The following is a 106,643-nucleotide window of genomic DNA, read 5'->3' on the forward strand; positions in this document are numbered from 1 at the left end:
GCTGTTGAAGCGGATCTCACTCAATTTGGTATGCTGCTGGCGCTGCATCGCCGCTTTCGTCCCGCGATTGAAACCTCAGAGATTGCCAAGGAAGTTGGCGCGCGCCTGCGCGAGGAGCTTGATTACCGCAGAGAAGCCCGTCATGCGGCGTTGTATGCGAACGTGTTTTCCGAGGACGCAGAAATTCGTGTTCCCGTGATTTGTGAAGAGCTTTCAACCCGTCGTTTGCTTTCGATGAGCTGGTTGGAGGGGCGGCCTTTATTGGCGTACCGACAGGAGAAGCTGGAAGTTCGTAATAAAATTGCCAAAATCATGTTTAAAGCGTGGTGGCATCCATTTGCGCATTACGGGGTTATTCATGGTGATCCGCATTTGGGAAACTACACCATTTTTGAAGATGGAACTGAGCCGGCTGGCGTGAATCTGCTTGATTATGGGTGTGTGCGGGTGTTCCCACCTGATTTTGTGCAGGGGGTGGTCGATCTTTATCACGGCCTCTTGGAAGGTGATCAAGCCCGCGTCGTCGCTGCCTATGAGATTTGGGGATTTGAGGGGTTGAATAAGGACCTCATAGAGACGCTTAATATCTGGGCGAGCTTCATCTTTGGTCCTTTGTTGAGTGACCGAACGCGAACAATTGCAGATGGCGTTTCTCCCGCGAGTTATGGACGGCGAGAAGCGTTTAAGGTTCACCAATCGCTGAAGGAATTGGGGCCGGTCAAAATCCCACGGTATTTTGTATTTATGGACCGCGCTGCTATCGGGCTTGGATCGGTGTTTTTGCATTTGCGTGCGGAGCTGAACTTTCATCAGTTGTTCAATGCGCAGATAGATGGATTTGAGAAACAAACACTCATTGATCGTCAGAGCAACCAGTTGAAGCTGTGTGGTCTGAGCTCACAGGAGTAATGTGGGTTGCCTAGAAGCTGAGTTTATCCCCGTTGTGGCGTGATAATCACGAGGTGCATCCTTAGTGAAGTTGCGCTGGTTGACCTTGTGGTGTTAAAGACGGATATTAGGAAAACTACTTGTTTCGAGGGGGACTCATGGCTGACGGGAGTACGTCTGTTATGGATTATGAGGAACACGAAAAGACCTACAAGAACTTCATCAACTTCTCAAAGGTTGGAATTCTTGCAGTTCTTACATTCGTTCTGGTAATCGCAATGATCGGTTTTGGTGGGACGGCTGGCACTGTTTGGGCCAGCATCACAACGGTTGCGACAATTATTGGTGTTGGTGTCGGCATGGCTTCTGGAAACAGATCCCATGTTGTGCCCGGCATCATATTCTTGGCTGCATGCATTGTGACCGCCGTACTGACAGTCTAAAATCCAATTGTGATTTTTGCGTAATATTGAAAAACCGCGGGAGCTAAATGCTTTTGCGGTTTTTTGTTTGGAGCAGGGCTGTGAAGCCTGAGTATTAAATTAAATCTGCCCTGATCTGAGCATCTTTGCCCTGTACGCCTGTTTTAGTATTTTTTGATTTCGGGTATCTCATGTCTACTGGGCAAACTGTTAATGTGCTTCTGCGCTGCTCTCTTTTAAATGCAATTTTTGCTGTTCTTGCGGCTGTTGCAACACCCTCTCAATCTGCACCTTCAGATCTCGGATTTTCGCAGATCTTGCAGGAGGAAGGGATTGTACCCAAAGGGCGAAATTATGAGGTGGTCCCGCCGGTTCTGAGAAATGGAACCCTGCTTGTTTACAAGTTGAAGACCAACAAGGGTACATATACAATTCCGGGCACTGGCGTTTTGCGCAAGCGGATCAATGAGCTTGCTGCGCTGAAGGCCCTTAGCGAGATGGATAGTATTTCGCAAGCTGGTGAGGGTATCGTGACTGCGGTTGCTACGCCTCTAACATTCCTTGGCAACCTTGTAACGTCTCCCAAGGAGACACTGAGCTCTACGGCTGATGGTGTTGGGCTGCTGATCAACGGGACTGTGAACAGCCTTACCGGCAAGTCCGGTGCGACTGCGCGAGGCAAGCAGACCGGTTCTGCTCCGTCCACTGTTGAGACTGTGGCGGCAGCTGTTGTGGGACGGGACAAGGCTCGCCGTCATATTGCTGTTTCCGTAAACGTGGATCCCTACACGACCTTTCCTCCTCTTTCTGAAGCGCTGGATCGAGCTGCGTGGGCCTATGCCACCAGCAATCGCCTGACTAATCTGGCCGGTGTCTTTATTCCAGGTGGTGTTGGCACTGCGGTGAGCGGGGTTTTGGCCACGACCAATTTCAGTGTGATGTTGAAGGAAAACCCGACGGTTGCCGATGAGCGTATGCGCGAAGCTTTGGGTGGTATGGGGATCAGCCAGCGGAAGACACAGGATTTCCTGAGGGCAACCTCTCTTACACGCGGTGAGAAAATTATCTTCGTCGCCAGCCTTTCTAAAATGCAGAGTGTTCGTGGCTTGAATGCTCTTGTTGCGCAGGTCAGTCGTGCCGGGCTTTCTCAGGATGCTGGTTATTATTACCTGTTGGGTCTGATGATGATCAATGACTATCATCTTAACACAGAGCGCCTTGCGTCTATTGAATTGGTGGAGGGTGTTCCTGTTGCTACGACCCGCACCAGCCGGAAAGTTGCCTTCATCGCTGGCGATCGTATTGGGTGGAGTGTTGATCAATCAACAACCACGTTGAATATCGCGAGTCGGGTGAGTGGCAATATCGCAGGCAATGGAGCGAGTGAACTTCGCGTGCTCGGGCTTGTTCATCCAACATTGAAAGCTGAGTTGGGTGCTTTCAATTGGGTTATCCGCGAAAAAGCGCCATTGGCGACTTTAAAGGAAATCGACGTAACTGGTTGATTGAAATTGCATTTAGGGTGCGCTCTGAAACTGTCACCCCAAAACCCAAGGAGCAACATCTATTCTATCGGTGCTTATGGTGAGGGCGCTTTGAGCTGAACGGCTTACAGGCGCTTGATACTCATTCGTGATCGAGGTGGTTCATGAAAATTGCCGATATCCTTGAACAAGCTTCCATGCCTATTGCGTCGCCTGCCTATCCAAAGGGGCCTTACAGGTTCATTGATCGCGAGTTTTTTGTTGTCACTTATGAGAGTGACCCTGCTGCGATCCGCGAAGCCTTACCAGAGCCGCTGGAGCCAGATGGTTCAAACACTGTGATGTTTGAAGTTATCCGAATGCCGGATTCCGCTGGATTTGGAGATTACACGGAATCTGGCATTGTGATTCCAGCCAAATTTGGTGATCATCCGGTCAACTTCACCCAGCAGATGTTTCTCGATGATACACCGCCTATCTTCGGTGGACGCGAGATCTGGGGCTTCCCAAAAAAACTTGGACACCCAGAACTGAGCATAACTGGGGCTACGTTGACAGGGCATCTGGAGTTTGATGGGGTTACCATCGCAATTGCCACTATGGGCTACAAGTACCAGCATCTTCTTTATGATGTGGAACACGGCACTCAATGTCACCCTGATGCGATCTTGAAGAAACTGCAGAAAACACAGGTGAACCTGAAGCTTATTCCTGATGTGGATGGAAGCCCTGCAATTTTGCAGCTTGTGGCCTATGAGGTGGCTGATGTTACCATAAAAGGGGCATGGTCCGGTCCTGCCAGCTTGCAATTGTTCCATCACGCCAATGCTCCGGTGGCTGAGCTGCCCATGCTTAAATCCCATGGTGGTGTGCATTTCGTCACGGATCTGACGTTGCCGTATGGGCGGGTCCTACACGACTATCTTAAATCATGATTGTCATGGTTATATGGAGGAGCTGGATTGCCTTGAGCATTGCTTTTGCGCAGATGATTGCTGTTGGACTTATTTTTCTGGCATCAGGGGCACATGCGCAAAGTTATGAGCTTAAACCCTTCAAGGATGAGCTGTTTACCTATCCACCTGTGCTGGAAAAAGCAATGGGTGGTGCATTTCTGCGGTTAGATTATCAAATCCAGCGTGACTTAAGAGACCGTGATGACGTCCCTGAGAAGAAGGTTCAGGCGCGATATGTTTCCAGTCGACCCTCTTGGTATGTGCGGGACCAATCCGCAGAGCTTGCTGGGCAACGGCGCAAGCATGTTCGTGTTGGTTCGCCCAGTGACAAAACCAAGTTGGTTGTTCTTTATATTCACGGGAAAGGCGGCAACCGAAAGCAAGGTACTGCCAACTGGACGTTTGGGGGCAATTTCAATCGACTGAAGAATTTGATGGTGCGCAATAATGGAGTGTATCTGTCGCCTGATGTTTGGTTGGATGCCAGCACTGGGACGCAGGAGATCAGAGAGTTGATTGCTCTTTATCGAAAGCGAGCCACAAATGCCAAGTTCATCATAGCTTGTGGGTCTATGGGAACGCTGGTGTGTTATGGGCTTGCGGACAGCAGCGGTTCAGCTGGGCAGATTGACGGTTTGTTTTTTCTTGGCGGAGCTACGGATGAGAGGCTTTTGCGTAGTCAAGCAGTTGGTGCTGGCGTTCCGATTGTATTTGGGCATGGAAGCGCTGACCCTGTGTATGCGTGGCAGCAGCAAGCGTCCTTGTTCAAGGCTCTTCGACGGCAGCAGGCCAACTATCCAGTACGGTTTCGGTTGTTTGAAAGTGGCTCACACGGAACGCCTCTTCGTATGATTGATTGGCGTGAGGAGATCAACTGGATGCTGCAGGTTCGTGAAAAGACGATTGCCCAATAAAAAAGGCCGGAAAGACCGGCCTTTGAGACGCTTAGACCCTAATGGGTTAGGCTTGCGGCACACCGGTGGATACTGCCAGTCGCTTTACACCTTCTTTTGCGATTTGGTTTCCTGTCGAAATCTGAAGCGCTTTTAAGTAGGATTGACGTGCTTCTGTCTTCTGGCCCAGAGCTTCTTCTGCGCGGCCGCGGTTGGCCCATGCAGGCGCCGATTTTCCATTAAGCGCGATTGCTGCATTGAAATCTTTCAGTGCAGACTTTGGATCGCTCAATGCGAGATAAGTGACACCACGTGCGATAAGCGGGGAGTAGGCGCGTGAATTCAAGCCAACAGCGGAGGAGAAGTCATTGAGAGCTGCTTCTTGCAAACCTTGTGCTTGATAGATGAGGCCGCGGTTATGGTAGGCCTGTGCATCGCCAGAGTTGAGACGGATAACTTCGTTGTAATCTCGCAATGCAGCGCTGTTCTGACCCAATGAGCGGTAGGTGTTGCCCCGGCCATTGAGTGCCTTAACGTAGTCGGTTTTGATGGACAGCGCAGAATTGTAGTCCTGAATAGCCTGCGTAGAGTTGCCTTTGCGACGCTCTGCAAGGGCGCGGTTTGCATAAGCTTGATAGGATTTTGGTCTCAGTTGCAGAGATTTATTGAAATCTGCGATAGCCTGATCAAGACGTCCTGCTTTTGCGTAGGCGATGCCACGCTTGTTGTAGGCATCTGCATCTGTCGGGTTAGCTTCTACAACAGCACTCAGGCTGCCAATGTTGGATGAAGATCCAACGGCTGCATCAATGGGCACATTCTGATAAACGAGGCCATTAGGGTTGGATTGGCAAGCAGCTACGCTGAGTACGAGCAGACATGCGCTGAAGCCTTTAGCCAGCTTAGTGTTCACGAGAATGTGCCCCATTCCTTAAGAGTCCTTGCAATGACTTTTCAGCCTACACTTTAGTGTGGCAAAAAAAGGTCATATGCACCAGCAGAAACAACAAACGGACCAATCGGCAAACCGATTAGTCCGTTCTGAAATTCAATACCGAGAGAATCGCGTGCTAAGTCCAAACATTGTTCAACCTTAGCTTTGTCGATGTTCTCGGAACCGTTATATTAACGGCGTGGTTTGCCGGTCAGCAAGCCTTCACGCTGTGCTTTCTTACGAGCCAGCTTGCGAGTACGGCGGATAGCTTCAGCCTTTTCGCGTGCCTTCTTTTCAGATGGCTTTTCGTAGTGGCCACGAAGTTTCATTTCGCGGAAGATGCCTTCACGCTGCATCTTTTTCTTCAGCGCTTTGAGCGCCTGGTCAACGTTATTATCGCGAACGAGAACTTGCACGCGGTTATCCTTAATTTCGAGCACTTCAGGCCAAGGCCCAGAGTGACATAGATGAAATGAGTGATGACGATGCCTAGCGTATATGCTTGGGTCAATAAGACACCTTTGCCGCTATTGCGTCGCCTCTTGACGGGGTAACTAGCAGACTGCGTATGTGCTGTCTACCGCCTTACTATAGATTCTATGTTAATTTATAGATGGCCTAAGCGGGAATACCTCTATTATGAGAGCTGACAAGCAGCAGCCTTACGCCTTTTTCTTATTTTTGGTCCCGGTATCAGGCTCTTGATGCAGTAAAACTTAAGTAAACATGGCTTAGAAAATCTATTTGTACTAGGCTGTAGAATTTGAAATTGAATAATACAACCTATGATTGTTTGCGGGTGTATCTCTCCTTGCGTGTTAAAAAAAATCATAGGAGGGCTTTCAAACAGTGGAAATCCAAGCGGACTATTGAATGACATTTTTATCAATTTGCAGCGGGAAGGTTTTGAAAAAGGAATGAGTCGGACGGTGTGCATTTGATTGTGTCCGCCAGCCTTAGTTCAAGGGAGGGGGTTTATACAGACGCTGGGTTCATGCATACTAAAATGCCCGTCTGCTGGGTCATCGATCAGAAGAAAGAATTGTGTAATGTGCCGCTGGCTTGCGTACCGTGGAGCTCCCATTTTTATGGAAGAGCTGATTTCAATGCCGAACCATTCCTTGATCGCGCAGAGCATGAGCTGTGCCGAAGCTAAGGTGAATACAAATGGCGATGGCTTTGGAATTGGTTGGTACGGTGAAAAAGAAGAGCCGGGTCTTTATCGTGATACCCAACCAGCCTGGGGTGATGAAAACTTGCTGAGCATCGCCCGGCAAGTGAAATCTCCGCTCTTTTTCGCGCACGTGCGGGCGTCAACAGGTACTGCAACGTCGCGGTCAAACAGTCATCCGTTTGCTGTTGGCAAGTTTATGTTCATGCATAATGGGCAGGTTGGGGAATATGGTCGTATTCGTCGCGAGATCGAAAGCTTGATCAACGACGATTTTTATCGGTATCGACAAGGCACCACCGACAGTGAAGCGCTGTTTTTGGCAATGTTAAGTCATGGACTAGATATTGATCCTGTGGGCGCTGTGCAAAGGGTACTAACGAAAACTCTTGAGATTATGATGCGCAATGAGGTCAATGCTCCATTGCGTGTAGCGATGGCCTTGACGGATGGCGAGCGGTTATATGCTATTCGCTGCTCCAGCGACAGGATTGTGCCAAGCCTCTATTATCGCTTACATGACAGGAACTTAAGTGTCGTTTCCGAACCGCTTGAGAAGGGCGGTCAGGGGTGGCATGAAGTGCCATGTGGACATATCATGGTTTATGGTGGTGACAATGCGCCTTGCTTTATTCCTCTGGACATTCCTGATGAGTTTTGCAAAGTAGCATAATCAGCGTTTTTGCCTGCAGCATCGCATTCGCTTTGCTGTTGCATATTTCGGTGGTCTATTTCTAACACAGGAAGTTTCCTCCCAGCGAGGTTTGTGGGCTAATTTCAGGTCACAGCTTTGTTCATGTTCTTGAATAGCTCAAGTTCTGGAGGGTCTCCATGCCCTTTTCTTCAGGAGCTTACTATGACGCGGGTTGAAAACACCGGCGTTGCCAAAACCACAGCTATGTCTGCTTGGTGGGAGGAATCCAGAGCAACGCTCATTTTGGGAGTGCCATTGATTGGTGCGCAGTTGGCGCAGATGGCAATTAATGCGACCGACGCATTGATGATCGGCTGGCTTGGTGCAACAGAACTGGCTGCATCAGTTCTTGCCCTTCAGCTTTTCTTTTTGACCTGGCTTGCAGGCCTTGGCCTATTGCAAGCGGTTATGCCTCTTGCGTCCAGAGCTGAAGGCAAAGGTGATGTGCGCAGCGTGCGCCGTGCATCTCGTATGGGGTTGTGGATCTCGTTTATCTATACAACGCTTGCAATGGTTGTGCTTTGGAATGGTGAGAGTATTTTACTGGCGCTTGGGCAGGAGCAGAAGGTTTCGGCGATTGCGGCCAGTTATCTGCGTATCGTGCAGTGGTCTATGTATCCCTCTTTGTTTGTCATGGCACTTCGCAGTTTCCTGACCAGCATTGAGCGGTCGCAGATTGTGCTTTGGGCGACGGTTGTCAGCGCATTGTTAAATGGCGCGCTCGATTATGTGTTGGTTTTCGGGTATTACGGCTTCCCTAAACTGGGTATTCTTGGGGCGGGCATTGCTTCTGTCGGGACTGCGTTTGCCTCCTGCGTGATCCTGATTGCCTATGTATTGTGGGAAGAGAAATCTCAGAAATATGAAGTGTTTGTGCGTTTCTGGCGAGCAGACTGGCCAGCCTTCTTTGAGATCCTGCGCCTCGGTTGGCCTATTTCCCTCATGCTTGTTGCCGAGGTTGGTTTGTTTGCTGCAGCGGCTTTGATGATGGGTTGGATTGGTACGCTTGAGCTTGCCGCTCACGGTATCGCCGGACAACTCTCAGGCATTGCATTCATGATCCCGCTTGGTTTTGCCAATGCTGCTGTGGTGAGGGTTGGCATGGCCTTAGGCCGTAATGAGGTTGATGGGATTACACGCGCTGCATGGGTGGCAATAATTTGGGCTATCATTATTGGCATACTCGGGGCGATCTTGTTCTTAGCTATTCCGGAGGTGTTGCTAGGATTCTATCTGGATTCGAGCAATCCGGATGCTTTGGAGGTCATCAGAATTGGTGTGCCTCTGGTCTTGATCGCCGCCATTTATATGGTTGTTGATGGCATTCAGGTCGTTGCGGGTGGTGTGCTGCGTGGTCTTTCAGATACCCGAGTGCCGATGGTGATTGCGATTGTGGGTTACTGGGTAATCGGTGTACCGCTCTCTTATGTCATGGCTTTTGTTTTTGACTGGGGTCCGGCTGGTATCTGGGTTGGGTTAGCCTCTGGTTTGTTTGTGACCGGGATCCTGCTTCTTATTCGCTTCCATTACCGGGATAGGCTTGGTTTGGTTCGGTTGGGTTAAGATTTTAGCCAATAAAAAGCCCCGAGGATCGATGGATCTTCGGGGCTTTTTATTGGTCTGGTTTTATCAGGACCGCGGAGACAAGCGGTTTACATGGCCCATCTTGCGGCCTTCGCGTGTCTCGCCCTTGCCATAGAGAGTGAGGCGGGCATTCGGTTCCAGAAGTGTTGATTCCCAGGTGTTCACATCATCACCAATCAGGTTTTCCATGATCACGTTGTATCCGCGTGTTGGAGAACCGAGCGACCAGCCTGAGATTGCACGTACGTGTTGTTCGAACTGGGACACCGGGCACGCGTCTTCTGTCCAGTGACCGGAGTTGTGAACGCGTGGCGCGATTTCGTTAACGATCAGTTCTGTGCGCTGGCCATTCTTGACGACAAACAGCTCCACACCCATGACGCCGATATAATCCAAAGCGACAGCGATGCGAGTTGCCATATCTATCGCTTGCTGTGCTGTATCTGCAGGAATTTCAGCTGGCACATTCGATGTCTTGAGAATGTGGTTTTTGTGATAGTTATCTGCTGGATCATAGCACTTTACCGTGCCGTCGAGCCCACGCGCCACAATGATCGAGATTTCTTTCTCAAACGGAATGATGCCTTCCAGAATTGCTGGTTGGTTACCCAGCTTTTCCATTGCGCCTTCAGCGTCTTCTATCGCGCGGATCATGATCTGGCCTTTGCCGTCATACCCAAACCGCCGCGTTTTCAAAACACCCTGACCGCCGAATTCCAGAAGAGCTGCTTCCAGCTCTTGTTGTGTATCCACTTTAGCAAAGGGGGCAACCGTTGTTGCTGCTTGTTCTGAAAGGAATATTTTCTCGTCCAGACGATCCTGCGAAACCTTGAGCGCGCGCGGGCCGGGACGAACTGGAACCAGCTCCTCCAGAATCCGGGCAGTTTCACCTGGAACATTCTCAAATTCGTAGGTCACGACAGAGACGCTTTGCGCGAACGTTTTTAGGGCTTGCTCATCCTCATAGGAGGCGATTGTTTTCTCGGCGGAGACTTCAAAGGCCGGGCTGTTCTCATCGGGGCAGTAGATATGGCACTTCAGGCCCATTCTACTCGCGGCTTGAGCGATCATACGGCCAAGCTGACCTCCACCCAGAATTCCAATCGTGTCGCCGGGGCGTAGTGTGGAAACCATTGCTAAACTTCCCAAATGTTAGGGCCATGATGTGGGGAGAGGCGTCTCATTTTCTTTGACGCCTCAATAATTCTTATTCTTCCGGGTTTACCGGCTTTTCGGCAATTGCCTGACTTTGCTTTTCGCGCCAGTCATCAAGGTTCGCGGCGATGTCGGTGTTGTTGAGCGCCAGAACGGCTGCGGCCAGCAATGCTGCGTTGACTGCGCCTGCACGGCCAATTGCCAGCGTGCCGACAGGAATACCAGCAGGCATTTGCACGATGGAAAGCAGACTGTCCTGACCTTTAAGTGCGCGTGATTCTATTGGTACACCAAAAACCGGCAGTGGGGTCATGGATGCGACCATACCCGGTAGATGGGCTGCCCCGCCTGCGCCGGCGATGACAATCTTGAAGCCACGCCCTTTTGCAGTCTTGGAGAACTCTACCAGACGGCCGGGTGTACGGTGCGCTGAAACGATGCGAGCCTCATAGGAAATACCCAGTGCTTCTAGCGTGTCGGCAGCGTTTTTCATCGTGGGCCAATCGGACTGGCTTCCCATGATGATAGCGACTTCTGGCTGGTCAGTGCGGTTCATTAATTCGACGCCTTTTGAAACTCCGGGAAGAAAGCGCGGATTATAGAAATACCGCGGCTTGTTTCAACCCAATAGCTGCAAGAAATGCCAGTAATATACGAAGGTTAGAGACCTGCCTGCAATTTAGGCAATAATGTCGGGTAAGAGACGAGTTTCGAGACTCTGAATTTGATCTCTTAACAACAGTTTCTTTTTCTTCAGGCGTTGACGCTGGAGAACATCAGAGCGCCCCGTCTCGATCAGGGCGTCAATTGAATGATCAAGGTCGCGGTGCTCTTGCCGAAGTTCAAGAAGTTGAGCACGAATGCCATCCTGATCGATGTTGTTTTCCATCATCATTTTGTCCTCAAATAAGACTTACCAGCCTGTGAGAAACTGTATAGCACTGCGTTGGAGCCTGTGGGGCGCGTTGTCGCAAGATCTCAACCGAATCCGCTGTATTGGAGGTGCCTGCACGGGGAGTATGAGTTTCTTAATTTTGACAGGAGTGCCCCGAGTTTGGAAAAGTTACCTAGCGTATATACGAGGTTGTTTACTTAGTTGGTCTCGCGCATGAGTAATCGGGAAAACTGGTGAAATATGTTTGGCAATTTATAAGTTCTCTAAGTATCACACGAATTTGCGATCTTGCGTTGTAGAAGTGCAAAAAAAACAGCTGCTCATCGTTCGACAACGACGAAAAATGGTGCCATCATCCGTCTTGTAACAGGCATAACGCAGGAGGATTAAAGCCTATGTCCATCCGTGAGCATTTGACTGAGTTGGAACGCCGTCACGCTAGTTTAGAGAAGGAAATTTCAGGTTCTGTGCACCATCCTTCTATGGATGAACTAGAAGTCGCTAACCTAAAGAGGCAAAAGTTAAAGCTTAAGGACGAGATCTCGCGATTACGAGTATCTGGGTAGGTTCTTATCATTCTTGGACTATTGAAAATGCGCCACCATTTGTGGCGCATTTTTTTGTCGATTGCTAGGCAAGCTTCTTGGCTTCCTCACGAAGTAAAAACTTCTGAATCTTGCCGGTCGAAGTTTTGGGCAGATCTACGAATACAACGGTTTTTGGGGCTTTGAAGCCAGCGAGATGTTGCTTGCAGAAACTGGCAATTTCTGCTTCCGTCACGCTGCTATCTTTGCGCAGCTCAACAAATGCGCAGGGTGTTTCCCCCCATTTTTCATCGGGACGTGCAACGACCGCTGCTGAGGACACATCTGGGTGTTTGTAGAGGACTTCCTCCACCTCGATGGATGAGATGTTTTCACCGCCGGAGATTATGATGTCTTTTGAACGGTCTTTAAGCTGGATGTACCCATCTTCATGCTGGACCCCAAGGTCCCCTGAATGGAACCAGCCACCTGAAAAGGCTTCCTTCGTTGCGATCGGGTTTTTCAAATACCCCTTCATGACAACATTGCCTCTGAACATGACCTCTCCAATAGTTTCTCCATCGGATGGGACAGGTTCCATGGTTTCGGGATCAAGGACAGCAAGGTCTTCCAAAGCAACGTAGTTGACGCCTTGGCGGGCTTTCCGTGTTGCTTGTTCCTGAGATGACAGTTCGTTCCATTGTTCGTGCCACTCGTTGACAACAGCGGGGCCATAGACCTCCGTCAGTCCATAGAGGTGGGTAACATTGAAGCCTTCTTCTGCCATTGCTGCCAGCACGGTTTCTGGTGGAGGAGCGGCGGCTGTAAAAAATTCCACAGGCTGGGTTAGCTTGCGTTTTTCGTCTTCTGCAGTATTGAGCAATGTCGACATGACAATTGGTGCACCGCAGAGGTGCGTGACTTTCTCATCCGCTAGTGCATTCCAGATTGGAGCTTGTCTTACCTGACGCAAGCAGACGTGTGTTCCTGCGACAAGAGACAAAGACCACGGGAAACACCAGCCGTTGCAATGGAACATCGGTAATGTCCAGAGATAGACGGGGTGTCTGCCCATTGCGGCGGTGATGATGTTTGCTTGTGCAAGAAGATAGGCACCACGATGATGGTATACGACGCCCTTTGGGTTGCCGGTTGTACCAGAGGTGTAATTGAGACTGATGGCATCCCACTCATCTGCGGGTAGTTGCCATTGGAAGTTCGGATCCCCAGCGGCGAGGAGCTCTTCATACTCCATCTCACCAATGACTGGTGCAGATTGAGGGAACTCCAGATCATCATAGAGAACTACGATAGGCTTTACGATTGCCAGATCTAGCGCTTCGCTCATCACTTTGGAGAATTCGCGATCAACAATAACTAGTTTGGTTTCGGCGTGATCCAGTTGGAAAGCGATAATTGCCGCATCCAGTCGCGTATTGAGTGCATGAAGCACTGCTCCAGCCATTGGGACGCCATAGTGAGCTTCCAGCATTGGCGGAGTGTTGGATAACATGACTGATACACAATCATTTTTTCCAACGTTGCGCTGGCGCAAAGAGCTGGCGAGTCGCTTTGAACGATCATAAAATTGCTGGTAGCTGCGATTAATAGTGCCGTGAATGATTGCGGTGTGGTCTGGAAATACTTTCGCAGCCCTCGCTAGAAAACTAAGGGGACTCAAAGGCGCGTAATTGGCCTTGGATTTTGGGAGATCTGTGTCGAAAAAAGAGGTGTTTAATGGAATGTTTTTCATGAAATTCCCCCTGCATCTATAAACTACCTAAAGGGTTCCTATGATCCTTTGAGATAATCAGCAGCTTAAGTCCGCAAGTTAATTACTGATCTGAATAACTTAGTATTATGAGTGTTATTGACTTTGATATATCTGAGTATTGGGAGGGGGGATAGCCTAGATAACCTAGATATTTGTCTGAATGTATTCTCGGACTTAGACTTTCATCTATCAGTATTTTCTAGGTGTTATGTGGATTAGTGTAGATATGTTCTGTAAAATTTTATGCTTCAGTTGCAAAAAAATGAACTAACTCAACGGAATGAGTGAAATTATGTTGACTTTCTTGTCTAGAAGAAAGCTCGCGACAATTTGCAACACCTTCCAGACCTTCCCCGTTAGCCTTTCGATTTGTAATGTAGACCTAATAGACAAAAGAATAATTTGTGTCTGCAGAAATGTAGGTGTGATGAAAAAACAGGGCCAGCATGAACGTGACTGCACAAAATCGACAAGGAAAGATCGCCGTATTTTTTGGCGTAATTTTCTGCGCGATAACGGTCCTTCTGACTGGCTATATTTTTTCAATGGGCGCACAAAGTACGCAGGATCGGCAATGGTTCTTGGTGTTGGTTGCGCTTCCAGTTGCTATCCAGCTTTTTCTGAAAAGAGCTGTCATCCTGAACCATCTTCGTTTGCATTGGTATATCTGGGCGATATCTATGGCAGTTTGCCTTGTTGCAGCTGTGCAGCTTAGCAATGCGCAGCTTCACTCATCATCCAGTATGGCGGATATGTTGCGCACCTACTTCTTTTCTTGGGTTGGAGGGGAACCGCCAAGTTCTAGGTTTGCTGAGTACCCAAGAACTTTCGACGGCGGAAACCAGGTGAAACTGGGAACCGTTACTCCACTTTCGCCATACGGTGAAACCAAACTTAATCTGATTGATCCGTCTACCTACTTTAATCAGCGAGTGACGTGGAAGGCTGTTCCTGATTCAGCCTATCAGATGGGCAATGCCATAAATATTGTACAAGGTGTATTGTACCACGGCTTAATTGAGAGCCAGTAGCCGGCCATTTATCAGCTTTAGCGTTACGACGAATTCACTGTTGGTGAGGTGCGGCAAAACTAAGGCCCCTCATTGAGGAATTCTATCAGCGCAGTTGTTTGAATGAGTGATTTAAATCGCGCTGACACCATCCCACATGAGCTTTATTGCGATTATGAACAGACCCGCATAGGTGATCTTGTAGAAGAGATCCTTGTCTATGTGCCTGACGATTTTAATGCCTGCCAGAGTTGCCAGAGGCGCAAGTGGAAGCAACATCAAAGAAGTCGAAATGTTTGTGGAATCGAATTGCCCAAGCATGAAGTAGGGCAGGATCTTTGAAAAGTTGACCGTTGCGAAGAAAATTACGGCAGTGCCAGCCAGTACAGGCGGGGCAAGGCGCAATGGCAATGCGTACATCTGGAAGGGTACTCCACCAGCGTGGGCAATAAAACTGGTTACGCCGGAGATTGTACCCCAAATTCCGCCAAGCACCATATTATGAGGTTTGGGCGGTTTGCTCGCGCGTTTGCCAAACCAATAATCCAGTACAAACACCAGAGCTATCACGCCAGTTACCAGACGAATGTAAGAGTCTGAAACGTAAGCGGCGGTGAAGTAACCTATGACGGTTCCCAGCAAGCCAGCAGGAATCATGATGAGCAGGGTACGCCTACAATAGGTTGCCCGATAAGAGATTAGCCCGACAACATCCATAACCAGCAGTATTGGCAGGAGAATACCGGCGGCCTGCACTGGTGATATTGCCAAGGACATGAGTGGGACGCCGATGAGAGCAAGGCCGCCACCGAAGCCACCTTTTGCCATGCCAACAACGAAAACAGCAGGTATTGCACAGAGATAGAACAAAGGATCAGAAATAGGCAGCATGATTTGCTTGCCGCTTAGATGCGGGCAAGTCCTTTTTAATTAAACGGAAACTATGAAATAGGGCGGGTGGAAGTACATGTGTGCCTTTGGTTATAAGCCGATTTTCTAATATAGGAAAACTTGCCTTTGCGTCATTCAAGGCTCAATCTTCACCGGACCTGTGGACAGGTGCGATGCAGGGGTGCGCAGGAGGAGAGCCGTTATGACAAGTCGGTACCAGGATATTTATGATGGATGGAAAGAGAACAGCGAAGCTTTTTGGGATGAGGCTGCTAAAGGCATTGATTGGTTTACTCCATACACCAAAACGTTTGATGGTACACAAGGTCCTTATGGGCGTTGGTATACGGGCGGTGAGTGTAACACTTGTTATAACTGTGTTGACCGGCATGTCGAGCATGGTCGCCCAGGACAGCCAGCACTCATTTATGATAGCGCTGTAATAGGTGAAAAACGCACCTACACCTATCTTGAAGTGCAAGAACAAGTTGGGGCGATGGCGGCGTTGCTTCGAGAAAAAGGCGTAGAGAAGGGCACAATGGTGCTGATCTATATGCCTATGATTCCTCAAGCGGCGTTTGCAATGTTGGCATGTGCCCGTCTTGGCGCGATCCACTCAGTTGTGTTTGGTGGATTTGCTGCGCAGGAACTGGCCGTTCGAATTGATGATTGCCAGCCCAAGGCCATTATCAGCGCCTCCTGTGGTGTTGAGCCTAACCGCGTGGTTGAATACAAACCTTTGCTGGATAAAGCGATTGAACTGTCCTCCCACAAACCAGAATTCTGCTTTGTTCAACAACGTGAGCAGCATCTTGCTGAGTTGATTGAGGGGCGTGATTTTGACCTGGGCGCTTTGATGGATATTGCGGTTACAGAAAAAATGACAACCGAATGTGTACCGGTTGCTGCGACAGATCCTCTCTATGTGCTGTATACCTCTGGAACTACCGGTCAGCCGAAAGGCGTGGTGCGCGATAATGGTGGCCACATGGTTGCTCTTAAGTGGTCCATGGAAAATCTATACGGTATTGATCCGGGTGAGGTGTTCTGGGCGGCTTCTGATGTGGGTTGGGTCGTTGGTCATTCGTACATTGTTTACGCGCCGCTGCTTCATGGGGCTGTGACCCTTTTATATGAAGGCAAGCCAGTTGGGACACCGGATGCAGGTGCGTTCTGGCGTGTGATTTCAGAACACGCTGTTGTGTCGCTCTTCACAGCGCCGACGGCTTTCCGTGCGATTAAGAAGGAAGATCCTGAGGGCTCTGAGTTGAGTAAGTACAGCCTGAGTGGTTTTCGATCTTTGTTCCTTGCTGGTGAACGGGCTGATCCTGATACCATTTTATGGGCAGAGAACCTGCTGGGCGTGCCGGTGATCGATCACTGGTGGCAGACAGAAACTGGCTGGTGCATTGCGGGTAATCCGCTTGGCCTTGGGAAACTTCCTGTCAAACTGGGTAGTTCGACTGTTCCAATGCCGGGTTACGAAATGCACGTATTGGATGATGAAGGCAATGAGGTGGTTACCGGGCAACTGGGTAATGTCGTTGTGAAACTGCCATTGCCTCCCGGTTCGCTGCCGACCCTTTGGAATGCGGATGATCGTTTCAGGGAAGCTTATCTGGAAGAGTTTCCAGGATACTATAAGACGGCGGATGCGGGGCTGATGGACGAAGACGGATATCTCTTCATCATGTCGAGGACCGATGACATTATCAACGTTGCAGGACATCGGTTGTCTACCGGCGGAATGGAAGAGGTGCTTGCTGAGCATCCTGATGTTGCTGAGTGTGCTGTGATCGGGATTGCAGATAATCTTAAAGGGCAATTGCCTTGTGGCTTCGTTGTGCTGAAAAGCGGCGTGGACAGACCAACTGAGGTGATTGAAAAAGAGCTTATTGCGATGGTGCGCGACAAAGTTGGTCCAGTTGCGGCATTTAAACTGGCGATCACTGTCGATCGTTTGCCGAAAACTCGCTCAGGGAAAATTCTCCGCGCCACGATGCGTAAGATTGCAGATGGTGAAGAGTTCCGTATGCCTGCCACCATTGACGACCCAGCGATCCTCGAAGAAATTGCGGAAGCCATCTCGGTCAGAGGTCTGGCATCTGTCAGCTGATTAAAGAGTTTCTACGCAGCTTTGCTGGAGAAGTACATCGACATGTCGAGACTGAGAGATTAAGGTCGCCGAAATTTCGGCATCTGCCAGAGGTATTTTAAAAGTGAAACTAGACAAGAAAGTTGCGATTGTAACCGGTGGCGCACAAGGCATCGGTTACGCTATTGCGCAACGGTTTTTGCAAGATGGCGCTAAAGTCATGCTCTCCGATGCTGATGAGAAGGCAGGAGAAGCCGCGCAGGTTGCACTCTCAGAGTTTGGAGATGTTGCGTTTTGCCATTGCGATGTCAGTGTTCGTCTTGATGTCCGCAATATGGTTGCGAACACTCTCGATGAATTCGGTGATATTGATGTTCTGGTCAATAATGCGGGTGTGACAGCGAGCGGAGATTTTCTAACGCTTCCTGAAGATGAGTTTGATCGTGTCCTTCAGGTGAACTTGAAGGGGGCTTTCCTTTGCTCACAAGCGGTTGCCCGGCACATGGTAGAGAAGATTGAAGAGGGCGGTGACCCAGGTTCAATCATCAATATCAGCTCCGTCAATGCGGTTTTGGCGATTCCAGACCAGATTCCCTACACAGTTTCAAAAGGTGGGCTCAACCAACTGACCCACGTTTCTGCTGTTGCTTTGGCTAAGTATGGAATTCGGGTCAACGGCATTGGCCCGGGTTCGATTGAAACAGAAATGTTTAAGAGTGTGGTTCGGGATCCGAGTAAACTGGCAACAGTTCTCTCTCGCACACCGCTGGGCCGTTTGGGTAAGCCAGCGGAAGTTGCAAGCATTGCCTCCTTCCTCGCTTCGGAGGATGCCAGCTACATTTCAGGCCAAACGATCTACGCTGATGGCGCGCGTCTGCCGTTGAACTATACTGTGGATGTGATTGAGCCTGAGTAGAGCTTGCCCGTTTAGAATTGAAAAAGCCGCGCCTGTTTGGGACGCGGCTTTTTTTTATTCAGATTTTTGTTTATTGAGAACTGAGTGCTTCCGCGCCGATTTCAAATTGCATTCTTGCCAATTTGGCATAAAGACCGTTTTGAGCGACCAGTGTATCGTGGGTTCCTTCCTCCACGATATTACCTCGGTCCATCACAACAATCCGATCAGCTTTCAATACGGTTGCCAATCGGTGTGCAATGATCAACGTCGTGCGGCCTTCCATTAGCTTGTCGAGGGCTTTCTGGACTATGGTTTCGCTCTCTGCATCCAGAGCGCTGGTAGCTTCATCCAGCAGCAGAACGGGTACGTCCTTCAGGATTGCACGGGCAATGGCAATTCGCTGTCGTTGGCCCCCGGAAAGGGTTACACCGCGCTCCCCGATAAGAGTGTCGTAACCGTTCTTCATGGCGTTGATGAACTCATCTGCCAGCGCAAACTTCGCGGCAGAAATGATTTGCTCACGCGTTGCCTCTTCTTTGCCAAAGGAGATGTTTTCTGCAATCGAGGTTCCGAAAATGGCTGTGTCCTGAGGAACCAAGGCTATGTGTTCGCGCAGGTCTCGCGGATCTGTTGAATCCAGCTTGACACCATCCAGTGTGATATTGCCTGCAACCGGATCATAATAACGCATGAGCAACTGGAAGAGTGTTGATTTGCCTGCACCGCTTGGTCCTACGATTGCAACTGTCTCGCCTTTTTTGATGGAGAGATTGAGGTTCTCAAGCACACCAGATTCAGTCGCTGTTGGATAATGGAAAGTGACGGCGTTGAATTCAATCTCCCCAATCGTTGGTGACGGCAGAGCAATCGGATTAGCTGGTGCGTTGATCTCAGAGGGGACATGCAACAGCCCGGTGATCCGATCTGCGGCACCTGCAGCTTTCGCCAGTTCACCCCAGACCTGAGAGAGCTCACTCATGGCCCCGGCGGCAATGATTGAGTAGATGAGGAACTGGGTGAGCTGCCCGCCAGACATCCGACCTTCAACAACATCCAATGCACCAACCCAAAGGACAGAAACGATGCTTGACGAGATAATCAGAATGATTGTTGCAATGAGGAATGCGCGTGCCTTTGTTGCGACAAGGGCCGCTTCATAAGTCGAGTCAATATCTTTTTCAAATTGATCTGAGACGCTTTTCTCATTCGTGAAGGCTTGCAGCGTTCGGATTGAGCCAAGAACCTCTGTCGCATAAGCAATGGCATTTGCCAATGTGGTTTGCGCGTGACTGGTTCGGTTGCGAACAGAGCGGCCAAACCCGAGCAGAGGCAGGACTATAAGTGGGATCGCCAGAAGTACGAATAAGGAAAGCCGTGGGCTGGTGAACACCATCAGCGTTGTTGAGCCAGCAAACATAAGTACGTGCCGCAGAGCGATAGAAGCGCTTGCGCCAAAGGCGGATTGAATGAGGGTTGTATCTGCCGTGAGGCGGGAGATGATTTCGCCGGACTTGGTTTTGTCGTAAAACGATGGCGAGAGGTATGTGAGGTGGCGGAATACATCTGAGCGCAGGTCGGCAACGATTCGCTCACCGATCATCATCACCATGTAGTAACGAAGTGAGCTGGCTACCGCGAGTAGGGCAATCACAAAAATGATGCCGATAAAATAATCATCAATCAGATTTGGTTTGTCGGCACTGAAGCCATAATCAACCATATACCTGACGGCAATTGGCAGAACCAACGTTAACCCGGCGGCAGCCAGAAGGGCAATGGTCGCAAGGACAAGACGGGCCTTATGCCTTAAAAGATAAGGAAATAACGTTGCGAGTGGACGCAGTGTCTTTTCCCGAGTTTTTGTGTCCCGCTGGCTCATGCCATCTCCCGGATATTGATGAAAATGCAATAAATAATATTATGCTGAAGTAGATGTGTGCCACCATGTGAAATTACAAGCGCTTTCTCCGGTTTTCTGCGGGGGATACCCTCTTGTTTCCTCTGTTTGGATGGGGTATAGACCCGAGCACGATTACGCCGTACTTGTGGAAGTGCGGCTTCTTTCTACCGATGCTTCAGGCTAGCCCTAAGCCGTTCTTTTAAGAACTGGTGGTTTTTGGCCGTTGCTGATAGGACATTAGGTCATGAAACAGGACATTCATCCAGACTACCACACCATCACAGTTAAACTCGTTGATGGTTCCGAATTCACCACCCGTTCTACATACGGTTCTGAAGGTGACACTTTGCAGCTCGACATCGATCCGAGCTCCCACCCAGCATGGACCGGCGGTGACCGTCAGCTCATGGACCGCGGTGGTCGCGTGTCCCGCTTTACCAGCAAGTTTGGTAGCTTCTTGGGCAAATAATTGCTCTGAAGTTAGTGGAATTAGAAAAACCCGGAGCGTTTGCTTCGGGTTTTTTTGTGTGCGTTTGCGGAGTGGGCAGGGTTGCCAACCGGAGTTTAAGTTGGTGATGGTTGCTTTGATTGGTGTCGTGCGCTTACAGAGGTTTAAGATAACTGGCTATTAATCTGAACCGCTCTTGGGGAAAGCATTTTAAAGCTTAAAAGCAGCATTGAGCTGTGAGAGTTGCTCTCCAACTGGGTTGGACGTGTTTGCTGCTCGTTCGCGCAATAGCTCTTCTTTCAGCATGGAATCGACATGCTTTATCCGTCTTTGTAGCTGGAACGAGGTATTAATCAGATTACGGAGTGCCTCTGGTAAATCTTCCCAAACCGGGTTTTGGGTTGTCTTTGACGCATTCTCAACGCGGATCTTGTTTTTCTCGTTTTGTGCTTCAGATTGCTGAAGCTCACCGTCTTTGACTGCACGTTGCAGCAAAAGCCAAGAGGCCATTTGCATAAGACGAGTGGTTAAGCGCATGGATTCAGTTGCGTAGGCTAAGGACGGTGCAGGCCCAAGAGCTTTGCTGTGCTTTCTACCAGGGCCATCAAGATAAGAGGCGGTGTCTTCTACGAGAGCCATGCCCTCGCGAAATAGCTTGGTGAAGTTTTCGGAGGTCATAAGCCTCTGCGCAAAGCTGAAGGTATTCTCTGGCTCTGATTTCACTACAAACTCACCCATAATAAACCCTCGTCCGTTTCGTTTCGTTTCGGTTCTCTTGCTGTCGTCCTTTTGCAATCCCAGTCTGAAACACTTGCGGCTCGAAATATGTGATGAGCCATTTGCGAAGAATATAACTGTCTCGAAATGGAGCAAGAGGTTTTGCCTCAAGCTCAGAAAAGCAAGGGTTATGCCAACTTCGAGCTGTGAATAGTGTGGCTATCTCTCAATACTGATTTCAGTAGATGCGAAAAAAAAGAGCCGCATCGGTGCGGCTCTGAGGTGTTTTAACAGGGAGGCGTCAAGCAGAGTGAAAGCTCACTCTGGATCCAGATGAACTGGAATAACTAAGTTCTAATTTAAAATGGTTAACGATACGTAAACGACAAGTATCAATTTAGTTATTGATGAAGTTGTTGGTCAATTTTGTTTGGGTATTTTCTTATATTTTGTTTAAAATAGCGTTTAATTACTTGAGCTAGATCATCATGCAAGGGTTGATATCGGATTTTGCTTTATGCTGCTGGATCTTCTCAAGGTTTTTCCAGAAAGCTTGGAGGTTTCTGAAGCCTAACAATGAATTCGCCTATGGTCGGGTAGACGGGCTCTTGTTGCCAACTATTCTTTACCTAAATGGAAGAGTGAGCAAGCATCCGTTTGGGGTGGTTGCTAAATTTGAGGTCGCGAATGACAGAGATTAATACTCCGAAGGAAATGCAAGCCGTCCTAATGAATGGCGTTGGCGGCTCAGACGTTCTTGAAATCGGTAAGGTTGACGTTCCCCAACCGGGTGTTGGTGAGGTTCTTATCAAGGTGCATGCCGCAGGTGTGAACCGCCCGGATGTTATTCAACGCAAAGGAGCTTACCCGCCGCCGCCCGGAGCTTCGCCATTGCTTGGGCTTGAGGTCTCAGGTGAGGTTGTTGGCTTAGGAGAAGGTGTGGGGAATCATGCGCTTGGCGATCTTGTGTGTGCTTTGACGCCAGGTGGTGGCTATGCCGAGTATTGTCTTGCACCCGCGTCGCACGTGCTCCCAATTCCCGCTGGTTTGACAATGGTTGAGGCAGCGGCACTTCCTGAGACCTTCTTTACTGTGTGGTCCAACCTATTTGACCGACTTGGTTTGAAATCCGGCGAGAAGTTCTTGGTTCACGGGGGATCGTCAGGGATTGGAACGACTGCAATTCAATTAGCAAAAGCTTTTGGTGCAGAAGTATTTACCACTGTTGGGTCTGCTGAAAAAGCTCAGGCAGTTCGGGAGCTTGGCGCCGATTATGCCATCAATTATCGTGAAGCGGATTTCGTGAAGGAAATCCTCAATATTACCGATAAACAAGGTGTGGATGTGATCCTTGATATGGTTGGCGGTGACTATGTTGAGAAGAACTGGATCGTGGCTGCTATTGAAGGTCGTATTTGCCAGATCGCAACGCTCAACGGACCTTCGGAAAATGTCAACTTTAGCCGTTTGATGATGAAGCGATTGACGCATACTGGCTCGACGCTTCGTCCGAGAACAGTAGAGTTTAAGGCTCATATTGCTGAGGATCTTCACAAAAAAGTTTGGCCTTTGCTGGAAAATGCAAGAGTTAAAGTGGTGTTGGATCAGGTCTTTGATATGGTAAACGTGAAGAATGCACATGATCGAATGGAAGCCTCTAATCACATTGGCAAGATTGTGTTGAAAGTGACCTGAAGAAAATGCTTCGGTTGGTTTCGAATTCGCACAAGGTTTCCAGAGGACGTGGATGTAGGTGCTGATCTGGTTTGCTTTTGGGGTAATGTGAGCGTATAGTGCGCTCTAGTTTCCCCAAAAACTCGTATTGAATTCGGCTTTACTACCTTTGATTAGGCTGTGGAGCACACAGGAGGGATTTACATAATGTCCAACGCGCCGCTTATGCCAAAGGCAACTGCCGTATGGTTGGTAGACAACACTGCTCTGGGCTTCGATCAGATTGCTGCCTTCTGCAAGCTGCACCCGCTGGAAGTGAAGGCAATCGCCGATGGTGAAGCTGCTCAGGGCATCAAGGGTATGGACCCTGTTATGTCTGGTCAGCTGGTCCGCGAAGAGATTGAAAAAGCTTCGAATAATCCAAGCTATCGTATGCAGATTTTCGAATCTAAGGTTCGCCTTCCCGAGCCAAAGCGTAAGGGCCCTCGCTATACGCCTGTGTCTCGTCGTCAGGATCGTCCAAACGCAATTTTGTGGCTTGTTCGTTTTCATCCTGAGATTGTTGACGCGCAGATCATGCGTCTTGTTGGAACGACTAAGCCGACAATTGAAGCAATTCGTACGAGAACGCATTGGAATTCAGCGCATCTTGATCCGATGGATCCTGTAACGCTTGGTCTGTGTTCGCAGATCGAGTTGGACATCGAAGTTCAGAAAGCTGCGAAGAACGCTCCTAAACCTGTTGAAGGTGAAGAGCCGCAAAGCCTTCTGCCTGTTGATGAAACAACGAGTGAAGACGCTATGGCAGCTGCATTTGCAACGCCTGCGCCTAAGACCCGTGAAGTTGAAGAGCGCGTTGATGCAAGTGCTGTGTTCGCGAACTTTAAGTCCATTGGTGAAAGCGATGAGGACGAAGACTAGAGTCCCATCGTATTCATCTGACTGTTTAAGTTAGATGACGCTCTAAGTTCTTCTGAACGCATACCTATTAAAAAGCCGCCTTCGTATTTGAAGGCGGCTTTTTTGTTTGCGTTGTTTTGCAAGGAAATGCGTTGTCTGCGTTGTTGTGTGTTTTTGCGCTTATCCGTTTTCAGAGCTGTTGAGGCCGTTTTGGATACACATCTTGATTTTCAAGGCTTGTGTCGTTGTTCAAAAAACGCGTTCTACTTTAGCAAATTATCTTTGGAGCACTGAGGTCGTTCAGGGCAATTCCCCTCTCAATGACTTGGGTGCAAAACCACTGACCAAATTTGGCCAATGTGTCTTGTTGGGGACTGGGCACTTGATGAATTCACGGTGTCTACTATAGTTTTAATTTAACTCTTGATGGTGTTGCTTGTATAGGAATTGGGTTTTGATGCGCGTTTTTATTGGAACTGTATTCGTATTGCTACTCGGGGTTGGGGTGTCGTTCGCCGCCTCCGAGCTTAAGAACGAAAATCTTCTGGTGACCATGCCTGATGGTTATAAGGTCGCCTATTCTGACCGGAAAAAGGGGCTGGTGGTCTCTGAAATGATCCCTAAAGCGCAGTCTCTTGAAGACTGGCAGGATATGGTGACTGTTCAGGTACACTTTTCTGTCCATCCCACAATGAGTGCGCTGGTGAAGCAATTTACCAAGGTCGGCAATCCTATCTGTGAGGACTACTCTGGTTTTCTTGTCAGAAAGGGAAGGGAAAACGGCTATGAGTTTGGTCTATTTCTGACTTCTTGCAGCATCACACCCGCTTCTAAAAGCGAAAAGGTGCTCACCAAGGCCATTCTTGGTAAGGACAGCACTTATTTTGTTATAAAATCCTGGCGTTCAGGGCTGGACGAGGCGGATATCGTCAAGTGGTCTGGTTATATGGCTGGTGTGAAGGTCTGTGACAGCCGGATTGCAGACAGCGCTTGCCCCTGAATGCCAAAGCAGTTTGCATTACACCTGGGTCATACAAACTGCTTTGGGTTTTGTTTTTGCGTATCTTTGTCTGGAAGCAGCGCCCCTTTTCGGGGAGGCGCTCTGTCAGCGCTGTGTCAGTTTCAGCTCGATGCGGCGGTTCTTTGCATTGGCTTCGTCTGATGTGCCTTCTTCCAGCGGTTGGAATTCACCGAAACCGGCTGCGACGAGGCGGTCAGGTTCGACCCCTTTTGAGATGAGGTATTTGACTACCGAGATTGCGCGTGCTGCTGAGAGTTCCCAGTTGTCGCGCAGGCGGCCGTTGCCAGACAGTGGGCGTGCATCGGTGTGACCATCTACGCGCAGGACCCATTCGATTTCGGAAGGGATTTGACCTTCCAATTCCAAAATGGCGCTTGCGAGGAAACCGAGCTGCTGTTTGCCTTGCGGATTGACCTCTTCATCGCCGGAGGAGAACAGTACCTCTGACTGGAACACGAACCGGTCACCGACTACTTCGATATCAGACCGCTGTGCCAGAATTTCACGTAGTCTGCCAAAGAAGTCGGAGCGGTATCTGGAAAGCTCCTGTACGCGTTGTGCGAGGGCGACGTTGAGGCGCTTGCCGAGATCGGCAATGCTTGTCTGGCTTTCCCTATCGCGGGTTTCAGAGGCGTCCAGTGCATCTTCCAGAACAGCAATTTGTCGGCGGAGGGCGCTGATTTGCTGGTTCAGCAATTCCACCTGTGCCAAAGCCTTGTCGCTGATCTGTAGTTCACCTTCCAGCTTGGCGCGAAGTGATGCCAAAGCACCTCCAGCTTCATCAATTTCACCTGAGCGTTCGTTGAGCAAACCTTGAAGACGATCCCGTTCTTCAGCGGTTTGGTCCAAACCCAGTTGCAAGGATGAAATTGTGGTTTCCAAATCGCCAACACTGGATTTTTCCAGCGCCAATAGTTCAGTCAGTTCCGCAATTTGTTGATTGAGGCGGTTGAGAACCTTATCGCGACCCGACAGCTGTTGGTTGAGGAAGAACTGCGCAATCATGAAAATTGATAACAGAAAGATGAAAACCAGCAGGAGGGCGGACATCGCATCCACAAAACCTGGCCAGTAATCCTCTGTATTGCTTTGAGATCTGCGTCCGCGTGTACGTGCCATTACTTATTCCTTCTCCCGCTCTACCTGAGCGGTGAGTGTCTTCAGGAACCGTTCGATCCGGCGCTGCTGCATGGATTGTGCTTCTGCCCATTCGCGCATCATCTTTTGCTCTGAGCGAACGTGTTGGACGAGGCCCTGAATGCCTTCTGCCAGCTTGCTCATGGCAGCGCTGGAGTTGCCATCCTGCGGGTTTTCATCGGAGGACTCGATGGATTTGCGCAGATTTTCCAATGTGACTCGTAGATCTGCTGCAATGCCTGCGGATTGGCCGCTGCCGATTTCATCCGGGTCAATATCTGTCAGGGTGGAGAGCCAGTCTTCCAGCTCCTGATAGAAGCGGTTTTGCGCTTGCCCTGCCTGCAAATCCAGGAAGCCAAGCACAAGTGAGCCTGTCAAACCGAGAAGGGAGGAGGAGAACGCGATGCCGAGGCCGGTCATCTGGGCCGTGATGCCTGATACCAGATCCTCAAACAGCACGTTTGCATCGCCGCCTGCCGCGTTGAGCGTGCTGACGGTAGAGGCAACCGCGCTAACCGTTTGCATCAAGCCCCAGAACGTACCAACGAGGCCGAGGAAGATGAGCAGGCGCGTGAGGTAGCGTGAAATCTCGCGGGATTCATCAAGGCGCATCCCGATGGAATCGAGCATGGACCCCATTGTGGTTGGCGAGATGGTCATGTCGCCTGCTTTGTTGCCAAGCAGGGTTGCCATGGGTGCAAGAAGAATTGGAGGGCGGCGAACCTCTAGGCGTGGATCGCCAAGACGGAAGCCGTTTACCCATGAAACTTCTGGGAAAATCCGGAGGACCTGCCTAAAGGCGAGCAAAATGCCCAGTATTGCAACGCCCACAATTAGGCCGTTCAATGCAGGGTTTGCCATAAAGGCCCCGGAGATTTGCCCAATCAAGACAAAGGCTATGAACCCTGCCAGGATGAGAAAAATGATCATGCGCCACAGATAAACCTGCGGGCTTGACAGACTGTAGGGATCGTAGTCGCGTGCCATTATCGTAATACATCTTTAGCAAAACGAATTCTTGTCGTTTGATTGAAGTCAATCAAACGGAACGCGCTATAAAGTTAATGATGTCTTTAGATAACGCGATTTCCAGCTAATAGGAAACCGCTAATCGTTCATCCACCAATAGAAATGGGTAAGTTTTTAGATAAGTCGTATTTTAGCGCGACTGATGCCGTGATTTGGACGGGTTGTAGTCGAGATTGGGGGAAGTCGCTTACTTATGGCTTCTACATTTAGCCGATGAAAAGCTTTGCGTGAAATCAGATATCCTCAAAATACAACTCTAGCCGTCAACCTTGGGGCGCTGCAAAGGCTTTCCATAATGCGACTAACTGCTCGATAAGACGCCATCATTTCAATCTAATTGCGACTTGGAAGGAAGTTGAAAAGCTTCCAGTCATTAAGTGTAGCTCTGGGTCCCGGGTCGTTGCCCGGGATGACAGCGTGGGTGTTTGTGGCTCTGGGTCCCGGGTCTGCGCTTTGCTTCGCCCGGGATGACACCATTGGGGTGGGGGCGTCTTGGGGGCTATCTGCTAGCGGTATCCTGTTCGGGTGATGTTCGAGTTGATGGCACTTGCGAGCGCGCGGCATACGCTGGTGTCATCCCGGTCTTTGAGCCGGGACCTATGATGAGATCCCTCATATATTCGTGGTTAGTTTGTGTGATTGCGGGTGTGCAAGGTTCAGTCCAAACTGAGCTTATGTCTTACTTTATGTACATTTTGGCGAGTAAGCCGAGGGGGACGCTTTATACTGGCGTCACGAATAATCTTGCACGCCGGGTGTCTGAGCATAAGAGCAAGTTGGGATGTAGCTTTACAGCGAGGTACAATGTTTCAAACCTTGTCTACTATGAACAATTCAGGGATGTGAATAGCGCGATTCATCGAGAGAAACAGGTGAAGCGCTGGCGCAGGGTTTGGAAGATTGAAGCGGTGGAGGGCATGAACCCGAAGTGGGATGATTTATACCTTCGCTTTAATTGGTAGTCTCTGTGCTGTTCGGCTGCGGGTCCCGGGTCTTCGCCCGGGATGACACTATCGGTGTGTGCCCCTAGTCTCTGTTGCTATTTGGAATGAGGTCGAAAAGCTCCCAGCTGTCGGGGGTGGCTTCAATGTATTTCATGGTTTCTCCCTCTAAGACGGCGCAGGTGAGGCGGTCTGAGGCGTAGGCTTCTGTGTCGACAGCCAGTCTGTTTGTGCGGTGGTCAATCCGTTCAACTGGTGTATGGCCATGAACGACAAAAGCGCCGAAATCTCCTTGATAGTTCAGAAATTCAGACCGAATCCATAAGTTGTCGTCGTGGCTTTGCTCCTCGATTGGCACCTCTGGGCGCAGGCCCGCGTGTACGAACAGATAATCTCCGCATTTGTGTAGGACTGAAAGCGATTTTAAGAAGTTCAGATGCGTTATCGGTAAGTTCTCTTTGAAGGTTGTTTGAACACATTCGGCCTCAGCTGACCCCATGAGATCGTGGTGGGAAAGGCCGTAGGAGAGGAGCGTTTCAATGCCGCCGAGGCCCTCCCAGTAGTACAGCTTACTTGGGTCTTCTAGGAATTCCAAAAGCGCGGCTTCGTGATTGCCCTTAAGGCAAAGTTGCTTTGGAGTTCGCTTGTGGTGATTGATGAGGAATTCAATGACCTTCTGGCTGTCTGGTCCACGATCAATATAATCACCCAGATAAACCACCATGGGTTTATGGACAGGTCGCTTCTTTAAGTCCCGTTCGATTGCGTTGCCCATAGAGGTCAGCAGGTCGAACCTTCCGTGAATGTCACCCACTGCGTAAATGCGGGTCCCTTTGGGGAGGCTTGGATTGGGAGGCTGCATCTTATTCGAGTTCCCAGCGTTGAATATCGTCATGTTCATCTTTGGACGTCCAAGTTACTGCAAGAAAACAAAGGAGGAGGAAACTCCATTGAGCAATTTGTTTGTTTCACGAGGCGGTGTGTAGTTGCTGCCTGGCTCTGTCCGTGAAGGGCGGTGGGAGGTTGATTATCCACAAAGGCACATAAAGTACGATATCGTACTTGTTGGAGTGAAGATATTTCTCTATATAGTTCGATATCGAATTACATGGAGTTGAGTTATGAAGCTTTCAAGACGCAAGATGATTAGCCTTATCGGTGGTGGAACTGTGGTGGCTGCGACTGCTTTTGCCGGTGGATTTCTGGCAACTCGCAGTCCAACAGAAGCGCTTGCGCCTTGGGTTGGCGCAGGGAATTATAGCGAGCCACGGATGAAGGCGTTGTCCTTTGCGTTGTTGGCTCCGAACCCGCACAACAGGCAACCTTGGATTGCAGAATTACGCGGCGATGACATGCTGGTCATTCATCGCAATAAATCACTGAACCTGCCGGAGACAGATCCGTTTGACCGCCAGTTGACCGTCGGAATGGGGTGTTTTCTGGAGCTGTTGCGCATGGCCGCTGCGCAGGATGGGTATGCCGTACAAACGGAATTGTTTCCGCTTGGAGAAGATGGGCCGGTTGCAACGGCTTACTTTGGCAAAGGAGGCACGCCTGATCCGCTGTTTGCCCATGTTCTGGACCGTCATACCAACCGTAAGGCCTATGAGAACCGGCTGATCTCTAAGGATGCTCAAGCGGTTTTGGCTGATTATGCCAGTATCAAGAGCGATCCTGAGGACGTTGCAGAGCTGCGGACATTGACGTGGGAAGCGATGGACGTTGAGCTGACCACGCAACACGTGATGATGGAAAGTGTTGATCTGATGCGGTTCGGTAAAGCTGAGATCGAGGCAAACCCGGATGGTATTTCGCTGGGTGGTCCATTCTTGGAAAGCCTGATGCTGGCGGGGATGTTGAGCCGGGAAGATCAGGCGGATCAGAACAGCTCAAGCTTCAAGCAGGGGCGGGATATGATCCGGGATGCGATGAACGAGACGCAAGCTTATGCGGTGGTTACCAGCAAGGGCAATTCGCGTGTCGCTCAAATCGAGGCGGGTTATGACTGGATCCGGCTGCAACTGGCAGCGACCGGGCAGGGTCTTTCTATGCAGCCTGTGAGCCAAGCCTTGCAGGAATTCCCAGAAATGGCAGAGCATTATTCCAAGGTGCATGAAATTCTGGCAGGTCCGGGTGAGACTGTTCAAATGCTTGCACGATTGGGGTATGGTCCCAAAATTGACCCTAGCCCGCGCTGGCTCTTGGATACACGAGTTACGAATGCCTGATGACATCATGCCCTCATATTTTTCGATGTTTGTTGAAGTGGGGATTATAAACCAGATTGGCACAGCGTTCCTTGAGGCGCGCTTGCCAAAAGGCCTGCTGGCGTCCCACTTTGGTGTCGTCAGTCACCTGACCCGGGGATATGACGGTGCAACGCCGCTGGAATTGGCACGCGCCTTTCAGGTGGCCAAGACGACAATGACGCATACGCTGACCGGTCTGGAAAAGCATGGCTTTGTTGAGCTGCGGCGCCATCCCAAGGATGGTCGATCCAAGCAGGTTTGGTTGACGTCAGCGGGGCGGCAGTTCTGTAAGGAGGCGGTAGAGAAAATGGCACCGTTGTTCCAGAAAATGGCAGATCGGTTTCCGCCTGATCAGGTTGCGGCTGTCCTGCCCAGTCTGATGGAATTCCGAGCCGTTATTGATCAGTTGCGAGATGAAGAGAGTTAGGGAACTGTCTCAAGGTTGTCCCTGATTTTGGCAACTCAAAAAGCAGCTTGCGGGTTATCTTCAGATAAGGTGTCTCACTGGAACGGATTCCCACGCGACAATCCCGGAAAATCCGCGTTTGTCGCGTGTTTTTATCGGTTTGCTTGCTGCCTTTGTAAGGAGGCGCAGGTCAGGTGGAGGCATGGCAAGTCGCGTTTGCAAGTTGCAATCAGGTGTCGGGTCACCCGCCAAGCTTTACTGACATTTCAGTGCTTCCACCTATGGCGATAAGGATACTCTTTGCATCCGTTGTCACCAATACATTGAGACCTTTAGCTGCGTCCTGTTTCGCTTTAAATAGAATTTGCTGTGCGCTGTTAAGTGCTTTGGTTACGACTTCCGCGCGTTTCATCTTGGATTTTGCTGTCTCATTTAGAACAGTCGTTGCCGCAAGTTTTTTTTGTAGTTTTAGGAATTCCGGGTCCGCCTTCACGGCCTTTGAATCCCCTTTATGTGCTTTCAAAATTGGTTCCATCGTTTTTTTAATTACTTTTATTTGTGTTTCGGACGTTTTGAAGTCCTTTTGAGCTGGAAGCAGTTCTCTGGCTTCCTTGCTAAGCTTAGTGCACTGGTCGTCAGCACTCTGTACTTTGCTATTTTCAAAAATTTTACCGTCATATAGCTTTCTCAGTGATACTTTGTCTCCAACGACCTTTAAATACCGATCCGAGTCGTTTTTGGCCAGTTTCCATTTTTTCGCCAACTCTGATCCCTTGGAAATGAATTCCTCGACACTGTTGTATTTCTTAGCGATCTTTCCCATTTTCCTGCCCTTTTTTGTTTTTCTTTTCGGAACTATTTTAAACTAGCAGGCCCTTGAAACTATCGTTGGACGCATTGAGGGGCCTTTTCGGGATTATTGCGATTGATTTTGTAATCGCGCCTCCTGATGCTCATTCATTGAATTGCGCCGGAGCTGAACTTAATTCACAAACCGCTGTTTGAGAACGAGTGCATTATGCATTGGTTAAAGCCTGCTGAGTTGGTCTGGTGGGTTTTTAGGGATTGAATGGTGATCGTATAACTTGCAACCGGTCTAGGTTCTGCCGCAGGTCCTTGTTATGCATCATAAATCGGGATCTATGCAGTGGCGTCTACGCGATAATGTGGGAGCAGGTGTCACCCCAGGGAGGGGATTTGAAACGATGGCCATATTTCTGGCTGGGATCGTGCAGCTGTCATGTGAGCTGTACTTCACTGGATTATAGCTGCGGGAACTGCTTGTTCAGCACATAAAAAAGCAGCTTGCCGGGAAGCCCGAAACAAGCTGCTTTTTCTAATTTCTGTTTGCTGTGCTTAGAGGCTCAGCAAAATATTTCTTATGCTTTGGCTTTGCCTAGCAGCTCACGCAGCTGAAGGTGCGTGTATTCGTTACCACAGACGACTGAATTGGTTTCGAACATGCTGTCCTTGCCATTTGCATCACTCACATAACCACCGGCTTCACGGACAAGCAGAATACCTGCTGCCATGTCCCATGGGTGCAGGCCGGTTTCCCAGAATGCATCAAGACGGCCAGATGCGACCCATGCCAGATCAAGTGCGGCTGCACCTGCGCGGCGGATACCTGCAACTTCACCCATCACATGACGGATTTCTTTCAGCGCACGACCGTGGTCGCCAACGCCGATGAATGGAATGCCGGTGCCGATCAGGCAGTCGGTCATGTCTTTACGAGCTGCAACGCGGAGGCGGCGGTCATTACAGAATGCGCCTGCGCCTTTTTCTGCGGTGTAAAGCTCGTCCATGATCGGGTTGTAGATCACGGCTGCAACGATCTGGCCTGCGCGTTCCAATGCAATGGAAACACAGAAGATCGGAATACCGTGAAGGAAGTTTGTTGTGCCGTCGAGAGGGTCAACGATCCAGCGGTGCTGACCGTCTGTGCCTTCGATCTCGCCGGATTCTTCCATCAGCAGGCCGTAGGTTGGGCGTGCTTTTTGAAGTTCCTGGCGAACGATTTTTTCTGCTTGATGATCTGCCTGCGAAACAAAGTCACCAGGGCCCTTGCGGGATACTTGCAGGGTTTCTACTTCGCCGAAGTCCCGTGCCAGTGAGCGGCCAGCTTTTGTCGCAGCCTGAACCATAACGTTTAAAAGGGCCGTACGTGCCATTTTTCTTCACCGTTCCTGAATAGTAATGAGGCAACCGTATGCTGCCTCATACTTATTGCTTTTAGATTATTTGTCTGCGCGACGGATGTATTCAACAGTGTCCGTGTCTACGATGATCTTTTCACCAGAGGTGATGAACGGAGGCACCATACAACGAACGCCGTTTTCCAGCATTGCTGGTTTGAAAGAGGAAGACTGAGTCTGACCTTTTACAACTGCGTCTGCTTCGACAATTTGGAGAGTTACATGTGTTGGCAGGGAGATGCCGATTGGCTTTTCTTCGTGAAGCTCAACCGTCACGGTCATGCCATCCTGAAGGAATGCTGCACGCTCGCCAACGAATTCTTTTTGCAGCTCAAGCTGCTCGTATGTTTCGTTGTCCATGAATACCAGCATATCGCCTTCTTCATAGAGGAACTGGAAGTCTTTCTGCTCAAGGCGAACGCGCTCAACGGATTCAGTTGCGCGGAAGCGTTCGTTCAGTTTGCGGCCATCGATCAGGTTTTTCATTTCTACCTGAGCGAATGCACCACCTTTACCTGGCTTCACGTGCTGAACTTTAACCGCGGCCCAAAGCATGTCCTGGTGCATAAGCACGTGACCCGGCTTAATTTCGTTGCCATTGAGTTTCATAGAACTACCATTCAGTTTGATTATATTTAGTAGAGGCTGGCACGGATTGGCGCAGAGCCGAGAATAGCAGCCTGTCTTGCGGTCTGTGCAACATAATTCCACGCGCATTTCAAGGAAAAAGAGCGCTCAGTGTGTCTCTATCTTCTTTCGCCCATGTTTCCACAAGCGCAATACCTATTTCGCAAGATATTTGGTGCTTTATTCTTGCGCCCTCAGAACTGGCACAGCTCCAATTTTTGATCCGATTTCCGCAGCGCGTTTGCTGGCCATCTCCTGGTGTTCTAGCGAAAGTGACTTGGAGAGGCCATCAAGCTCACTGTCCAGAATGCCCATACGACTTGCGTGGAACTGCCATGCTGAGGCTTCGATCAGATTGATTGGGCGACCTCTGCCATTGGCATAGATGCGCGCGAGGCGGTTCATGGCGATTGGGTTGCCTTTGGCTGCGGCACGCTCAAACCAGTCGGCGGCTTCTCGCTCGTTTGGTACGACACCTTCGCCCTTAAAGAGCAAGGTTGCGTAGTAGATTTGAGCTGGCACGACGCCGCGGCGGGCGGAGCGACCCATCCAGAAGGCTGCGCGGAGAATATCGCGGACTTCTTCCGGGCCTTCCTTCAGGTAGATACCAAGCTCAAGCATCGCGTCGGCATCGTCCGTTTCAGCAGCGCGTTCCAACAATGACTTGATGATCTTTGGGTCATTGGGACGGACCTTGCCTTCCTGATGCAGGAGAGCGAGGTTATAGAGCGCTTCTGGGATGTTAGCGGTTGCAGCGCGTTCCAGCTGGTCGGCAGCTTTCTGCTTTTCAGCATCGGACCCATTGCCTGCCAGATAGAGAAGACCGAGGCGAAGAGCGGCTTGCAGGTCACCATCTTTTGCGGCGAGTTCGTACCAGCTTGTGGCCAGTGCCAGATCCTGCGGGACGCCCTTTCCGGTTTCATACAGGACACCAAGCAGGGTTTTGGAACTGGTGATGCCTGCCTCTGCCTGCCGTGTTGCCAGAGCGAGGGCGGTTAAGTACCAACCCCGCTGAAAGGCGCCGTATGCCGGATCTCCAACAATGGTCTGCGGTGTGGGGCCGTTGGGCGTAATCACCGGAGCTTGTGTCAGAGGAGAGGGCAGGAGAGGGGTGCCGCTTGGATTGTAGGGGTCCAGCGGGCTTGCTCTACGAGATGTGTCGGTTCTATCAATCGCATTCGTTTGCGCAACAACAGCGCCTTGGAATCCAAGGAGAACGATGCTGGAGACAAAAGCTGTTAGCTTGATAGAACGCAACAATTTCAAGAGATTAACCCTCTGATTCTGACAGTGTGTGTGTTGAAAGGATCGCATTTGCCTGTTCAACTGCAGCTTTCGGGCCTTCTGGATGGTTCCAGACAGCTTCCCGAACTGCAACAAACTCAGCACCGGTTTTTGCGGCTGTGTCAACTGAGGAAAGAGCGGTCCCGGCTAAGACAACGCATGGAGTTTCGAACACTTCTGACCACCAGATACCGAAATCCAGTGATTTGCGGTGTGGCTCTTCTTCCTGTTCCAGCGCAAGGAAACCAAAGAACATGTAGTCCACGCCCATGGTTGCGACTGTCATGGCTTCATGGCGGGTTTTTATGCCTGCATGACCGACGATCTTGTCGTCCTGAAAGCTTTCCGTGATGTTTTCCAGATCAGTATCTGAGCCAGTGACGTGGAGGCCATCAGCGCCGGAGCGGCCAACAATCTGCGTATTGTTTTCCACCATGACAGCAACATCGTGTGCCTGTGCGACGGGGACGAGACGCTTTGCAGCGGCCTGAAGTTCCACCTCATTTGCATCGGGCATGGTAATAAGCAAGCTTGCGACGTCGCCGCCTTCCAATGCTTGCTTGAGTTGCTCTTCGAACTGGTCGAGGTCAAAGGCTGGTGGGGTAACGAGGTACAGACGCGGATGCACTGAGTTTGCTCCTGGTAAAATTCCGATAATCGAAGATAGCTTTCGCGCAGTATAACCTACGTTAAGTCTCCGGCCCATTTATATGGATCCTACCATGCTCTTTCAAATTCTATTTGTGTTGCATGGTCTGATTTTCTTTGTGGTGCGCATGGTAAGCAGGTGATTGGCCCAATCAAACAAAACGCACTCTATTTCTAAACAGCGTCTTGATCTCTTTTTCAAGAGGCTGTGTCAATATCTAGGCGAAAGCGCGAATAAAACGAAAAGAGGGACCGATTAGGCCCCTCAATCCATATATTTCATCAAATTACTGATGATTTTAGAGCTTGATGCGTTCATGTACATTCACGCACCATGCTCTAAAAATTTCCTGCGCGTATCTTGATCCGAAAACCGGTAGCCACTTTTCGGAGATCCGCTTTAAGCTTTGAGTGCAACAACACCTGGAAGTTCTTTGCCTTCGAGCCACTCCAAGAATGCACCGCCAGCGGTGGAAACGTAGGAGAAGTCATCGGCTGCGCCAGCGTGGTTGAGGGCTGCTACGGTGTCACCACCGCCTGCAACTGTCTTCAGATCGCCGGATTTAGTGCGTGCTGCTGCATGCTGAGCTGCTGCAACTGTTGCCGTGTCGAATGGTGCAATTTCAAATGCGCCAAGAGGACCGTTCCATACGAGCGTTTTCGCGGCTTCGATCTTCTGTTTTACAACTTCGATGGTCGCTGCACCAACGTCGAGCATCATTGCATCTGCTGGGATAGCATCGAGAGCAACGGTCTCATTCTTGGTGTTTGCTGCAAATTCCCATGCAACAACAGCATCTGTTGGCAGAACGATTTCACAGTTTGCTTTTTCTGCAGCAACCATGATGCGGTTTGCTGTGTCAGCGAGGTCATGTTCGCACAGGGATTTGCCAACATTGACGCCTTGCGCAGCAAGGAAGGTGTTTGCCATGCCGCCGCCGATGACCAGAATGTCCACTTTGGACACGAGGTTTTCGAGCAGGTCGATCTTGGAGGAAACCTTTGCGCCACCAACAACGGCCAGAACCGGACGTTCTGGCGTAGTCAGAGCTGCGCTGAGTGCTTCCAGTTCAACCTGCATCGTGCGGCCAGCGTAGGATGGAAGTAGCTTGGTGATGCCTTCGGTGGACCCGTGTGCGCGGTGCGCTGCGGAGAACGCATCGTTTACGAACAGATCACCGTTTGCAGCGAGCGTTTTTGCGAATTCAGGATCGTTCTTTTCTTCGCCAGCGTAAAAGCGGGTGTTTTCCAGCAGAAGAACATCGCCGTTTGCCATTGAATCGATAGCGACCTTAGCGATGTCGCCGGTGCAGTCAGATGCGAACGCTACTGGTTTGCCGAGCAGGTCTGCAACCGGGCCAGCAACGGGTGCCAGGCTCATGTCTGCAACAACTTTGCCTTTTGGACGGCCAAAGTGAGCGAGAAGGATGACTTTGCCGCCAGCCTCGGAGATTTCGCGGATGGTTGGCAGGACACGCTCGATGCGAGTGCTATCGGTGATTTTACCGTCTGCCATGGGTACGTTGAGGTCTACGCGGACCAGAACACGTTTGCCGGAAAGGTCGGCGTCGTCGAGGGTTTTAAAAGGCATGAAAATCTCCGGAGTTTCCGTGTGCGACCTTAAATTGGTCTGCATTCTTACAGAAAATCTTAGCGGAGCTCTGGACTAAATCGGGAGGTAAAACTGAGCTACCAACAGGAGCTGCATTTTTAGATTTAACCACTCCGCACAGGTATATGTGAGAAAAAAGGGCCGCTTTTCAGCGGCCCCTTTAAATTAGATGAGCTCTGCCATCGCGACAGCGGTATCTGCCATGCGGTTGGAGAAGCCCCATTCGTTGTCGTACCAAGTAAGGATACGAACCATTGTGCCTTCCATGACCTTAGTCTGGTCCATGTGGAAGATAGAAGAGTGTGGGTCGTGGTTGAAGTCTGAAGAAACGTTAGGCACTTCGGTGTAGCCCAGAACGCCCTTCAGGTTGCCATCAGCCGCTGCTTTGATTGCTGCGTTGATTTCTTCAACTGTAGTTGCTTTCTTCGCAATGAAGGTAAGATCGACAACAGACACGTTTGGAGTAGGAACGCGGATTGCGACGCCGTCCAGTTTGCCAGCCAGCTCAGGCAGTACCAGGCCAACAGCCTTAGCAGCACCAGTGGAGGTTGGGATCATGGACAGAGCAGCAGCGCGACCGCGGTACATGTCTTTGTGCATTGTATCGAGAGTAGGCTGATCACCAGTGTAAGAATGCACGGTGGTCATGAAGCCTTTTTCGATGCCAACAGTTTTGTCCAGGATTGAAACAACCGGAGCAAGACAGTTGGTGGTGCAAGATGCGTTGGAAACAACAAGATCTTCAGCAGTCAGTGACTCGTGGTTTACACCGAATACGATTGTCTTGTCAGCGCCAGCTGCAGGAGCAGATACGAGAACGCGTTTCGCGCCAGCTTCCAGGTGCAGAGCAGCTTTTTCTTTTGTTGCGAAAATGCCGGTGCATTCCATTGCAATGTCGATGCCGAGCTCGCCCCAAGGAAGATCCTTAGGATCGCGGATCGCAGTAACCTTGATTGGACCACGACCAACGTCGATTGTGTCACCGTCAACAGTTACTGTTGCAGGGAAACGACCGTGCACTGAGTCAAAACGCAACAGGTGTGCGTTTGTTTCTACCGGGCCGAGATCGTTGATGGCTACAACTTCGATGTCGGTGCGACCAGATTCGATGATTGCACGAAGAACATTACGACCAATACGGCCAAAGCCGTTGATGGCTACCTTGACTGCCATTTTAAAAACCTCTTTCGGTACAGCGTTTTTAACGCCCGATTTTGTTTGTGCCAGCTCTTGCCGGCCGCCCTTTTGCAAGGCGCCTGACTTTATTGAGACAGACGCCTGCGCACATCAGCTTTAGGCTTTATCACCAAGGCGCTTTTCAGCCTCTTGGACTACTGCGGTGGCAGTAATCCCGAAATGCTCATAGAGCTCTTTGTAAGGGGCGGAGGCCCCGAAACCAGTCATACCTACAAATCCACCATCAGAACCGACAAAACGGTCCCAACCCATGCGGACGCCCGCTTCCACCGCGATTTTGACTGCACTACCACCAATGATGGCATTCTTGTATGCGTCAGATTGTTGCTCAAAGAGCTCAAAGCTAGGAACTGAGACCACGCGAGTGGCGATTCCTTTGCCGTCGAGTTCCTTTTTCGCGTCCACTGCGATCTCAACTTCAGAGCCGGATGCAAACAGTGTAACGGCGGCTTCTTCTTCACAGTCCGCGATGATGTATGCGCCGCGTGCACATAGGTTTTCGCTTTCGTAGTGAGGACGAAGGGACCGCAGGTTCTGACGAGTCAGAGCCAAAACGCTTGGGTTATCAGAGGCTTTCATCGCCAGCTGCCAGCATTCCAATGTCTCTGTAATGTCCGCAGGGCGGAAGAATAGGAGATCTGGAATACAACGTAGAGCGGCATAATGCTCAACTGGCTGGTGCGTAGGACCATCTTCGCCCAAACCGATGGAGTCATGGGTCATCACATGGATAACGCGTTGCTTCATCAGAGCTGCCAGACGCAAAGCCGGACGGCAGTAATCGGAGAAGATCAGGAAGCCACCTGAGTAGGGGATAACTCCACCATGCAGTGCCATGCCGTTCATTGCAGAAGCCATTCCGTGTTCACGGATGCCCCAGTGAATGAAGCGACCGGAGAAATCTTCCGGCGTGATGGACGCTGTATGTTCGGTGTTGGTGTTGTTTGAACCGGTCAGATCAGCAGAACCTGCGATGGTTTCTGGTACTGCACCGTTGATGACTTTCAGAACAGCCTGGGACGCCTTACGGGTCGCCGTGGTTGGCTGAGTGTCAGCAAGTTCTTTTTTGTAGGTGTCGATTGCAGCATCAAAACCGGCTGGGAGGTCGCCACGGTTTCTGCGTTCGAATTCGCCGCGTGTTTCTGCATCTGCATTGTTGAAGCGTTGCTCCCACTCTTTACGAGCGTTTGCGGAGCGAAGGCCAGCAATGCGCCATGCATCAAGAACGTCGCTAGGAACTTCGAACGGCTCGTTTGGCCAGTTCAGCTGTTCGCGCGTTGCTGCAATTTCTTCAGCGCCGAGCGGTGCACCATGTACTTTGTTGGTGCCAGCTTTGTTTGGTGAGCCAAAACCGATTGTGGTTTTTGCTGCGATCATGGTTGGGCGATCGCTCTTGCGCGCTTCGGTCAGCGCAGCTTCAATCGCCTCAGCATCATGACCATCGATCTGGATGGTGTTCCAGCCAGATGCTTCAAAGCGAGCGACCTGGTTTGTGGAATCAGAAAGGCTAACGGACCCATCAATGGTGATGCCGTTGTCGTCCCAGATCAGAATGAGTTTTTTGAGCTTCAGGTGGCCTGCCAGGGAAAGTGATTCCTGGGAGATGCCTTCCATCAGACAGCCGTCGCCAGCAAGAACGTAGGTGTAGTGGTTTACCAAGTCTTTGCCGAAGCGCTCTTCTTGAAGGCGCTCTGCGATTGCCATGCCTACAGCGTTGCCGAGGCCCTGACCAAGAGGTCCGGTTGTGGTTTCAATACCAGCACCATGACCAAATTCAGGGTGACCACAGGTACGTGAGCCAAGCTGACGGAACTTCTGAAGTTGCTCGTTCGTGAAATCTTCGTAGCCAAGCAAATAGAGCGTGGAGTACAGCAGCATGGAACCATGCCCTGCTGAAAGCACGAAGCGATCTCGATCAGCCCATTTCGGCGATTTCGGGTCGAACTTCAAAAACTTGGAAAACAGGACAGTTGCGATGTCGGCGGCACCCATCGGAAGTCCAGGGTGTCCAGAGTTTGCTTTTTCAACGGCATCCATTGAAAGAAAGCGTATCGCATTTGCCATGCGAGTGTGCTTTTCGAGATCGGTCATCTTATTCCCGCTGTCGCCCCGGCTGGGCAGCCGGATATTAACATTGCTCGTGTGGTTCCGATGACGGTTGCCAGAAGTCTTTGCCCCAGACTTTTGCGATGTGGCAGGTGTCTACGAACGTATAACGAAAGGAGACATAGCAGGTCATTCTGTTGAGTCAATGAAATGGAACTCGTCTGAAGCTGTTTATTGCGTAAGTTGAGCGCATTTGTTTTTTGAATAGCATTTGTCAACATTAGTTATGCTGCTAGCCAGACATAAATGAGGGAATATGCTTAGCGTGAAAAGCTGATTCATTAGTATTTTATAGATGCCACTCTTGGTTCTTGCGCTCAAATATTGCGCCGAGCAAATTCATGATATGCTCCTGTTTGCAATGTCGGTAATCACTGATAAATGAGATGGTTCTGGCGCATTCCTCAGATATGATGTGAATAAACGTCGACGATTCCATTGAGTTGATGGATAATTGCCGTCTGCTTCCCTAGACGAAGCAGGAGAGAGTTACAGTCTGTTTGACGACGACAGATGTTTTGCGAGTACGGATACAGGTAGATGTCAGAGGTGAAGATGGCTAGTGGGCAAGATCTAGATAAGGCGCTGGATCGTATTACTGCCTCCATCACGAAGCTTGAGGGAGCGCTTCACCGTGGAATGTCCCGTGACCGGTCTATTAATGCGTTGGAGAACGATCTTCAAAGAATTGGAGAGGATCGGACGCAACTTGCTTCAAAGCTGGATCAAGCTGAAGCACGAGGCTCGCGCCTTGAAGATGTTAACAAAGATGTTTCCCGCCGCCTTGTTGCTGCCATGGAATCTATTCGTACTGTTCTCGACGGACAGGGGAGCTAAGATCAATGGCGCAAATAACGGTAGAAATTAATGATCGCAGCTTCCGTATGGCCTGTGACGACGGTGAGGAAGACAGGTTACTCGGCCTTGCTCAGCGTTTTGATGACAATATCAACAGTCTTAGGGACAATTTCGGAGAAATTGGTGACCAACGCCTGACGGTTATGGCCGGCATAATGGTGACGGACCAATTGGCTGAGAAAGAACGAAAGCTGAAAGCAGCTGAAGCTCGTATTGAAGAACTCAGTAAAGCAGAAGCCTCTGTCGAAGAACGTCTGGCAGCGCAGGAAACGCGCTTTAAGAACCGCATGGATGCTTTGGAAGAAGAATATGAGGCCAAAGAAGCGAAGATTGTTGCTCGTCTTTTGGCCAGTGCGGAAAAAATTGAACAGCTCAGCCATGATTTGGATAATGAGTTGGTTGAAGAAGACTAGAGTAAATCTCTCCAAATTCTAATTGTGTCGCGCAGTTTTCCTCTTTCCCCCTCGCTCCTGCTCCTGACCATATGAGGAGTGTTTTCGTTTTTGGAACATACTTTCGGAAGTCGCAGGGGCGCTTTTTGCGGAGCTTGAAGCTTCTTACAATATAATGTGAGGGCTTTAGCTTGCAGGGCTGGTAATTTGGTCCAGCCTCGCCTATATCAGCCAGTGCGTCGCTGCGCGGTTCGTGAGGAGTGTCACATCCCCGGGCCTTACGTTTTCCTAAGGGAGCTGTACCTGTTCTAGCTCGTGGGCTAGAGCACACGGCGCCCACCTACATAGTAGGTTTCCGGGATTACAAACACTCTGACGGCCGAGGCGGCACGCACTTCTTGTTTTGCGATTTACTCGCCAATGAAACATAATAGCCACTGATTTCGTTGGAATGAGGTGTGCGTTGACTTCCCAAAATACCGAAAATGCAGCATTTAAGCTGGCAAAGGCCGAAGTCCGACAGGCTGGCCTTACAGCTCGTGGTAGCCTTTCCCCTGTTGAACGCATTGAGCACTCTCTTAGCATCGCTGAATTTATGCGTGATTTAGAGGTGGAACCGGGATCAATGGTTGCCGGATTCTGGCCTATTCGAGATGAAGTTGACCCGCGCCCGTTGATGGACGCGCTTTTGCAGCAGGGGTGCTCTCTTTGTCTGCCTGTGGTGAAGGGCGATGATCTTGTTTTCCGCCGTTTGGAAAAAGGCGCGGAGATGGAGCCTGCTGGATTTGGAAGCATGGCTCCGGGAGCAGGTGCTGACGTGGTGAACCCGAATGTGGTTCTGGTTCCGCTTTCCGCTTTTGATGGGCATTGCAACCGGATCGGCTATGGAAAAGGGTTCTACGACCGCGCGTTGAACGGGCTCGAAAAACTCACTAATCTCACCGCGATTGGGGTTGCATTTGCTGCCCAAGAGGTAGAAGAGGTTCCCATGGAACCACATGATCGTAAATTGGACGGAATCCTGACGGAACGTGGACTTCTGATAGCTAAAAATTAGAGCAACCTGCATTTTATCCGGTTTGGACAGGTTGCTTTAAAATTTGTTTTATACGCGTATTCTTTCTCCGAAAACCGGAGGCACTTTTGGGGAATACGTTCTAAAAGGGTATATAAATGCAGCTGCTGTTTCTTGGAGATCTTGTAGGGCGTGCAGGCCGAAATGCGGTCATCGATAAGTTGCCTAAACTTGTTGAAGATAACCAACTTGATTTCGTTGTGGTGAACGGCGAAAACTCAGCAGCAGGCTTTGGTATAACCGAAGAGATTTTGCAGGATGTGATTGATGCAGGCGCAGATGTTGTTACCACGGGTAACCACATTTGGGATCAGCGCGACACGCTTGTTTATATCGAACGTCAGGACCAACTTTTACGCCCTGCCAACTATCCAGCTGGAACACCGGGTAAAGGGGCTAACCTTTACCGCGCCAGAAACGGCGCTGAGGTGCTGGTGGTGAATGTGATGGGTCGTGTCTACATGGACGCGCTGGACTGTCCATTTGCAGCGATCGACAAGATTTTGGGTGACTGTCCGTTGGGGGCTATGGCTGATGCGATCATTATTGATATGCACGCCGAGGCCACCAGTGAAAAGCAGGCGATGGGGCATTTTTGTGATGGCCGTGCATCGCTAGTTGTTGGCACACACACACACGTTCCAACCGCTGACCATCAGGTGCTTGTGAATGGTACGGCTTATCTTTCTGATGCTGGCATGTGCGGGGATTACGATTCTGTGCTTGGCATGGAGAAGGAAGAGCCTGTGAACCGCTTCCTGCGCAAAATGAACGGTGCTCGTTTTACACCTGCCATGGGCCCTGCGACGATTTGTGGTGTGGCTGTGGAAACAGATGACAGAACCGGCCTTGCCAAGAATGTTTCTCCGGTGCGTCTTGGTGGGCGTTTGTCGCAGATTATCCCTCCATTCTGGCCAACTGCGTATAGCGGCCAATCCTGATAAAAGCAGCTTTGAGCTACGAGATTGCATGCGAAGAATAAGTCCGTGTTAAAACAGGATGTTTCTTGCTCTGGATTTTGTAGCTCAGGCGGCTTATAAGCGTTCATCAATTCGCTCGACGTTTCACGACTGTCAGGGGTGAGCGCTGTCCAAGCTTTTCGCGGCTTAGTGAACGCTCCTTTGAGCTGAAATTATTGTTGTAAACACAAGCCGGGAAGATCTATGGCCGGACATTCAAAATTTAAAAACATCATGCACCGCAAGGGCCGTCAGGATGCTGTGCGGTCCAAGATGTTCTCCAAGCTCTCTAAAGAGATCACCGTTGCCGCCAAAATGGGTGACCCTGATCCGGATAAGAACCCGCGTTTGCGTCTGGCTGTCCAGAACGCAAAGGGTCAGTCCATGCCTAAGGACAACATCCAGCGCGCGATTAATAAATCGCAGCAGGGTGATGCTGCGGATTACGTCGAAATTCGCTATGAAGGCTACGGCCCGGGCGGCACAGCAATTATTGTTGAAGTGCTGACTGACAACCGTAACCGGTCTGCTGGCGCGGTTCGTTCTTACTTCACCAAATACGGTGGTGCTATGGGTGAAACCGGTTCGGTTTCCTTCATGTTCGATCGTGTTGGCGAGATCACCTATAAGCTGGACGTTGGCGATGCTGACAAGCTGATGGAAGCTGGTATCGAAGCCGGTGCTGAAGATGTTGTGACTGACGAAGAAACCCACACCATCATCTGCGCGTTTGAAGATCTTTCTGAGGTCTCCAAAGCTTTGGAAGCTGATCTGGGTGAAGCTGAGTCTGTTAACATGATCTGGAAGCCACAGAATCTGGTTCCGGTGAATGAAGACAAAGCTGGCACACTGATGAAGTTTATGGACATTATTGAAGAAGATGACGACGTGCAGAACGTCTACTCAAACTTTGATATTTCCGAGGAAGTTATGGCGAAGCTGGGTTAATTTCCGCTGTTGCTAATGAATTAAGGGCAGTGCGTTTGACGTGCTGCCCTTTTTGTTTGTGCATCTGATTTGTTTTTGCCTGAGTTTAATAGAGTCGGCGTCGAAGTTGCTGCTCATCGCTCAAAACAGCAACGTCCTTCGGACCCGAATTTCGGAGCCAATGAATATGGCTCAGTTCAGTGTTGGTATCGGCAAAAACAAGGATGTGCCGTGATCAATCGCTGTCTACGATTGATTCCAGGTGTTGAAGCGGGAGCGCGCCATTTGCTTTGAACGTGCGAATGGCAAAGTTGGACCGGACATCTTCAACACCGTCAAGCGTCATCAGGAAGTCAGAGAGGAACACATCGTAGGCTTCCAGTGACGGGACAACGACTTCTGCCAGAATGTCGGACTGACCGGAAACAAGGTGGCAGGAAACGACCTCTGACTGTGAGGTGACCCGATCAATGATTGCCATGATCTGGGCTTTGCTCTGTTTGCCGACGCGCATTTCTACAAAAACTGTCATGCCGAGGCCGACGGTTTTGCGGTTTACAGAGGCCTGATAGCCATTGATGACGCCGCTGTCTTCTAGGTTTTTAACGCGGCGCAGGCATGGGGACGGAGACAGGGCTACTTTCCCGGCCAGTTCCACATTGGTGAGGCGTCCGTCTTCCTGGAGATTCTTCAGGATCTCTAGGTCAATCTTGTCGAGCGATGATTTTGGCATAAAACTGTGTTTTTCTTTGGTATCTAGAGATATTGTTGCGGGAATCTAAGGGTTTTTGTTGGGATACGCAAGTTAGGTGGAGATACCTGTTTATTGGTTTCCTGTCTTTATTTGCTGAGTTTTTGTCATCTGCGGGTGGCTCATCTTAAAATCCCATCTAATATTGGCAAGCTTGTGATGGCGGCAACCAGAATGAGTGAATATGCAAGAGGGCGGTAGGATTTGCCGTTGGTGAGTGCAAAGCCTTTAGCGCCCACAAAGTTACAGATGAAGTATGCCGGACCGATGACAAGGGTCAGCTTGAAGAGCTCTTGCGTGATCAGACCATTTCCCCAGAACGCAAAAAATGAACCGATACTGGTAAAGAAAAAATAGGTGATGAGATTGGCGCGGATGATACTTATGGGAGCAGGGCCGGACATCCAATAGGTGATGACTGGAGGTCCTGCGAGCTGCGTCATGCCTCCAAGCAAGCCTGAAACAGCGCCGACCCCAAATGATATTCTTTTCTTTGGCGGTTTCGTATAGCGCCAGCCTGATATGAGAATACAGAGCAGCAAGAGGACAACGGCGGAGAGCACCCATCTCAGGTTCTGCGGATCTGAATGGGTAAGGACCCACGCACCAATGGAGACAGTAACGAATGCTCCAGCTGCTGCGGGCAGTACCGTTCTCCAATCACATATCTTGGAGGCGGATGCTGCCATAGGAATAGATATAAGCCCGTCGATGAGCATTAGGGATGCTGCGGCCAATTTGGGGGCGATAATTGAGGAGGCAATGGGCATGTAAACCATTGCTGCTCCAAAACCGCAAAAGCCACGGGTCAACCCGGCAAGCGCTACGGTTGCGCACACCATCAAAAGAGCCGTGGATTCGAGACCTGCGACGTCTGGGAGCATATATGCCTCTGCTGAGAATGAGTGGTTTAGGCTTCCGTGTTGAGCGGACTATAAGTTACGAAGGTGCCTTCCTCCAAACGAGATAGCTCTCTGAATTGCCGAGAATTTCTCAATTACCTTGATCTGTTGCCGAGTGACTTAGGGGTACGCTCTAGAGATTATGGAAAATCGGCAGGGAAATGATCACGGCGAGGAAAATAATGACTTTTGCAGCCCACTTGAAATAATGAGGCGGTGCTTTGCCGGAAACTTTGGCTCCGAATAATAGACACCCCAGGTAGATTGGAGCTGTGATGATTAGAATCGGGATGAGTGCTTTGGTGAACAGGCCATTGTAAGCATAGGAAGCGTAGGCGGAGACATCTGCGAGGGCAATAAACACGATCATGTTTGCACGTATGATGAGGTGAGGCTGTGGGCCTGTTGCCCAGAGCGTATAGATGGGGATGGCTGGCATCTGGCTAAAACCGCCAAGTAGTCCTGATATGGTGCCAACTCCAATGTTGAGGGAAGGGCCTGGTTCGTTGGGGTACGTCCAATTCGAGAGCAGGATCGCCAACAGGGTGAGCACAACACCGGTTATTGCCCAGTGCAATGCCAGTGCTGGCGCGTTGGCCAATATCCATGCACCGGCTGGGACCGCCAGAACAGCGCCTGTAGCTGCGGGGACAACACTTTTCCAGCGGCATATCTTTGCAGCCGGGAAGACCAGCGGCAGAGCCACAATGGTATCCAGAATCAAAAGCGTAGCAGCGGCCAGTTTGGGGCCGATTACAAAAGCGGCGAGTGGAATCCACACCATGCCAGAGCCGAATCCTGCAAATCCTCGCATCAACCCAGCCAGAAAAATCGCTACAGCAACCAGTGCCAACTGTTGAGGAGAGTGGATGGAGAATAGTTCAATCATGGAGGGTCCTGACCTGCGGACTACGCAGGAACGAGTGGATTACTCCCGAATTCTGGCGGATTAAGCGATTGGTTTTCGTTACCGGCTAGCGCCCTTGAAGATTTTTCGTTACCGGTTTGTTCTATGGATCATTCAATTCGAATCATGGGCGTTGACCCCGGTCTCAGGAACACTGGCTGGGGCATTATTGATGCCAAAGGCAATCGCATCAGCTTTATTGCAAGTGGGACGATACAGTCCAACAGTAAGTACTCTCTCGCAGAGCGACTCAAGCAGCTGTATGTTGGCTTGCAAGATGTGATTGAGCGTTATGATCCGACAGAGGCTGCTGTTGAGAATACGTTTGTGAACAAGGATGCAGGCGCTACGCTTAAGCTGGGACAGGCGAGGGGTATCGCTCTTCTTGTGCCATCCCTGCATAATCTGGTTGTTTCTGAGTACGCACCGAACCTTGTGAAGAAAACTGTTGTTGGCACCGGACATGCTGATAAAGATCAGATTCGCATGATGGTAAAGGTGTTGATGCCCAAGGCGACGTTTAATTCTGATGATGCTGCGGATGCATTGGCTATTGGAATTTGTCACAGCCACCATAGGGGCAGTATAACAGGCCGTCTGGCCGCAGCGGAGGCTCGTTTGAAATGATCGGGAAACTCAAAGGTGTTGTCGATAGTTACGGAGATGACTTCGTGCTGTTGGATGTGCAGGGTGTTTGTTATCAGGTTCATTGCCCATCACGGGTGTTGCAGCAGTTGCCTCGCGTTGGGGAAGCGGCCGTGCTTGCCATTGAGACGATGGTGCGTGAGGACATGATCAGGCTCTTCGGTTTTTCCGAGGATTCTGAGCGTGAATGGTTCCGCCTGTTGATGACTGTACAGGGTGTTGGTGCGAAGGTTGCTCTGGGCATTCTTGGTATTATGAAAGCCTCTGAAGTGGCAAATGCCATTGCGCTGGGCGACAAAACCGCTGTGACACGTGCTCCCGGTGTTGGCAAACGTGTTGCAGAGCGAATTGTTTCTGAGCTGAAATCCAAAGCACCCGCGTTTGCATCTGTTGAGGGGGACACAATCGCAGTTTCCCAGTCTGTGCAGGAAAATGCAGCGGCACGTTCGGTTTCTGATGCGGTGTCTGCTCTGTCCAATCTTGGGTATCAACCAGCACAGGCTGCGGCTGCCATCGCAGCGGCAATGAAGAGCGCGGGCGAGGATGCTCCAGCGGAAAAACTAATTCGCCTTGGCCTTAAGGAACTTATGTAATGGACACGGGCGAGGAACGTATCATCACACCGGAAATTCGGGGTGATGAGATTGACAGTGGCACACGCCCGCAAACATTGGATGAGTTTACCGGGCAAGCGCAGGCTCGTGAGAACCTGAAGGTTTTCATTGGAGCGGCGAAAGCGCGGGGTGAAGCACTGGACCATGTGTTGTTTGTTGGTCCTCCCGGCCTTGGCAAGACGACACTTGCACAGATTATGGCCCGTGAACTTGGCGTGAATTTCCGCGCAACGTCTGGTCCGGTGATTGCAAAAGCAGGTGACCTTGCTGCGTTGCTGACCAATCTTGAGGACCGGGATGTTCTGTTTATCGATGAGATCCACCGCCTCAATCCAGCTGTTGAAGAAATTCTCTATCCCGCCATGGAAGATTATCAGCTTGATCTGATCATCGGGGAGGGGCCTGCTGCGCGATCTGTGAAGATTGATCTGGCGAAGTTTACGTTGATTGCTGCGACCACCCGTATAGGCTTGTTGACTACACCGCTGCGTGATCGCTTTGGTATTCCGGTTCGGCTGGAGTTTTATACGGCTGCGGAATTAGAGCTGATTGTAAAACGCGGGGCGCGGCTGCTGGGCGTTGGTATAAGTGATGCGGGCGCTACTGAAATCGCAAAACGGTCTCGTGGGACACCGCGTATCGCCGGACGTTTATTGCGCCGTGTGCGTGATTTTGCGATTGTGGCGGGTGATGCAGAGATCGATACTGCTCTTGCCGACCGGGCTTTGCGGCAGCTGGAAGTAGACAGCGCCGGATTCGATAGTCTTGATCGGCGCTATCTGACGCAGATTGCTCTGAACTTTGGCGGCGGCCCTGTCGGGATTGAAACCATCGCAGCAGCGCTTTCTGAACCCCGAGATGCCATTGAAGAGATTGTGGAGCCGTATCTGATTCAGAACGGCTACCTGCAACGCACTCCGCGTGGGCGAATCCTGACGCCTGTTGCCTTCAAACACCTTGGTTTGGCTGTGCCGAATAACCCTAATGCACCTCAGATGGCCCTTTTTCAACACGATGAAGAATGATCTGAAGCGATGAACAAAATAAATAATGAGAAAAATTGGCCCGATCTGTCTGGCCGTATTGTTGGCCGGCAGCACATTTTGCCGGTGCGTGTTTATTATGAGGACACGGATTTTTCTGGCGTTGTCTATCACGCGTCCTATCTGAAATTTATGGAACGCGGGCGGACAGAAGTGCTGCGGATGCGCGGGGTGCATCACCACGAGTTTGACTCTGGTAAGTACGGAGAACGTCTTGCATTTGCTGTTCGGCATATGGATATCGACTTTTTAAAGCCTGCGCGAATCGACGATGTGCTTGAAGTTCATACGGATATTACTGAGTGCAAGGGTGTGCGGTTGATAATTGAGCAGCGAGTTTTGCGTGGTGCTGAAGTTTTAATTGCTGCGAAAGTGACGGTTGTTGCCATCTCGGCAGAAGGCAAACCGCGCAGACTTCCTAAGGCTCTTATGGCGCAGATGTATGGGGAAGACCCCCAGTAAAACCTCGCCAAAATTCACTAATATCCATTCAATGTAAACGGGACCCCGAGCCTTTTAATCCTTCAGTAACCTTAAACATGTCTTTTCATTTATGCCTTCAATGCTGGTCGCAGTCGAAGTTTCGCCTAATTCGACAGGCAGGAAGGCTGCTAAATGTTTAATAGATCGGTTGTGTTCGTGGCAGGGGTTCTACCATGAGCTGGTCTTTGGGTTATCAGGGCAAGAGGTCCTTACTACATGAACTCTAAGGTAATGAAACTCGTTGTGGCCATGAGTGCAGCGCTGGCAAGCACTTTGCCAATGGCAGCAGTCGCCCAAGGCGTGCAATCAGTAGAATTGGGAGCCGCACCAGGCTCTGGTTTGTCCTATATTTCGCTTTTTATGGAAGCGGATATCGTTGTAAAAGTCGTGATGATCGGTCTGATGGGTGCTTCGGTTTGGAGTTGGGCGATCATCTTTGACAAGATCGTCCTTTACATGCGGTCTCGCCGTCAGATGAGTCGGTTTGAGAATGCGTTCTGGTCCGGCCAGTCTTTGGAAGAGCTTTACAAATCCCTCTCCTCTCGTGCGAACAACGGCATGTCTGCTTTGTTTGTTGCGGCGATGCGAGAGTGGAAACGCTCTCATGAAGGGGACCGTCCAGCCATTGCCAGCCTTCAGCAGCGTATTGACCGGGTCATGGACCTGACAATTTCGCGCGAAGTTGAGCGATTGGAAAAGCGCCTTTTGTTCCTCGCGACCATTGGGAGTGCGGCTCCGTTTATCGGTTTGTTTGGGACTGTTTGGGGCATCATGAATGCCTTTACCTCCATTGCAGCTTCCAAGAACACCAGTCTTGCTGTTGTTGCTCCGGGCATTGCAGAGGCACTGTTTGCAACGGGGCTTGGTCTTATCGCGGCTATTCCAGCGGTTATCGCCTACAATAAACTGCAGAGTGACTCCGGTAAGCTTACGGCTCGGATGGAGGGTTTTGCGGATGAATTTTCTGCCATCCTTTCCCGCCGAATTGATGAGCGAGGATAAACCATGGGCATGAGCAGTGGAGCAGCTGGTGGAGGTGGACGCTCAGGCGGCAGACGTGGTCGTCGCAGGCAGTCACACGCCCCAATGAGCGAAATCAACGTGACACCGATGGTGGATGTGATGCTGGTGTTGCTGATCATCTTTATGGTGGCAGCTCCTTTGCTAACCGTTGGCGTTCCTATTGATTTGCCTGAAACCCGCGCGAAAGCGATGGAGGGCGACACTGAGCCGATAGCGATTTCCGTAAAATCCGACGGCAAGGTGTACATTCAGGATACTGAGATCGCCGTTGATGAACTGATCGCAAAACTCGGTGCTATTGCAGAAAATGGCTACGACGAGCGCATTTACGTGCGCGGAGATCAGGATGCTGATTATGGGATCATTATGAAAGTTATGGGCCAGATCAATGCTGCTGGATACAAGCGCATTGGGCTCGTTACTCTCGAGGAGCAGGGTTAACCGGGAATGCGTGCAGGTCTTATCGCATCGCTAGTTGTACACATCGTCATCCTCGTTGCCGGAGCGCTTTCGCTTAACTTTGGCAAGGAACTGACCACTGCGCCTGTGGATTCACTGCCTGTGGACCTGATTCCTGTGAGCGAGCTGACCAAGCTTCAGCTGGGTAGCAAAGATGCGAAAGAAATCAAAGAAGCGGCTTTGAAACCGACAACCAAGCCTGCAGAAAAGCCAGAGCCGGAAAAGAAGACCGGTGAAGCTAAGAAAGAAGTGAAGAAGGTTCAGGACGCGAAAAAGGAAGTGCGACAGGCTGAAAATACACCGCCGCCGCCTCCACCACCACCTCCTGCTGAATCTGAACCTGCTCCAAAAGAGCCGCCAAAGGAAAAGGCGCCTTCTGAAACTGCAGAGCTAGGGCCTGAAATTGACAAGACTGAAAAGCCAAAGCCGCTTGTGAAGGTTCGTCCGCGTACCAAACCAAAGGCTCCGGCTCGTCCGAAAAAGCCGAAAAAAGAAGAGCCGAAAAAAGATCCAGTCAAGAGCCGGACGGCTTTCCTGAATAAAATCAATTCGGCGGTGAGTGGAACTGCGAAGTCCACAAAACCTGTTTCGCTCGGGTCTGAGCGTGGAGAAACCAACGTGAAGATGAGCCAGTCTGAACTGGATGCACTTCGTTCTCAGGTTGCTCAGTGCTGGAACCCACCGGTGGGTGCCGCTGGTGCGCAAGATTTGACAGTCCGTTTGCAATTCAATCTGAGCCGAACTGGTGAAGTTGAGGGGCAGACGCAAGTTCTGAACTCAAGCAATAACCCGGCATTTCGTGCAGCTGCCAGCAGTGCAGAACGCGCGGTGTTCCGCTGCGGTCCGTATTCTCTTCCAGTTGCAAAATACGATGCCTGGAAAACCGTTATCTTGAATTTTGATCCTCGCGACATGCTTGGATACTAGGTATTGAGATTGAAAGGAGCTGAGGTCGATGTCCTTTGCGATACGACTTAACCCAATGCGTACAATAGGGATCAAGCAGATGTGGTGCCGTGCGTGCCGTGTCGTTGCTGGAGCCCTTGCTGTTGCTATAATTTCTCAACCTGCTTTTGCGCTGATTGAACTCGATATCACTCAGGGTAATGTTGAGCCTATGCCGGTTGCAATTTCCCCCTTTGCTGGCTCCGGCTTGCAGGAAGATGTTGCGGGGCAGATTTCATCTGTTGTTGCTGCTGATTTGAAGCGCTCTGGATTGTTCAAACCGATCGATCCTACGGCCCACATTCAGCAAGGGATGAACGTTGGCACTATGCCGCGATTTGGCGACTGGAGAACCATTGGCTCGCAAGCTTTGGTGACTGGTTCTATCGCGCAGCAGGCGAACGGACAGATCCGTGCTGAATTTCGTTTGTGGGATGTGTTTGCCGGCCAACAGTTGATTGGGCAGCAGTTCTTCACCACTCCTGAAAACTGGCGCCGTTTGGCTCACATCATCTCTGATGCGATTTATCAGCGTTTGACCGGCGAAAAGGGCTACTTTGATACCCGCGTTGTCTTTATTGACGAAAGCGGACCGAAGGATGCCCGCCGGAAACGTCTTGCGATTATGGATCAGGATGGAGCTAACGTTCGGTATTTGACACGTGGCGATGATCTTGTTCTGACACCTCGGTTCTCTCCTGTTTCTCAGGAAGTGACCTACATGTCTTATGTGGGCGGAAATCCGCAGGTTTATCTGTTCAATATTGAAACTGGACAACGCGAAGTTCTTGGCAATTTCCCGGGTATGACCTTTGCGCCGCGTTTCACTCCTGACGGCCAGAAGGTCATCATGAGTTTGCAGCAAGGCAGCAATGCAAACCTTTATCTTATGGATGTGCGGACACGTCGGACCACGCGCCTGACCAACACAGCAGCGATTGATACCAGCCCGTCTTTCTCCCCTGACAGTCGTCAGATTGTGTTTGAAAGTGACCGTGGCGGTTCTCAGCAGCTTTATGTGATGGGAGCTGATGGCAGCAATGCGACCCGTATTTCGTTCGGACCGGGACAATATTCAACGCCGGTCTGGTCTCCACGCGGAGATTTGATTGCCTTTACCAAGGTGCATCAGGGCCGGTTTATGATTGGCGTGATGCGGCCTGATGGCAAGGGCGAGCGTATCCTCACTGAGGGCTATCACAACGAGGGACCAGCTTGGTCTCCCAATGGACGTGTGCTGACTTTCTTCCGAGACACCCCTGGTGAAACGGGTGGGCCTCAGGTCTGGACTGTGGATTTGACTGGGTATAATGAGCAGTTGGTACAAACGCCAAACTTTGCTTCTGATCCCGCATGGTCACCTCTGCTTGAGTAACTTCATTGCAATGACCCTGATTTCTAGCAGGAAATCGGGGTCATTAGCACTTCATTAACCATTAAATTCAAGTTACCCTTAACCAAGTTGGTCTAGGGGTTTTTTTAACCCTCGGGGTTTGAGGGACAGGAGATTCTACAAATGTCAAAGACGCTGTTCGCGCGCGGAGCGCGTTTCGCCGCTGTGGTGGGTGTGTGCCTCGTTGCTGCAGCTTGTTCGCAAACACGCCCTGAACTTACTGCCAATAGTTCTGTTGTTGCTGGCTCCGGTCAGGACTTCGTTGTGAATGTTGGGGATCGTGTATTCTTCCTCAACAACCAGAGCTCTATTGATGGTGCTTCTCGTGGGGTTTTGGACAAGCAGGCTCGATGGCTGCAAAGCTACGGAAAATACTCTATTACAATCGAAGGTCACGCTGATGAACGTGGAACTCGCCAGTACAACATTGCGCTGGGTGCCCGTCGTGCTTCTGCTGTCCGTGAATACCTTGTTGCGAAAGGCATTAGCCCAACTCGCATCAAAACAATCTCCTACGGCAAAGAGCGGCCGATCGCTGTTTGTAATGCAAATTCTTGTTGGAGCCAGAACCGCCGTGCTGTGACCTTAATTTCTGGTCAGTAACTGGTTTTGAGACTGAAGCCTAAAAGAAAGGTTCTTCCACTTCGGAGGAACCTTTCTTGTTGAAACTCCTGCGAACTTGTAGGACAACAAAAAGAGCAGTTCTTTCGATAGAATGGGTGAACTGCTCTTCATTTATTTCCCTCAGGGTGGTTCCTTGCTTTGCAAGGATTATCAATGTGTTTTGGGGAATGCGCCGTAAAACGGTGTGCCGCTCTTTGCGGCCTGTGAGCGTATCGAAGAGTTGGACACACTCAATAAGCATGGGAGAAGCCGCAAATAGGAACGAAACACTGGTTGTGTGCCCTATTTTCGTCTTTTCCTATTGCCACTAAATGGAATAATTCGCCCTGACACCCGAAGGATGTCCAAGGAGATATTTGATGGCTCTTTACCGCCGTATTGCAACAAGCCTTATTGTTCTTGCGATTGCAACCTCTACTAGTTTACCTGCGTCTGCGCAGCTCTTCGGGTCGTCAAAAAATGATGAATCCGCACAAAATACAGCTCGCCTAGGTCAACTGGAGGAGCAGATCCGTCTGCTTACAGGGAAGGTGGAAGAGCTCAATTACAAACTTCGATTGACTGAAGACCAGCTGCGCCGCTCTCAGGAAGATGTTGAGTACCGTCTTCAGCAGATTGAGACTCCGGGTCAAAAACCACGTGTTGTTCCAGCTCCTACCTTGCAGCAGCCATCGACAAATGTGACACCGGGCCGGACGCAGCAGCTTTCAACGCTGAATACGCCAACGCAGGGCACTAACAGCGGCCCGTTGGATCTTTCTCAGATTGCACGAGGAAATGCTGCTCCCACAACGGCCGGGGTTGCAACGGCAGGATCCCTGCAATTCTCCGGTAACGTGCAGGAGATCATCAGTGGTGATCCGCAAAAAGATTACAACGCGATTTATGGCCTGATGGTGAGCGGTAATTACCCTGCTGCTTCTGAAGGGTTTGATACGTTCCTCGGCATGTACCCCGACCACGAGTTGACTGCCAATGCGCAATACTGGTTGGGTGAAAGCAAGCTTGCGCAACGCCAGTATGAAAAAGCAGCACAAGCCTTCCTAAAAAGCTACACCGACTTTCCAGAGAGTGAATTGGCTCCAGAGAGCTTGCTGAAGTTGGGCACTGCGCTTACAGGTATGGGTAATGCCCCAGCTGCTTGTGAAACTTACGAGCAACTTCTCGCCAACTTCCAGTTTGCTGCACCGGCAGTGCTGGAACAGGCCAAGGTTCAACAAAAACGTGACAACTGCCTCTAATCAAATTGCCCTCTTTAGCTCTGACGAGCTCGCCGAGCTTTTTGGCGACTATAAGTCTTTCCGCCGGATCGCCATTGGTGTGTCCGGCGGTGCTGATTCTATGGCCCTGCTTTACCTGCTGAACCAGTGGTGTCGTGAGCGGGGTCGATCTGCACCTGAACTCTATGCCTTTACTGTCGATCATGGGATGAGGACTGAAGCTGCGCAGGAAGCTGTTGGTGTTGCCCAATATTGCACGCGCCTTGAAGTGCTTCATCAGACATTACAATGGGTGGGTGAAAAGCCGTCTTCCAATGTTCAGTCAGAAGCGCGTGAGGCGCGGCATGCTCTTTTGCGGGAGGCTGCCGAAGCGCAAGGTTGTAAAGCGTTGTTTTTGGCGCATCATTTGGAAGATCAGGCGGAAACATTCCTGACCCGGCTTGCGCGTGGGAGTGGAGTGTATGGCCTTGCTGGTATCCGCAAGCAGCGAGAGGTGGATGGCTTTTATATATGCCGTCCTTTGCTGGATATCAGTAAGACCCGGCTGAAGTTGACGCTTCATGCTGCAAACGTGCCGTGGTTTGAAGATCCATCGAATGATGATGAGAAATATACCCGCGTTAAGTTCCGCAAAGCCCAAGGCGAATTGAATGAACTTGGTCTGACATCTTCTAAGCTCGCCGATACGGCGCGACGGATGGCACGGGCTGCTGATGCCATCGACCAATGGGTTGATGAGGTCGCTGAGAAATCTTGCGCTTTCCATAGTGCAGGACCTGTGCGGTTCGACAGCTCCTGTTTGGAGTACGTGCCTGATGAAATAGGACTACGGCTGGTCGGGCGGCTTGTGCGCCATATCTCCGGAGCCCCATATGTGCCGCGTCTTGCCAAGCTTGAGGGGCTTTACGATGTTCTGAAAGCTGAGGGAGGTTCACGTGCAGCCACTCTTGGGGGCGTTCGTTTTACGCTTGCGAAACCGCACAGCGATTCAGTCTGGTTCTGTTTTCGGGAGGCCGGCCGGATTGGTTTGCCGGAGATAGATGTGAATCCGGGAGATGAAGGTGTTTGGGACAATCGGTGGCGTTATAAAGCGGCTCATTCCTGTCAGCGGTTCAGGATCACTTCTGTTCAAAAAGAGCTTTGTGGAGATTTTGACCGAGAAATTCCCGCAAACTGGCTGAAAACAGCATTTCTGACTGCACCGCTTATTGTTTTTGCAGACGGGGTATCCTACATGCCTTGGAAGAAGAGTGGTAGCGCTTCTGCTGATGTAGAAGCGAAACCGAAGACCTACGGAATTTCGATGATCCCAGTGAGCAGAACATTTTGAATAATTCTTAGTTTTGCTGGCGTTCTGTTAAATCTATGCATTTATGCTTTAGAAGAATGCAATTTGAGCGCTTAGGCTGGTACTGTCGGGGTTAACGGCCATCAATCCTGAATTTTCAGGGGTAACTGGTTAAATTCCGTTGGCCTTAAGAATACTGAGAAAGAATCTATGTCATTCTCAGGAAAACATAAAAGGCTCGTTAAAGCTGGCTATGATCTTGTCAATGGCATGTGCGTAGATCGCCGCCACCTTGCGGTAAAGGGATCAAAATGAATACCAATTTCCGGAACTTTGCCCTCTGGGTGATTATCGGTCTGTTGCTGATAGCGCTGTTCCAGCTCTTTCAGAACCCGACATCACGAAGCAACACCAATGAAATTGCTTACTCGCAATTCGTGAGCCAAGCCGAGCAAGGTGATGTTCGTGAGGTAACGATTCAAGAGCAGCAGATCTCCGGCAAGTATAGCAATGGTGGGACATTCCAGACCTATGCGCCGAAGGATGCCAAATACGTTGAAGTGTTGCAGAGCAAAGGTGTTCTGATCAACGCGAAACCCCCTTCTGAAAACTTCTCTCTCTTTGGAACTTTGATTTCTTGGCTGCCGATGCTGTTGATCCTTGGTATCTGGATCTTCGTCATGCGCCAGATGCAAGGCGGCGGTGGGAAAGCTATGGGCTTTGGTAAGTCCAAAGCTAAGCTTTTGACGGAGTCTTCTGGTCGCATCACTTTTGAAGATGTTGCTGGTATTGATGAAGCCAAGGAAGATCTCCAAGAGATTGTTGAGTTCTTGCAAGACCCGCAGAAATTCCAACGTCTTGGTGCGCGTATTCCGCGTGGCGTTCTGCTCGTTGGCCCTCCAGGTACTGGTAAGACGCTTACTGCACGTGCTGTTGCTGGCGAAGCAAATGCTCCATTCTTCACCATCTCCGGTTCTGACTTCGTAGAGATGTTTGTTGGTGTTGGTGCGTCTCGTGTCCGTGATATGTTCGAGCAGGCGAAAAAGAACTCACCGTGTATCATCTTTATCGATGAGATTGATGCTGTTGGTCGTCACCGTGGCGCAGGCCTTGGTGGGGGCAATGATGAGCGCGAACAGACCCTCAACCAGCTCCTTGTTGAGATGGATGGCTTTGAAGCCAATGAAGGCGTGATCATCATTGCAGCGACTAACCGTCCTGACGTTCTTGATCCAGCGCTTCTGCGTCCGGGCCGTTTTGACCGACAGATCGTTGTGCCGCTTCCAGATATCACAGGCCGTGAGAAAATCCTCAAAGTGCACATTCGTAAAGTGCCTTTGGCTCCGGATGTTAACGTGCACACACTTGCGCGCGGTACACCTGGCTTCTCCGGTGCTGACCTGATGAACCTTGTGAATGAGGCAGCGCTGCTTGCTGCACGCCGCACCAAACGTATGGTCACTATGGCCGAGTTTGAAGATGCTAAAGACAAGGTGATGATGGGTGCGGAACGTCGTACACTGGTCATGACCGAAGAAGAAAAGAAGCTTACCGCTTATCATGAAGCTGGTCATGCTCTTATAGCAATGCTGATGCCTGCTTCCGATCCGGTTCATAAGGCAACCATTATTCCTCGTGGCCGTGCCCTTGGTATGGTGATGCGTCTTCCGGAAAAAGATCAGGTTTCTCTCACCCGTGCGAAATGTAAAGCTGACCTTGCTGTTGCGATGGGTGGCCGTGTGGCTGAAGAGCTGATCTTCGGTTATGAAAAGGTTACCTCTGGTGCGTCTGGTGATATCCAGATGGCAACCAAGCTGGCGAAGGCTATGGCGACACAGTTCGGCATGTCCGATAAACTCGGTCCATTGCTTTACGGCGAAAATCAGGAAGAGGTTTTCCTCGGTCACTCTGTGGCGAAGAGCCAGAATGTTTCTGACGAAACTCAGAAAATGGTTGATGCTGAAATCAAGAGCTTCGTGAATCAGGGTTATGAGACTGCGAATAAACTTCTGAGAGAAAACGAAGATCAGCTTCATCTGATCGCTCAGGGTCTTTTGGAATATGAAACGCTCTCTGGTGATGAAATCCGTAAGATTCTCGATGGTGAGCAGCCGGTGCGCGATACAGGTGATGACAGCTCTTCAACACCACGTTCAACAGGTGTTCCATCTGCTGGTGGCAAAAAACACGGCGGAGAAACTCCAGACGGACTTAACCCACAACCACAAGGCTAATAATCGCCCTTGTTGAGTGTGTTTAATAAAGTTGAAATGCCCGGCTATTAAGCCGGGCATTTGTTGTTTGTAGCCAGCGATTTGGTTGCCGTCACATTTGGTTGGTATTGAGGGGACTGCGGCAATTTGTTAGGTGGTTCGTAACAATTAGATACATCATTTGACGGGACCGGATGGGGGCGAGCGTGTATCACCATTCCTATTAAACGTCCTGAGGATGGTGCTCTCAGCTTTTATGAATTCAGGGAAATATTAGATGTCGCGAAAATATTTTGGCACAGACGGAATCCGCGGAACTGCGAATAAGTGGCCGATGACAGCGGAAGTTGCGCTTAAGGTTGGAATGGCAGCTGGCGTAGTGTTCCATCGCGGCAAATATCGTCACCGTGTTGTTATTGGTAAGGATACCCGTCTTTCCGGATACATGATTGAAAATGCTCTGGTCGCCGGTTTCACTGCGATGGGTATGGATGTGTTTGTGCTTGGCCCGATGCCAACACCGGCGGTGGCGATGCTGACCCGCTCTTTGCGCGCTGATATTGGTGTGATGATTTCTGCCAGCCACAATCCGTATCAGGACAACGGCATCAAGTTCTTCGGTCCAGATGGCTTCAAGCTCTCCGATGAAGTTGAACTTGAGATTGAGCGCCTGATCGATAGTGACATGAGCCCTAGCCTTTCTGCTCCGGATACGTTTGGTCGTGCGACCCGTATCGACGGCATGAAAGATCGGTATATTGAATTTGCCAAGCGTACTTTGCCGCGTGACTTGTCCCTCAACGGTATGCGGATCGTGATCGATTGTGCAAATGGTGCAGCGTATAAGGTTGCTCCGGAAATTCTTTGGGAGCTGGGTGCTGAGGTATTCCCGCTAGGTGTCGACCCGAATGGGTTTAACATCAACAAGGACTGTGGCTCCACATCGCCTGAAGCGCTTGCGCGGAAGGTTCATGAAGTGCGCGCGGATATCGGTATTGCTCTGGATGGGGATGCGGACCGTGTGATCATCGTTGATGAAAACAGTAAGGTTGTTGATGGAGACCAGCTGATGGCTGTCATCGCGCAATCCTGGCAGGAAGAGGGGCGTCTCTCTGCACCAGGCATTGTGGCGACTGTGATGTCCAATCTTGGTCTGGAACGCTACCTGACAGGGCTGGGCCTTTCTCTGGAAAGAAGTAGGGTCGGTGACCGGTATGTGGTCGAACGTATGCGAGAGCACGGTTACAATGTGGGGGGCGAACAGTCTGGCCATATTGTGATGTCGGACTTCGGTACGACTGGTGATGGCTTGGTGGCTGCATTGCAGATCCTAGCGTGTGTTCAAAAAACCAAGAAGCCAGTTTCAGAGGTGTGTAACCGATTCGAACCTGTTCCTCAGATTCTTAAGAATGTGCGTTATGCGAGCGGTAAACCGCTTGAAGATGAGGCTGTCCAGGCGACTATTAAGGCTGGTGAAGAGAAACTTGGTACACAGGGACGCCTTGTCATTCGTGCATCCGGTACAGAGCCACTCATCCGCGTTATGGGCGAAGCTGATGACGCTGCTCTGTTGCAAGATGTCGTGGACAGCATTGTTGATGCAGTAAAGACCGCGGCGCTAGCTAGCTGAAATTGTTTAGATAAATTAAATTGGATGGCGGGCGCAGGAAAGCGTTCGCCGTTTTTTGTTAGAGCTGTTCTGACGAATATAGTAAACGTAAGTTAACCTTTGTATTTGTGTGAGTAAAACACACGTTAGTTGTTTGTTAAGGATAAATATTAGGGTTAATAATACTGGTTAATTTATGGGTAATTCTTTCGCTGTAGAAAATGCTTAGAGTTTATTCAAGGGCTGCCGTCCTGTGAGACAGGTGCCGTTTGAGAGGACGTAAGCATGAAGTATTTTAGTAATTTGCTGTCTTTTACCGCAGCTGTAATGGTTTCAACTAGTGTTGCTTATGCGGCCGATCTGCCAGCACCCGTATTCGTAGAAGAACCAGAACTTCCCCAAGTGCAAATCGGGGGCGGTTGGTATCTCCGTGGTGATATTGGCTATAAGGTTTATCGTGACCCGAAGGTATTCACACAAGAGTTGTCGCTTTATGACGAAAAGCTAGACGGCACTGGTGTCGTAGGTGCAGGTGTAGGGTACCGTTTCAATGATTTTATTCGCACAGACTTAACTGTTGACTATGAATGGGACTCTGATTTTTTTGGTAAATCTGCATGTGGTGGTGCATGTAGCTATGCGATTCAACGTTCCAAAATTGACGTGTGGACGATCTTGTTTAATGCCTATGCAGACTTAGGTAACTATAACGGTTTTATGCCTTATCTAGGCGCAGGCGTGGGTGTTTCCTATGTAAACGTCCATGGTGGTAATTTTGCAAATCCATCAACGGGTCACGGCAAATATCCAGGCGGCAATAAATGGAACTTGTCCTGGGCATTGATGGCTGGTGTTGGCTACGACATTAACGAAAACTGGAAGATTGATGCGGGCTATCGCTATCTCGACATTGGCGAAGTGGAAACCAAGAAGTTTGATCGCGGTGGTGGCAAGATGGTTTCGGTTAAATATGAAGACCTTGCTGCGCATGAAGTGCGCGTAGGTTTGCGTTATGAATTTGGTGGCTCCTCATATGGTGGCTATGACGAACCTATCATGACGAAATACTAGTCACATTCTGGAGTGTCTCCAGTTTACATGTTGACTCAATCTTGAAAGGGCCTGTTCTTCGACAGGCTCTTTTTTGTTTGAGCTGGATGTGACCCTGCGTGAAATATTGGTTATCCACGAGGTGAATTTGTAAAATATATCTAATCATACGCAGCGTTTAGCTGCTTGATTGTTGTTGCCTCCAAAAACATTTATTGACGCGATATGTCGTTTCGCATAGACCCATCAGCGGGACACTCCTCCCCAACGAGGGGCGCCTATCTGTGAGGATAGCTAAAATGACGAATATGACTATGCCGGCCACAAAACCGGCAAACCCGAACTTTTCTTCGGGCCCTTGTGCCAAGCGTCCTGGTTGGACGCCTGCAGCTTTAGCGGATGCTCCGCTTGGCAGATCTCACCGTTCTAAAATCGGTAAGACTAAGCTGAAAGATGCTATCGAGTTGACTCGTGAAGTCCTCGAGGTGCCTGCTGATTACAAAATCGGAATTGTTCCTGCTTCTGATACCGGTGCCGTTGAAATGGCATTATGGTCACTGCTCGGCGAACGCCCAGTAGACATGGTTGCTTGGGAAAGCTTTGGTTCCGGTTGGGTTTCTGATGTTATGAAGCAGCTCAAACTTGCGGATGCACGTAAGATTGAAGCTGATTATGGCGATTTGCCAGACCTCAATTCCATTAATTTCGATCATGATGTGGTCTTCACTTGGAATGGTACTACTTCCGGTGTTCGCGTTCCTAATGGTGACTTTATCCCTGCGGATCGCAAGGGTCTGACCATTTGCGACGCGACGTCTGCAGCCTTTGCTCAGGAGCTTGATTTCGACAAGCTGGATGTTGTGACCTACTCTTGGCAGAAGGTTCTTGGCGGCGAAGCTGCTCACGGCGTGCTGATCTTGTCGCCACGTGCTGTTGAGCGGCTGGAGAGTTACACTCCTGCATGGCCAATGCCAAAGATCTTCCGTCTTACCAAGGGCGGAAAGTTGATTGATGGCATCTTTAGCGGTGCAACCATCAATACGCCGAGCATGCTTTGTGTTGAAGATTATCTGGATGCGTTGGCTTGGGCCAAAGACCTGGGTGGACTGAAAGCACTTGTTGCGCGTGCAGATGCAAATACAGCTGCAATCACCAATTGGGCGGAAAAAACAGAGTGGGTTGATTTCCTCGCTGTCGATCCTGCAACTCGTTCCAACACCTCTGTGTGTTTGAAGATTGTTGATCCTGAAATTACGGCATTGGATGGTGATGCTCAGGCAGCGTTTGCAAAAGCGATCGTGACCCTTCTGGACAAAGCAGAAGTGGCTTTCGACATCGGTGCATACCGTGATGCTCCCTCTGGTCTTCGGATTTGGTGTGGTGCAACGGTTGAAACTGCCAATGTTGAAGCACTCATTCCTTGGCTGGATTACGCATTTGCTTCTCAAAAAGCGAAACTTGTTTCCGCGTAACACCAATACTTTCCAATAGATGACATAGTTCCGGTCGCATTTATGTGACCGGTTAACCTGACGAGTGAAGTGTATCTATTTCCCGGCCATACATGTGCCGTTGATACCTTCATCGATTTGAAAGGTTAGCCTGATGGCTCCTAAAGTTCTCATTTCCGATAAACTTTCTCCTGCTGCTGTTCAGATCTTCAAAGATCGTGGTTGCGATGTTGATTTTCTGCCAGATGTTGGCAAGGACAAAGAAAAGCTCGCTGAAATTATTGGTCAGTATGATGGTCTCGCGATCCGCTCTGCAACCAAAGCGACTGAAAAGATTATTGCAGCTGCGACTAACCTGAAGGTTATTGGTCGCGCTGGTATTGGTGTCGACAACGTTGATATTCCTGCGGCAACAGCCAAGGGTATCGTGGTGATGAACACCCCGTTCGGTAATGCTATTACAACTGCCGAACATGCCATCGCAATGATGTTTGCAGTAACCCGCCAGATCCCAGCCGCTGATGTTTCCACGCAGGGTGGCAAGTGGGAAAAATCCCGCTTTATGGGGAACGAAGTGACTTCCAAAACACTCGGCCTTGTTGGGTGTGGCAATATTGGTTCTATCGTTGCTGATCGTGCTATCGGTTTGAAAATGAAGGTTATTGCTTTCGATCCATTCCTGTCCCAAGAACGCGCGATTGATCTTGGCGTTGAGAAAGTTGAGCTGGAAGAGCTTTTCAAGCGGGCTGATTTTGTTACGCTGCACACTCCGCTGACAGATCGTACACGTAACATCATTGATGCTGCTGCAATTGAGAGCATGAAAGACGGTGTTTACCTGATCAACTGTGCGCGTGGAGGTCTCATCGACGAGAACGCTCTTCGTGTTGCGCTTGATAGCGGTAAGGTTGCTGGTGCAGGTGTTGATGTATTCACGGAAGAGCCGGCCAAGGAAAACATCCTGTTTGGTGCTCCGAACCTCGTTTGTACGCCTCATCTTGGTGCATCTACTGCAGAAGCTCAGGAAAATGTTGCGCTTCAGGTTGCTGAACAGATGTCTGACTATCTGGTCAACGGCGCTGTTACCAATGCGCTCAACATGCCATCTATCTCTGCTGAAGAAGCGCCGCGCCTTGCGCCGTTTGTGAAGTTGGCTGAGCAGCTCGGTTCTTTTGCAGGACAGGCAACGGAAACAGGCATCAAAGGCGTTCGTATTGAATACGAGGGTCATGTTGCTGAAATGAACGTTAAAGCGATGACAGCGGCAGCGTTGACTGGTGTTTTACGTCCTTTGCTTCAGACTGTGAATATGGTGTCTGCTCCTGAAGTTGCGAGAGAGCGTGGCATTGTTATTGAAGACGTTCGTCGTCAGCAACACGGCGCTTATGAAAACTACATTCGCCTGACTATCATCACTGAGCGTCAGGAACGCTCTGTTGCTGGTACAGTGTTTGGTGATGGCAAGCCGCGTATCATCCAGATCAAAGGCATCAACATGGAAGCGGAGCTTGGTGAAAACATGCTCTACGTAACCAATGAAGATAAGCCGGGCTTTATTGGCCAGCTGGGGTCTATCCTTGGTGATGCGAAGATCAACATTGCGACGTTTAACCTGGGTCGTAAGGTTGAAGGTGAAGAAGCTATCTGTCTTGTTGAGATCGACGGAAAGCTTCCAGAAACGGCCATTGCAGAGGTTGAGGCTATTCAGCAAGTTAAGCAAGTGAAACTGTTGCATTTTCCTGGATAGTAGCTGTGTGTATTTGAAATCAAAAAGGCGGCCTTCGGGTCGCCTTTTTTGTCTGTTTATCCGGTGTTTTCCTTGGCTTTCTTCATCTGAAGTATGTTCAACTTCAGCCTACCATCGATAATAAAGAGCGCTGTTGCGATGATGCCCATACCCGCCCATTGATTGAGGGAGAGGGTTTCGCCAAGGAAAGTTGATCCGATTATGATTGCCGCGATTGGGACAAGGAAGGCAACTAGAGAAGCCGTGGTCGCGCTGGAATTCTTGATCACGTGGATGAACAGCAGGAACGGTAAAGCGGTGTTGAAGACCGCTAAAATGACAACGTAATACCAGACCTCAACAGGAGCAGTTGTGATTTCTCCCAAGTCAAATACCCAGGGCAAAACCGGCAGTAAAGCAAGTGAGGCTGCTGTCATTTGGCCTGCTGTAATTGTAATGGGCGGAATGTGGCTGAGCTTCCGAGCCAGCATATTTGCCGATGCATAAGAAAGCGAGCCTAGAAGACAGGCGAGCTGTGGGACAATCAGATCAGTGCTTCCATTGAAGCTGGTAAAGCCAATTGTTACCACGACACCGAATGCACCGATAATGCAGCCGAACAACTTGGCAAGTGTAATGCGTTCATCCGGGATCACGAACTGGGCCAGAATGACGGTGTAGATTGGCACTGTAGCGTTGAGGATGGACGCCAGCGAGCCGGTGATTTGCAATTGCGCCCAGAAGAATAGAGAAAAGGGCAGGGCGGTTGCCAGAACACCCAGAAGGGAAATCAAGAGGAGGTCGTGTCGTGTTTTGGGAAGAGGTACACGAAAAAAGATCCCGATAATCGTCAGGATTACTGCGGCGAGTGAAACCCGCATGAATACAAGAACAACCGGTGTGACATGAATAATTGTCAGATTTGTTATTGTGAAGCTGGACCCCCAAAGAAGGGCGCAGGTGAAAAGCATTGCCCAAATTGATAGTGAGGTCTGTTCGGCTTTCATACTATGTCTTTCAATGAAAAATAAAGGGATGACGGTGATCCATCATCCCGTAAGAATACTTACATATTCTGTGTCAGCTCCAAACACGCATTGCAAGTGAACTTTATGAGACCGGCTGCTGCTTGCGTGTTGGTCTGGTCGTCAGGCGACCATCCATCAGGAGGAGCGCGATAACAATTGCCGCCATCCCGGCCCAATGGTTTGCTTCCAGACGTTCACCCAGAAAAATGGTCCCGAGTAGAATTGCGCTGACTGGGATGAGGAAGGTGACCATGGATGTGTTGGTTGCACCTGCCAATTGATAAAGCTTGAAGAAGGCAAGGTAGGCAAGCGCTGTACAGAAGACAGCGAGTGTCCCAACGCTGCCCCAGATGTGAACGGAGACCTGACCCAAGCTTTCTAGGGGTACAGTGAGAATAATGACCGGCAGCAACAGGAGGCTGGATGCTGTGAGCTGCCCTGTGGCAATGGATGCGGGCGCAATACCCTTAAACCGTCTGATATAAAACCCAGCGAATGCGTAGGAAAGAGCGGCGCCCAATACTGCGAGTTGAGGCAGAACAGTCTCTCCACTTCCTGCCAATGCGTCTTGTCCTATCAATATTCCAACGCCTACAACTCCCAATGCTCCCGCGAATATTTTCACGGAGGTGAGCTTTTCATCCTTGGTAAGGACCTGCATGACGAGCATGGTGAAAATTGGTGTGAAAGCGTTGAGGATAGATGCAAGACCGGAGGCAATGTATTGCTGCCCCCAAAAGATCAGCGTGAACGGTACTATATTGTTTATGGAGCCCAGAACCAGAAATCTGAGGGCCCATTTTAAGGAGAGTGGAAATTGGGTTTTAGTCAGCACTACGAAAACCCAAAGTGTAATCGCTGCGATTGTCACGCGGAAGTAGACAAGCGTTATGGGTTGCAGCTCACTGACTGCGATTTTTCCCAGAAAAAACGCACCACCCCACAGCCCCGCTATAAAGATCAGGAGTGACCATGCTGTGAGTGTCATGCGTTGTGAAGCCATAGAATATGCCTGCAATTTTCTGAGTTAAATGAATGAAGGGAACGCCTTAGTGTGCGATGTCCTCATTTGGATGAAGGCAAAGTAGATGGACCTGAGCATGCCAGCCACCCGAAATGCGAGCAATCTGAATGAACTAAATAATGGAGTGAGAACTTCTCTTAAAACAAACAGCATTTATGTCTTTGAATGACTCGTCATTCGCCTTCTTTGAGACTATAAGGGCCTGTAACTATGCCCCGGAATCTGATCCGGGGTTTCTTATGTTGTCTCTCGCGATTTGCATTCTAGCTGGCAAGTCACTTTACGCAGTAAAAGCAAATCGAATGACGGTGTGTTTGAAATACGCCGGCAGCCGCAGGAGGGCTGAAATACCATGGCCAACGTTGTCGTAGTTGGGTCACAATGGGGTGACGAAGGTAAGGGTAAACTTGTTGACTGGCTTTCTGAGCAAGCTGATATAGTTATACGCTTCCAGGGTGGACACAATGCAGGCCACACGCTTGTTATTGACGGCACGAGCTACAAGTTGGCACTGCTGCCATCTGGTGTTGTGCGCGGCAAGCTCTCTGTCATCGGCAATGGTGTTGTGATTGATCCTCATGCACTGGTGGCTGAAATTGCGCGTCTTGGAGCGCAGGGTGTTATAGTCACTCCAGAAATTTTGCGTGTTGCTGACAATGCCACACTTATTTTATCTTTGCACCGCGAGCTTGATGCTCTGCGTGAAGATGCTAGCCCAGTTGGTACCAAAATCGGTACAACAAAGCGTGGCATCGGCCCTGCATATGAGGATAAGGTTGGCCGCCGTGCGATCCGCGTGATGGACCTTGCAAACCTGAGCACGCTGCCTGCGAAGATCGATCGTCTGCTGGTACACCACAACGCAATCCTGCGTGGCCTTGGCCGTGAAGAAATTGCTGCAGAGACGATCTACAATGAGCTGGAAAGCGTTGCAGACCAGATCCTGCCGTTCATGGAAAAAGCCTGGTACATGCTCGACAAAGCTCGCCGTGAAGGTAAGCGTTTGTTGTTTGAGGGTGCTCAGGGTGCTTTGCTCGATAATGACCACGGAACATATCCGTTTGTAACCTCTTCCAATACAGTTGCTGGTCAGGCTGCTGCCGGGAGTGGTCTTGGTCCAAACTCCATCGATTATGTTCTGGGTATCACCAAAGCTTACACCACGCGTGTAGGTGAAGGACCGTTCCCAACTGAACAGCAGAACGAGATTGGTGATTTCCTTGGTACCAAGGGTCATGAATTTGGAACAAACACGGGCCGTCGTCGTCGGTGTGGCTGGTTTGATGCAGTGATTGTCCGCCAAACCATTTGCACCAGTGGAATCACTGGGATTGCATTGACAAAGCTTGACGTTTTGGATGGACTGGATGAAATTAAGATTTGTGTTGGTTATGAGCTAGATGGTGAGCGAATCGATTACCTCCCAGCATCTCAGGGTGCTCAAGCACGGGTTGTTCCAATTTATGAAACCCTGCCTGGTTGGAAAGAGTCGACACGAGGCGCTCGCACTTGGGCTGAATTGCCTGCACAGGCTGTGAAATACGTACGGCATGTTGAAGAGCTTATTGGTGCACCTGTTGCTCTGTTATCAACAAGTCCTGAACGTGATGACACAATTCTGGTTCAAAATCCCTTCCAGGATTAAGTCAGGAAATGAAGCTTTGGGGGCATTGGGCAGTTAAATGGCGGACTACAATTCCGTTCTAAGAAAAGCGGTCTCTGGTTTACAAGAGAACACTGGCTCAGCCAGACGTGCTGTTTATCAACGCGCGCGTAATGCTATTGTAAAGCAGCTTAAAAGCTATGATCCGCCGCTTACGCCCTCCCAAATCACTGAGGAGCAGCTGAAGCTTGAAGAAGCGATCCGCAAGGTCGAAGCGGAAGCTGCTCGTGAGTCACTCGGATTGGGGCGGCCAAAAGCCGCTCCTGCTGCGCCTGCGGGGCAACCTGTTCCGCGTGCGCCGTCTACACGAACACCGCAAGCGGGTCCTTCCGCTCCAGAAACACCAGCATCTGCCGGGCCTAAAGCACCTCCGCATAAAACTGATGTGTTTAAGGAAGCGGTTCGCGCTGCTCAAGATCTTGGCAATGCTGCACATCAGGCCAATCAAATTGCCCGCGATCAGCTGCCGGGAGCTTCCAAAGCGCGCCGTGAACCAGAGCTTGATGGTATGGGTGATAGCGGGACACGTGAGCCTGCTTCCTCGCTTCCGACCAAGGGGTCTGTAAAAACAAATGCGGAAGAGCGTGCCTGGGTTCCAGGTGAAGCACGCCGCACAAAGTTGGAAACACGCTCTAAGTCGGCTCCTGAAATTGAGGAGCCTGCGAAGGTTGCGCCAAAGGCTGGCCGCAAACCTGCCTCCTCTCGCAAGCCTGTTGTTGCGCAACGTGTTGGCGATGCGATTGAGCAGGAAGAAGGCTTGAAGCCTTCTAACACACGCCGTTTTGTGAGCATGATTATTGTCTTACTTCTCATTCTCGGCGCAGCTGCTGGCGTTTACAGTCAGCGTGATCTGATTTTATCAACATTGTTGCCTGTTGAAGGTGCTGATAGTTCTGAGACGATTGGCACGCCAATCGATGAGAATGAACCTCTTCGTGTTGAGCCTGAACGGTCTCCAAAAAAGAATACAGAACGCCTGTTGGAACCGGAAGATGGGGCCATGGTCTCGCCTGATGCGACGCGCGTGACAACGACGCGAATTACGCGAAATTCCTCGAGCGCGACGCCAGCTGAACCTGCAAGCGGCACGTCTCCGGCCAAAGTTGTTGGCACGCGTGAAACAGCTGTTCCAGTTGCGCAAGTATTGCCGGTGAAAGAGCCTGAGCAACAGAACGCGGCCGTAAAAACCAATTCGGTGCCTCGGGCTGAGACGATTACAACTCAGGCCACCGTTTCTCCTGTTGCCCAGCAGAGCATCCTTTATGAGGAAGCTTTGACGCAAGGGGCGTCCGGGTCAGCATCGCGCGGCAATGTGGTCTGGTCTTTGGAAGACTCTGATGGCGCTTCTATGATTAAGGCTGTCGCGTCACTGCCTTCCCGCAATTTATCTGTCGAGATGACGCTGAAGCCGAACAACGACAAATCTTTGCCAGCAAGTCACCTTTTGGAGTTGAACTTCATGTTCCCGGAAGGGTTTGACGGCAAGGGCGTTGAAAAGGTTCCGGGCCTGATCATGAAGAAAACTGAATCTGAAGCTGGTGATCCATTGGATGGGGCAGCAGTTAAAGTCTCGGATACACTGTTCTGGATCGCTCTTTCCGACAGTGAAGAGGAAAAAACGAAGAATTTGAAGCGGCTTATGGAGCGTGAGTGGATTGATGTTCCATTGCTTTACAACAGTGGTCGTCGTGCAATGCTTACCTTTGAAAAAGGTGTGAGCGGCAACAAAGTTATCGCACAGGCAATTCAGAGCTGGAAGTAACCTGATTTCAGCAATTTAGACAAATTTTGAAAGGCCCTTCCTTGTTTTGAGGTGGGGTCTTTTCCATTGCAGTTGTCCCCCGGGTTTGAAAATCTCCTTGCAAACTTTCGTAGAAACGCGCATGTTCCTCGCTATTCCGAGGGGTGCTTTTCTTTGAAAAGCTGAGATTGCCATGAGCTAACCCTTTGAACCTGATCCGGGTAATTCCGGCGAAGGGACGGGACCTGAGCCATTATTCCCGGATCTCCATGTTTGCAAGTTGCTGACCTAGGAGATCCTATGTTTAAAAATTCCATGAGAGCCATAAAGAGCTCCGCTGTTTTGAAAGCGTCCCGAGCTTTCAATTGGGCCTTAATCCCTTCTTGTGAGGGGGTGGAATGCTGAAGCGAGTTCTTAAACGTGTTTCCCGGACAGTATTCGGGTTGTTGGTTTTTGTTGTGCTGTGGGATGTAGTGGTTCGGATTTGGGAGATCCCTCCGTTTCTATTGCCGCCTCCGGCTGCGGTTTACATCGCCTTTCTCAACCAAGGTGCTTTTTTGCTGCATCATGCAAGCATCACGGCTTATGAAACACTTCTGGGTTTCATTTTTGGCGTGAGTGCAGGGGCGTCTTTGGCTCTGTTGCTGAGTATGTCGCACAAAGCGCGTCAGTTTTTGTTACCTCCTATTACAGCCACTCAATCTCTTCCTGTGTTTGCGATCGCACCCTTGCTGGTGTTGTGGTTTGGCTTTGGCCTCGCCTCAAAGGTCGTGATGGCGGTTCTTGTCATCTTCTTTTCTGTGACCTCGACGTTTTATGACGGGTTGCGGCGAACAGATTTTGCTCTGCTGGATCTTGGGAAACTGCACCGGCTTAACCGGTGGCAAACACTCCGTTTTATTCGTATTCCAGCCGCGTTACCTTCGCTGGCCTCTGGTATGCGGATTGCAGCGGTGTTTGCGCCAATTGGTGCGGTGGTTGGTGAATGGGTTGGTGCAAAAGGTGGATTGGCTTTCATCATGCTGCAGGCAAATGCGCGGATGCAGACGGCGACGATGTTTGCAGCGCTGATTTTGCTTGCGGTGATGGTTTTGGGCCTTCGGGCCATTGTTGAATTTGCCACTTCTCGGATGATCTACTGGCAAAAAGAGATTTAGATCTCAGAGTATGAGGACGTATGTCTATGAAAAAACTGGGTATGTTGTTTGGGGCAGCGCTGCTTGCCAGTACGCTTCAGGTACAGGCTTCTGATAAGCTGACTGTGTTGTTGGATTGGTTTGCGAACGCCGACCACGCGCCAATTATCGTTGCGCAGGCACGTGGTTTCTTTGAAAAAGAAGGCCTTGATGTTGAGCTGATTGAGCCAGCTGATCCTTCTATGCCACCAAAGCTTGTTGCAGCAGGACAGGGCGATATTGCCGTCTCCTATCAGCAGACGCTTCACCCGCAAATCGATGCGGGTCTGCCTTTGGTGCGTATCGGGACACTGGTTGCCACGCCGCTTAACACTCTGATTGTTCTGGAAAATGGGCCGATCAAGACATTGGCTGACCTTAAAGGCAAGCGTATTGGTTATTCTACCTCCGGCTTTGAAAGTGCGATGTTGGGCAAGATGCTGTCCAGCGCTGGCGTTTCGATTGATGATGTTGAGCTGATCAATGTGAACTTCTCTCTGTCTCCTGCTTTGATGGCTGGCCAGGTTGATGCGGTGATTGGCGGCTACCGTAACTTTGAGCTGAACCAGATGGAAATTGAAGGCGCGAAAGGCCGTGCGTTCTACCCGGAAGAGAATGGCGTGCCGGTTTATGATGAGCTGATTTATGTGGCTCACAAAGACAAACTGGATGATCCACGCCTGAAGAAATTCATCAATGCGATTGAAGCGGCAACCGTTTACCTGCTCAACAACCCTGATGACTCATGGAAAGGCTTCCTTGAGGTTTACCCAAATCTTGATGATGAGCTGAACAAGCGAGCATGGGCCGATACTTTGCCACGCTTCGCAAGCCGCCCAGCTGCCATGGACAATGGTCGTTATGAGCGTTTTGCGAACTTCTTGCTGGAGCAGGGGTTGATTAAAACAGCTCCCCCTGTTGAGACCTACGCAGTTGAATTGCGCTAAGGCTTCTAAGTCTAAACTAAATATTGAGCCTCCGAGTTTCGGGGGCTCTTTTTATTTGTAGGCTAAATGCCGTTACTGCGCTGCATCCTTGAGTGTTTCATTGAGCGATAGGTCACTCAGGATGTGTTTCTCAAAGGCTGCGTAAATTGGTGCGTGGCTTTCATCAGCAAGGGATTTGCATTCATCCAGCAGCGTAAGCGCTTTTTTCCGGTCTGCTTCCTCGAATAAAGCATGAGCCATATTGCAATGAATGTTCTTGAGTTTCAGGAAAGCCTCAGAAAAAGCCATGGATGGATCTCCGAGAAGTGCAAAGGCGCGGATCTGATAGTGCCCGATCTTCACCGGCACTGTTTCCAGTGTTGCCAGTTCTTGCATATGACCGCGTGTGGTCTCGCAAATAAGCAGATTGTGACCAGCTGCTGCGCAATGACGGGACAACTCTTCGGCCAAATCAACACAGCGACCTAAAGGTGCGTAACGGAAATGCCTTCTTGTGCCAGTTTCACCAAGGGCTGCTTGTCCAGTCGAAATGCCAATATCCAGGGTAACTTCGTGGGCCTTCATGTTTTTCTGGGAAAAGTGGAACCGGTCTTTGAGATTGAACCGTGTCATCTGCTTTTGCATTTCTATAGCCGTACGGCAGGCATGGGATGCATGGAACGGATCATCCATTGGTGCATTCCAATAAGCGCTTAACCCAGATGTCGCGAGCAGGTTCAGCGTTCCATCATGGCTGTGGACCTCATCTAAATGAGCTGTTTGGAAGGTGTTGGAGAAGCTTGCGAGGTCATGAGGAGCCAAACCCTCATAATATCGGTTAAAGCGGCGTATGCGCGTTGTAAGGCAGGTTATTTCACGCTGATTACCTTCAAGCGGGAACTCTTCAGACTGGACAAGCAGCTTTTGCATGAGTTTGGGCGATAAAATCCCAACGAAACGCTCCTTGGTTTTGGTGCGAGTACTGTTGAACGTGATACGCCGAATGCCGTTGGTGACCGCAAAGGCCAGCAGCACTACCAGTGTTGGGAAAAATGGTTCGAGGACGATATTTTTAAGAGCAAATTGATGAAGCGCAACCCCGTTTATTGCTGCAATAGCCAGAACCGTTATGAGCAGACTGAGCCAAAACCCTTGTGTCGCCGAAAAGAGAACGATAACAACACCCACCCCGATTAACATCGCCAATTCAGCATGTTGTGCCCAACTGGGAGTCCTTATGAAATTAGCGGTTTGCAGCGTTTGGAGGGCCTGTGCATGGCGCTCTGAGCTTCGATCATTCAAGCCAATGACAAAATAACTGCCCTGTTTGGGCGGCCAAAATTTAGAGGTTCCCTGCACTCCTAATAGATCTGATGCATTAAGGATCTGCTGAGAAGCTTGGTAATTTGTGTAGATGAGCATTTCGGCGTCTGATGAAACTGGAATATTCTTAAGTTGGAAGCGGAGCTCTGTTTCCTCTAAGGGCGAGGATGTCTGTGTGTTTGCAGTGCCGTACAGATAAGCCTCCATCGCAAGCGAGTTGCGCGGCTGGCCTTTCACTCCTAACTGGAGTGGGTAAGTTAAGCGAACAGCACCTTCACTATATTGAGAGGCATCTTGATAACCGACTGATTTTGCAGAGGTGATGAAGATAGAGAGGGGCGGTTTGGCTGCCTCTATATCTGAAAGTGGTCTGTTGAGTAGAACTGGATGTCGAGAGATGACGGATTGCAGCAGAGCATCGTGATTTGGATAAAATGATCTGTTTGAGGACAGCAATTTATCATAGACAATGCTGCGCAATGCGGGTGATGTTGGATCCTCCTTCCGAAGGTCCAAGTCCAGAATGATCAATTTTGGTGTGTATTCCCCCAGTTTTTCAAGGGTTTGCGCCAACTCTAGACGCTGGTACACCGGCTCCTGCGTTTGCCTGTTTGATTCTTGCGTAAGATGGATCGTGTATACGGGAGATGCTGATTGCGTGTTTGGCCAGGCCAATTGCAATGCACTTTGACTTACATAAGCGACGCCATCCAATACCTGCGGGTAGAGGATACGGAGAAGTGCGGCAATAGTAATGAGTAATCCTGCAGTAACCGCCGCAAGCATGCGGTTGGTCTGCGATAACCTGCCAGAGCCAAGCATTGTATTTCCCCCCGAAAGGGGAAGTCACCGACACTGACTTTGGATCCCCTCTTCATTGACCTTAGGAAAGGCACGAGGGTAGAACAAGCCTAACTGTTGATTTAAAAGGCTGTTTACAAATTTATTTCGTATTTTAAGTTAATTCATCTAAAATTAGTTGAAAGCAGGTGCCTTAGGCACCCGCGTGTTATTGTGTCATTTCCAATGCGCTTTCTTGTACGGCCTTTTGGACCTTCTCAAAAGCACGAACCTCGATCTGGCGCACACGTTCACGACTCACCCCAAATTCGGTGGAAAGCTCTTCCAGAGTGATTGGTTTTTCTGATAGGCGACGTGCTTCAAAAATGCGCGTTTCGCGTGGGTTCAATACACTCATTGCATTCTTCAGCATATTGCGGCGAACATCGAACTCTTCCTGTTCAGCGAGCACTGATTCCTGATTTTCGGAGCTGTCAACGAGCCAATCCTGCCACTCGCTGGATTCACCTTCTGAAGAGCGCAACGGTGCGTTCAGTGAAGAGTCACCTCCAAGACGGCGGTTCATGGAAACAACTTCGGTCTCAGTCACACCAAGGGTCGTTGCTATGTGTTTGACGTGTTCCGGGCGCAAATCACCATCTTCAAAAGCCTGAATTTTGCCTTTGATGCGACGCAGGTTGAAGAACAAGCGCTTCTGATTGGCCGTGGTACCCATTTTTACAAGGGACCAAGTGCGCAGAATGTATTCCTGAATGGAAGCTTTAATCCACCACATTGCGTAGGTCGCGAGCCTGAAGCCTTTATCCGGCTCAAAGCGTTTGACAGCCTGCATAAGGCCAACATTACCTTCGGAGATAACTTCGCCCAATGGCAAGCCATAGCCGCGATAGCCCATAGCAATTTTTGCGACGAGACGCAGGTGGGAATTGACCAGTCTTTCAGCTGCTTTTGGTTCGTCGTGTTCCCGGAAGCGCTTGGCGAGCATGTACTCTTCCTGCGGCTGTAGCATCGGGAATTTTCTAATCTGGTCTAAATAGCGACTTAAGCCGCCTTCGCCACCCGTGAGGGCTGGTAGGTTCCGGGCCATAAAGCACCCTCCTTGTTTCGTGTTCCCGCCTGATTGGACATCAGAATTTTGGCAAACACACATAGGTGCCTTCAGATGAAGCGCACCTGTCGCCTTTATATGGGAACATTATGGCCAGAACGCTACCAGATTGGCAGATTTTTTGGCCTAAATTTTTTGTAATGATTGGAGAAGACTTGCAAAGTCGGCAGGTAACTCCGATTCAAACTTCATTAATTCCTGTGTTCTGGGGTGCGCAAACGCCAAAAGACCTGCATGCAGTGCCTGACGTGTGAACTCCGCGAGCTGCGTTTTTAATGGATCTTGAAATTTATTATATTTAGTTTTGAAACCAGAACCGTAATCCATATCACCAATCAGTGGATTTCCGATATGAGCCATATGAACTCTGATTTGATGAGTTCTTCCCGTTTCCAACCTGCATTCTATCAGGCTAGCAACAACTGGCTCATCTTGTGCGCCAAAGCGTTCTTTCACTTGCCAATGGGTAATGGCATGGCGACCACCGGTCTTAAGGACGGCGATTTTTTGTCTGTTTGTTGTGGAGCGCGCGAGGTTCGCTTCGATGGTGCCCTTTAATACAGAGGGAGCTCCCCAGACCAATGCTTTGTAAGCTCGTTCCAGTGGACCTGTTCTGCCATGGTCAGCAAACTGTGCAGCCAGCCCCTGATGCGCCAGATCGTTTTTGGCAACAACCAGCAAGCCGGTGGTGTCTTTATCAATCCGATGCACGATGCCTGGGCGTTTTACGCCGCCGATCCCCGACAGGGACGACCCGCAATGATGGATAAGTGCGTTGACCAAGGTTCCCGTTGGATTGCCTGCGCCAGGATGAACCACGAGGCCAGCCGGTTTGTCGATGACGATCAGATCATCATCCTCATACACAATCGTAAGGGGAATATCTTCCGGCTGGGGTTCTGCTTCTTCCGGCTCAGGGACAAGAAGAGTGATTGTATCTCCGTCACAGACTCTATATTTAGGCTCCATCACCGTGCGCGGGCCAATATTAACCTGGCCTGCCCGGATCAGGGCTTGCAGCCGATTGCGGCTGAAGTCATCTAAATGAGCGGCTAAAACAGCATCCAGTCGGCGGCCAGTATCTTCTGGACCGGTTTGGACTTCTGCGTGTTGCTGCTCATTCGTGTTTACAGAGTTTGTGAGCGGCGATGCGCCCTCAGGAGATTTATCGTTCATGCGTGATCCTAATAATGACAGCGTTGAGACTGTACAGGACGAACTTGATCCAGCAGCTTTGAGGCTTCAATCGAAGCTGCGCCGCCTCTTGATGGGATCAAGCCTTGTCATGGTGCTCGGCTTACTGGCTGTCTTTGCGGCTATCTTCTATAAGATTAACGCCAATAATTCCAATGTTACTGCAGATAATGTTGCAGCGACAATTGCGATCGGCCCTCAGGCACAGGTTATGTCTGTTACGCAAATGGATGGAAAGTTGGTTATGCTTATTAAAGAGGGGACTACGCAAGCGCTTGTGTATATCGACCCTGTAACAGGGCGAAAAATAGCACGAACGGATTTTGTTGCGAGATAGGTGGATAACCCTTCTTTTCTTTAGGAGAAGGGGCTTGCCAAGCGGGGGTTTAGCCCATATACCCCCGTTCATCGCAGCAGCGAAGTCTAGGCGCCCATCGTCTAGCGGTTAGGACGCCGCCCTTTCACGGCGGAAACAGGGGTTCGATTCCCCTTGGGCGTACCAAAGACTTTAGTTGCGATACCAGGTAGTTATCTACTTGTAGACAAGGCTCTATAGCCTTCTCACTATGTGAGCGCCCATCGTCTAGCGGTTAGGACGCCGCCCTTTCACGGCGGAAACAGGGGTTCGATTCCCCTTGGGCGTACCACTTGTTTTCCTTCCCAAAATTGTTGAAATTATAGCGCAGTGATAGTTGCTGTGAGCAATTCTGTTGATGAGTTGTGGGTTACTGCCATTGTGCGGGAACACATATCTGATCCCGCTGCCCGATTTTCTCTGCCTATTTAAAGAATTTCAGAGTTTTTTAGAACCAGCGGCCATTTAGGCCTGCTCCAAGGTGGTGATCTTCTTTTTCACCTTCCACATCCGCCCAGAGTTTTTCGTCAGCATTGCCAGCTTGTTTTGCGCTCTTGACTGTCTTTGCGAGACTTTCACTGAGTTGCGCGTTCATTTTTTTCAGGTCATCCATGTTGTCGAGCACTTCGATGCGCGCCTCTGCTGATTGGATAGTGGTCTTCAATGCGGTTGGCTTCTTTTCAGATTGCCTGTTTGCACTGTGTTGCCGTTCCATAACGCGGGTCACAGGTGGTCCCTCTAATGTGTTATTGCCGAACTTTTATGATGCAGTGTTTTGATCCGCATGACCTTTATCGGATTTCTCTGGGCGGTATCATGACAAAGATTGAAAAAGTTACAGCTCGTCCCCTTTTATGACGTATTAATACTAAGAGTAGGGGAGCCGAGGCAAGAGGACTTTTGTGCCAAAATAATCTAATGGTTGGCTGGATGCCTCTCAGTTTTTAGCTATAGTACTGTGAAACATCGCAAATTGCAGATGTTAGGTAAGTATAAAAAAATAATCGGACTTGATTCATGATGCTGGTTTCTCGCCACAACTCCATACTTGATATTGCCCGTGAGACCGGAAAGGTTGAAGTGGATGAACTTGCCCTCCGGTTTTCTGTATCTCCGCAGACTATTCGTAAAGACTTGAAAGAGTTGAGTGATCAGGGATTGTTGACACGAGTTCACGGCGGTGCGTTGCTGTCGTTTGGTGTTGAGAATATGGGGTACTCCGCGCGGCAAGATCTGGCAGGTAAGGAAAAAGAGGAAATTGGCCAGGCTGCTGCTGACCTCATTCCTGATCGTGCGTCTTTGTTTGTGAATATCGGTACGACGACAGAAGCGGTAGCCCGTGCGCTGATCCAGCATACCGGACTGATGATCATTACCAATAATCTCAACGTTGCCAGCACTCTGCGCCCGTTCTCCGAGAATGAAGTCATTATCTCCGGTGGGCTTGTGCGGTCTTCTGATGGTGGTATCGTCGGTGAGGCCGCAGCAGATTTTATCCGGCAGTTCAAGGTGGACTATGCAGTGATCGGTGTGTCTGCGCTGGATCGTGATGGAGCGCTGCTGGACTATGATTATCGTGAGGTGCGCGTTGCGCAGGCGATTATCGAGAATGCGCGTCACGTCATTTTGGTGGCTGACCGGACGAAGTTTGAGCGCTCAGCGCCTGTTCGCATCGGGCATATCGCGCAAGTGAATACATTTGTGACGGATACGCTCGTCTCGCAGGATTACAGGCAGTTGCTCGCAGATAATGAAGTGCGGTTGGTGGAGGTCGCCGGCGCATCAAAGGCGCAGAGTGCTCCTACTCACTCAGCAGCAGAAGCATAAGTCCGGTACAGTCGCGTTTGTAATGGCAGTACCGAAGCTGCTGAGGGCTTTCAATTATCTCTGAGTTTGAAAATCAGGACCCCCTCACGGAATAGCCTTTAGCCGTGTGAGTTGCTGGTTTTTCTGACATCAGCAATGCGCTCAGCCAAATTTTTATCATCCTCGGGGGCGACCGCAGTATCGTCTGCTTTGGATGTTGCTCCAGCAGTCTTTGCGGCGGCGGCTTTACGAGTCCGTGGTTTGGCTGTTTTTGCAGAAGCGCGTGCCCGTCGTGTTTTAGGCTCTGGAGTTTCCACAGGGGCATCTGCTCCGGTTAACGTGCTGAGATCATTTAGGACCTCGTCGTACTTGTCGGAGAGTGGTGGATTTTCTGAAATTGCTTTTGCGGTGATTTGTGCGGCCAGATCCTTCAACTCATTGCGCAGGTCGACAGCATCTTCGATCTTGCTGGAGCTCTTGGCTCTTTCCTCAAGTTGTTTTGTCAGCTGCTCAATAGTCTTCTTTGCGTCGTCTAGATTGGTTTCTAAGCTTTTCATGTGTTCAGGCGTCTTAATATTCGGATTTGAAAGGGAGCGCTTTGCTGGCTGTGTTTGTGCTGCTTTTTCCACTTTCAGATCGTGTTTGAGTTTATCCCGCTCCCGCTCCAAAGAACCATAGCGGCTCTTGAGCTTGGAGAAGGACTGGGAAGCAAGTTGCGCCGCTTCGGCGGGAGACGTCGGTTTGCGTTTGGTGTCTGCTTCAGCTGTCATCTCTGAGACTTGCTTGGAAATCTGTGCAGCCAGATCTGCTAGCGGGTTGTTCATGTCTTCAAGGCCAGCGGTATCAACGGGTGCTACCGGCTTAGCAGAAGCTGGGGCTTCCTTGAGCTCTTGATCAAGCTCACGCGTTTTCTTTGCGGCGGCTTTTTGCTGTAACTCGATGATTTCCGCGGATTGTTGCTGCTCTGCGACAACCGGAGTCGGCTCTGGTGCCTCGGAAGCAGTTTCGTCCGGTTCAGCTATGGGATCTGTGGTTATACGGTCCTCCGCGGAGAACGGGATTGGGTCTGATGGCGAGCGGCGGCGTAAAAAGCGGGTCGCCTTTTGAGCCATGCTCTTGCGATCACGTGCTGACTTGAGCTGTACAACGCTTAATTCTTCTTGTAACTCGGCAACTTTCGCGTCAGCCAATGACCGGGCAGATGCGTTTTCTGCCATTTTTTCAGTCATGTTTTGAAGGCGCACTTCCATTTGGCGCACGGCGATAGCGTGCTTTGCGCGTAAGGCATCCTTTGCCATTGTGGCTCTGGCATAGCTAATTGGATTGGACGCCTCAATCGCTTTGCGCGTGAGACGTACAGCTCGGCCCCATATGAAGGGGAGGGCCGCGAGTGCTAAGATACTCGCCAGGAAAAAGCCCAGAGCAATATAAAGTGCAATTTCAATCACAAACTATGCCTGATCTATTTTAGGGGCGGGCGAGGTCATTTCAATGCGAAGCATAATCTCTCACACGCCTTAATATGCCAACATATAACTAACGCCGAGTTAGTTATATCAGAAAGGATTCCATGTTGGCTTCCTAGTAAATTTCAAATAGCCCATATTGAGGCCAAGGCGTGCGCCAACACCTGCGCGAACGGGAACAATAAAGACATCGTTGTTGGACAATACCTGCATGCCAAAGCCGCCAACCAAGTAAGCCGAGCCTTTTGCACCTACATAGCGCTTATAGATTGCGTCGACGCTTGGCAGATCATAAACCAGCATCATGACGCGTGCGCCATCACCTCCGACATCAAAGCCGAGAGATGGGCCTTGCCAAAAAATCTGGTGGTTGCCTGCATTGCGAGTGTAAAGCGTACCTTCACCATATGCAGCACCTGCGAAGAAAGCAGCAGAGCCTTCTTGTCCCAGGATATAGCCGTTTGGTTCGCCGTATTTCTGCACTGCTCGTTCAACAACCTGTGCCAAACCGGTTGAGATAGACCCAAAGAACTCATGACCAGCAGTCATGATATCTGTTTCGTGGTAGCGCGATTGATCTGCGCTCGATTGCGCAAATGAGTGTGTGTTTAACGCCAGCAGTGCGAAGCAGGCGCAAAGGATGAATGCAGCTTTGTTGCGCAGATTGCCGAACAGGCTCGTCATCATGCCAACGTCTCCTTCTAAGAAACCCGAGTATTTGGTTTATTTAGAGCAATTCCAAAATTAAAAGCATACTGCAACATCTAGGTGCAACAAGTAATAATGCCTTACATCTACCTAGCAGTTAATCACTGTATACAGGGGTAAAAATGTGCATCGCGTTGGCCTGAAGTTGCGTATTTTGTATTTGTATCGAACTTACTTGATTAGTTAATGCAGGTGATTCGGACTCTGGATGGGCAATTCTATGATTTTTGTGGTTTTCTACAGAAAAATGATGATTTGGGGCTGCTTTGCCAGTTGCAGTCTCGTTTTTCTGCTGCTGGCTTGTGGAGTTAGCTCTGCAGAGGACCGCTCCCAGTATTCCCTCTCCAGATGTGATCCAGTGTCCTATCAGATTGCAAACGCCCCTGAAAAAGGGCGCGAGGACCTTTCTTTGTCATGGGGTGGTCGTATTTGGGCCTTCACGAATGAGGGGAATAGAGAGGCGTTTAAACGTGATCCGAAAATCTATGCCCCTTTATTTCAGGGATGCGATGCGCTTTCACTTGCGCAAGGTTATCGAGCTGAAGGATTGGCGAAAATCTACCTTGTTTATAATCAGAGGTTGCTGGTGTTCCAAAGTCGGGAACACCGAGCATTGTTTTTGACTGAACCGGATACGATCCTCGCAAAGGCACAAAGTCGTGCACGCGATGTAAAATGCGGTCCATATCAATAATGTCTTGCTTGGCTTTAAACCGGCAGGAATGTACCTTTTTCGCCACATCACGAATCAATTACATGGCCAGTAGGCCAAAGTTTCGGAGCGGTTATGTCAGTATTTAAAGATTTGTCTTCCCTTGATCTTGCCGCACTCGTCGCAAGTCGCGTGTGTCACGACATTATTTCACCTGTTGGGGCTATAACCAATGGTTTGGAAGTGCTGGACGAAGAAGGTAATGAAGACATGGCAGATTTTGCTATGGACCTCATTCGTAAATCAGCGCGGCAAGCTTCTGCAAAATTACAATTCGCTCGGCTTGCTTTTGGAGCTGCCGGTTCTGCAGGAGCTGAGATTGATCTAGGAGATGCTCAGGAAGTCGCTACCGGGTATATGAGCAATGAGAAAGCGAATCTTGAGTGGGCTATGCCACGCCTGCTTTTGCCTAAGAATCAGGTGAAACTGGTTTTGAATCTCCTTTTACTCATGAATCAATGTGTTCCACGGGGTGGGATTATTACCATCAGTATGGAAGAGGATGCACAGGCTCCAAATTTTCTACTCAAAGCCGAGGGAACCAATGCACGAATCCCACAGGTTGTAGGTGAAATATTGTCTGGACAGGAGCCAGAACGCATTGATGCTCATACAGTTCAGCCAATTTATGCCGTTTTGTTAGCAGGTGAGGCGGGATTCAATATTGAGTTATCTAAAGACGGTGACATCGTTATATGCAAGGTGAATACTCATGTTTCTACATCCGTATGATCCCTAGTTAAAAACAATCAGTTATCCTAGGTTGGATGAATCTCACAATCTTTCAACCTATGTTAACCGTTTCGCTTAACACTCAACCTTAACGAAATTTCGGAGTCTCATGTTGAGGCTCCCTTAAGCATTGAGTGGGTGCGGGCATGGACGATCTTCTCAGAGAGTTTCTCACTGAGACCAATGAAAGCTTGGATGTTGTCGACGTAGAATTGGTGAAGTTTGAGCAAGAGCCAAACAACGCAAAAATTCTCAACAACATCTTCAGGTTGGTGCATACGATAAAAGGCACTTGTGGGTTCTTAGGACTGCCGCGGTTGGAAGCAATTGCTCACGCTGCTGAAACTTTGATGGGCAAGTTCCGCGATGGTGTTCCTGTAACCCATGAAGCTGTGACACTTGTTCTTGGTTCAATTGATCGAATTAAAGATATTCTTACGGATCTTGAAACTGCTAATGGTGCTGAGCCTGATGGCACGGACCGCGATCTGATTGATGAATTGGAGCGTCTTGCTCTGAGCGCAGAAGATGACGACATGGCTGCTGCTATGGCGGAGGATAAAGCTGCTGAGGAGGAAGAAGGCAACGATGTCTTACAGGTTTTGGAGCGTCCGCTTCGTCCTGGTGAAGTTTCCTTAGAGGATCTTGAACGCGCCTTTCAGGAAGCTGATATCGAGATTGAACTGCCAGTTGCCGAAGAAGAGATTGAGGAAGAAACCGAACTTGTTGCTCCTATCTCCGCAACTTCTCCTGCAGAGGTAAAAGCTCCTCAGCAAGAAGCGGTGAAGCCAAAAAATCCAAGTGGTGTAGGTAAAGCATCTGGCCAAAGTGTTTCCAATCAATCTATTCGTGTGAACGTTGAGACACTGGAACACTTGATGACAATGGTTTCTGAACTGGTGCTGACACGCAACCAGCTGCTGGAAATCGCTCGTCGTCATGAAGACAGCGAGTTCAAAGTGCCTCTGCAGCGTCTGTCCAATGTGACGGGTGAGTTGCAAGAAGGTGTGATGAAGACGCGCATGCAACCAATCGGTAACGCATGGCAGAAGCTTCCACGTGTTGTTCGCGATCTTTCTCAGGAACTGAACAAGCCTATCGGGCTTGAGATGATTGGTGCTGAGACAGAACTTGATCGTCAGGTTCTGGAGCTGATCAAAGATCCACTGACACATATGATCCGTAACTCTGCCGACCACGGTTTGGAAGATCCTGCTGAACGTGTCGCTGCTGGCAAGCCGGAAAAAGGGAACATCACTCTTTCTGCTTACCATGAAGGTGGTCACATCATCATCGAGGTTAAAGATGATGGTCGCGGTCTGAACCTTGAAAAAATTAAGGAAAAGGCACTTAAAAGCGGCATTACGACTGAAGCTGAACTCGAAAAGATGCCAGATCAGCAGATCTATAAGTTCATCTTTGCAGCCGGCTTCTCCACAGCGGCAAGCGTAACCAGTGTATCTGGTCGCGGTGTTGGCATGGATGTTGTCCGTAACAATGTGGAAATGATTGGTGGCTCAATTGATTTGCGCTCGACGGCGGGCCGTGGATCAAGCTTCATCATCAAGATTCCACTGACACTTGCTATTGTGTCCACGTTGATCGTGGAAGCAGCCGGTAATCGTTATGCGATCCCTCAGCTTTCCGTGGTGGAACTGGTGCGTGTTCAGTCCAACTCAGAACATCGTATAGAGCGGCTTAAAGATCGCCCGGTCCTGCGCTTACGCAGTAAGCTTTTGCCACTGGTACATATGTCAGAATTGCTTGGTCAGACTGAAGACGCTGATCTTGATGAAGACAATGGCTTTATCGTGGTTATGCAAGTTGGCAGTCAGTTGTTCGGCGTTGTTGTTGATGGTGTCTTCCACACGGATGAGATTGTTGTGAAGCCAATGTCTTCCATGCTGCGCAACATCAACATGTTCTCCGGCAATACCATCCTTGGCGATGGCTCCGTTATTATGATCATCGATCCAAATGGTGTGGCCAGCGCGATGGCAAGTCACGCATCAGGAACCTTGAGCGATACTGCGGACGATGAGCGATCTCAGGAAGATCTGAGCGTAGTTGACGTGGATGCACCAATTTCACTGCTGCTGTTCCGTTCCGGTTCTGATGAGCCTAAAGCGGTTCCATTGTCTCTGGTTACCCGTCTTGAGGAGTTCGACATCTCCAAGATCGAACGTTCCAATGGTCGTGATCTGGTGCAGTACCGTGGGGCATTGATGCCTCTGGTTTACCTCAATGAAGGTGACACCCATAAGACTGAAGGCACTCAGCCAATGCTGGTGTTCTCTGACAATGGTCGTTCCATGGGTCTGGTTGTTGACAAGATCGTGGACATTGTTGAAGACCAGATGAACATTGAAGTGGTTTCAGAGCGTCAGGGCGTGCTGGGGTCTGCCATTGTTCGGGAGCGTGCAACTGAGGTTATTGACCTTGGTTATTACCTGCCATTAGCCTTTGATGACTGGTTTATGCGCAAAGAAATCAACACGACCTCGAAGGCGAGAAAACTTCTCTTCATCGATGACAGTGCCTTCTTCCGCAATATGCTAACACCGGTTCTGAAAGCGGCAAGATACGATGTAACTGTTTGCTCTAGCGCTCAAACCGCATATGAGTTGATGGAAAAGGGAACAGACTTCTCTGCGATTGTGACTGACATTGAGATGCCAGATATCAGCGGCTATGAATTCTGTGAGAGCTTGCGTGGTGATACACGCTTCCGCCATCTCCCAATTATTGCGTTGTCTGCTGTGGTCACACCGGCATCCATTGAAAAAGGCCGTCAGGCTGGCTTCGATGACTATGTTGCCAAGTTTGACCGTCCAGGATTGCTTGCAGCGCTTAAAGATGTATTGACCAATGAATTGGGAGTTGCAGCATGACCGCTAATAGACTCACTGTCGTCGACAACGACGTTCGTCAGGGCAGCAGCGATCACATCCAGTATGTGACCGTTGTTATCGGGGGACAGTTGTTTGGTCTTCCTATCTCTCAGGTGCATGATGTTTTTGTGCCTGAGAAAGTGACGCATGTTCCGTTGGCCCCGCCTGAGGTTGAAGGTGTCTTGAACCTGCGCGGTCGCATCGTGACTGCCATCAACATGCGCCGCAAGCTGCACCTTAAGCCAAATGATGCTGATCAGGGGATGATGGCTGTTGGCATCGAATACAAAGGTGAGTCCTACGGCCTCGTGATTGATGCTGTAGGAGAGGTCCTTAATCTGCCGAAAAACGAGATGGAAGTGAACCCATCCAACCTTGACTTCCGTTGGGCCGAGATTTCCGGCGGCGTTCATCGTTTGGAGGGGCAGTTGATGGTCATTTTGGATGTCGACCGTCTGCTGAGCTCCCTGGTTGAACCTAAAGCTGCGTAAAGCATACCTTCGAAGCGAGAGAGCCAATTTAATGAAACAGTGTCTGGTTGTTGACGATTCCAGCGTAATCCGCAAAGTGGCCCGCCGCATTTTGGAGGACATTGGGTTTGCGATCACCGAGGCCGAAGATGGGCAGAAGGCACTTGATGCATGTAGAGCTTCAATGCCCGATGCTGTTCTTTTGGACTGGAATATGCCTGTCATGGACGGGTTAGAATTCTTAGCAAAGCTTCGTGAAGAAGAAGGTGGAAGAGAGCCGATCGTTGTGTTCTGTACAACAGAGAACGACGTCGCTCACATCACCAAAGCTATCCGTGCGGGCGCTAATGAATACATCATGAAACCGTTCGATCGGGAAATCCTATCCGCGAAATTTCAGGAAGTTGGATTGGTCTGAGAAATGAATATGGGTCGGATGGGCATGCATGCAAAAGTGGAGGAGCCAAAGACGGGTGAAACCGGACAATTGGCTCCTATCCGGGTCATGGTCGTAGACGACTCCGTGGTTATTCGTGGCTTATTCAGTCGATGGATCGAAGCTGATCCAGAACTTGAAGTGGTCGCAACCCATCGCAATGGCGAATTAGCGGTTAAAGATATTGAGCGCAGCAACCCTGATGTTGTGGTGTTGGATATTGAAATGCCGGTAATGGACGGTCTTACGGCTCTACCTAAATTACTAGATAAAAAGCGTGATCTTATCGTCGTTATGGCGTCTACACTGACGCGCCGAAATGCGGAAGTAAGCCTGAAGGCCCTTTCGCTTGGCGCGACAGATTATGTCGCTAAGCCGGAAACGACGAGCCAGACAGCAGGCGCAACTGAATTTCAGCGTGAGTTGCTGGAAAAGTTGCGTTTGATTGGACGTGGTGGGAAGCGCCGACAAAGAACGAAGCCTGCAGCTGAGCCAGTTCGCCGGATGCGTGCTGAGACGGTGAATGATCCGCATAAACGGCAGTCGGATGCGCCTGCTGAGCGTGTGGACAGTCGCACGGCGATGCAACGTTCCAGAAGGCGTGCCATTCAAGCGGGGGGAAACCAGAGTATTACGCTTCGGCCATACTCTTCGGTTGTTCCACGCGTGCTTGTGATTGGCAGCTCTACGGGTGGACCGCAGGCTTTGCAGCGCGTTCTGCTCGATGCGAAGGAGGGCCTATCGAAGGTTCCTGTGGTGATTACGCAGCATATGCCGCGTACATTCACGACAATCCTTGCAGAGCACTTGCACAAACAACTTCAGCTTCCATCCCGTGAAGCTGAGCATATGGATGTATTGAAGCCTGGGAATATTTATGTGGCCCCAGGAGGAATTCATTTAAAAATCGGCAAGCAGAACGGGCAGCCAGTTGCGCTGCTTGAAGACGGGGAACCTGTCAACTTTTGTAAGCCATCTGTGGATCCACTTTTTGAAAGTGCAGCCGAAGTTTACGGTACCGCCTGTTTGGCACTCGTTTTAACCGGTATGGGCAGTGACGGCGCGTACGGCGTCGATCTTATTGCCGGTAAGGGTGGAAGTGTAATTGCACAGGATGAGGCCTCCAGCGTTGTCTGGGGAATGCCAGGGGCTGCTGCCCGAACAGGGAATTGTAGCGGTATCGTGCCTCTCGATCAAATTGGTGCACAAGTCAAGCGTATCTTAAAAGGAGCCGCGCGATGATGACTTCTGAATATGATTTTCTGAAGAAATTTTTAAAATCCCGTAGCGGCCTCGTCCTATCCGATGAAAAGCAATATCTCGTCGAAAGCCGTTTGATGCCAGTTGCTCGTCGTCATTCTTTTAAAGGACTAAGTGAGCTCATTCTTGCTATTGGCAAGCCGGGTTCCATGTCCCTGCAGAGTGATGTGGTTGAAGCGATGACGACGAATGAGTCATTCTTCTTCCGAGATAAGACCCCGTTCGAGAACTTTCGTAATGTGATGCTGCCACATCTGTTGGACGCACGTAAAACACGTCGGAGTGCGCGGATCTGGTGTGCTGCAGCTTCTACAGGGCAGGAACCTTATTCTCTCAGCATGTACCTGAAAGAGGCGAGAGCCAAAATCGGTAATTTCCGCTTTGAGATTTTGGGGACTGACCTTTCGAGCGAAGTTCTGGAGAAGGCTCGCACTGGTATCTACAGCCAGTTTGAGGTTCAGCGGGGTCTGCCTATTCAGATGCTGCTGAAATACTTCTCTCAGCAGGGCGAATTGTGGCAGGTGGCTCCGGAAATCCGGGCGATGGTGCAGTGGCGTAAGCTAAACTTGCTTGAGAACTTTAGCCATCTTGGCGAGTTTGACGTTGTGTTTTGCCGGAACGTGCTGATCTATTTTGACCAACCGACCAAGATTGATGTGTTGAACCGCATCTATCGCCAGCTGCCAGATGATGGCTTCCTGGTTCTTGGTGCTGCGGAAACTGTTGTTGGACTGACCGATGGTTTTGAACCATATCCTGGTCTTCGCGGTGTTTACCGCAAAAAGCAGGCTGTTAGTCGTACGGCAACGCCTACAAAGAAATTGGGCAGAACTTTAGGTTCACCAATTCAGGCGTTGGCAGGTGGGTCCCGTTTCTGATCTGGACTTTGAGATTACAAGAAAATGAGAGGCCAGCATTTGCTGGCCTTTTTTTGTTTAGGCTTCTGGCTTTGAATGCTCAATGTGTCGGTCTGGGTTGTTGCTAATCACGTACAATTCAATTGAATTTTCTGCGGAAGATCTCAGAGTTAAGTGACGGGGGACTGGTATTTCTTTCTGGTCTTCAAACGGCTCGAATACATTGAGGAGGAGGCACTATGGGATCTCGTGGTATTTTTGATGTAAACCGACGAACAGCGTTGGCCTTAGGCGGAGTTGGCATATTGGCTGCTGGATTGTCGCCATCATCGGCTCACGCAGAGCTGCCTGTTGTTCCGGGAGACCAGTTTGCGCCCGCGACCGAATTTCAGCTCGGCGAATTCAAAGTGTTTGCGCTGTTGGACGGCAGCTTTATCTCAGAAGACCCTCAAAACATTTTTGGGATGGAGCAGAGCGCTGAGGTTTTTGAAAAAGCCAGCCGTGATCATTTTATTCGATCTGATAAGTTTCGTGGATTTTTCACACCGACCCTGGTGAATACCGGAGATCAGCTGGTTTTGTTTGATACCGGGCGTGGTGAGCTTTCTCAACCGGGCAGTGGAAATCTGCTCAAAGCTCTGGCGGGAATTGGCGTTCATCCTCGTGATATCGATGTTGTGGTGCTAACCCATATGCACGGCGATCATATTGGCGGCCTTATGCAAAACGGAGTGCCGACCTATTCCAATGCGCGGTATGTAACCAGCCCGATTGAATTTGAGTATTGGGAGAAGCTTGGACCTGGTGGAGGTGGCAGTGCGCAAGCATTTGCGCAGGATGTTTTGCCATTGAAGGATAAGTTCACTTTTATCAATCCAGGTGATGAAGTGGTTCCCGGCATTACTGCTGTGGAAGCTTTCGGCCACACTCCGGGCCATATGATTTATCTGGTGGAAGCGAATGGTAAAAAGCTGATGCTGACTGCCGATACCGCAAACCATTTTGTTTGGTCTGTGGCCTATCCTGATTGGCAGGTAGTTTTTGATATAGACAAAGCGAAAGCAGCTGAAACCCGCCGACGTGTCTTCACTCATTTGGCTGAAGAGCGAATTCCGTTTATTGGCTACCACATGCCTTATCCATCTCTTGGATATGTTGAAAAGGATGGCGATGGGTTCCGGTATGTTCCTGCGACCTATCAGTTGCAGCTTGGTCATGAAGACGAAGCCAATCCTCCCGAATAATAAGGGGTTTGTAAGAATATTGGCGGCGAGCTGTTCAGGCCCGTCGCAAGACCGATATCGCGACACCTCCCAGTACCATGAGTGTGGAGAGGATGAAGCGCAGATCTACGCTTTCTCCAAGAAACAGAATCCCACCTAATGTAGCGATAATTGGAACTGTCAGTTGAGCAACCGCTGCGATGCTGGTGTCGATCATGGGGATTATTGAATACCAAAGCGCATAGCCCAATCCCGATGTGATTGCTCCCGAGATAATCGCGAGAGTGATGCCCGCGCTTGTTGTTGGTGTCGTATCCGGAAACAGGAGGAGCGCAATTCCAACGATGGGAACTGCGAGTAGAAAGTTCACTCCAGTTTCTTTTAATGGGTCCTGCGCAGCTTTTCCGATAAGAGAGTAAATTCCCCAACCTATGGATGCAAAGGCCATCAGCCCTGCTCCTAATCCGTTTATTCCTGCGTTTGAGGGTGAAAGGAGGTACACAAGGCCGCTGAAAGCGAGGAGGGCGCCTATCCACTTTTGTGGTGTGAGGTTCTCTCTGCGCAAAATGGCTCCCGCAAACATCGTGATTTGCACCCCTCCAAATAACAGAAGAGCGCCAAAGCCGGCATCTAGCGAGATGTAAGCATGTGAAAAGCCAAGGATGTAGATGGCTAGGGCAAAAACGGCCCAAAGGTTGGGTTTGGAAAACAGCTTGGCATTTCGTTTGGTGACTAGGATGAGCATGAGGAGCGTAATCGCTCCTGCCAGAACGCGAATGCCAGCGAAAGTGGAAGGTCCGATTTCCCCGTCGGCTAATGCCAAACGGTTCAAAATTGAGTTGGCCGCAAATGCGAGCATGACGACGGATGTGAGAATAAAAAGGCGCATTTGCGCACCATCGCAACGATTGGCTGCCATTTGCAAAACACTTAGGCGTTATCTAACGGTGCGGGCATGTAGAATTAAACAAAAGAAAAGCCCCGCACGGCGATTTGCCAAGCGGGGCTTTTTTACTGAAACTGATAGAAAACCGGCTTGTTTAAGCCGCTTTCTCTTCTGGTTCCCGCAGAACGTATCCGCGACCCCATACTGTTTCGATGTAATTTTTGCCTGCTGTTGCAGAAGCGAGCTTCTTACGCAGCTTACAAATAAATACATCGATGATCTTGAGTTCTGGTTCGTCCATGCCACCGTAGAGGTGATTCAGGAACATTTCCTTGGTGAGGGTCGTGCCCTTTCGCAAGGAGAGAAGCTCAAGCATCTGATATTCTTTACCTGTCAGATGTACGCGCTGGCCACCAACTTCAACAGTTTTGGTGTCGAGGTTTACAGTAAGATCACCTGTCACAATGACTGACTGAGCATGACCTTTAGAGCGCCGCACAATTGCATGTATGCGGGCAATAAGCTCATCCTTGTGGAATGGCTTGGTCATGTAGTCATCGGCTCCAAAGCCGAGGCCACGTACTTTATCCTCAATGCCGGCCAGACCGGACAGAATAAGAATAGGTGTTTTAACCTTGGATACGCGCAGTGTGCGGAGTACCTCATAACCGGACATATCCGGCAGGTTTAGATCTAGCATGATAATATCATAATCATACAATTTGCCGAGGTCGATGCCTTCCTCGCCGAGATCTGTCGTGTAGACATTGAAATTCTCGGATTTCAGCATCAGTTCAATGCTCTGTGCAGTAGCACTATCGTCCTCGATCAACAATACACGCATGTTAATCCCCTCGTGTTGCCTTTCCTGGGCAGTCGCTCCGGCCCCAAAACACAAACCGTTGCGAAGGAATACTTTTAACCCAACTCACTTTAATAAGTTTATGGTTAACAGAACTCAAATCGCTACCGCAAGCGTTTTACTCTCACGTAGAACAGTCTTCTGGGTACAACCTAGAATTCTGGGCGTAACCTTTTCTGTTCAACACTCTGAGACCGGTTTGGCTTTCAATAGAATCAAGTGATACTGAAAGCCGTGTTGTGACGCTTCGTCTCCTTGAAAGGGCTGTACGCCATTCAAAGTCTCCCCAATAACATTAAGTAGAAGCGTAAACGATACGTTACCATCGACGAAAATGATTAATAGGGATTCTGTTTTGGACTCGCTTTTTGCAGAAATCGAATCATGCCTTCCAACCGAAATTTATGGGCGAGTAGAAGCAGTTAAGGGGCTTTTGATTGAAGTTGCAGGCCCCGTTTACGCCATGAGCGTTGGTGCACGTCTACTAATAGAAATAGGGGAGAACGTAGCGTCAATTCAAGCCGAAGTTGTCGGATTTCGATCCGGACATGCGCTTTGCATGCCATTTGGAGAGCTCAGCGGGGTGCGTCACGGCAGTAAAGCAAAGCTGATTTCACGCGACAGTATTGTTCATCCATCGAGCGGTTGGTTGGGGCGAGTTGTTAACGCTTTGGGTGAGCCGATTGATGGAAAAGGACCTCTTCCGTTCGGTTCGGCACCTCGAAAATTACGCGATTCACCACCTCCGGCTGCAGAAAGAGCGCGAGTCGGAGGCCCGATTGACCTGGGTGTGAGGGCGCTTAATAGTTTTGTAACGTGTTGTCAGGGGCAGCGCCTTGGTATTTTTGCCGGGTCTGGTGTCGGTAAATCCGTCCTGATGTCCATGCTTGCGCGCAATGCGGAAACCGAAGTGTCTATCATTGGGCTGATTGGGGAACGTGGGCGGGAAGTCCAGGAATTCATCGAGGATGACCTTGGTGAAGAGGGACTCGCCCGTTCTGTTGTTGTGGTGTCAACATCTGACGAGAGCGTTTTGATGCGGCGCGAGGCTGCATATCTGACGCTGACTCTCTCTGAGTACTTCAGAGATGAGGGCAAAAACGTTCTGTGCATGATGGATTCGGTGACCCGCTTTGCGATGGCGCAGCGCGAAATTGGCCTCTCCGTTGGCGAGCCTCCAACCTCCAAAGGGTACACACCTACCGTCTTTACTGAGTTGCCGAAACTTCTGGAGCGGGCGGGGCCGGGTGCTGTTGGCAAAGGGTCTGTGACTGCCCTGTTTACTGTGCTGGTTGAAGGCGACAACCATAATGAACCGGTTGCCGATGCCGTGCGCGGTATTCTGGATGGACACATTGTGATGGAACGGGCGATTGCTGAACGTGGCCGATACCCAGCGATCAACGTTTTAAAATCTATTTCACGCACCATGCCACGCTGTGTGCCTGATGAGGCGATGCCGATTCTGCGCCGTGCTAAGCAGCTGATGTCAGCCTATGCAGATATGGAAGAGTTGATCCGCCTTGGGGCTTACAAATCCGGTGCTGACCCGCTGGTTGATGAGGCTATTGCAAAAAATGACGCCTTGGAGACATATCTTGGGCAAATGAAGGGGGAAAAAACTACAATTGAAGAGGGATATTTCCTGCTTGCCAACCTTTTGGAAATGACTCAGGCGTAAGCTCGCTTTGGTAAAGGGAGTATTGCGTATGAAGAATCGTGAAGGCCTTTTGAAGTTGAAGAAGTTCAACGTCGATGAGAAGCGCCGTCAGGTGACACAAATCGAGACGATGTTGAACGATTTTGATCGAATGGCTCAAGATCTGGAAAACCAGATTGTTCAGGAACAAAAGCGTGTTGGCATTGATGATATTACACACTTTGCGTATCCGACATTCGCTCGAGCAGCTTCACAGCGCCGTGATAATCTGAAAAACTCAACCGAAGAGTTGAAGTCTCAGTTGTCGAAAGCACAAGATGAGCTGACTGATGCTGTTTCTGAGCTGAAGAAGATTGAGCTTATGGACGAACGGGATAAGGTGCGTCAGCGTGCTGCGATGGAAATTATCGAGCAGGAAAACATGGATGACATCGCCGGACGAATGGTTCGCCGCTAAATCTCCCTAGGATCTAACCGTTTGCAACCGCTGCATTGTGATGCAGTGGTCCAGCAAATTGTGGGTCCTGCTATTGGGCTTAACATCTTCATTATGTTTTATTAATTGCGCTGCGCCTGTTCGCGGCGGGCTTGCGCGTGGTTGCTTTCATTTTACCAATGTATATCTATAGGCTGTTGTGCTGTGGACCTGCCATTGTTCCGGGAGCCTAAATGCCTGTCTTTCTTGGTTTTCTCATTCCCATTGCCGCGTTTTCGTTTGGCCTTGGCTTAACCTTGCCTTTGCTGCGGATGGAGCGCCTGTATTTTTTGCAGGACACGCCCAGCCTGATTCAGATGATCAACGGGCTTTATGAGGATGGTGAACCAACAATTGCAGTGTTGGTGTTTGCGTTTTCTGTTGTGCTTCCAGCCCTGAAGATCCTCGTTCTTGGGATTTCTGCTCTGCATCCTTCCTCAGTTAAATGGCTGATGACCCTCAGCTACCTGGGGAAGTGGTCCATGATGGACGTGATGTTGGTGGCGCTTGTGATTTTTGCAGCCAAAACCAGCGGGCTTGCCAGCGCTCAGGTTCTCCCCGGCCTGTGGTTTTATGCGGTAGCGACGCTTTCAACGGCAATCGCAGCTTTTATGGTGAGCCGTACCGCAAGCTAACACTGAGGATAAAGCTTATCTGCTGTGAGCCTTTGATCACGCAGGGTCATTTGTTGTTTGTCTTCATTGCTTCTTCTCGTTTATGGTGTACTGAGGTTTTATTCGTTCAATTTTGCTGATCTAATTCTTGGTGTTCAATGTTTCTTCGATTTTTTCTTGCAGCTTTCGCTACATTTTTTCTTAGCTTTGCTAGTGGTGCATTTGCGCAGGATTCCTCCTCTGCTGCGGCAGAGAGTGCGGACCTGCAACAGGCCAGGCAAGCGCTGATCAAAGTTCTTGAAGATCCTAAGGGCCGGGATGCGCTCATCAAAATATTGCAGGAGGAGCAAAGCAAAGGGTCGTCCTCTGCTACGGCCGCCAGCGCAGGGAGTGCTGCAACAAATGCCGATGCGGAGGCAACAGTTGCTGCGCAGATTGGCGGTTCCGTTCAAGGGTTTGCTACCAGCCTTTATGAATTTAGCCAGCTTATTGTCTCGGGGCTTTCCGGGTATAAAGATCTTTTGGATGACAAAACGGGCGTGGATCAGGCGCGATTGTGGGACGGGGTGTTCAGCATCATTCGCGTCCTGTTGCCTGCTTACATAGTACTAGTGGTTTTGCATAGAATTTCAGTGGCTTATATCAGCCGCCAAGAGAAGGATATAGGCCGCCAGACTCTCGCCTACCGCGTTGGGCTGCTGGCTGTTACCTCTGCCTTTGATGCGATTTTTGTCAGCATTGGCGCTGGCATCGGCTATCTTTCCGCCTACATATTTTCGACGGATCCGACGGTGCAAAGCATCAATAATGTGGAGATGTTTGCGATCAACGCCTTCTTCCTGATTGAGATTGCTCGGGTTGTTATCAGGTTTGTGTTTGCACCCCATCGTACAGCGTTCCGTTTGCTTCCCTTCTCAGACAAGGAGGCCGTGTATTGGGCACGGCATCTGATCTTGATCGTAGGTATTCTCGGGTTTGGTGTTCGGTTGGCCGTGCCGATGGTTGGTGTAAATTTCTCAGCGCAACTGGCTGGCAGTGTTCGTGTCACCATTGTGCTGGTGTGCATCATTTACCTCATCACCATTATTTTGCGGTCGCGGATTCGGGTGCGTGATGAAATTCGCAGATACGCAGAAACCTTTGTTGGCTCGCACTTCTCTGTTCAACTGTTCAAAGGCTTAGGCCACATCTGGCATTTGCTCGCGCTTGCTTATGTGTTGGCGATGATGGTTGCGTGGATCCGCAAACCACTGGATGCGGTGAGTTATATTGCCGAGGCAAGTGGTGCGTCCTTGCTTGTCATCTTTATTGGGCTGGCCCTGATGATGATGTTGACGCAGGTCATCCGCAAAGGCGTCGATCTTCATGATTCACTAGATCATGTGTTGCCTACCTTTGAGACCCGTCTGAATTCTTTCATGCCGTCAGTTTGCATGGTGCTGCGCGTTGTTGTTGGGTTAAGTGTCATTGTTGGTGTTCTGGAAGTTTGGGGTATAGGCAACTTCTGGCACTGGATCTGGACCGGACAGGGAGCTAATTTTGCAAATACGCTCATGTCCGCGCTCATCGTCATCATCATTGGTTTTGCGTTGTGGCTGACCATCATGTCCTGGGTCGATCTTCGTATTCTGGAACGTGAAGGCAAAACTGTTTCGAGCCGGACCAAGACGCTGTTCAAGCTGTTCAGCAACGTCATTTCAATATTGATGATTGTGATGTTCTCTTTGTTGGCGCTCTCAGAACTCGGTATTCAGATCGCCCCCTTGATCGCTGGTGCCGGTGTCATTGGCTTGGCGGTTTCATTCGGTTCGCAAAAGCTGGTTCAAGATGTCATTACCGGTGCCTTCATCCAGCTTGAAAATGCGATGAATGAAGGGGACTTTGTGGAGGTTGGCGGTATTAGCGGAACTGTGGAACGTTTGAGTATTCGCAGCGTATGCCTGCGTGATCTTTCCGGTACCTCCCACATTATTCCGTTTTCCTCTGTCAGCAGCGTTTCCAACTCAACCAAGGACTTTAGCTACGCCGTATCGGTTATGGGTGTTGGCTATGACACTGACATTGAGATGGCTAAAGACGCGATGCAGGAAGCATTCCGCCGTTTGAAAGAAACACCGCACAGTGTTGCGATGCTTGGCGACCTGGAAATGCATGGGGTGACCGCGTTTGGTGATTCTGCCATCAACATCCGGGCCCGTGTCAAAACAATGCCGGGCAGCCAGTGGGCGATTGGTCGGGCTTATAATGAGTTTCTCAAGAGTGTGTTTGATGAACGCAGCATTGAGATACCATTCCCGCAAGTCACATATCATGTTGCAGCGGATAGTCAGCCAGAGGACGTTCCTCAGGTGGAGAAAAAGCCTGCAAGTAACAAAGTTAGAAACTCAAAAACTGGTGGGGCAGATGATCCTGAAAGCTCCTCATCTGAAGACGGGCAGGGGTAATGTGATCTGAATCTAATTGATTAGCTGAGACTTGATGGTTTTGGTTTCGTTTGAAAAAAGCGTGTCCGTCTTTGAAACGGATGCGCTTTTTTTTGTGTTGGACGACGTTAAACGAATTGAGGAGAAAGATGAGGTAATCGGCGGTTTGTTCCTCTTGCTTGTGGGAGTTTCGTCTTAATACCTATATTAGCCGGTGGGTTTCGTTGACTTTCGAAAATATTCGAATAGGTTCGGCATATTGGCTGTGCGTGCTTCCACGGATAAATTTGCGAGAGCCACGAGATTGAGGGGCGAGGCCATGAGTAAGAGCTATGATCTATTTATCATAGGGGGCGGGATCAACGGCTGCGGAATCGCACGTGACGCCGCAGGGCGCGGATTATCGGTTTTCCTCGCTGAGAAAGCAGATTTTGCAAGCGCGACCTCTTCTGCTTCGACCAAACTGATCCATGGTGGATTGCGGTACCTTGAATATTATGAGTTTCGTTTGGTGCGGGAGGCTTTGAAAGAACGTGAAGTTCTTTTGAATATGGCGCCTCATATCATCTGGCCGCTGCGCTTCATTCTTCCGCATCACAAGGGTTTGCGCCCGGCTTGGTTCCTGCGTCTTGGCTTGTTTATGTACGATCATCTGGGTGGTCGTAAGATTTTGCCCGCAACCAAGACTGTTCCATTGGATCGCGCGCCGTTCAATGATGGCTTGAAGTCGCTCTTTACCCGTGGGTTTGAATACTCTGATTGTTGGGTGAATGATGCGCGGCTCGTTGTGTTGAACGCACGTGACGCTGCTGCTCGTGGAGCTGATATTCACCGGAATACGGAAGTCATTCGGGCGTCTCGCGGTGAAAATGGCTGGGACGTGGAAATTCGGGATACGCAAAGTGGGCGAACGGACGTGATTCACGCGCACGCGCTTGTTAATGCTGCTGGTCCGTGGGTGAGCTCCGTTTTGAAAGGCGCGATTGGTCTCAACAGTCAGGCTAATGTTCGTCTGGTGAAAGGAAGCCACATCATTGTGCCGAAGATGTTTGGACATGACCGCAACTTCATTTTCCAGAATTCTGATGGGCGGATCGTTTTTGCGATCCCTTATGAAGATGAGTTCACACTCATTGGCACGACTGATGTTGATTATCAGGGTAACCCTGCCGATGTTTCATGTTCTGAGGACGAAGTTTCTTATCTCTGCACTGCAGTGAGTGAGTATTTCTCCAAGGCTGTAACGCCAGACATGGTGGTTCGCACTTACTCAGGTGTTCGTCCGCTTTATGATGATGGTGCAAGTGATGCGCGTGCTGCAACCCGCGATTATGTTTTGGAAATGGATGAAGGCGAAAATACGCCGCCGCTGCTGAGCGTATTTGGTGGCAAGATCACAACCTATCGTCGCCTTGCAGAACATGCGCTTGAAAAACTTTCTGCCTATTTGCCTGCTGCTGGCAAAAAATCCAGCTGGACCAAAGATAGTATTCTTCCCGGTGGGGACTTTGCTCCAAGCGAATTTGAAAGCAAGGTTGCAGCTCTGTGTTCAAGTTATCCGTTTATTGAACTCGGCCATGCGCATCGGTTGGTCCGAGCATATGGCACGGATGCTGTGAGAATTCTGGGTTACGCGAAGAACTCTGCGGAACTTGGCTCGCACATTGGTGGCGACCTTTATGGTTGTGAAGTCAATTGGCTGATTGAGCAGGAATGGGCTGTCACTGCGGATGATATTTTATGGCGGCGTTCCAAGCTGGGCCTACATTTGCCAAAAGAAGCGACACGTGTGCTGGATCACTATCTTGCCAGTTACTTTGAAGCAAACCGCCTTGTCGGTTAGGTTATAGAGCGCGGCCCGCATTGTGTTGGGCTGAGCTTTTTGCATGAAAGCGGTTGCACTCCCTGTGGTTTATGCAAGCCGGTTTGGAGCTTGGCTCTGCACGTGTTCTGGTTTGAAATTGAGATCTAAATTTCGGGCATATGCTCTCTCATCTCTCTTTTGTTCCCAAAGGTTGGTCTGGGCCTGCGATATTTGGTAAGGACATTGGGAGAAAATTATTGATTATGACTCGGGGTTCTTCAAACGGATGTGACGGCTCTGAGCAGTTTAGGATGTTGAAGAGGTCAATCCTCTTCTGGGGAGGAATATAGAATGACAGGTTGGGTGCTCTCCATTGATCAGGGGACGACTTCCACGCGGGCGATTGTTTTCAATGATGAGTTTGAAATCGCAGGCGCAGGACAGCGTGAATTCCCGCAGCATTTTCCGCATGAAGGCTGGGTTGAGCATGACCCTGAGGATTTGTGGAGCACGACTGTTGAGACCTGTCGGGAAGCATTGTCTTCCGCAAACATAACTGCAAGCGAGATTATTGCCGTTGGCATTACCAACCAGCGTGAGACGACCCTTATTTGGGATCGGAAAACCGGTGAGCCTGTTTACAAAGCGATAGTCTGGCAGGACCGCCGAACTTCGGCTTTTTGTAGTGCCCTGAAAGCGGCGGGGCATGAAGAGACAATTACCCGCAAGACGGGCCTGTTGTTGGATCCTTACTTCTCCGGTACAAAGGTTTCGTGGATTCTCGATAATGTTGAAGGTGTGCGGGCGCGTGCAGAAGCTGGTGATCTGGCGTTCGGGACCGTCGACACCTGGTTGATCTGGCGTCTGACTGGCGGTAAATCCCATGTTACCGATGCAACGAATGCCTCTCGCACATTGCTTTACAACATTGCGGAGAATTGCTGGGATGAGGAGCTGTTGGCGCTTCTGAATATTCCAGCATCGCTGCTTCCTGATGTGAAGGATTGTGCTGATGATTTCGGTATGATTACGGCTGACCTGTTTGGTGCGGAGCTGCCAATCTACGGTGTGGCTGGTGATCAGCAAGCTGCGGCCATGGGGCAGGCGTGCTTTAAGCAGGGGATGGTTAAATCCACATATGGCACGGGTTGTTTTGCGTTGCTCAATACGGGTGAGGAGCTGGTTTATTCCAGAAACCGTCTGCTCTCCACTATTGCTTATCGCCTGAATGGGAAGACAACATACGCGCTGGAAGGCTCTATCTTTATTGCCGGTGCCGCAGTTCAATGGCTTCGCGATGGGTTGAAGATCATCGACAATGCCGCTCAGACGCAGCTAATGGCAGAAAATGCTGACCCGGAAAGTCATGTGTATCTGGTTCCAGCGTTTGTTGGTCTGGGTGCGCCCTATTGGGATCCGGAAGCGCGCGCTGCGATTTTCGGCATGACCCGTTCCACAGGCCGGGATGAGATTGCCCGCGCTGCGCTGGAAAGCGTTGGTTACCAGACAGTCGACCTGATCAACTCGAAATCCTCCGATATGGGGTCTCCGCTGACCGGAGATACCGTCCTGCGCGTTGATGGCGGTATGGTTGCTTCTGACTGGACCATGCAGTTTCTCGCGGACATTCTTGGCCGTCCGGTGGATCGACCCGTGGTTCAAGAGACCACAGCGCTCGGTGTTGCGTGGCTTGCGGGCATGAAAGCTGGCGTCTGGCCGGACATGGATGAATTCTCCAAACGTTGGCATCTGGACGCACGTTTTGAACCGCAGATGGGCGAGGAGGAACGCAATAAACGGCTTTCCGGCTGGCACGATGCGGTCTCCCGGACGAGGTCTCAGGTCTCTTAGCCCTTATGATTTGAGTTGCAGAGGGCGTTTTAATGCTCTCCGCACACTTTCCCAAGCGCTAGTAACCTACTGGTTTTATTGCTTTCTCACTGAATTAGGTGAATTACCACTCATCAGATATATCACAGAGTTGACGAGGGCCTACTTCGTGTTCATACTATCTGTAATATATCACAAGTGAGGACGATCTTATGTGGACTGGTGTTTACCCGGCTGTCACAACAAAATTTACAGAAAATGACACTCTGGATGTAGCTGAGATGGAGCGTTGCTTTCAGCTGCAGATGGATGCTGGTTGCGATGGCATCATTACCTGTGGGTCTCTCGGCGAGGCGATGACGCTGGAGCCTGAAGAGAAAATTGAGATCTTACAGATTGCAAAGCGGATCTGTGGTTCCAAGCATGTCATCATGACCATTTGCGAAAGCTCCACGCGCCGCGCAGAAAAAGCTGCTGCTGATGCCGCCGCCGCTGGTGCTAATGGCCTGATGGTTCTGCCGGGTGTTCCTTACCGTTCTGCGCCGCATGAAACTGTTGCACACATCAAAGCCGTCACCAAGGCTGGCGGTGTTCCGGTGATGGTTTATAACAACCCGGTTGCTTACGGGGTTGATGTGACGTTGGACATGTTTGCAGAGTTAGCTGATGAACCGTTGATTGTTGCAATGAAAGAATCCACGGACGATATCCGCCGCGCCACCGAAGTCTTCAATCGTTTCGGTAATCGTTTTGCGGTGCTGACAGGCGTGGACAATCTGGCTTACGAGAGCCTTGTGATGGGTGTTGATGGTTGGGTCGCGGGTCTTGTTGTTGCCTTCCCGCGTGAAACTGTTGCGATCTATCAGTTGACCAAAGCTGGTCGTCATGATGAAGTGCGTGCCATCTACCGTTGGTTCCGTCCGCTGCTGGACCTCGATGTTTCCACCAATCTAGTCCAAAATATTAAGTTGGCAGAGATGGTTGCAATAGGCTCTAATGATCGTGTTCGCGCACCTCGGTTGCCACTTTCCGGTGCTGAGCGCGCGCGGGTGATCAAGGTGGTGGAAGATGCGATTGCATGCCGCCCGGAACTGCCGGAGCTTAAAGAGCTATGCGACACATCCATGTGATAGGGGCCGGGGTTGTTGGTCTTGCAACAGCCCTTCGCCTTCAGCAAGAGGGTAACAGCGTTGCTCTGATTGATCGCAATGGTCCTGGTGAAATGGCTAGCCGTGGAAACGCGGCTGGTATCGCATGGACTGACGTGACGCCTCTTGCTTCCAAAGACATCTGGAAGAAGATACCGAGCTGGTTGTTAGACCCGCTCGGGCCTTTATCCGTTCGCCCAGGTTATGCGTTGCAAATATTGCCCTGGATGGCTCAGTTTTGCCGCGCCGCGTTACCAGATCGGTTGAAGCTGAGCGTCGCGGGCAAAGCGGCTATAAACAAAGCGGCTCTACCTGCGTGGGAGCGGATGTGGCAAGCCAGCGGCACGCGTGAGCATGTTTATTTGCGTGGCTGTATTGATGTCTATGACAATGCCAGACAAATTGACGATGCAAAACCATTTTGGCAAGAACAGCGCGGACATGGCATTGAAGTTGAAGAGCTTTCTGGCGATCAGATAAGAGAGCTGGAGCCGGACCTTGCTGGTAATGTTGTTGGCGGCGCATTGGTGCCGGGCTGGATGACTGTTGATGACCCGCATGCTTTGTGCTTGAGCATGGCAGAGGCTTTTGCGCGAAACGGCGGCAAAATCATTAAAAGCTCAGTTTCTGCTGTTAAGCCTCGGGGCGATCACGTGGTGCTCCATCTTGAAGATGGTGAGCAGATCATAAGTGATCATGCCATCGTCGCCTGCGGTGCGTGGTCCAAAGAACTGGCCGGTCAACTCGGAGACCGTGTGCCGTTAGAGACGGAACGTGGCTATAACACCACTTTTACGGATCCGAATGTTTCCCTTAAACATGCTGTCATGCTGCCAGGCCTTGGCTTTGCCGTAACCCAGTTGTCGACTGGCCTTCGTATTGGTGGTGCTGTTGAATTTGGTGGGTTGAAACTTGACCCCAACTGGAAACGGGCGGATGTGATGGCAGAAAAAGCAGCTCGTATTTTGCCCGGCCTAAACCGGGCAAATGGCACCCGCTGGATGGGACATCGGCCCTCACTGCCCGATACGTTGCCTGTCATTGGTTCTTCGCGTGTGAGCAAACGGGTTACTTATGCTTTTGGACATGGTCATCATGGATTGACACAGGCTGCTATTACGGCAGAGCTTGTTGCTGACATTGTTCAGGGCGCGTGTCCTAAGCTTGATATTTCGCTTTATAGCGCCCAACGGTTTTAAAGAGCATTCTGTTTAGGTGGGGAGGGTCGCCTGCGCAGGATGTTGGTGCTGTGTTTACGTCATGGAATGAGGGGAGGGGATCTTGGTCTCCAAGAGTTTTTTTTGCGTGGATGGGCATACCTGCGGCAACCCTGTGCGTTTGGTAGCAGGAGGAGTGCCGGCACTTCGCGGAGCCGATATGCTGGAGCGACGGGCGGATTTTTTAAAGCGTTATGACTGGATCCGGACTGGACTGATGTTTGAACCGCGCGGCCATGACATGATGTCTGGCTCCATGTTGTTGCCTCCGACGCGGCCTGATTGTGATGTCGCAGTTTTGTTTATTGAAACTTCGGGTTGCTTGCCGATGTGTGGGCATGGAGCGATAGGCACGATTACCATGGCATTGGAAGAAGGGCTGATAGTGCCACGTGAGCCCGGTAAAGTTTATATGGAAACCCCTGCTGGTTTGGTTGTTGCAGAATACTTTGAAAAAGATGGGTATGTTGAAAGTGTACGCCTGACGAATGTGCCGAGCTATTTGGCAGAGGAGGGTTTGACTGTTGATTTGCCCGGTGTTGGTGAAATAAGTGTAGACGTTGCATACGGTGGGAATTTTTACGCAATCGTGGAGACTCAGGAGAACTTTCCTGGGCTAGAGAATGTTGACGTTTCACAGTTGTTGGAATGGAGCCCGAAGCTACGATCCGCTCTCAATGCCAAATACAGTATTATCCATGCAGAAGATGAGCGAATTAATGGAATAAGCCATATCCAGTGGACCGGTAAACCGAGCTCTGTCGCTGCTGATCGTAGAAATGCAGTTTTCTATGGAGACAATGCGCTGGACCGCAGTCCATGTGGAACAGGAACGTCTGCCCGACTTGCGCACCTTTACGCCAAAGGGGAACTCAAGGTTGGTGATATGATGCGCCATGAATCCATTATTGGTTCTGTCTTCACCGGTGGGGTAAAAGAGGCGGTTAAGGTTGGTTTACACGATGGCATTATTCCAACCATAGAAGGTTGGGCACGCAAAACGGGTTACAACACTCTGTTTCTGGATGAGCGCGACCCCTATATGACCGGCTTTCAACTTGCTGCAGATGGTGTGAAGCTTTTTCCGGATAAGGGTTCTTATTGCTAGCTCTAGAAACAAGTGTCTCCTTTCTATATCGACTTACCTTAACGTAATAGCTTCCTGTTAGGTGTGAAGGGTGCAAACCCCTTACGACTGACTTGGAAGGATAGCGATTTCATGATCGATATGTTTATCGTCGCAGGATATCTGGTTGCTATCTTGATTGTGGGGCTGTGGGGTGGACGTGTTCAAAAGGGACTAAAAGATTATGCCACTGCAGGGCGAGAGTTTGGATCTCTCGTAATTTTTGCGACTATGTCGGCTTCGTTCATTGGAGGTGGGTTTTCTACTGGTAACGCTGAAAAAGTCTTTATCTACGGCATTGCTAACATTGTAGCGTTGTGGGGATTTAGCTTCAAAGAAATCTTAGTCGCCGTATATATTGCTCCCAAAATGGACGTATTTCCTTCTGCTGTTTCTGTAGGCGATGTTATGTCGGCGGCTTATGGAAAAGTGGCGCGTATTATCACCGGTGTCTGCGGCGTGATGCTGTGTTGTGGGATTGTTGGCGCGCAAGTCGGGGCAATTGGTGTTGTTTTTAATGTATTTTTCGGCTTAGATCGTTACTGGGGCATCGTGATCGGATGCGGAACTGTCATCATTTACACGACACTAGGTGGTATGCGAGCTGTCGTTTACACGGATGTTGTTCAGTTTGTAATTCTTGCGATTGGCATGCCGCTGGTTTTGATTTTTGGCGTCTATCATGTTGGTGGGCTTGAGGCTCTTTATAATGCGGTACCTGCTGACCGGTTAACTTTGCCAGGGCCTGACTTTGGATGGATTGGACTTATCGGGTTGATCCTAGTGTTTATGTTTGGTGAGACGCTGGTGCCACCTTACATGCAACGTCTTCTTGCTGGGAAAACTGCAAAGGCTGCAGCTCGAGGGACCTTATATTCTGGTCTTTTCTCTTTCTTGTTTTTCGCAATAACAGGAGCAATTGGTTTGGTTGCACTTGCAATGGCGCCAGACCTTAATCCAAATAACGCAATGCCCTATGTTATTATGATGGTGCTTCCTCCCGTATTGAAAGGTCTTGTTTTTTCCGGGGTGATCGCCATCGTCATGTCTTCTGCTGATTCATATCTTAATTCAGCGAGTATTGCTTTTGTGAATGACATTGTTCTTCCTCTTCGCTCCAGGGCGATTAAGGAGGAGACGCTCCTTTTTATTGCGAAAATTGTTACGTTGTGTGTGGGGTTACTTTCCATACTGTTTGCAGTCTCAATCGAGAGCATTCTGGATATTTTAATATACGCCTATAACTACTGGGCTCCTATCCTGCTGGTTCCATTGGTAAGTGCAATTTATGGCCTGCGGAAAGGGACGGTGCCATTTCTTGGCGGTGCTGTCGCTGGTGTGCTTGTTACTTTGTTATGGCAAACTGTGTTGGACAGCCCGGGTGAAATCCCAGGGCTCGTCATTGGTGTGCTGGTGAACTTGTTGGTTTTCTGCTTAGTCCCGAAAAGCAGTATTTGGATTAAAGAGCAAACTGAATAGGCAGGTTTCCTAGGAGAAAATTGTTTATTGTCAATTTCCCGGTCAACGGCTTGTGAAGTGCTGTTGTCTTGCTTTGCTTTCTGTGTCGGTTAGCGTGGGTGCGTTGTTCATCTGGAGGTAGGCATGCGCATTATTGGAATCATATTGATGGCGACAATCTTTGCATCCACTGCATATGCTGGCGAGGCAGATGTTGTTGGAGTGGACGTTCGCAAAGAGAGTGCCGGTACTTACAGATTTGATGTGGCTGTTAAACATGCAGATGAAGGTTGGGATCACTATGCTGATGCATGGGAGGTACTTGGCGCTGATGGCACCATTATAGCCGTGCGAGTATTGGCCCACCCACATGTCAATGAACAGCCGTTTACTCGTACTCTGAGCGGTGTAAAAATTCCCGAGGGCATTGATACGGTTACCATACGCGCTAAAGACAGCGTGCATGGATATGGAGGTAAAGAGATCAGTGTTGTTTTACCGTAATTTCTTTCTCTGCTTGTGTTTGTTCTTATTTATGTTTGTGTTGTGAGTTTGCGTAGACGGGCTCTGCCTTAAGGGGCCGTTTGTTTTCGTTATTCTGTTTTCAAAGAGCTGGGCTTTGCGCCGCAATGGATGTCTGAGTGGGTTATGCACTGACGATGAGAGGATGGAACAGTTTTTGATCTTGATCCATTCCCGTAATGTTCTTCCTGAGTTTGTTTTGGCTGAGGTTTGTTGGTGAGAACGAGGTGCTGAAAAGGCGCTGATCGATATTGCGGGCTTGCTCTAACGATCTTGGCTCGTTGTAAGATGATCCCGATGGTTGGTTGTGTTTGGAGTAGAATGCGGAATAGGCGTATTGAGCAGACTGGCCGAGCGCGGGCATAGATATGTATTGGTGAGGGGACAACTTAGCTGTCGGCTTGCGCGCCTGTAGTGACGGTTTTCGCGTCTTATGCTATGATCTGAACATAAGAACGCGGATTTGACATAAAACACGCATGGCTTTGCGTTTAGGATGCAAATGATTGTTTGAGAGTTGCGGATTATTCTGGACCGTGTTTTTTGGCTCACCGCTCACCGCTCACCGCTCACCGCTCACCGCTCACCGCTCACCGCTCACCGCTCAATGTTTTGGTAGGTTATTGGATCGACATTGGTGATGTATTAGAGGGTTGTATTTACTCATTGTTATGGGTGTAGGGAGTGTCTTGCTAGACTGGGCGCGTGAAGTGTTTGATGAAGTTGGCAAATACACGTCTCTGTGCAAATTGAGTATTTGTTAGGGTTTGGGTTGGAACTGGGATTTTGTTGTGCTGTTA

The 106,643-nt window shown here is 50.0% G+C and carries 97 protein-coding genes, 2 tRNA genes, 1 other RNA gene and 1 riboswitch (1 of these 101 cut by a window edge); of the genes, 67 read left to right on the forward strand and 33 right to left on the reverse strand.

The window, feature by feature from the left end; genetic code table 11:
- From BLS62_RS22095 to BLS62_RS22115, 5 genes are all read left to right on the forward strand, one after another.
- Positions 1-909: the 3' portion of an ABC1 kinase family protein gene (locus BLS62_RS22095; RefSeq protein WP_093186125.1), read on the forward strand. 462 nt of this gene lie to the left of the window's left edge; only the last 909 of its 1,371 coding nucleotides appear in the window; its start codon lies off the left edge, out of view; it ends in the stop codon at positions 907-909.
- Positions 910-1,046: 137 nt separating this feature from the next.
- On the forward strand, positions 1,047-1,331 hold the full coding sequence (locus BLS62_RS22100; protein WP_208991027.1) for an aa3-type cytochrome c oxidase subunit IV: 285 nt from the start codon (positions 1,047-1,049) through the stop codon (positions 1,329-1,331).
- A gap of 170 nt (positions 1,332-1,501) precedes the next feature.
- Positions 1,502-2,815 carry a hypothetical protein gene (locus BLS62_RS22105; protein WP_093186129.1) on the forward strand — a complete coding sequence of 438 codons (1,314 nt, stop codon included), beginning with the start codon at positions 1,502-1,504 and terminating at the stop codon, positions 2,813-2,815.
- A gap of 143 nt (positions 2,816-2,958) precedes the next feature.
- The gene (locus tag BLS62_RS22110; RefSeq protein WP_093186132.1) at positions 2,959-3,729 is read left to right on the forward strand and encodes an acetoacetate decarboxylase; all 771 of its coding nucleotides are present in this window, start codon (positions 2,959-2,961) and stop codon (positions 3,727-3,729) included.
- A 32-nt stretch (positions 3,730-3,761) separates the two neighbouring features.
- Positions 3,762-4,664: an alpha/beta hydrolase gene (locus BLS62_RS22115; protein ID WP_208991028.1), complete on the forward strand. Its 903-nt coding sequence runs from the start codon at positions 3,762-3,764 to the stop codon at positions 4,662-4,664.
- A 46-nt stretch (positions 4,665-4,710) separates the two neighbouring features.
- Here BLS62_RS22115 and BLS62_RS22120 read toward each other — a convergent pair whose 3' ends face one another.
- A complete protein-coding gene (locus tag BLS62_RS22120) occupies positions 4,711-5,571 on the reverse strand; it encodes a tetratricopeptide repeat protein (RefSeq protein ID WP_093186135.1) in 861 nt (286 codons plus the stop codon).
- Positions 5,572-5,768: 197 nt separating this feature from the next.
- Positions 5,769-5,993 carry a 30S ribosomal protein S21 gene (gene rpsU / locus BLS62_RS22125; RefSeq protein WP_093186139.1) on the reverse strand — a complete coding sequence of 75 codons (225 nt, stop codon included), beginning with the start codon at positions 5,991-5,993 and terminating at the stop codon, positions 5,769-5,771.
- A gap of 672 nt (positions 5,994-6,665) precedes the next feature.
- Here rpsU and BLS62_RS22130 point away from each other — a divergent pair.
- Both BLS62_RS22130 and BLS62_RS22135 read left to right on the forward strand, forming a co-directional pair.
- Positions 6,666-7,421 carry a class II glutamine amidotransferase gene (locus BLS62_RS22130; RefSeq protein WP_093189419.1) on the forward strand — a complete coding sequence of 252 codons (756 nt, stop codon included), beginning with the start codon at positions 6,666-6,668 and terminating at the stop codon, positions 7,419-7,421.
- A 183-nt stretch (positions 7,422-7,604) separates the two neighbouring features.
- Entirely contained in the window at positions 7,605-9,005 is a 1,401-nt protein-coding gene (locus BLS62_RS22135) for an MATE family efflux transporter (protein ID WP_093186142.1), read from the forward strand.
- A gap of 66 nt (positions 9,006-9,071) precedes the next feature.
- Here the strand turns inward: BLS62_RS22135 and BLS62_RS22140 are convergent, their stop codons facing one another.
- From BLS62_RS22140 to BLS62_RS22150, 3 genes are all read right to left on the reverse strand, one after another.
- Positions 9,072-10,160 carry a 5-(carboxyamino)imidazole ribonucleotide synthase gene (locus BLS62_RS22140; protein WP_093186145.1) on the reverse strand — a complete coding sequence of 363 codons (1,089 nt, stop codon included), beginning with the start codon at positions 10,158-10,160 and terminating at the stop codon, positions 9,072-9,074.
- A gap of 73 nt (positions 10,161-10,233) precedes the next feature.
- Entirely contained in the window at positions 10,234-10,737 is a 504-nt protein-coding gene (gene purE, locus BLS62_RS22145; protein WP_093186148.1) for a 5-(carboxyamino)imidazole ribonucleotide mutase, read from the reverse strand.
- Positions 10,738-10,860: 123 nt separating this feature from the next.
- Entirely contained in the window at positions 10,861-11,073 is a 213-nt protein-coding gene (locus BLS62_RS22150) for a YdcH family protein (RefSeq protein ID WP_093189422.1), read from the reverse strand.
- A 398-nt stretch (positions 11,074-11,471) separates the two neighbouring features.
- Between BLS62_RS22150 and BLS62_RS22155 the strand changes: the two genes are divergently transcribed.
- Positions 11,472-11,642 (forward strand): YdcH family protein, encoded by a 171-nt coding sequence (locus tag BLS62_RS22155; RefSeq protein WP_093186152.1) that lies wholly within the window; start codon positions 11,472-11,474, stop codon positions 11,640-11,642.
- A 64-nt stretch (positions 11,643-11,706) separates the two neighbouring features.
- On the opposite strand, the gene BLS62_RS22160 is transcribed toward BLS62_RS22155, so the two are convergent.
- Positions 11,707-13,353: an acyl-CoA synthetase gene (locus BLS62_RS22160; RefSeq protein WP_093186155.1), complete on the reverse strand. Its 1,647-nt coding sequence runs from the start codon at positions 13,351-13,353 to the stop codon at positions 11,707-11,709.
- A 566-nt stretch (positions 13,354-13,919) separates the two neighbouring features.
- Between BLS62_RS22160 and BLS62_RS22165 the strand changes: the two genes are divergently transcribed.
- Positions 13,920-14,405: a hypothetical protein gene (locus BLS62_RS22165; RefSeq protein ID WP_143521588.1), complete on the forward strand. Its 486-nt coding sequence runs from the start codon at positions 13,920-13,922 to the stop codon at positions 14,403-14,405.
- Positions 14,406-14,516: 111 nt separating this feature from the next.
- On the opposite strand, the gene BLS62_RS22170 is transcribed toward BLS62_RS22165, so the two are convergent.
- Complete coding sequence (locus tag BLS62_RS22170) at positions 14,517-15,275, reverse strand: sulfite exporter TauE/SafE family protein (RefSeq protein ID WP_093186161.1); 759 nt, start codon at positions 15,273-15,275, stop codon at positions 14,517-14,519.
- Positions 15,276-15,477: 202 nt separating this feature from the next.
- Here BLS62_RS22170 and BLS62_RS22175 point away from each other — a divergent pair, with 202 nt between their 5' ends.
- Together BLS62_RS22175 and BLS62_RS22180 are read left to right on the forward strand one after the other, a co-directional pair.
- A complete protein-coding gene (locus BLS62_RS22175; RefSeq protein ID WP_093186164.1) occupies positions 15,478-17,391 on the forward strand; it encodes a propionyl-CoA synthetase in 1,914 nt (637 codons plus the stop codon).
- Between the two features lie 103 nt (positions 17,392-17,494).
- The gene (locus tag BLS62_RS22180; protein WP_093186167.1) at positions 17,495-18,286 is read left to right on the forward strand and encodes an SDR family NAD(P)-dependent oxidoreductase; all 792 of its coding nucleotides are present in this window, start codon (positions 17,495-17,497) and stop codon (positions 18,284-18,286) included.
- Between the two features lie 70 nt (positions 18,287-18,356).
- On the opposite strand, the gene BLS62_RS22185 is transcribed toward BLS62_RS22180, so the two are convergent.
- Positions 18,357-20,147 carry an ABC transporter transmembrane domain-containing protein gene (locus BLS62_RS22185; RefSeq protein WP_208991030.1) on the reverse strand — a complete coding sequence of 597 codons (1,791 nt, stop codon included), beginning with the start codon at positions 20,145-20,147 and terminating at the stop codon, positions 18,357-18,359.
- A gap of 265 nt (positions 20,148-20,412) precedes the next feature.
- Here BLS62_RS22185 and rpmE point away from each other — a divergent pair, with 265 nt between their 5' ends.
- Positions 20,413-20,637 carry a 50S ribosomal protein L31 gene (rpmE, locus tag BLS62_RS22190; RefSeq protein ID WP_093186170.1) on the forward strand — a complete coding sequence of 75 codons (225 nt, stop codon included), beginning with the start codon at positions 20,413-20,415 and terminating at the stop codon, positions 20,635-20,637.
- A gap of 189 nt (positions 20,638-20,826) precedes the next feature.
- Here the strand turns inward: rpmE and BLS62_RS22195 are convergent, their stop codons facing one another.
- Positions 20,827-21,354 (reverse strand): protease adaptor protein RcdA, encoded by a 528-nt coding sequence (locus tag BLS62_RS22195; RefSeq protein WP_093186174.1) that lies wholly within the window; start codon positions 21,352-21,354, stop codon positions 20,827-20,829.
- A 666-nt stretch (positions 21,355-22,020) separates the two neighbouring features.
- On the opposite strand from BLS62_RS22195, the gene BLS62_RS22205 reads away from it, so the two are divergent.
- From BLS62_RS22205 to BLS62_RS22215, 3 genes are all read left to right on the forward strand, one after another.
- Positions 22,021-23,028, forward strand: a complete 1,008-nt coding sequence (locus BLS62_RS22205; RefSeq protein WP_093186180.1) for an NAD(P)H-quinone oxidoreductase — start codon at positions 22,021-22,023, stop codon at positions 23,026-23,028.
- A gap of 186 nt (positions 23,029-23,214) precedes the next feature.
- Positions 23,215-23,928: a DUF1013 domain-containing protein gene (locus BLS62_RS22210; RefSeq protein WP_093186183.1), complete on the forward strand. Its 714-nt coding sequence runs from the start codon at positions 23,215-23,217 to the stop codon at positions 23,926-23,928.
- A 436-nt stretch (positions 23,929-24,364) separates the two neighbouring features.
- The gene (locus BLS62_RS22215) at positions 24,365-24,907 is read left to right on the forward strand and encodes a hypothetical protein (RefSeq protein ID WP_093186186.1); all 543 of its coding nucleotides are present in this window, start codon (positions 24,365-24,367) and stop codon (positions 24,905-24,907) included.
- 105 nt (positions 24,908-25,012) lie between these two features.
- On the opposite strand, the gene BLS62_RS22220 is transcribed toward BLS62_RS22215, so the two are convergent.
- Together BLS62_RS22220 and BLS62_RS22225 are read right to left on the reverse strand one after the other, a co-directional pair.
- Positions 25,013-26,047 (reverse strand): peptidoglycan -binding protein, encoded by a 1,035-nt coding sequence (locus BLS62_RS22220; protein ID WP_093186189.1) that lies wholly within the window; start codon positions 26,045-26,047, stop codon positions 25,013-25,015.
- 3 nt (positions 26,048-26,050) lie between these two features.
- Entirely contained in the window at positions 26,051-27,052 is a 1,002-nt protein-coding gene (locus tag BLS62_RS22225) for a flagellar motor protein MotA (RefSeq protein ID WP_093186192.1), read from the reverse strand.
- A 728-nt stretch (positions 27,053-27,780) separates the two neighbouring features.
- Between BLS62_RS22225 and BLS62_RS22230 the strand changes: the two genes are divergently transcribed.
- Positions 27,781-28,056 (forward strand): GIY-YIG nuclease family protein, encoded by a 276-nt coding sequence (locus BLS62_RS22230; RefSeq protein ID WP_093189427.1) that lies wholly within the window; start codon positions 27,781-27,783, stop codon positions 28,054-28,056.
- Between the two features lie 64 nt (positions 28,057-28,120).
- Here the strand turns inward: BLS62_RS22230 and BLS62_RS22235 are convergent, their stop codons facing one another.
- Positions 28,121-28,936 (reverse strand): metallophosphoesterase family protein, encoded by an 816-nt coding sequence (locus BLS62_RS22235; RefSeq protein WP_208991031.1) that lies wholly within the window; start codon positions 28,934-28,936, stop codon positions 28,121-28,123.
- A 220-nt stretch (positions 28,937-29,156) separates the two neighbouring features.
- Here BLS62_RS22235 and BLS62_RS22240 point away from each other — a divergent pair, with 220 nt between their 5' ends.
- Together BLS62_RS22240 and BLS62_RS22245 are read left to right on the forward strand one after the other, a co-directional pair.
- Positions 29,157-30,263, forward strand: a complete 1,107-nt coding sequence (locus BLS62_RS22240) for an Acg family FMN-binding oxidoreductase (RefSeq protein WP_093186198.1) — start codon at positions 29,157-29,159, stop codon at positions 30,261-30,263.
- On the forward strand, positions 30,256-30,711 hold the full coding sequence (locus tag BLS62_RS22245) for a MarR family winged helix-turn-helix transcriptional regulator (RefSeq protein ID WP_093186201.1): 456 nt from the start codon (positions 30,256-30,258) through the stop codon (positions 30,709-30,711). Before BLS62_RS22240 ends, BLS62_RS22245 begins: the two co-directional genes overlap by 8 nt.
- A gap of 220 nt (positions 30,712-30,931) precedes the next feature.
- Here BLS62_RS22245 and BLS62_RS22250 read toward each other — a convergent pair whose 3' ends face one another.
- From BLS62_RS22250 to tkt, 8 genes are all read right to left on the reverse strand, one after another.
- Entirely contained in the window at positions 30,932-31,513 is a 582-nt protein-coding gene (locus BLS62_RS22250) for a hypothetical protein (protein ID WP_093186204.1), read from the reverse strand.
- A 556-nt stretch (positions 31,514-32,069) separates the two neighbouring features.
- Positions 32,070-32,864, reverse strand: coding sequence for an inositol monophosphatase family protein (locus tag BLS62_RS22255; protein ID WP_093186208.1), 795 nt, complete (start codon positions 32,862-32,864; stop codon positions 32,070-32,072).
- Positions 32,865-32,930: 66 nt separating this feature from the next.
- Positions 32,931-33,497, reverse strand: a complete 567-nt coding sequence (gene efp, locus BLS62_RS22260) for an elongation factor P (RefSeq protein ID WP_093186213.1) — start codon at positions 33,495-33,497, stop codon at positions 32,931-32,933.
- A gap of 198 nt (positions 33,498-33,695) precedes the next feature.
- Positions 33,696-34,781 (reverse strand): tetratricopeptide repeat protein, encoded by a 1,086-nt coding sequence (locus BLS62_RS22265; protein WP_208991032.1) that lies wholly within the window; start codon positions 34,779-34,781, stop codon positions 33,696-33,698.
- Positions 34,782-34,785: 4 nt separating this feature from the next.
- Positions 34,786-35,427 (reverse strand): thiamine phosphate synthase, encoded by a 642-nt coding sequence (locus BLS62_RS22270; protein ID WP_093186223.1) that lies wholly within the window; start codon positions 35,425-35,427, stop codon positions 34,786-34,788.
- Positions 35,428-35,847: 420 nt separating this feature from the next.
- On the reverse strand, positions 35,848-37,038 hold the full coding sequence (locus tag BLS62_RS22275) for a phosphoglycerate kinase (RefSeq protein WP_093186228.1): 1,191 nt from the start codon (positions 37,036-37,038) through the stop codon (positions 35,848-35,850).
- 186 nt (positions 37,039-37,224) lie between these two features.
- Complete coding sequence (gene gap / locus BLS62_RS22280) at positions 37,225-38,232, reverse strand: type I glyceraldehyde-3-phosphate dehydrogenase (protein ID WP_093189430.1); 1,008 nt, start codon at positions 38,230-38,232, stop codon at positions 37,225-37,227.
- A gap of 120 nt (positions 38,233-38,352) precedes the next feature.
- Positions 38,353-40,347, reverse strand: a complete 1,995-nt coding sequence (gene tkt, locus BLS62_RS22285; protein WP_093186234.1) for a transketolase — start codon at positions 40,345-40,347, stop codon at positions 38,353-38,355.
- A 570-nt stretch (positions 40,348-40,917) separates the two neighbouring features.
- Here tkt and BLS62_RS22290 point away from each other — a divergent pair.
- The 6 genes from BLS62_RS22290 to BLS62_RS22315 all read left to right on the forward strand — a co-directional run bounded on the left by BLS62_RS22290 (position 40,918) and on the right by BLS62_RS22315 (position 44,594).
- Positions 40,918-41,199, forward strand: a complete 282-nt coding sequence (locus BLS62_RS22290; RefSeq protein WP_208991033.1) for a DUF4164 domain-containing protein — start codon at positions 40,918-40,920, stop codon at positions 41,197-41,199.
- Between the two features lie 5 nt (positions 41,200-41,204).
- Complete coding sequence (gene zapA / locus BLS62_RS22295) at positions 41,205-41,633, forward strand: cell division protein ZapA (RefSeq protein WP_093186243.1); 429 nt, start codon at positions 41,205-41,207, stop codon at positions 41,631-41,633.
- A gap of 215 nt (positions 41,634-41,848) precedes the next feature.
- Positions 41,849-42,006, forward strand: a non-coding RNA gene (gene ssrS / locus BLS62_RS22300) — 6S RNA.
- A 69-nt stretch (positions 42,007-42,075) separates the two neighbouring features.
- Positions 42,076-42,669 (forward strand): 5-formyltetrahydrofolate cyclo-ligase, encoded by a 594-nt coding sequence (locus BLS62_RS22305; RefSeq protein ID WP_093186247.1) that lies wholly within the window; start codon positions 42,076-42,078, stop codon positions 42,667-42,669.
- A 116-nt stretch (positions 42,670-42,785) separates the two neighbouring features.
- Positions 42,786-43,628 (forward strand): TIGR00282 family metallophosphoesterase, encoded by an 843-nt coding sequence (locus BLS62_RS22310; protein ID WP_093186251.1) that lies wholly within the window; start codon positions 42,786-42,788, stop codon positions 43,626-43,628.
- Between the two features lie 222 nt (positions 43,629-43,850).
- On the forward strand, positions 43,851-44,594 hold the full coding sequence (locus BLS62_RS22315) for a YebC/PmpR family DNA-binding transcriptional regulator (protein ID WP_093186255.1): 744 nt from the start codon (positions 43,851-43,853) through the stop codon (positions 44,592-44,594).
- A 214-nt stretch (positions 44,595-44,808) separates the two neighbouring features.
- On the opposite strand, the gene BLS62_RS22320 is transcribed toward BLS62_RS22315, so the two are convergent.
- The 3 genes from BLS62_RS22320 to BLS62_RS22330 form a co-directional block, all read right to left on the reverse strand.
- Positions 44,809-45,306, reverse strand: a complete 498-nt coding sequence (locus BLS62_RS22320; RefSeq protein ID WP_093186260.1) for an Lrp/AsnC family transcriptional regulator — start codon at positions 45,304-45,306, stop codon at positions 44,809-44,811.
- A 140-nt stretch (positions 45,307-45,446) separates the two neighbouring features.
- The gene (locus BLS62_RS22325) at positions 45,447-46,208 is read right to left on the reverse strand and encodes a sulfite exporter TauE/SafE family protein (protein ID WP_208991035.1); all 762 of its coding nucleotides are present in this window, start codon (positions 46,206-46,208) and stop codon (positions 45,447-45,449) included.
- Between the two features lie 151 nt (positions 46,209-46,359).
- Complete coding sequence (locus tag BLS62_RS22330; RefSeq protein WP_093186266.1) at positions 46,360-47,115, reverse strand: sulfite exporter TauE/SafE family protein; 756 nt, start codon at positions 47,113-47,115, stop codon at positions 46,360-46,362.
- 123 nt (positions 47,116-47,238) lie between these two features.
- On the opposite strand from BLS62_RS22330, the gene ruvC reads away from it, so the two are divergent.
- The 16 genes from ruvC to serA all read left to right on the forward strand — a co-directional run bounded on the left by ruvC (position 47,239) and on the right by serA (position 64,940).
- The gene (gene ruvC / locus BLS62_RS22335) at positions 47,239-47,760 is read left to right on the forward strand and encodes a crossover junction endodeoxyribonuclease RuvC (RefSeq protein ID WP_093186271.1); all 522 of its coding nucleotides are present in this window, start codon (positions 47,239-47,241) and stop codon (positions 47,758-47,760) included.
- Positions 47,757-48,371: a Holliday junction branch migration protein RuvA gene (gene ruvA / locus BLS62_RS22340; protein WP_093186276.1), complete on the forward strand. Its 615-nt coding sequence runs from the start codon at positions 47,757-47,759 to the stop codon at positions 48,369-48,371. Before ruvC ends, ruvA begins: the two co-directional genes overlap by 4 nt.
- Positions 48,371-49,417 (forward strand): Holliday junction branch migration DNA helicase RuvB, encoded by a 1,047-nt coding sequence (gene ruvB, locus BLS62_RS22345; RefSeq protein WP_093186279.1) that lies wholly within the window; start codon positions 48,371-48,373, stop codon positions 49,415-49,417. The genes ruvA and ruvB overlap by 1 nt, the downstream gene beginning before the upstream one ends.
- A 9-nt stretch (positions 49,418-49,426) precedes the next feature.
- Positions 49,427-49,897: a tol-pal system-associated acyl-CoA thioesterase gene (gene ybgC, locus BLS62_RS22350; protein WP_093186283.1), complete on the forward strand. Its 471-nt coding sequence runs from the start codon at positions 49,427-49,429 to the stop codon at positions 49,895-49,897.
- 237 nt (positions 49,898-50,134) lie between these two features.
- Positions 50,135-50,920 (forward strand): protein TolQ, encoded by a 786-nt coding sequence (gene tolQ / locus BLS62_RS22355; protein WP_093186288.1) that lies wholly within the window; start codon positions 50,135-50,137, stop codon positions 50,918-50,920.
- 3 nt (positions 50,921-50,923) lie between these two features.
- Positions 50,924-51,382 (forward strand): protein TolR, encoded by a 459-nt coding sequence (gene tolR, locus BLS62_RS22360; RefSeq protein ID WP_093186293.1) that lies wholly within the window; start codon positions 50,924-50,926, stop codon positions 51,380-51,382.
- Positions 51,383-51,388: 6 nt separating this feature from the next.
- Positions 51,389-52,327, forward strand: coding sequence for a cell envelope biogenesis protein TolA (locus tag BLS62_RS22365; protein WP_093186297.1), 939 nt, complete (start codon positions 51,389-51,391; stop codon positions 52,325-52,327).
- Positions 52,328-52,406: 79 nt separating this feature from the next.
- The gene (gene tolB, locus BLS62_RS22370) at positions 52,407-53,720 is read left to right on the forward strand and encodes a Tol-Pal system beta propeller repeat protein TolB (RefSeq protein ID WP_208991236.1); all 1,314 of its coding nucleotides are present in this window, start codon (positions 52,407-52,409) and stop codon (positions 53,718-53,720) included.
- Between the two features lie 141 nt (positions 53,721-53,861).
- Entirely contained in the window at positions 53,862-54,341 is a 480-nt protein-coding gene (gene pal, locus BLS62_RS22375) for a peptidoglycan-associated lipoprotein Pal (protein ID WP_093186305.1), read from the forward strand.
- Between the two features lie 380 nt (positions 54,342-54,721).
- Positions 54,722-55,603, forward strand: a complete 882-nt coding sequence (gene ybgF, locus BLS62_RS22385) for a tol-pal system protein YbgF (RefSeq protein ID WP_093186313.1) — start codon at positions 54,722-54,724, stop codon at positions 55,601-55,603.
- Positions 55,587-56,912, forward strand: coding sequence for a tRNA lysidine(34) synthetase TilS (gene tilS / locus BLS62_RS22390; protein ID WP_159436561.1), 1,326 nt, complete (start codon positions 55,587-55,589; stop codon positions 56,910-56,912). The genes ybgF and tilS overlap by 17 nt, the downstream gene beginning before the upstream one ends.
- Before the next feature lie 269 nt (positions 56,913-57,181).
- Positions 57,182-59,104 carry an ATP-dependent zinc metalloprotease FtsH gene (gene ftsH / locus BLS62_RS22395; protein ID WP_093186320.1) on the forward strand — a complete coding sequence of 641 codons (1,923 nt, stop codon included), beginning with the start codon at positions 57,182-57,184 and terminating at the stop codon, positions 59,102-59,104.
- Between the two features lie 256 nt (positions 59,105-59,360).
- Complete coding sequence (glmM, locus tag BLS62_RS22400; protein ID WP_093186325.1) at positions 59,361-60,713, forward strand: phosphoglucosamine mutase; 1,353 nt, start codon at positions 59,361-59,363, stop codon at positions 60,711-60,713.
- Between the two features lie 264 nt (positions 60,714-60,977).
- On the forward strand, positions 60,978-61,763 hold the full coding sequence (locus BLS62_RS22405) for an outer membrane protein (protein WP_093186329.1): 786 nt from the start codon (positions 60,978-60,980) through the stop codon (positions 61,761-61,763).
- Positions 61,764-62,041: 278 nt separating this feature from the next.
- Positions 62,042-63,214, forward strand: a complete 1,173-nt coding sequence (locus tag BLS62_RS22410; protein ID WP_093186333.1) for a phosphoserine transaminase — start codon at positions 62,042-62,044, stop codon at positions 63,212-63,214.
- A 133-nt stretch (positions 63,215-63,347) separates the two neighbouring features.
- Positions 63,348-64,940: a phosphoglycerate dehydrogenase gene (serA, locus tag BLS62_RS22415; protein ID WP_093186336.1), complete on the forward strand. Its 1,593-nt coding sequence runs from the start codon at positions 63,348-63,350 to the stop codon at positions 64,938-64,940.
- Positions 64,941-64,996: 56 nt separating this feature from the next.
- On the opposite strand, the gene BLS62_RS22420 is transcribed toward serA, so the two are convergent.
- Positions 64,997-65,926, reverse strand: coding sequence for a DMT family transporter (locus BLS62_RS22420; RefSeq protein ID WP_093186339.1), 930 nt, complete (start codon positions 65,924-65,926; stop codon positions 64,997-64,999).
- Positions 65,927-66,029: 103 nt separating this feature from the next.
- Positions 66,030-66,950: a DMT family transporter gene (locus BLS62_RS22425; RefSeq protein ID WP_208991036.1), complete on the reverse strand. Its 921-nt coding sequence runs from the start codon at positions 66,948-66,950 to the stop codon at positions 66,030-66,032.
- A 373-nt stretch (positions 66,951-67,323) separates the two neighbouring features.
- Between BLS62_RS22425 and BLS62_RS22430 the strand changes: the two genes are divergently transcribed.
- From BLS62_RS22430 to BLS62_RS22445, 4 genes are all read left to right on the forward strand, one after another.
- Positions 67,324-68,616, forward strand: a complete 1,293-nt coding sequence (locus tag BLS62_RS22430) for an adenylosuccinate synthase (RefSeq protein WP_093186342.1) — start codon at positions 67,324-67,326, stop codon at positions 68,614-68,616.
- Positions 68,617-68,653: 37 nt separating this feature from the next.
- Entirely contained in the window at positions 68,654-70,396 is a 1,743-nt protein-coding gene (locus BLS62_RS22435) for a RodZ family helix-turn-helix domain-containing protein (RefSeq protein ID WP_093186346.1), read from the forward strand.
- A gap of 129 nt (positions 70,397-70,525) precedes the next feature.
- Positions 70,526-70,631, forward strand: a riboswitch (TPP riboswitch).
- 142 nt (positions 70,632-70,773) lie between these two features.
- Positions 70,774-71,532 (forward strand): ABC transporter permease, encoded by a 759-nt coding sequence (locus BLS62_RS22440; protein ID WP_208991037.1) that lies wholly within the window; start codon positions 70,774-70,776, stop codon positions 71,530-71,532.
- 26 nt (positions 71,533-71,558) lie between these two features.
- Complete coding sequence (locus BLS62_RS22445; protein WP_093186349.1) at positions 71,559-72,497, forward strand: ABC transporter substrate-binding protein; 939 nt, start codon at positions 71,559-71,561, stop codon at positions 72,495-72,497.
- A 72-nt stretch (positions 72,498-72,569) separates the two neighbouring features.
- On the opposite strand, the gene BLS62_RS22450 is transcribed toward BLS62_RS22445, so the two are convergent.
- From BLS62_RS22450 to BLS62_RS22460, 3 genes are all read right to left on the reverse strand, one after another.
- On the reverse strand, positions 72,570-74,621 hold the full coding sequence (locus tag BLS62_RS22450; protein WP_093186352.1) for a CHASE2 domain-containing protein: 2,052 nt from the start codon (positions 74,619-74,621) through the stop codon (positions 72,570-72,572).
- Positions 74,622-74,808: 187 nt separating this feature from the next.
- The gene (gene rpoH / locus BLS62_RS22455) at positions 74,809-75,687 is read right to left on the reverse strand and encodes an RNA polymerase sigma factor RpoH (protein ID WP_093186355.1); all 879 of its coding nucleotides are present in this window, start codon (positions 75,685-75,687) and stop codon (positions 74,809-74,811) included.
- 147 nt (positions 75,688-75,834) lie between these two features.
- The gene (locus BLS62_RS22460) at positions 75,835-76,884 is read right to left on the reverse strand and encodes an RluA family pseudouridine synthase (protein ID WP_093186360.1); all 1,050 of its coding nucleotides are present in this window, start codon (positions 76,882-76,884) and stop codon (positions 75,835-75,837) included.
- On the opposite strand from BLS62_RS22460, the gene BLS62_RS22465 reads away from it, so the two are divergent.
- The 3 genes from BLS62_RS22465 to BLS62_RS22475 all read left to right on the forward strand — a co-directional run bounded on the left by BLS62_RS22465 (position 76,883) and on the right by BLS62_RS22475 (position 77,549).
- Positions 76,883-77,239 carry a hypothetical protein gene (locus BLS62_RS22465; RefSeq protein WP_093186365.1) on the forward strand — a complete coding sequence of 119 codons (357 nt, stop codon included), beginning with the start codon at positions 76,883-76,885 and terminating at the stop codon, positions 77,237-77,239. The genes BLS62_RS22460 and BLS62_RS22465 overlap by 2 nt on opposite strands.
- Positions 77,240-77,329: 90 nt before the next feature.
- Positions 77,330-77,404, forward strand: a tRNA-Glu gene (locus BLS62_RS22470).
- 70 nt (positions 77,405-77,474) lie between these two features.
- Positions 77,475-77,549: transfer RNA gene (locus BLS62_RS22475), tRNA-Glu, on the forward strand.
- Between the two features lie 156 nt (positions 77,550-77,705).
- On the opposite strand, the gene BLS62_RS22480 is transcribed toward BLS62_RS22475, so the two are convergent.
- Entirely contained in the window at positions 77,706-77,984 is a 279-nt protein-coding gene (locus BLS62_RS22480; protein ID WP_208991038.1) for a hypothetical protein, read from the reverse strand.
- Between the two features lie 290 nt (positions 77,985-78,274).
- Between BLS62_RS22480 and BLS62_RS22485 the strand changes: the two genes are divergently transcribed.
- Positions 78,275-79,084, forward strand: coding sequence for a DeoR/GlpR family DNA-binding transcription regulator (locus tag BLS62_RS22485; protein ID WP_093186372.1), 810 nt, complete (start codon positions 78,275-78,277; stop codon positions 79,082-79,084).
- A gap of 98 nt (positions 79,085-79,182) precedes the next feature.
- On the opposite strand, the gene BLS62_RS22490 is transcribed toward BLS62_RS22485, so the two are convergent.
- Both BLS62_RS22490 and BLS62_RS22495 read right to left on the reverse strand, forming a co-directional pair.
- Positions 79,183-80,511, reverse strand: coding sequence for a hypothetical protein (locus BLS62_RS22490; protein ID WP_093186376.1), 1,329 nt, complete (start codon positions 80,509-80,511; stop codon positions 79,183-79,185).
- A gap of 108 nt (positions 80,512-80,619) precedes the next feature.
- Positions 80,620-81,216: a DUF1134 domain-containing protein gene (locus tag BLS62_RS22495; protein WP_093186379.1), complete on the reverse strand. Its 597-nt coding sequence runs from the start codon at positions 81,214-81,216 to the stop codon at positions 80,620-80,622.
- A gap of 241 nt (positions 81,217-81,457) precedes the next feature.
- Between BLS62_RS22495 and BLS62_RS22500 the strand changes: the two genes are divergently transcribed.
- The 8 genes from BLS62_RS22500 to BLS62_RS22535 all read left to right on the forward strand — a co-directional run bounded on the left by BLS62_RS22500 (position 81,458) and on the right by BLS62_RS22535 (position 89,839).
- Positions 81,458-81,931, forward strand: a complete 474-nt coding sequence (locus tag BLS62_RS22500) for a hypothetical protein (protein WP_093189440.1) — start codon at positions 81,458-81,460, stop codon at positions 81,929-81,931.
- A gap of 93 nt (positions 81,932-82,024) precedes the next feature.
- Positions 82,025-82,681 carry a histidine phosphotransferase ChpT gene (locus tag BLS62_RS22505; protein ID WP_093186382.1) on the forward strand — a complete coding sequence of 219 codons (657 nt, stop codon included), beginning with the start codon at positions 82,025-82,027 and terminating at the stop codon, positions 82,679-82,681.
- A gap of 146 nt (positions 82,682-82,827) precedes the next feature.
- Positions 82,828-85,572: a hybrid sensor histidine kinase/response regulator gene (locus tag BLS62_RS22510; RefSeq protein ID WP_093186385.1), complete on the forward strand. Its 2,745-nt coding sequence runs from the start codon at positions 82,828-82,830 to the stop codon at positions 85,570-85,572.
- Positions 85,569-86,063 (forward strand): chemotaxis protein CheW, encoded by a 495-nt coding sequence (locus tag BLS62_RS22515; RefSeq protein WP_093186390.1) that lies wholly within the window; start codon positions 85,569-85,571, stop codon positions 86,061-86,063. The genes BLS62_RS22510 and BLS62_RS22515 overlap by 4 nt, the downstream gene beginning before the upstream one ends.
- Before the next feature lie 31 nt (positions 86,064-86,094).
- On the forward strand, positions 86,095-86,460 hold the full coding sequence (locus BLS62_RS22520; protein WP_093186393.1) for a response regulator: 366 nt from the start codon (positions 86,095-86,097) through the stop codon (positions 86,458-86,460).
- Between the two features lie 24 nt (positions 86,461-86,484).
- The gene (locus BLS62_RS22525; protein ID WP_244283659.1) at positions 86,485-87,720 is read left to right on the forward strand and encodes a protein-glutamate methylesterase/protein-glutamine glutaminase; all 1,236 of its coding nucleotides are present in this window, start codon (positions 86,485-86,487) and stop codon (positions 87,718-87,720) included.
- A complete protein-coding gene (locus BLS62_RS22530; protein WP_208991039.1) occupies positions 87,717-88,616 on the forward strand; it encodes a CheR family methyltransferase in 900 nt (299 codons plus the stop codon). Before BLS62_RS22525 ends, BLS62_RS22530 begins: the two co-directional genes overlap by 4 nt.
- A gap of 218 nt (positions 88,617-88,834) precedes the next feature.
- Complete coding sequence (locus BLS62_RS22535; RefSeq protein WP_093186400.1) at positions 88,835-89,839, forward strand: MBL fold metallo-hydrolase; 1,005 nt, start codon at positions 88,835-88,837, stop codon at positions 89,837-89,839.
- A 34-nt stretch (positions 89,840-89,873) separates the two neighbouring features.
- On the opposite strand, the gene BLS62_RS22540 is transcribed toward BLS62_RS22535, so the two are convergent.
- The gene (locus tag BLS62_RS22540) at positions 89,874-90,737 is read right to left on the reverse strand and encodes a DMT family transporter (RefSeq protein WP_244283608.1); all 864 of its coding nucleotides are present in this window, start codon (positions 90,735-90,737) and stop codon (positions 89,874-89,876) included.
- A 121-nt stretch (positions 90,738-90,858) separates the two neighbouring features.
- On the reverse strand, positions 90,859-91,548 hold the full coding sequence (locus tag BLS62_RS22545; RefSeq protein ID WP_093186406.1) for a response regulator transcription factor CtrA: 690 nt from the start codon (positions 91,546-91,548) through the stop codon (positions 90,859-90,861).
- Between the two features lie 373 nt (positions 91,549-91,921).
- Between BLS62_RS22545 and fliI the strand changes: the two genes are divergently transcribed.
- The 11 genes from fliI (at position 91,922) to BLS62_RS22600 (ending at position 105,825) form a co-directional block, all read left to right on the forward strand.
- Positions 91,922-93,247 (forward strand): flagellar protein export ATPase FliI, encoded by a 1,326-nt coding sequence (gene fliI / locus BLS62_RS22550; protein ID WP_093189445.1) that lies wholly within the window; start codon positions 91,922-91,924, stop codon positions 93,245-93,247.
- Positions 93,248-93,275: 28 nt separating this feature from the next.
- Entirely contained in the window at positions 93,276-93,683 is a 408-nt protein-coding gene (gene fliJ, locus BLS62_RS22555; RefSeq protein WP_093186410.1) for a flagellar export protein FliJ, read from the forward strand.
- 212 nt (positions 93,684-93,895) lie between these two features.
- Positions 93,896-94,336, forward strand: a complete 441-nt coding sequence (locus BLS62_RS22560; RefSeq protein WP_093186414.1) for a paraquat-inducible protein A — start codon at positions 93,896-93,898, stop codon at positions 94,334-94,336.
- A 137-nt stretch (positions 94,337-94,473) separates the two neighbouring features.
- The gene (locus BLS62_RS22565) at positions 94,474-96,759 is read left to right on the forward strand and encodes a mechanosensitive ion channel domain-containing protein (protein WP_093186419.1); all 2,286 of its coding nucleotides are present in this window, start codon (positions 94,474-94,476) and stop codon (positions 96,757-96,759) included.
- A 298-nt stretch (positions 96,760-97,057) separates the two neighbouring features.
- Positions 97,058-98,581, forward strand: a complete 1,524-nt coding sequence (gene glpD / locus BLS62_RS22570; protein WP_093186424.1) for a glycerol-3-phosphate dehydrogenase — start codon at positions 97,058-97,060, stop codon at positions 98,579-98,581.
- 312 nt (positions 98,582-98,893) lie between these two features.
- Positions 98,894-100,393: a glycerol kinase GlpK gene (glpK, locus tag BLS62_RS22575; protein ID WP_093186428.1), complete on the forward strand. Its 1,500-nt coding sequence runs from the start codon at positions 98,894-98,896 to the stop codon at positions 100,391-100,393.
- Positions 100,394-100,584: 191 nt separating this feature from the next.
- Positions 100,585-101,502 carry a dihydrodipicolinate synthase family protein gene (locus BLS62_RS22580; protein WP_093186432.1) on the forward strand — a complete coding sequence of 306 codons (918 nt, stop codon included), beginning with the start codon at positions 100,585-100,587 and terminating at the stop codon, positions 101,500-101,502.
- Complete coding sequence (locus BLS62_RS22585) at positions 101,484-102,719, forward strand: NAD(P)/FAD-dependent oxidoreductase (RefSeq protein WP_093186437.1); 1,236 nt, start codon at positions 101,484-101,486, stop codon at positions 102,717-102,719. The genes BLS62_RS22580 and BLS62_RS22585 overlap by 19 nt, the downstream gene beginning before the upstream one ends.
- Before the next feature lie 82 nt (positions 102,720-102,801).
- Positions 102,802-103,845, forward strand: coding sequence for a 4-hydroxyproline epimerase (locus tag BLS62_RS22590; protein ID WP_093186441.1), 1,044 nt, complete (start codon positions 102,802-102,804; stop codon positions 103,843-103,845).
- Positions 103,846-103,956: 111 nt separating this feature from the next.
- A complete protein-coding gene (locus tag BLS62_RS22595) occupies positions 103,957-105,342 on the forward strand; it encodes a sodium:solute symporter family protein (protein ID WP_093186444.1) in 1,386 nt (461 codons plus the stop codon).
- A gap of 123 nt (positions 105,343-105,465) precedes the next feature.
- Positions 105,466-105,825: a hypothetical protein gene (locus BLS62_RS22600; protein WP_093186448.1), complete on the forward strand. Its 360-nt coding sequence runs from the start codon at positions 105,466-105,468 to the stop codon at positions 105,823-105,825.
- Positions 105,826-106,643 lie beyond the last annotated feature (818 nt).

This window comes from Pseudovibrio sp. Tun.PSC04-5.I4 (genome assembly GCF_900104145.1).
GTDB lineage: Bacteria > Pseudomonadota > Alphaproteobacteria > Rhizobiales > Stappiaceae > Pseudovibrio.

Bases quoted from the DNA above. Each gene is read 5' to 3' on its own strand.
- ftsH (WP_093186320.1), top strand. From the start codon at position 57,182: ATGAATACCAATTTCCGGAACTTTGCCCTCTGGGTGATTATCGGTCTG.
- glmM (WP_093186325.1), top strand. From the start codon at position 59,361: ATGTCGCGAAAATATTTTGGCACAGACGGAATCCGCGGAACTGCGAAT.
- BLS62_RS22320 (WP_093186260.1), bottom strand. From the start codon at position 45,306: ATGCCAAAATCATCGCTCGACAAGATTGACCTAGAGATCCTGAAGAAT.
- BLS62_RS22155 (WP_093186152.1), top strand. From the start codon at position 11,472: ATGTCCATCCGTGAGCATTTGACTGAGTTGGAACGCCGTCACGCTAGT.
- BLS62_RS22485 (WP_093186372.1), top strand. From the start codon at position 78,275: ATGATGCTGGTTTCTCGCCACAACTCCATACTTGATATTGCCCGTGAG.
- tolQ (WP_093186288.1), top strand. From the start codon at position 50,135: ATGAACTCTAAGGTAATGAAACTCGTTGTGGCCATGAGTGCAGCGCTG.
- serA (WP_093186336.1), top strand. From the start codon at position 63,348: ATGGCTCCTAAAGTTCTCATTTCCGATAAACTTTCTCCTGCTGCTGTT.
- BLS62_RS22440 (WP_208991037.1), top strand. From the start codon at position 70,774: ATGCTGAAGCGAGTTCTTAAACGTGTTTCCCGGACAGTATTCGGGTTG.
- ruvA (WP_093186276.1), top strand. From the start codon at position 47,757: ATGATCGGGAAACTCAAAGGTGTTGTCGATAGTTACGGAGATGACTTC.
- BLS62_RS22500 (WP_093189440.1), top strand. From the start codon at position 81,458: ATGATTTTTGTGGTTTTCTACAGAAAAATGATGATTTGGGGCTGCTTT.
- rpmE (WP_093186170.1), top strand. From the start codon at position 20,413: ATGAAACAGGACATTCATCCAGACTACCACACCATCACAGTTAAACTC.
- BLS62_RS22325 (WP_208991035.1), bottom strand. From the start codon at position 46,208: ATGCTCCCAGACGTCGCAGGTCTCGAATCCACGGCTCTTTTGATGGTG.
- BLS62_RS22565 (WP_093186419.1), top strand. From the start codon at position 94,474: ATGTTTCTTCGATTTTTTCTTGCAGCTTTCGCTACATTTTTTCTTAGC.
- BLS62_RS22160 (WP_093186155.1), bottom strand. From the start codon at position 13,353: ATGAAAAACATTCCATTAAACACCTCTTTTTTCGACACAGATCTCCCA.
- BLS62_RS22420 (WP_093186339.1), bottom strand. From the start codon at position 65,926: ATGAAAGCCGAACAGACCTCACTATCAATTTGGGCAATGCTTTTCACC.
- tolB (WP_208991236.1), top strand. From the start codon at position 52,407: ATGTGGTGCCGTGCGTGCCGTGTCGTTGCTGGAGCCCTTGCTGTTGCT.
- BLS62_RS22310 (WP_093186251.1), top strand. From the start codon at position 42,786: ATGCAGCTGCTGTTTCTTGGAGATCTTGTAGGGCGTGCAGGCCGAAAT.
- rpoH (WP_093186355.1), bottom strand. From the start codon at position 75,687: ATGGCCCGGAACCTACCAGCCCTCACGGGTGGCGAAGGCGGCTTAAGT.
- BLS62_RS22150 (WP_093189422.1), bottom strand. From the start codon at position 11,073: ATGATGGAAAACAACATCGATCAGGATGGCATTCGTGCTCAACTTCTT.
- BLS62_RS22235 (WP_208991031.1), bottom strand. From the start codon at position 28,936: ATGAACATGACGATATTCAACGCTGGGAACTCGAATAAGATGCAGCCT.
- BLS62_RS22100 (WP_208991027.1), top strand. From the start codon at position 1,047: ATGGCTGACGGGAGTACGTCTGTTATGGATTATGAGGAACACGAAAAG.
- BLS62_RS22135 (WP_093186142.1), top strand. From the start codon at position 7,605: ATGACGCGGGTTGAAAACACCGGCGTTGCCAAAACCACAGCTATGTCT.
- efp (WP_093186213.1), bottom strand. From the start codon at position 33,497: ATGAAACTCAATGGCAACGAAATTAAGCCGGGTCACGTGCTTATGCAC.
- BLS62_RS22290 (WP_208991033.1), top strand. From the start codon at position 40,918: ATGGCTAGTGGGCAAGATCTAGATAAGGCGCTGGATCGTATTACTGCC.
- BLS62_RS22195 (WP_093186174.1), bottom strand. From the start codon at position 21,354: ATGGGTGAGTTTGTAGTGAAATCAGAGCCAGAGAATACCTTCAGCTTT.
- pal (WP_093186305.1), top strand. From the start codon at position 53,862: ATGTCAAAGACGCTGTTCGCGCGCGGAGCGCGTTTCGCCGCTGTGGTG.
- BLS62_RS22450 (WP_093186352.1), bottom strand. From the start codon at position 74,621: ATGCTTGGCTCTGGCAGGTTATCGCAGACCAACCGCATGCTTGCGGCG.
- BLS62_RS22140 (WP_093186145.1), bottom strand. From the start codon at position 10,160: ATGGTTTCCACACTACGCCCCGGCGACACGATTGGAATTCTGGGTGGA.
- purE (WP_093186148.1), bottom strand. From the start codon at position 10,737: ATGAACCGCACTGACCAGCCAGAAGTCGCTATCATCATGGGAAGCCAG.
- BLS62_RS22525 (WP_244283659.1), top strand. From the start codon at position 86,485: ATGCATGCAAAAGTGGAGGAGCCAAAGACGGGTGAAACCGGACAATTG.
- tkt (WP_093186234.1), bottom strand. From the start codon at position 40,347: ATGACCGATCTCGAAAAGCACACTCGCATGGCAAATGCGATACGCTTT.
- BLS62_RS22435 (WP_093186346.1), top strand. From the start codon at position 68,654: ATGGCGGACTACAATTCCGTTCTAAGAAAAGCGGTCTCTGGTTTACAA.
- BLS62_RS22530 (WP_208991039.1), top strand. From the start codon at position 87,717: ATGATGACTTCTGAATATGATTTTCTGAAGAAATTTTTAAAATCCCGT.
- BLS62_RS22515 (WP_093186390.1), top strand. From the start codon at position 85,569: ATGACCGCTAATAGACTCACTGTCGTCGACAACGACGTTCGTCAGGGC.
- BLS62_RS22205 (WP_093186180.1), top strand. From the start codon at position 22,021: ATGACAGAGATTAATACTCCGAAGGAAATGCAAGCCGTCCTAATGAAT.
- BLS62_RS22430 (WP_093186342.1), top strand. From the start codon at position 67,324: ATGGCCAACGTTGTCGTAGTTGGGTCACAATGGGGTGACGAAGGTAAG.
- BLS62_RS22465 (WP_093186365.1), top strand. From the start codon at position 76,883: ATGCGTGATCCTAATAATGACAGCGTTGAGACTGTACAGGACGAACTT.
- BLS62_RS22330 (WP_093186266.1), bottom strand. From the start codon at position 47,115: ATGATTGAACTATTCTCCATCCACTCTCCTCAACAGTTGGCACTGGTT.
- BLS62_RS22520 (WP_093186393.1), top strand. From the start codon at position 86,095: ATGAAACAGTGTCTGGTTGTTGACGATTCCAGCGTAATCCGCAAAGTG.
- fliJ (WP_093186410.1), top strand. From the start codon at position 93,276: ATGAAGAATCGTGAAGGCCTTTTGAAGTTGAAGAAGTTCAACGTCGAT.
- ybgF (WP_093186313.1), top strand. From the start codon at position 54,722: ATGGCTCTTTACCGCCGTATTGCAACAAGCCTTATTGTTCTTGCGATT.
- BLS62_RS22505 (WP_093186382.1), top strand. From the start codon at position 82,025: ATGTCAGTATTTAAAGATTTGTCTTCCCTTGATCTTGCCGCACTCGTC.
- ruvC (WP_093186271.1), top strand. From the start codon at position 47,239: ATGGATCATTCAATTCGAATCATGGGCGTTGACCCCGGTCTCAGGAAC.
- BLS62_RS22585 (WP_093186437.1), top strand. From the start codon at position 101,484: ATGCGACACATCCATGTGATAGGGGCCGGGGTTGTTGGTCTTGCAACA.
- BLS62_RS22230 (WP_093189427.1), top strand. From the start codon at position 27,781: ATGTACATTTTGGCGAGTAAGCCGAGGGGGACGCTTTATACTGGCGTC.
- BLS62_RS22175 (WP_093186164.1), top strand. From the start codon at position 15,478: ATGACAAGTCGGTACCAGGATATTTATGATGGATGGAAAGAGAACAGC.
- BLS62_RS22120 (WP_093186135.1), bottom strand. From the start codon at position 5,571: ATGGGGCACATTCTCGTGAACACTAAGCTGGCTAAAGGCTTCAGCGCA.
- BLS62_RS22535 (WP_093186400.1), top strand. From the start codon at position 88,835: ATGGGATCTCGTGGTATTTTTGATGTAAACCGACGAACAGCGTTGGCC.
- BLS62_RS22105 (WP_093186129.1), top strand. From the start codon at position 1,502: ATGTCTACTGGGCAAACTGTTAATGTGCTTCTGCGCTGCTCTCTTTTA.
- BLS62_RS22545 (WP_093186406.1), bottom strand. From the start codon at position 91,548: ATGCGTGTATTGTTGATCGAGGACGATAGTGCTACTGCACAGAGCATT.
- ruvB (WP_093186279.1), top strand. From the start codon at position 48,371: ATGGACACGGGCGAGGAACGTATCATCACACCGGAAATTCGGGGTGAT.
- BLS62_RS22130 (WP_093189419.1), top strand. From the start codon at position 6,666: ATGGAAGAGCTGATTTCAATGCCGAACCATTCCTTGATCGCGCAGAGC.
- BLS62_RS22215 (WP_093186186.1), top strand. From the start codon at position 24,365: ATGCGCGTTTTTATTGGAACTGTATTCGTATTGCTACTCGGGGTTGGG.
- glpK (WP_093186428.1), top strand. From the start codon at position 98,894: ATGACAGGTTGGGTGCTCTCCATTGATCAGGGGACGACTTCCACGCGG.
- zapA (WP_093186243.1), top strand. From the start codon at position 41,205: ATGGCGCAAATAACGGTAGAAATTAATGATCGCAGCTTCCGTATGGCC.
- BLS62_RS22595 (WP_093186444.1), top strand. From the start codon at position 103,957: ATGATCGATATGTTTATCGTCGCAGGATATCTGGTTGCTATCTTGATT.
- BLS62_RS22315 (WP_093186255.1), top strand. From the start codon at position 43,851: ATGGCCGGACATTCAAAATTTAAAAACATCATGCACCGCAAGGGCCGT.
- BLS62_RS22410 (WP_093186333.1), top strand. From the start codon at position 62,042: ATGACGAATATGACTATGCCGGCCACAAAACCGGCAAACCCGAACTTT.
- BLS62_RS22170 (WP_093186161.1), bottom strand. From the start codon at position 15,275: ATGCTGCCTATTTCTGATCCTTTGTTCTATCTCTGTGCAATACCTGCT.
- ybgC (WP_093186283.1), top strand. From the start codon at position 49,427: ATGAACAAAATAAATAATGAGAAAAATTGGCCCGATCTGTCTGGCCGT.
- BLS62_RS22600 (WP_093186448.1), top strand. From the start codon at position 105,466: ATGCGCATTATTGGAATCATATTGATGGCGACAATCTTTGCATCCACT.
- BLS62_RS22165 (WP_143521588.1), top strand. From the start codon at position 13,920: ATGGGCGCACAAAGTACGCAGGATCGGCAATGGTTCTTGGTGTTGGTT.
- BLS62_RS22405 (WP_093186329.1), top strand. From the start codon at position 60,978: ATGAAGTATTTTAGTAATTTGCTGTCTTTTACCGCAGCTGTAATGGTT.
- BLS62_RS22445 (WP_093186349.1), top strand. From the start codon at position 71,559: ATGAAAAAACTGGGTATGTTGTTTGGGGCAGCGCTGCTTGCCAGTACG.
- gap (WP_093189430.1), bottom strand. From the start codon at position 38,232: ATGGCAGTCAAGGTAGCCATCAACGGCTTTGGCCGTATTGGTCGTAAT.
- BLS62_RS22365 (WP_093186297.1), top strand. From the start codon at position 51,389: ATGCGTGCAGGTCTTATCGCATCGCTAGTTGTACACATCGTCATCCTC.
- BLS62_RS22225 (WP_093186192.1), bottom strand. From the start codon at position 27,052: ATGGCACGCGACTACGATCCCTACAGTCTGTCAAGCCCGCAGGTTTAT.
- BLS62_RS22240 (WP_093186198.1), top strand. From the start codon at position 29,157: ATGAAGCTTTCAAGACGCAAGATGATTAGCCTTATCGGTGGTGGAACT.
- BLS62_RS22110 (WP_093186132.1), top strand. From the start codon at position 2,959: ATGAAAATTGCCGATATCCTTGAACAAGCTTCCATGCCTATTGCGTCG.
- BLS62_RS22210 (WP_093186183.1), top strand. From the start codon at position 23,215: ATGTCCAACGCGCCGCTTATGCCAAAGGCAACTGCCGTATGGTTGGTA.
- BLS62_RS22540 (WP_244283608.1), bottom strand. From the start codon at position 90,737: ATGGCAGCCAATCGTTGCGATGGTGCGCAAATGCGCCTTTTTATTCTC.
- BLS62_RS22560 (WP_093186414.1), top strand. From the start codon at position 93,896: ATGCCTGTCTTTCTTGGTTTTCTCATTCCCATTGCCGCGTTTTCGTTT.
- BLS62_RS22425 (WP_208991036.1), bottom strand. From the start codon at position 66,950: ATGGCTTCACAACGCATGACACTCACAGCATGGTCACTCCTGATCTTT.
- BLS62_RS22245 (WP_093186201.1), top strand. From the start codon at position 30,256: ATGCCTGATGACATCATGCCCTCATATTTTTCGATGTTTGTTGAAGTG.
- BLS62_RS22250 (WP_093186204.1), bottom strand. From the start codon at position 31,513: ATGGGAAAGATCGCTAAGAAATACAACAGTGTCGAGGAATTCATTTCC.
- BLS62_RS22255 (WP_093186208.1), bottom strand. From the start codon at position 32,864: ATGGCACGTACGGCCCTTTTAAACGTTATGGTTCAGGCTGCGACAAAA.
- BLS62_RS22220 (WP_093186189.1), bottom strand. From the start codon at position 26,047: ATGGCACGTACACGCGGACGCAGATCTCAAAGCAATACAGAGGATTAC.
- BLS62_RS22510 (WP_093186385.1), top strand. From the start codon at position 82,828: ATGGACGATCTTCTCAGAGAGTTTCTCACTGAGACCAATGAAAGCTTG.
- BLS62_RS22275 (WP_093186228.1), bottom strand. From the start codon at position 37,038: ATGCCTTTTAAAACCCTCGACGACGCCGACCTTTCCGGCAAACGTGTT.
- BLS62_RS22185 (WP_208991030.1), bottom strand. From the start codon at position 20,147: ATGAGCCAGCGGGACACAAAAACTCGGGAAAAGACACTGCGTCCACTC.
- tolR (WP_093186293.1), top strand. From the start codon at position 50,924: ATGGGCATGAGCAGTGGAGCAGCTGGTGGAGGTGGACGCTCAGGCGGC.
- BLS62_RS22460 (WP_093186360.1), bottom strand. From the start codon at position 76,884: ATGAACGATAAATCTCCTGAGGGCGCATCGCCGCTCACAAACTCTGTA.
- BLS62_RS22495 (WP_093186379.1), bottom strand. From the start codon at position 81,216: ATGATGACGAGCCTGTTCGGCAATCTGCGCAACAAAGCTGCATTCATC.
- glpD (WP_093186424.1), top strand. From the start codon at position 97,058: ATGAGTAAGAGCTATGATCTATTTATCATAGGGGGCGGGATCAACGGC.
- BLS62_RS22580 (WP_093186432.1), top strand. From the start codon at position 100,585: ATGTGGACTGGTGTTTACCCGGCTGTCACAACAAAATTTACAGAAAAT.